We start from the raw sequence: 102,684 nt of genomic DNA on the forward strand, positions 1-102,684 counted from the left end.
TAGAGCATCGCGCGGATGATGTCGGTGCGACTGAAATCGTCGCCCTTGAACAGCAGCGGCTCTCCCGTAATCCTGGCCAGGGCATAGGCGAAACTGTCGCCGTAGTTCAGGCTGGCCGAATGACGGGTTCGCCCGTAGCGCTCCAAGGCCTGGGCGGCGGTTCTGGCCTGCTCCGATGTGACATCCACCACCACCATTCCGAGGCGGCGGAAGGTCTCGTCGATGGTCGCCGCGGCGGCGGCCTCAGGATAGCGGCGCGACAGCACCGCGACACATTCCACATAACTGGCCGCCGAAACCAGCCGGGTGTCGGCAGCGAGAATCGCGGTGACAAAGGCGGCGCGTTCGCTCTCGCCGAACTCAATGGCGATGATCGCCGAGGTGTCGATGACCATCAGCGCGGCAATCCGGCCTCGTCATAGAGATCGGCCTCGATCTCGGTCCGGCCCAGACCGGTATCGGGTCCTAGGTCTCGGGCCTGGAGCCAGCGCATGATCTCCGCCGCCCGCGCGGCCGGGGGCGTGGCGTCGCCACCCCGTCGCTTCAGTTCATTTTCGGCCGCGACCCGAACGGTCTCGGTAAGACCAAGTCCCGTGCGCTCGGCCAGGGCTCGCACGATGCGGTCGGTTTCGGCGTCCTTGATGCTGAAAGCCATCTAGAAAACTCCTCTTTTCTAGAAATATCACAGGCAGAACACATCGACCATTCTGAGCGTCCGATCAGAGCGTCTCCCATTTCACGGATAAGGAGATTGCAGGCGATGTTACACTATAGCGCCCCACCCAAACCCCTCCTAAGCTCCCCGCACCTTTTGGGGAGCTTTCCATGAGTCTTGCGTCCAACTTGCGCGCCGGCCTGTTGGCCGCCGCCGTCCTCACCGCCTTCGCCGGCGTCGCCCAAGCCCAGACTTCGGCCCTGACGCCGGACATCGACGGCAAGTACGTCGCGCCCACGGCCGGCTACGACTACGACAAGCGCGTGGTGATGATCCCGATGCGCGACGGGACCAAGCTCTACACCGTGATCGTCGTGCCCAAGGGAGCCAGGAACGCGCCGATCCTGCTGACCCGCACGCCCTACAACGCCGCCAAGCGCACGGCCCGCAACGACAGCCCTCACATGATCTCCGAGCTCGCCCAGGGCGACGAGGTGTTCGTCAAGGACGGCTATATCCGCGTCATCCAGGACATCCGCGGCAAGTACGGCTCGGAGGGCGACTATGTGATGACCCGCCCGCTGAAGGGACCGCTGAACAACAGCGAGGTCGACCACGCCACCGACGCCTACGACACCATCGAGTGGCTGACCAAGAACGTGGCCGAGAGCAACGGCAAGGTCGGCATGCTGGGCTCGTCCTACGAGGGCTTCACCGTGGTCATGGCCCTGGTCAATCCGCACCCGGCCCTGAAGGTGGCCGCGCCGATGAGCCCGATGGTCGACGGCTGGATGGGCGACGACTGGTTCCACTTCGGCGCGTTCCGGCAGGTGAACTTCGACTATTTCGTCGGCCAGACCACCAAGCGGGGGGCCGGCGACAGCGTCGCGCGCCAGAGCCCGGACGACTACGAGAACTTCCGCCGCGCCGGCTCGGCCGGCGACTACGCCAAGGCCAACGGGCTGGACGTCCTGCCCTGGTGGAAGAAGCTGACCGAGAACGCCGCCTACACGCCGTTCTGGAGCCAGCAGGCGCTGGATAAGACCATGGCCGAGCAGCCGCTGAAGGTGCCGACCATGTGGATCCAGGGCCTGTGGGACCAGGAGGACATGTGGGGCGCGGTCCACGCCTACGCCGCTACCGAGCCGAAGGACACGGCCAACGACAAGAGCTACCTGGTGCTGGGTCCCTGGCGGCATAGCCAGGTGAACTATGACGGCTCCAGCCTGGGGGTGTTCAAGTGGGACGGCGACACCGCTCTGCAGTTCCGCCGCGACGTGCTGCTGCCGTTCTTCAACCAGTACCTGAAGGACGGCGCGCCCAAGGCCGACACGCCGCCGGTGCTGATCTACGACCCCGGCCAGAATCGCTGGGATCACTACAAAAGCTGGCCGCAGGGCGCGGCCAAGAACCTCTACCTGACCGGCGCTGGCGGCCTGTCGTTCAGCGCCCCCGCCACGGCCAAGGGCGCGGCCGCCTATGACGAATACGTCTCCGATCCCGCCAAGCCCGTGCCCTACATCCCCCGCCCGATGAAGTTCGGCGACCGCGACCGCTGGACGCCCTGGCTGCTGACCGACCAGCGCGCCGTGGCCGACCGCACCGACGTGCTGAGCTACGTCTCCGAGCCCCTGACCGCGCCGCTGAAGATCGCCGGCGTGCCGAAGGTCAACCTGACGGCCTCGACCAGCGGCACGGACAGCGACTGGGTGGTCAAGCTGATCGACGTCTTCCCCGATGAGGTTCCCAGCCAGCCCGAACTGGGCGGCTACCAGCTGGCCGTGGGCATGGACATCTTCCGCGGCCGCTATCGCGAGAGCTTCAGCGCCCCCAAGGCCCTCAAGCCCAATGCGCCGCTGAAGTACCAGTTCATCCTGCCGACCGCGAACTACACGTTCCAGCCGGGTCACCGGATCATGGTTCAGGTGCAGTCCAGCTGGTTCCCGCTCTACGACCGCAACCCGCAGACCTTCGTACCCAACATCTTCTTCGCCAAGCCGGCGGACTATGTGAAGGCCACCCAGCGGGTCTATCACGCGGGCGACACGGCCAGCTTCATCGAGCTGCCGGTGGTGGGGCGGTAGCCCCCCTCCGGCCCTTCGGGTCACCTCCCCCAGAGGGGGAGGATCTGCGCTGTACAAGCTGCTCCCCCTCTGGGGGAGCTGTCGGCGAAGCCGACTGAGGGGACTCCCCTCAACGAAAAGGGGCCGGCGGATACCGCCGGCCCCGCCTTCACATTTACGGAGCGTAGTTTGTCAGCGGTCGCGGCGCTGCTGATCCGCCTGATTGGCCTGGCCGCCGGGATTGCGGCCCTGCTCGTTCTGGCGGTTGCGGTCGCCTTGCTGCTGCTGCTGGCCCGGAGACTGTCGCTGCGGGTCGTTCTGCTGCTGCTGCGGACCTCGGGTCTTGTTGTCACCCATGAGCTTTCTCCTTGGACAGCGCGCCGATCGCGCACGAAAAGGAAAACGGCCCGGGATTCAGCCCGTTCCCAGCGCCAAGCTGCCTTAGTTCCGGCTTAGCTTTTGAATCTTCACCGGGTTTTCGATGATCTGGCCCTTCATGTAGGGGTCGTCGGCCTTGGCGACAGTCGGGGCGTCGTGGATCTTGCGGACCACGTCCATGCCCTCGATCACCCTGCCGAACGCCGCGAAGCCCTGGCCGTCCTTGTTGCGGGGCCCGCCGAAGTCCAGGGCCGGATTGTCGCCCAGGCAGATGAAGAACTCCGAGCCCGCCGTGCCCGGCTTGTCCCGCGCCATCGAGATCACGCCGTCGGTATGCAGGACCCCGGTGACCCTGGTCGTCTCATGGGCGATGGCCGGCAGCGGGCTGTCGTCGCGGTTCAGCCCGCCCTGGATGACGCTGATGGTCGCCGGGTTGTTGTCGTTCTTCGGAGAAACCGTCCGGTAGAAGCTGCCGCCGTCCAGCAGATGCTGGTCCGCATAGGCCAGGAAATTGGCCACGGTGATCGGCGCCTTGTCCGGATAGAGCTCGATGACGATCGGCCCCAGGTCGGTGACCATCCGAACCCGCACGGGCGCGGCGCCCGCGGCGGTCAGGGGCAGGACGGCGGCGAGCGCGATCACGTGGCGGCGGGAGATCATGGGGCGGCTCGCTTCACATCGGTGTGGCTGAAGTCATTTCCCTTGAACAGCAACGGCTCGTCCAGGGATTTGGCAAGAGCGTAGGCGAAGCTGTCGCCATAGTTCAGCGCGGCGTCATGCCGGCCTTTCCCATAGATCCGCCTCGCCTCGGCGGCGGCGTAGGCCTGCTCCGCGGTGAGCGCGACGATCTCGATCCGCAGCCGCGCGATGTCGCGATTGAGCAGAGAGACGCCGGTTTCCGCCTTCCACCGCCGCATATAGACCTCCGACGCCTCAACGTAGGACGCGGCCGACATCAGGCGACGCCTGGCGCGCAGCAGGAGCGCATAGAAGGCGTCCGCCTCGGGTTCGCGCAACGAAATGGCCATCAGGGCCGAGGTGTCGATGATCATCCGATCGGCTGGCCGTGCTCGTCGTACAGCTCGGCTTCGATCTCGCGCCAGTCGCGAGGGTCGAGCACCGGCCGGGCGTCGAGCTCCGCGAAGAACGCGTGCTTGGCCGCCTCCTCCGCATCGGACAGGGCATAAGGCTCGGCAAGTCGCGCGACCTTCTCGACCAGGGCTTGATGGATGGCTTCGGTCAGACTTTCCCCCGTGGCGTCAGCGACCTGCCGAGCCAGGGCCTCGGTCTCCGCGCGCTTGATGCTGATGCCCATTCTAGAACCACCTTTGACGTTTCTAGAATATAGCGGAATCCCCCGGGTCAGGCTAGAAGGCCCGCCCATGAGCACCTCGCCCTCCCCCGCCAAGTCCATGGCCGACACGGCCGCCGAATTCGGTCTCAAGCCGGAGGAGTACGCCGTCGTCCTCGACCGCCTGGGCCGCGAGCCCAACCTGGTCGAGCTGGGGGTGTTCTCGGTGATGTGGTCCGAGCACTGCTCGTACAAGTCGTCGAAGAACCAGCTGAAGAAGTTCCCGATCACCGGCCCGCGGGTGATCTGCGGCCCCGGCGAGAACGCCGGCGTGATCGACATCGACGACGGCGACGCCATCATCTTCAAGATGGAAAGCCACAACCACCCGTCCTACATCGAGCCCTACCAGGGCGCGGCGACGGGCGTGGGCGGCATCATGCGCGACGTGTTCACGATGGGCGCGCGGCCGATCGCCCTGCTCAACGCCTTGCGGTTCGGCGAGCCCGACCATCCCAAGACCAAGCGCCTGGTCGACGGCGTGGTCGCCGGCATCGCCGGCTACGGCAACTGCGTGGGCGTGCCCACGGTCGCCGGCGAGACCAACTTCCACAAGGGCTACAACGGCAATATCCTGGTCAACGCCATGTGCGTGGGCCTGGCCGACGCCGACAAGATCTTCTATTCGGCCGCCCCGGGCCCGGGCCTGGCGGTCGTCTATTTCGGCTCCAAGACCGGCCGCGACGGCATTCACGGCGCGACCATGTCTTCGGCCGAGTTCAGCGAGGATTCCGAGGAGAAGCGTCCCACCGTCCAGGTCGGCGATCCCTTCGCCGAGAAGCTGCTGATCGAGGCCACCCTGGAGCTGATGGCCACCGGCGCCGTCGCCGCCATCCAGGACATGGGCGCGGCGGGCCTGACCTCGTCGTCGGTCGAGATGGCGGGCAAGGGCGGGGTCGGCATCGAGCTGGACATGGACATGGTGCCCCAGCGCGAGGAGGGCATGAGCGCCTACGAGATGATGCTCTCGGAAAGCCAGGAGCGGATGCTGGCGGTGCTGAAGCCCGGCCGCGAGCAGGACGGCCACGCCATCTTCGAGAAGTGGGGCCTGGACGCCGCCGTCATCGGCCATACCACCGACACCGGCCACCTGGTGCTCAGGCACCATGGCGAGGTGGTCTGCGACGTGCCGCTGGCCCCGCTGTTCGACGACGCGCCGCTGTACGACCGGCCCTGGGTCCAGCCGACGCTGCATCCGCACCTCGACCCGGGCAAGATCCCCGCCCCCGCCGACTGGACCGCGGCCGTGCTGAAGGTGGTCGGCAGCCCCGACATGGCCTCCAAGCGCTGGCTGTGGGAGCAGTACGACCGCCACGTCATGGCCGACACCCTGGAAGACAGCGCCACCGGCTGCGACGCCGGCGTCGTGCGCATCCACGGCAAGGGCAAGGCGATCGCCGTGACCAGCGACGTCACCCCGCGCTACGTCCAGAACGACCCCTACGAGGGCGGCAAGCAGGCCGTGGCCGAGGCCTGGCGCAACCTGACCGCCGCCGGCGCGACCCCGATCGCCATCACCGACAACTTGAACTTCGGCAGCCCCGAAAAGCCCGAGACCATGGGCCAGATCGTCCGCGCCACCGACGGCATGGCCGAGGCCTGCCGGGCGCTGGACTTCCCGGTCGTGTCCGGGAACGTCAGCCTCTACAACGAGACCAACGGCGTCGCCATTCCGCCGACCCCCACCGTCGGCGCCGTCGGCCTGATCGACGACTACGACCTGCGCATGGGCTTCGGCAACGTGGCCGAAGGCGACACCCTGGTGCTGATCGGCGAGACCCACGGCGAGCTGGGCGCCTCGATCTATCTGCGCGAGATCCTGGGCCGCGAGGACGGCGCGCCGCCGCCGGTCGACCTGGCCGTCGAGCGCAAGAACGGCGACTTCGTGCGCGGCCTGATCCGCACGGGCCTGGTCGCCGGGCTGCACGACCTGTCGGACGGCGGGCTGCTGATCGCCGCGGCCGACATCGCCCTGGCCAGCCAGGTCGGCGTCACCCTGAACGCCACCAGCCACGCCCACGCCCATCCCTACCTGTTCGGCGAAGACCAGGCCCGCTACCTGGTGGCCACGCCCGATCCGGACGCGGTGCTGGCGGCGGCCAAGGAAGCCGGCGTCCACGCCATCGTGGCCGGGGTGGCGGGCGGCGACGCCTTCGCCTCGACCGACCTGTTCAGCATCCCGCTGGACGCCTTGCGCACGGCCCACGAGGCCTGGCTGCCGGGCTTCATGGGCGCGGCCGGCTAAAGGATTTTCCCAGTATGCGTAAGCTTTCCATCCTGGCGACCGCCAGCCTCGCCCTGTCGCTGCTGGCGGCCTGCGCGCCGGCCGCCCAGGCTCCCGCCCCTGCCGCCCCTTCCTCGACCGTTGCGGGCGCCGACGCCTCGTGCGCCGCGCGCGGCGGGACGATGCAGCCGGTCGGCCGCCTGCAGCGCCAGACCTGCGTCGTGCCCTATGCCGACGCCGGCAAGACCTGCTCGGACAAGGCCGACTGCCAGGGCGCCTGCATCGCCGAGGGCAACCTGGAAGCCCAGGGCGCCGTGAGCGGCCAGTGTCAGAAGACCAACGTCCAGTTCGGCTGCTACGCCAAGATCGTCGCCGGCAAGTCGACTGGCGCGATCTGCATCGACTAGGATTCTTCAAGATCCGCTCATCCCGGCGAACGCCGGGATGAGCGGAGTTGAGAATTGAACAGGCCGGTTGGCGCTTCAGGCCACGGCGAACGCGGCCTGGGGAGACGCTCGCAGCCGGGCGGCGTCGCGGCCCGGGGGCGCGCCGAACAGGCGGGCGTATTCACGGCTGAACTGGCTGGCGCTGTCGTAGCCGACGGTGAATCCCGCCCCCGCCACGTCGCCGGGCTGGCTCAGCAGCAGGGTCCGCGCCGCCTGCAGGCGCAGTTGCTTCTGGTACTGCAGCGGGCTCATGGCGGTCACCGCCCGGAAATGGCGGTGGAACGAGGCCGGGCTCATCCCCGCCAGCCGGGCCAGGGTCTCCACCTGCATGGGCGCGGCGAAGTTCGCGTGCAGCCACCGGATGGCGCGGTTGATCTGCGAGAGGCGGCTTTCGGCCAGGCCGATCTGCCGGATCGTGCCGCCGGTCGGCCCCTGCAGCAGCCGCCACAGCACCTCGCGCTCCAGCATCGGGGCCAGCACCGGAATATCGGCGGGCCGGTCCAGCAGCCGCACCAGCCGCAGGATCGCGTCCACCAGGTCGGGTCCCGCCGCGTTGACTTGCAGGCCCGCCGAAGCGGCCGGGGACGCCGGGGCGGGCGCCTCGAGGATCAGCCGCGCGATCTTGACCGGATCCAGGGCGACGCTCAGCGCCGCATAGGGCGCCTCGACGACCTGACCGCAGACCGGCAGGTCGACCGACACGGTCAGGAACTTGCCCACGTCGTAGCGGAACAAGCGGTCACCCAGCGCCGTGTGCTTGGCCCCCGCCACGATCAGGCACATCAGGGGCTGGTAGACCAGCGGCACGGGTTCGGTGGGCGTGCTGGCCCGGTACAACGACAGGCCGGGGACCGGGGTTTCGCAGGTCCCTTCCCCGCCGTGCCGCTTGAGCAGCGCGCCGATTTCGATCAGCGGATCCATGTCCGCCACATGCGCCCAGCCGTTGGCGTGGATCAAGCGCGAGGCGCAAGGATGATCGGATCGTGCAAGAGCCTGCGAGCAACACCCTAACGCTCGGGGGCGCTGGAGGCCTTCTATAGAGCCACCAACAAGGAGATTTTCCATGAGCAAGATCTGGTTCGTCACCGGCGCGGCCCGCGGCCTCGGCGCCGAGATTGCCAAGGCGGCGCTGGCCGCCGGCGACCGCGTCGTGGTCACCGGCCGCCGCCGCGAGGCGCTGCAAGCCGCCTTCAGTCCGGACAGCGACAAGGTTCTGTCGCTGTCGCTGGACGTCACCCGCGAGGCCGAGGCCGAAGGCGCCGTCGAGGCCGCCCTGGCCCGGTTCGGCCGCATCGATGTGCTGGTCAACAACGCCGGCTACGGCAATCTGGGCCTGTTCGAGGAGACCACCGACGCCGAGGCCCGGGCGCAGTACGACACCAACGTCTTCGGCCTCTACAACGTCACCCGCGCCGTCCTGCCGGTCCTGCGCCGCCAGCGGGCCGGACGGATCTTCAACGTCTCGTCGGTCGGCGGCCTGCTGGGCGGCGAAGGCGGCTCGCTCTACTGCGCCACCAAGTTCGCGGTCGAAGGGTTCTCGGAATCGATCGCCAAGGAGGTCGCCGCGTTCGGGATCCGGGTGACCATCGTCGAGCCCGGCTTCTTCCGCACCGACTTCCTCGATGACAGCTCAGTCCGCTACGGCTCGCGCCAGATCGAGGACTATGCCGAGCTGTCGAGCCAGATGAAGGCGTTCTGGGACGGCCGCAACCACGCCCAGGCCGGCGATCCGGCCAAGCTGGGCCGGGTGCTGGTCGATCTGGCCGACCGGGCGGACCCGCCGCTGCGCTTCGCCGCCGGTTCAGACGCGGTGGCGATGATCGGCGGCAAGATCGCCGCGCTCCAGGCCGAGCTGGACGCCTGGCGCGACCTGTCGGTCACCACCGACGGCGACGACGTCGCGGCCCAGGCCCAGGCCCAGGCCAAGGCCGGAACCTGGGGCTGATCTTGAGCGGGGCCCCGATCACTTTGCGGATCGGGGCCGTTCGCCCTCCAGCGCCGCATCGCCGTCCAGGGCGGCCGCCGGATGGGCGTCCCGCCACAGGCCGCGCAGCCACTTCCACAGCAGGGTCAAGATCATCGCTCCCTCCCAGGGCGGGTCTTCGCCGCTTTGGATCGCGCCGATCCTCTCCAAGCCCGGCGCGATCAATCCGGAACCCTAAACCGAAGGCTGAAAATCCGCCATGGCGATCGGAAGGGTTCCGCTCAGGGCGCCGCCTCGCGCCGCCGCGCGATGGCGGCGACCCGCTCCCGCACGGCCGGGCTGGCCGCGGGACCCGCGGCATGGACGAAGTCCGGGCTGTCCATCGGCTTGCCGGAGCGGCGATCCACCAGCACCGGCTCGGCCGGCAGGCCGGTGGTGACGTCCACCATCTGGCTGGCCACGCCCTCGGTCGCGTAGTGGCGATTGCCAAACGCCATCAGGGCCCTCATCACCGGCTCGAAATCCCGCGCCAGGTCCGTGGGCGCATATTCATGGCGCAACGGGCGCTGCCGATAGGGCCGGCGCTCCAGGAAACCCGCCTCGACCAGGGCCGCCAGCCGCTGGGCCAGGATATTGGGCGCCATGCCCAGGCTCTTCTCGAACTGGTCGAACCGGGTCAGGCCGTGGGCGGCGTCGCGCAGGATCATCAGGCTCCACGTGTCGCCCACCCGCTCCAGGGTGCGGCCGATGGGGCATTGTCCAGGATCGAAGGCGCGTCGGGTCATGAGTTCCATATAGGCGCTGGCTAGCAAAACGAAAGCTAGTCACTTGCATTTCAAAAGTGACTTACCACCTCAGCGTCACGGCCGGGCCATGGGGCCCTGCCCAACCCCTTCGGGATGAAGACGATGAGCAAGCAAGACATTCGCGGCGCGGCCCTGGTCACCGGCGCGTCCAGCGGCATCGGGGCCGCCTATGCCGACCGCCTGGCCCGCGCCGGCCACGACCTGGTGCTGGTGGCCCGCGACACCGCCCGGCTCGAGGCCCTGGCCGCCAGGTTGAAGGCCGAGACCGGCGTCAAGATCGACATCCTCACCGCCGACCTGACCCGCAAGGCCGACCTGGCCAAGGTGGAGGCCCGGCTGGCCGACGCCGCGATCGACATCCTGATCAACAACGCCGGTGTTTCCCTGGCGGGAGCCTTCGTCGAGCAGGACCTCGACCGGGTCGAAAGCATGATCCAGCTGAACGTCGTCTCGGTGACCCGCCTGGCCCACGCCGCCGCCAAGGCCTTCGCGGCCCGCGACCGCGGCGCGATCGTCAACATCTCGTCGGTGGTTGGCCTGGCTCCCGAGCTGCAGATGCCCGTCTACGGGGCGACCAAGGCCTATGTGACCTACTTCACCCAGACCCTGCGGCAGCAACTGAGCCCGAACATCCAACTCCAGGCCGTGCTGCCCGGCGCGACGCGCACCGAGATCTGGGACCGGTCGGGCAGCGGCGGGGCCGAGGCGCTGGACCCGAACATGCTGATGGAGGTCGACGACCTGGTCGACGCGGCCCTTGCCGGCTTCCACCAGGGCGAACTGATCACCATCCCGTCCCTGCCCGACCCGGCCGACTTCGCGGCCTATGACGCGGCCCGGGCCAAGTTGCTGCCGAACCTGTCGCGCAACCGCCCAGCCGCGCGCTACACGGTGAGCGAACCGGCCTAAACGTGATCGAAGGCCGGAGGCGCCCGGCGCCTTCGGCCGTCACGACAATTGCGCATCGCCGCCCTATCTATCTTCCGAGGCTGCCCCGGGAACGAACGTCGCGCCCAGCCGCTTGCCCGCCAGCCAAGGAGACCGACATGGCCGTCATTGCGAACCTGGACGAGTTCATTCTCGAAGAGACCGCCGAAGGCATCTTCCTGACCGTGACCGGCGACGACGAGCAGACCCTGAAGCTGCGGGTCACGCTGGACGACCTGGAGGAGATCGTCGAGGTCATCGACGAGGTCTTCGGGCTGGAAGCGGACGACGGCGAGGCCGAAGAGGTGGACGAGAGCGCGGGGTGACTTCAACGCCGCTCATCCCGGCTTTCGCCGGGATGAGCGGAACAATGAATAGCGCTGGACCCTACCGCCCCGCCCCCTTGCTGATCCCGTCCAGATCGTCGTCCAGCGCCCGCGTCGCCGTGACCACCGTGGCCACCGCCCGCTTGAAGAAGTCCTGCGGGATGGTGGCGAAGTCGTCGGTGGGCTGGTGGTATTCGGGGTGGTCCTCGACGCCGAAATAGACCCAGGGCACGCCCTTCTCGGCGAAGGCGCCTTGGTCGGACTGGGCGGTCCAGTTGTTCTCCTTGCCCTGGGCGTCGGTGTCGTGGCCCAGCAGCAGCTTGACCGGGGCGGTCCGGGCCACGGTCTCCAGCACCGGCTTCAGGTACGGCTGGGGACCGGCGCCGCTGACATAGAGCTGGCCCTTGGCGTTCTTGCTGATCATGTCGAAATTGACGTTCAGCCCGATGCTGGCCAGCGGCACGGGGGGATCGGCGACGAAGGCCTTGGCGCCTTTCAGCCCGCTCTCCTCGGCGTCGAAGGCGACGATCAGGACGGTGTGGCGTGGCGGCCGGGCCTTGAACGCCTCGGCCACGGCCAGCAGGCCGGCGACGCCCGAGGCGTTGTCGTCGGCCCCGTTATAGACCTGCCCCTTGCGCACCCCCAGGTGGTCGTAGTGGGCCGAGACCACCAGCACCTTGTCGGAGCTGGACGTGCCCTGGATCCGCGCCACCAGGTTCACGCCGCTGACCTCCCGGCCGAACCGGGGCTTGAAGGTGAACGGCCGCTCGAAGGTCCCGCCCTGAGGCCGCAGCCCGATCTGGCCGAAGCGCTGGACGATATAGGCCCGCGCCTTGGCCCCGCCCGGCGTCCCGACGCCCCGCCCTTCCATGTTGTCGGCCGACAGGATGCGGACGTCGTCCAGCGCATGGGCCCCGGGCTTGGAGGCGGCGTGGGCGGGAGCCGAAAGAACAACCGCAAAGGCCGCGGAGATCAGAAGAAGACGCATGCGGGACCTCGTTGATCTGATCTTCATGGCGTGCGTCGCCCGGATTTTGCAATGGATTCACTGTCACCTTTCCCTCCCGCGGAGCGAAAGCAACATTTCAGCCCGAACGGGCATTTTCCCGTATGCCCGTTCTTAAGGTTTACGCCGCATACCCAGGACTGAGAGATTCGGAGTCAAACGCCGTGCCCATGTCCTTCCCCGACCTCGAAGCCCGCCTGCACGACGCCTTTCCGGACGCCGAGATCGTGCTGACCGACCTGGCCGGCGACGGCGACCACTACAAGGCGCGGATCGTCTCGCCCGCCTTCCGCGGCCTGAACCGGGTCAAGCAGCACCAGATGGTCAACCGCGCCCTGGCCGACGTGCTGGGCGGGGCGCTGCACGCCCTGGCGCTCGAAACCGCCGCCCCGACGGAGTAGCGGCCATGCGCTATCGCCCCCTCGGCAGCGCGGGCGTGGCGGTCTCGGCGATCACGCTGAGGCTGGAGGACCAGCCGCGTCTGCGCGGAGCCGACTGGCGCAGGCTGATCTTCTCGGCCCTGGAAAGCGGCATCAACAGCTTCGAGATCGACGGCGTTTCGTCGGCCCTGATCGAGGGGGCGGCCGAGGCCTTTTCCACGGTCGAGCGGCGCCTGCTGTTCATCGGCTGGCGGCTGCGGGGCTCGCTGGACCGGGCGCTGAAGGCCCAGGCCGTGCACGACATGATCGACCAGGCCCTGGACCGCACTGGCCTGGGCCATCTGGACCTGGCCACCCTGGACGACCCGGACGCCAACGCCTTTCCCGCCGAGACCCTGGAGCAGCTGAAGGCCCTGCGCGGCGCGCGGCTGATCCGCCGGCTGGGCGTGGCCGGGGCCGGCGACAAGTTCGACGCCTATGTCGCCTCGGGCCAGTTCGACGCCATGGCCACGCCGTTCAACCTGGCCTCGGGCTGGGTGGAGCGCAACCGCGTGCGATCCGCCGTCGGCCGCGAGATGGCGGTGATCGGGCTGGACTACTGGCCCGACGCGCTGCGCGAGGACCACAAGGCCAGCTTCCTGCCCAAGCCGTCGCTGTGGCGGCGCAAGACCGATCCGCTGGCCGACGTCGGCGGCTACGACTTCCTGCGCAACACGCCCGGCTGGGACGCTCAGCAGATCTGCCTGGGCTACGCCCTGACCGAGCCGTCCCTGGCCTCGGTCCAGGTCACGGCCGCCTCGCCCGCCGAGGTCGAGGCCCTGGCGGCGATCGTCGAGCGCGACCTGCCGACCGGCTGCGCCGCCCAGATCGAGATGGCCCGCTTCTCGGCCCAGCAGCAGGCCGAGCGGTCAAAGCGTCGCGCCTGAGGCCGCCGGACGCCCCCAAGGCTTGACCCGGAGGGGCGCGGCGCCTAGCTGAGAGCCTACGCCCAAGGATTTCCTTCCATGACCGACGTCGCTTCCTCCCCCGCCCTCGACTTCATCGCCAAGACCGTGGCCGAAAACCCCGTGGTCCTGTTCATGAAGGGCGTGCCGGACCAGCCGCGTTGCGGCTTCTCGTCGATCACCGTCCAGATCCTCGATCACCTGGGCGTGTCCTTCGTCGGCGTCGACGTCCTGCAGGACGACGAGCTGCGCCAGGGCGTCAAGACCTTCACCGACTGGCCGACCATTCCCCAGCTCTACGTCAAGGGCGAGTTCATCGGCGGCAGCGACATCGTCCGCGAGATGTTCCAGTCGGGCGAGCTGAAGACCTTGCTGGCCGAACAGGGCCTGATCGAGGCTTGAGCCGGACCTTCGTCCCGCCCGCCGACGCCTTCAAGCTGACCTTCGAACCGAAGGCGTCGGACATCGACGCCAACGGCCACGTCAACAACGTGGTCTATCTGGCCTGGGGCCAGGACCTGGCCATCGCCCACTGGGACGCCTGGGCCACGCCCGACGAGCGAGCCCCGTGGAGCTGGGTGGCCCGCCGCCACGAGATCGACTACCGCCGCGAGCTGCTGCCGGACGAGATCGCCACCGGCTACACCTGGGTGGGTGAGCTGAAGGGGCCGCGCTTCGAACGCTTCTTCCGGATCGATGGCCCCGACGGCGAGATGTGCGCCCAGAGCCGCACCGACTGGGTGCTGATCGACGTCGCCGCCAAGCGCCCGGCGCGGGTGCTGCCCTGGATGGTCGAGCGGTTCTCGCCGAAGGGGTGAGATCGCGGCGGCCGCTGTGGACCAGCCTAGAGCAAATCGCGCGATACAGGAATCGCACGATTGCTCTAGGTTTTTGTTTTTGCATCGCTTTTTCGGAAAAACGGCGTCCACTTTTCCGCGCGATGCTCTAGCGCGCCACGCCCACCGGATTGAGCACCGCCAGCCGCCCCCGCCCCGGCACGCCCAGCTCCTGATAGCTGAACCGCAGGACGGCCGTCGTCGTGGCCTGCCGGCAAACGTCCAGCCGCTTGCGCGCGAACGCCACCGTCGGCTGGGCCGCTGAACGGTCCACATAGAAGGTGAAGTCGTCCCGGCGCGTACAGCCGGTGGAGGCCACCGTCACGGTCAGGCCGGACGCGTCCGCCTGGAGGGCGCTCAAGGTCTCCAGCTCCCCCGGCGCGTTCCGCCCGCCGCTCACCAGGGTCACGCCCCCGCGCCCCGCGCAGCCGCCCAGGGTCAGGAACAGTCCCGCGGCCAGCAGTCGACGTCGATCGAGCCCCATATACAACCTTGGCAAGAAGCGGAAACTGGGCCCTAGTTTGCCCACGGCCCCGCCGCGCGCAACCGACGAGGATCCAGTGCTTCGCAAATTCGCTTCGATCGCCGTCTCGGCCGCCTGCCTGGCCGCCGCGTCGCCCGCCCTGTCCGCCGGCCATGCCGACTACAAGGCCCTGGACGCCGAGGCGGCCCGGCTGATGGCGGTCGGCAAGATCCCCGGCCTGGCCTATGCGGTGATCGAGGACGGCAAGGTGGTCCATGTCAGCGCCCAGGGCTGGCGCAATGTCGAGAAGAAGCTGCCCCTGACGCCCGACACCATCATGTACGGCGCCTCGATCACCAAGGCGGCGTTTGGCCAATACGTGCTGATGCTGGTCGACGACGGCAAGCTGAACCTCGACACGCCGATCAAGACCTATCTGCCCAAGCCCCTGCCCGACTACGGCGCCTACAAGGACCTGGCCGGCGACCCGCGCTGGGAGACGATCACCCCGCGCATGCTGATGACCCACACGGCGGGCTTTCCCAATTTCCGCTGGTTGAACCCCGACGAAAAGCTGGACATCAAGGCCGAGCCGGGCACGCGCTTCATCTATTCCGGCGAGGGCGTCAACCTGATGCAGTTCGTCATCGAGCAGGGCCTGGGCCTGAAGGTCGGCGACGAGATGAACCGGCGGATCTTCCAGCCCCTGGGCATGACCCGCAGCAGCCTGATCTGGCGCGACGACTTCGCCGCGAACCTGGCCGACGGCTATCACGACGACGGCAAGTTCGAAGAGCACGATGCGCGCAGCAGCGTGAAGGCGGCCGGCTCCCTGGACACCACGATCTCCGACCTGTCGAAGCTGGCCGCGGCGATGGTCTCGGGCCGTGGGCTATCGGCCAGGTCCGCCGCCGAAAGGACCAAGCCCAGCTTCCCGATCGCCAACGCGCACCAGTTCCCGCCATCCCTGACCGACGACAATCCTGGCAACGCCAGGATCGGCCTGGCGGCGGGGATCGGAGTGGTGGTGTTCGACGGCCCCCAGGGTCACGGCTTTTTCAAGGGCGGACATAACGACATCACCGACAACCAGTTGATCTGCGTCGAGCGCGGCGAACGATGCCTCGTGATGCTGACCAACAGTGGTGTCGGCGCGCGGATCTTCCCGCCGTTGCTGAAGGCGGCGCTGGGCGACGTGGGCATGCCTTGGACGTGGGAGTACAACCCCGTGCGGCCGGTGGCGGCGCCTTAGGCTCCCCTGCCCCAAACTTGTCGCCACCGCTTCATGCGGGGAGGACCGCGTGTCAGGCCGCCTTGGCGTCCAGCGTTTCGCGCAGGCGGGCGGCGACGTCGCCCAGGGTGATCCGCGACAGGGCGCCGTCGACGTCCGGCGCGCCCTCGGCGGCCAGCGAACTGGCCAGGCCGGCGGTGAAGTCGGTGATGGCGGTGATGTGCTGGGCCAGCATGTCGACCATGTGCAGTTCCTGCATCACCTTCAGCCGGCTCTCCAGCGGCACGGCCTCGAGCAGTTGGCCCAGGGCGCTGTCCAGGTGGCCGCAGGAGACCGCGGCGATCGACATCTCGGCCGACAGGGCCTCCAGCAGGCCGACGATGCCGGTGGTCGTCTCGATCGTCATGGTCATGGCTTTCCCCCAAGCGTTTCAAACTGATAGCGCCTGGGCCCTTGTCGTATAGTTAAGGCAGGAGAAAACCCGGCCCCAGGGAAAACCGGGGCCGGGGCGGCAGATTGTCGCGGTCAGCTCCAGGGGCCGATCCGGCGGCTCTCGCCGGTCGGGACGGCCGTGCCGACCCGGCCGCGCGTGGCCTGGCTGACGCCCAGCCGCAGCAGCGCCTCGACCCGGTTGTGGGTGGCCGGGTGGGTCGAGAACAGATTGTCGCCGCCCCGGCCCGACAGCGGGTTGATGATGAACAGGTGCGCCGTGGCCGGATTGCGCTCGGCCTCGACATTGACCGCGCCGCCGCGGGCGTAGGCTTCGATCTTCTCCAGCGCCCGGGCCAGGGCCCGGCCGTCGCCGGCGATTTGCGCGCCCACGCGGTCGGCCTCGTATTCGCGCGAACGGCTGATGGCCATCTGCACCAGCATGGCGGCGATCGGCGCCAGGATCGCCAGGGCGATGGTCCCGATCAGCCCGCCCGGCCGCTCGTCGTCGTCGCGCGCGCCGCCGAAGAACAGGCCGAAATTGGCCAGGGCCGAGATCGCGCCCGCGATGGTGGCCGTCACGGTCATCGTCAGGGTGTCGCGGTTCTTCACGTGAGCCAGTTCGTGGGCCATGACGCCGCGGATCTCGTCGCGGTCCAGCAGGCTCAGCAGGCCAGTGCTGGCGGCCACGGCGGCGTGGGCCGGATCGCGGCCGGTGGCGAAGGCGTTGGGCTGCTCGCTGTCGATCACCGTGATGCGCGGACGCGGCAGGCCGGCCCGGTCGGCCAGATCCTCGATGTCGGCGACATAGGCCCGGATCAGCGGCTCGGGGTGACCGGCGTCGACCTCGACCGCGCCGTACATCCGCAGCACGATCTTGTCGGCGTTCCAGTAGCTGAACAGGTTCATGCCCACGGCGAACACCAGGGCGATCAGCATGCCGGTCGGGCCGCCGATCATGTAGCCGGCTCCGACGAACAGCGCCGTCAGGCCGGCCAGCAGGACGAAGGTCTTGAGATGGTTCATGGCTCGGATCGTTGGGTCTGGGTGGTTCAGTCGAAGATGTCGAACAGGTCGAAACGCTTCTTCTTGTGGCCATAGCGGCCCTGGCCGTGATGGCGGCGCTCGTCGTCATGTCGATAGTCGCCGCGAAGGTCGGACCGCTCGCGGGGCCGGTCGTAGTCGGGCAGGCGCGGCGTCGCGGCCTGGGGCTCGCCCCGCTCCATGGCCATCAGCTTCTCCAGTTCGCCGCGGTCCAGCCACACGCCCCGGCACTGGGGGCACATGTCGAACTCGACGCTGGCGCGCTGCACGGCCTGCATGGAGGCGTCGCAGTTGGGGCACATCAGAAGCGGCATTTCGGATCCCTGTCCTGTTGGTGGACGGGTGTCCTCGAAGCTGGATCCGGCGGCGGAGGGGGGGGAGGGACAGCCGGACCCAGACATCGAGAACACCCGATGCGGTCCGACATCACGAGTGCTTGCATCACTCGCCAGAGGGGCCCGGCCCGCTCCTGAGATCTAGGAAGCCCGAAGGGGGTTTCAAGGGGCTGGGCGGATAAGGATTCCCGAAGACCGCCGCGACCGGCGATCGAGGCGGCACCCTCCGCGGACCCCCTCCGGCCCTTCGAGCCACCTCCCCCAGAGGGGGAGGATCTACACCGTACGAGCTGCTCCCCCTCTGGGGGAGCTGTCGCGGAGCGACTGAGGGGGTCTTCCCGCAGGGCAGGACCAAGGGCGCCGACCCTAGTACAGCACCCCCAGCGCCGAGCGCTCGAAGCTCTTCAGCTCGTCCTGGCGGCCGTCGCGGATCTTCACCACCCATTCGGGGTCCTGCAGGATCGCCCGGCCGACGCCGACCAGATCGAACTCACCGCGCTCCAGCCGTTCCAGCAGGCCGTCCAGCGAGGCCGGCTGGCTGCCCTCGCCGCCGAACGCCGCGATGAACTCGCCCGACAGGCCCACCGAGCCGACGGTGATGGTCGGGGCGCCGGTCAGCTTCTTGGCCCAGCCGGCGAAGTTCAGGTCGCTGCCCTCGAACTCCGGCTCCCAGAACCGGCGCTGCGAGCAGTGGAAGATGTCGGCGCCGGCGTCGGCCAGGGGCTGCAGCCAGGCCTCCAGCAGCTGCGGGGTCTCGGCGTTCTTGACCGCGTAGTCCTGCTGTTTCCACTGCGACAGGCGGATGATCACCGGATAGTCGGGACCGACGGCGGCGCGGACGGCCCGAAGAATCTCGGCGGCGAACCTGCTGCGCTCGGCAATGCCGGGACCACCGAAGGCGTCGCCGCGGACATTGGTGCCGTTCCAGAAAAACTGATCGATCAGGTAGCCGTGGGCGCCGTGCAGCTCGACGGCGTCGAAGCCCAGGGCCTTGGCGTTGGCGGCCGCGCTGGCGAAGGCGGCGATGGTGTCGGCCACGTCCTCATCGGTCATCGGTTCGGTGAACGGAGCGCCGCCGGGCTTGGACAGGCCCGAGGGGCTGTCGATCTTGCCCAGCACGTCCTTGCCCTTGGCGGAACCCACATGCCACAGCTGGGGGGCGATCAGGCCGCCGGCGGCGTGGACCTCGTCGACCACCTTCTTCCAGGCCGCCAGCTCCTTCTCGCCATGGAAGCGCGGAATGTTGGCGTCGTTCAGCGAGGCCGGCCGGGCCACGCCGGTGCCCTCGGTGACGATCAGCGCGACCTGGTTCTCGGCGCGTCGGCGGTAGTAGGCGGCGACCTCGTCGGTGGCCACGCCGCCAGGCGAGAACGACCGCGTCATCGGGGCCATCACCACCCGGTTGGGCAATTTCAGCGACTTGAATTCAAACGGCTTGAATAGGGCGTCGAGGGCCATGCGGCGGCTCCGGAATGATCGTTGATGCTTGGTTATAAGAGTGAGTTTCGATTGAGGACCATGGAGAAAAACTGCATCGCGGTCCGCGTCTTGGTGGAGGCTCTGAGCCGCCCTATTCCACCGCGTCGAGATATTCGATCGCGGGCCGTCCGGCCATCAGCGGCCCCATGGCCGCGCCGGCGGCCTTGAAATAGTCGGTCCCGCCATGATGCTTGAGCGCCTCTTCCGAGGCGTAGAGCTCCAGCACCTTGTAGGTCCCGGCCTCGGCCCGGCTACGCGTCAGCTGGTAGACCAGGCAGCCCGGCTCGTTGGCCTTGACCTTGTTCTGCAGGTCGAGGAACACCTTCTCGAAGTCGCCCGCCTTCTCCGGCTGCACCTTCAGCACCGCCACCACGCCAATCATGTCATCCTCCCGAGGCCTTGGCGGCCAAACACTTGTTTGAATGCAGTGTCGGGGAAGCAGGGGCGGAGAGCAAGAGCTAGGTTGCGAGGCGCGTTCTAGGCAGGAACATAGAAACCCCAGACGCCATTCGACAGCTCGCCCGCCGCGAAACGAACGGGCTTTTCAGCGTCGCCGATCTCGTACACGTCGTACCAGTGGATCTGGTTGGGATAGGCGGGATGCTGCAGCTGGACCCGATCGATATCGACGCCACGCCAAGTCTGCCGCCAGACGTCGTGACCTTCGATTTGAAGATCGTCGCTTTCAAAGCCAACGTGAACGACGCGCCAAGTCAAGTCTGGCGACTCAGCGTCGCTCGTTCCAGCCGTAGGCCACCCATGAGTGGCCGCCCATGTGGCGGGCTTCGATCAGGCCGGGATCGCCGCCCGGCGCAGCGGCGGGCGCGGTGCGACCGCGGAACGCGAAGGCGGCGAGGCCGAGAAGGGCGGTGGCCATGAAGCCGATCACCACCAGGGTGGCGGCGAACACCACCGCGATCACGGCGGCGGCGGCGACGGCGATCGAGGTCGCCACGGCGCCGGCCAGCGTGACCAGACTACGCCAAGCGATACCGGAAGCCTTGCCTGTCTCCATGTCGTCCTCGCAGGCGTGCCCCGCCCATTGAATCAAGATGGGGCGCCAATACTGAACGTCAACTGAACACCCGGCCGATCGTTCCGTAAAATGAATTCGGCGCTAACCATGGCGAATTGACGACCTCAGGTCGCGGCAAGACCAGCCAGTTCACGCCGTTCGCGCATCACCGTGCTGAAAGCGGCGTTGATGGCCGCCGACTTGGCCTCGGCCACCTCGATGAACTCCAGGGGCAGGCCGCGGGCCCGGGCGCGGTCGGGGTGGGCCTCCGACATGGCCGCCCGCCAGGCCGAGTGCACCACCGCGTCGTCGGCGTCGGCCGGCACGTCGAGGATGCGATAGGGATCGTCCGGTTCGGTCCCGACGTGGGTCGCGGTCAGCCGGCGGAACGACAGCGGCGACATGCCGAACAGGTCGGCCACCCGCTCCAGATAGCTCAGCTCGTCCTGGGTCACCGCCCCATCGGCCTTGGCGATGTGGAACAGGCCGTCCAGCACGTCCTCGAGGATCTGCGGGCAGGTGCGATAGCGCTTGGCCAGCCGCTTGGCGTAGCTCTCGAAGCCGTGCGTCGTCTGGCGGGCCAGGTCGTACAGGCGATGGATGTTGTTCTCCGACTCGGGGTCGGGGTGGAACACCTCGGCGAAGGCGGCGTATTCGTCGCCGTCGGCCGAGCCGTCGGCCTTGGCCAGCTTCGCGCCCAGCGCCGTGACCGCGGTCGAGAAGGCCGGATCCTGGCCGGGCAGACCTGGCGGACATTCCTGGCACTCGGCCATGTCCAGCCGGCGCGCGGCGAGGGTTGCGATGTTACGCCAGAAGGTCATGGCCGTGACGAAAGTCCGAAAGCATGGCGGAGTGATGACGGCGGAGACACGTCCCCCGCCTCTCAACGGATCACGCTTCCATTGCGCCTTCTAGCACAAAAACGTCATGCCCCCACCCGCTGCTTGCTGCGGCGCACATTGAAACTTTGTAACCTGCGGCGGGGGCTGCGACTCACACGATGCTTGGCCACGCAGAGGAATCTTCGCCGCAAGCGGGAGCGTTTGGCCGACCCAATCGTTATGGCGACGCTTGGCCGACCGCGGTGCAAAACACCCGGCGCCACGTTCTGGTCTCAAACGGGCCGGAAATGCTCTATTCGAACGCGACCGACTCTCTGAGCGACGCCCTACAAGAGGACCTCCGCCCGCATGGCGACCGCCTTCCTTCTCGCCCTGGCCCTGACCGTCCAGGACGCTCCGATGTCCACCGCGCCGACCGCATCGGCTCCCCCGCCCCGCACCCAGCCCGCCGCCACCGCCCCGACCGACGACTACGGCTATGTCGGCTGGTGCTATGGCGCGCTGGGCGGCTATCTTGAGCTGTACGACAAGGTGATGCCGGAGGTGACCCGCATCGAGAAGACCTTCCCCGGCCCCGACGGCTTCAACGCGGCCATGAAGGAATATCCGGCGATGCGCGCCCAGGCCAGGAAGGACCTGGCGAACTATCGCTCGGCCATCGTCGCGGCCGAGAAGGCCAGCCCCCGCCCGATCTCGGAATATGGCGCGGCGGCGATCAAGAAGGGCCATTCGGTCTGGACAGGCGCCGACCAGATCGACAAGGCTCGCCTGGCCCAGGTGTGGATGAGCTGGAGCCCGCCCGGCGATTGCGACACCCGCGCCAAGGCCCTGGAGACCAAGTCCAACCTGTTCGGCCAGGCCCTGAACTACAACGTCAAGAAGAGCGCCGTTTCGCCCGCCGAAGAGACCAAGGCTCCCGAAATCGCGCCCGCCGCGGAAACCGCCGCGCCCGCGAGCGAACCCGAAGCGCCTCCGCCGACGCCCGTGGCGGAGGCTCCGCCAGTCACCGAGGCCCCGACCCCGGTCGCCACGAAGCCGAAGGCGCAGCCCGCGGCCAAGCCCGTCGCCAAGAAGACCGCCGCCGCCCTGCCGCCGATCGGCGCCAAGCCCGCGGCCATGCCGATCGCCGCCAAGGGCGAGGTCATCATCGACCCGAACGATCCCAAGCCCTGCGCCGGCAGCCTGATCCCCGCCAAGCGCGGCGGCAAGAACGTGCTGATCTGCAAGGCGGACTAGGAATCTAGCGCCCTCTCCCAGCGGGAGAGGGTTTCACGCGCTCGGCAATAGCCCCGTCGTCGCCACGCCCCGAAACCAGCCGTACGAGGTCTTGGGCGTTCGCACGCCCGTCACGCGGTCCATGGCCACCAGGCCGAACTTCGACGTGTAGCCGATGTCCCATTCCCAGTTGTCGATCAGGGTCCAGGTGAAGTAGCCGCCGACCCGCGACCCCGCCTCCATGGCGCTTTTCACCGCCTCCAGGTGGCGGCGCAGATATTGGACACGGAAGCCGTCGTCGATCACGGCGGGACCGTCGCTGAACGCATCCGAGCAGCCGTTCTCGGTGATCAGCACCGGCGGGTTGCCATAGTCGCGGCGGACCATCTCCAGCACCTGCGCCAGGCCTGACGGGTCGATCTGCCGGCCGAAGGCGTCCAGTTCGGCGCCTCGGGGCGGCGTTCCCACCGCGATGTGACTGGGGCTGGCCAGGTCCAGCTGTACATAGGCGGGGGCGTAGTAGTTGACGCCCAGGAAGTCGATCGGCTGGCGGATGACCTTCAGGTCGCCGTCGCGGACATGGCCGTCCAGGAACTCGTCCATCAGCGCCGGATAGGCGCCCTTCAGCAGCGGGTCCAGCCAGGCCCGGTTCCACAGGGCGTCCAGGCCGTCGGCGGCGGGTCGGTTCCAGAACGCCAGCGGTCCGCCCGACGCGCGGCACGGCTGCAGCGCCTGGGTCGTGCCGATCTTCAGGTCGCCTTGCGCCGCGCGCAGGGCCTGGATCGCCAGGCCTTGGCCCAGGTTCATATGGTGGGTGGTCGGACCCAGCAGGGCGATATCCTTCAGCCCCGGCGCCTGTTCGCCCAGCACATGGCCGAACACCGTGTGCACGGCAGGCTCGTTCAAGGTGATGACATGCTTGAGCCGGTCGCCAAGCCGCACCGCCACCGCGGCGGCGTAGTCGGCGAAGCTCTTGGCGGTGTCGCGGGCGCTCCAGCCGCCCTTGTCCTGCAGGGCCTGGGGCAGGTCCCAGTGAAACAGGGTGGCGTAGGGCGTGATCCCCTTGGCCAGGCAGGCGTCGACCAGGCGCTCATAGTGGTCCAGGCCGGCGGCGTTGACCGTCCCCGCCCCGGTGGGCAGCACCCGCGACCAGGCGATCGAGAACCGGAAGGCCTTCAGCCCCGCCCCGGCGATCAGATCGACGTCCTCGGCGTAGCGGCGATAGCTGTCGGTGGCGATGTCGGCGTTGGAGCCGTCCTTGATACGGCCTGGCTGCTTCTCGAAGGTGTCCCAGATGGTGGAGCCGCGACCGTCCGCTGTGGGCGAGCCTTCGGTCTGGAAAGCCGCCGTCGCCACGCCCCAGACGAAGTCCTTGGGAAACTGCCGGGACTTTACCGTCGCCTCCGCGGGTCCGGCGCGGTCGCAGCCGCTCAACCCCACGCTCGCCGCGCCGCCCACCGCCAGCGCGCTCAGCGCCCTGCGGCTGATGCCGTTGTCGCTCACGTTCGCCCCCTGCCCGCCGGAGGTCGAACGCCTCCGTGCGGGGTCAGGATGAGCGCAAAGCGCGAAGTTTGGCTAGGCCCGACCTCGCGCGACGTACGCGTCGATCACGCCCTCCAGCTGCGTCAGCGGGACATTGCCGCCCATCACCACGGCGTCGTCGAAGGTGCGCAGGTCGAAGCGGGCGCCCAGCGCGGCCTGGGCCTTGCCTCGCAGGCGGACGATCTCGCTGTGACCCACCTTGTAGCCGCAGGCTTGCCCAGGCCAGGCGCAGTAGCGGTCGACCTCGCCCTGCACCTCCTGGCGGGTCGAGCCGTTGGTGGTCACGAACCAGTCGATCGCCTGGTCGCGGGTCCAGCGTTTGGCGTGGACGCCCGTGTCGACCACCAGGCGGCAGGCGCGGAAGGCGATGGACTGCAGATAGCCCAGCTGGCCCAGCGGATCGCCGTCATAGGCGCCCAGCTCGTCGGCCAGTTGCTCGGCATAGAGCGCCCAGCCTTCCGAATAGGCGTTGAAGGCCAGCAGCGAGCGGACCAGCGGCAGCTTGTAGGTGTATTCGCCCTGCCAGATGTGGCCGGGCAGGCCCTCGTGATAGGTCAGGGTGGGCAGGCCGTAGCGCGGCCACATGCCCGTGTCGCGCAGGTTGATGTAGTAGTTGCCGGGCACCGTGCCGTCGATCGAGCCGGCCGCCGCATAGCCGCCCGGCGCCCCGTCCTGGATCTCGACCGGCACGCGCTTGATGACCAGGTTACCCGGTACGAGCGTCGCGAAGGCGCGCGGCAGGCGGGTGCGCATGTCGGCCACCCGGCCGTTCAGATAGGCCAGGATCTGGGCCCGGCCCTCGTCGGTGTTGGGGAACAGGTTCCTGGGGTCCTCGCCCAGGGCCTTCATCCGCGCCCCGACGCTGCCCTGGGTCAGGCCCTGGGCCTTCAGCAGCGTGTCCATGCGGGCGAACAGCGCCTCCAGCTGCTCCTGGCCCATCTGGTGGACCTCGTCGGGCGTCAGGCGGCTGGTCGTACCGGCCCGCAGCGCCCAGGCGTAATAGGCCTCGCCGTCGGGCAGCTTCCAGACGCCGGCGTCGGAGGTCGCCCGGGCGCGGTGGGCGGCCAGTTCGGCGATCTGGCGGTCCATGGCCGGGACGATCTTGCCTTCGACGATCGCGGCGGCGCGGCGCGCGTGGTCGCCCGAGATGGCCTTGGCCTTCTTGGCCAGGGAGGTGACCAGCCCCCAGTCGGCGACCGGCTGGGCGCGGGCGCCTTTCTGCTGCTTCAGGGTCTTGTCCAGCAGGAAGTCGGGGGCGATCACGCCCAGCGCGCCGTCATGCTTCAGGCGCGCCGTCTCGCCGTCCAGCTGGGCGGCGTAGAGTTCCAGGCGATGCAGGTAGGACTCGACGTCGGCGGCGTCGGCCACGGCGTGCTGGCTGTCGAGGAAGTCAGGGGTCTCGACGAAGGCCCCGGTGTTCTGGGCCACCACATAGGGCGCGTTGCGATAGGACCACTGCGACGACAGGCCGATGGCGTCGCCATAGGGGAAGTCGAAGCCCTCGACCGCCAGTTCATGGGCGGTCTGGACGACGCCGAGGTCGAGCGCGACCGCCGGGCTCAGGCCCTTGCGGTCGATCGCCTTCATCCGGGCCACGCGAGCCCTTGCGGCCGCGGCCAGCTTGCCGCGCCCCTCCAGCGAGCGGTCGGTCAGGCTGGACTTCAGGGCGGCGCGCCTATCCTTGTCCAGGCCCAGGGCCGAGGCGTTCTCGGGATATTCCCGCATCAGGTCCTCGGCGACCCGCGACAGCAGGGCCTCGGCGGCGGCGTCGCCGGGGGCGGCGGCCGCCAGGGTCTCGCCAGCCGTTCCCACGGCCAGGGTCGCGGCGCCCAGCGCCAGGACGTCACGTCGATTGAACTGGCTCACGCAGGCCTCCCGGATTCGCCGGGAAACCTAGCCGAGTTCGAACGGGACGCCCACGCCTTGACGGCGAGGACGTCCCTTCCGGTCATCTGTCTCGGATCAGGCCGCGAGCTTCAGGATCTCGCCCTGGGCCGCTTCCAGCGACTTGCCGCGGACCTCCTCGCCCAGGGCCACGCCCTCGGCGCGGATGAAGCGGATGTCGGTCACGCCCAGGAAGCCGAACAGGCCCTTCAGATAGGTCTCCTGGTGGTCAAGGCCGGCGGCGGGCGCGCCCTCGCCGTAATAGCCGCCGCGCGACGAGGCGATGATCACCGTCTTGCCGCCGGCCAGGCCCTCGGGGCCGTTCTCGGTGTAGCGGAAGGTGCGGCCGGCCACGGCCACGCGGTCGATCCAGGCCTTCAGCTGGCTGGAGATCGAGAAGTTGTACATCGGCGCGCCGATCACCACGATGTCGGCGGCCAGGAACTCGTCGAGGGCGGCCTGGCCCGAGGCGATGTCGGCCGCCACGGCGGCGCTCTCCGGCGTCGCGCCCTGGCCGGCGGCCAGGTGGGCGCCCGTCAGGTGGTCCAGCGGCTGGGCGGCCAGGTCGCGGCGGACGATCTCCAGACCGGGGTGCTGGGCGGTCTGGGCGGCGACGATCGCGGCCGACAGCGTGCGGCTCACCGAGCCGGCGCCCAGGATGCTGGAATCGATGTGAAGCAGTTTCATGACCTTGGAACTCCGAAGCGCCCTCTGGCGCGACGGAGGATTTAGGCCTTTCGAACCCAGCGCAGGAGCCTATATGATTGGATGATATCCATCGTCAGGATCGATAGATGTTGGACGGCTTCACCCTCGACCAGATGCGCACCTTCCTGGCGGCGGCCGATGAGGGCAGCTTCTCGGCGGCCGGCCGCAAGCTGGGTCGCGCCCAGTCGGTGGTCAGCCAGACCCTGGCCAATCTGGAAGGACAGCTGGGCGTGCGGCTGTTCGACCGCGGGGCCCGCCTTCCCGTCCTGACCGAGGCCGGACGGGCCCTGGTGGTCGAGGCTCGCGAGGTGGCCGGGCGCATGGACGCCTTCAAGGCCCGCGCCGCCAGCCTAGCCGGCGGGCTGGAGCCCGAGGTCTCGATCGTGGTCGACGTGCTGTTCCCGATGGAGGTGCTGACCCACGCCATCGGCGACTTCCAGCACCGCTTCCCCGACACGACCTTGCGCATCCATGTCGAGGCGCTGGGCGCGGTGCTGCAGCCGGTGCTGGACGGCCGCTGCGCGTTCGCGGTGATGGGCTCGCTGCCCGACGCGCCGCCGGAACTGGTGCGCGAGCGGCTGATCGCCCTGCGCCTGGTCCAGGTCGCTGCCGCGGGTCATCCTCTGGCCGCCCTGCCCAGCCCGTTGTCACCGGAGGACGTGGCCGGCCATGTCCAGCTGGTGCTGACCGACCGCTCCACCCTGACCCAGGGCCGCGAGTTCGGGGTGTTCTCGAACCGCACCTGGCGGTTGGCCGACCTGGGCGCCAAGCACGCCTTCCTGCGCGCCGGCCTGGGCTGGGGCGGCATGCCCCTGGACCGGGTCGAGGCCGACCTGGCGGCCGGGGTCCTGGTCGAGCTGAAGATGCGCGACTTCCCGGCCGCCGGCTACCTGATGCCGATGTACGCCGCCCACCGCGCCGACACGCCTCCCGGCCCGGCGGGGCGCTGGCTGATCGAGCGGCTGAAGGACACGGCGGTGATGTGCCCGAGCCAGCCGTGAGCGTCGCGTGCACCGGTCAGTCCGCCATGGTATCTTCGCCCCATGAACGCGCCCGTTCACCCCTCTCCCGACCTGCCTCGCCGGCTGTTCACCACGCAGGACGTGTTCCGCATGGTCGAGGCGGGCGTGATGCAGGAGGACGAGAACGTCGAGCTGATCGGGGGGGAGCTCGTGGTCATGGCGGCCAAGAAGAACGACCATGAGATCTTCAAGAGCGCGCTGCTGGAATGGCTGGTGAAGGGCAAGGCCGACGACCAGCGGGTGGGCGTCGAGACCACGCTCTATCTGGCCGAGATGCTGTTCGTCGAACCCGATCTGATGCTCTACCCGCGCACGATCAAGCCGCAGGACCTGGCCGGCGGCGACCTCACCCTGCTGATCGAGGTCAGCGACGACAGCCTGTCGCGCGACCTCGGCCTGAAGGCCTCGATCTACGCCGACCACGGCGTGCGCGACTATTGGGTGGTGGACGTTGAAGCGCGACGGGTCATCGTCCACCGCGACCCGACGGACGAGGGCTATCGGTCGGCTCGGTCGTTCGAAGCCGACGCAGAGGTCGCGGCGCTGCTGGCGCCGGAACTGGCCATGAGGCTGTCCAGCTTGCTGGACTGAACTCTGTCAAACTTCAGCGCGCCCAGACAGGAACAAGCTCAAGCTCCCTCGATGGAACCTCGGCGCGGGGAAAGTCATGGTTCGGACATTGCGTCCCCGACCCGGCCTCACGCCTTGCGGACGCCCTTGCCCGCCACTGGCTTCGTCCTGATCTGAAGCGCGCCCGCCTCCGTGGTGCGGATCTCGAAAAGCCCGACCTTGGCCACGAGGTCGCGCAGCTTGGCGTGACCGTAGGTTCGTGGATCGAAATCGGGCGCAAGGATCGCGAGCTGCTGGCCGACCCGGCCCAAGGGCGTCCAGCCGCCCCCGTCGTCGACATCCAGCTGGGCCAGGGCCGTTCGGATCAGGGGGATCGCCGCGGTCGGCGGCTGGCGCGCTGGAGCTAGCGCGGCCGGCGTCTGGCCGGGTAACACCTGAGCCACGGCCTCGGGCAGCAGGTTCTCGGTATAGACGAACCGGCTGCAGGCCTGTCGGAAGCTCTCCGGGGTCTTGCGTTCCCCAAAGCCGTAGACATCGGCGCCCTGCTCGCGGATCCGCGCCGCCAGCCTAGTGAAATCGCTGTCCGACGACACAAGGCAGAAGCCGTCGAAGCGGCCTGCGTGCAGCAGGTCCATGGCGTCGATCACCAGGGCGATGTCCGAGGCGTTCTTGCCCTGGGTATGGGCGAAGTTCTGGTGGGGCATGATCGCATGGACGGCCAGAACGTCCGTCCATCCCTTCAGGCGCGAGTTCGAGAAGTCGCCATAGATCCGGCGGAGGCTGGCCTCCCCGATCTTGGCGATCTCCTCGAACAGCCCCGGCGCGATGCGGGGAGACGCGTTGTCCGCGTCGATCAGCACGGCAAGGCGAGAAGCGCGCGGTTGAGCCATGGCGCCCATGTTATCGCAAAGTGAGCGCAGGGACACGCGGAGGTCGCGTGGCGGCGTTCGCCTAGACCTCCGATTAGAGTCCGCGCATCACGCTCGCTAAGCCGCCTCGCCCCGCGCCCTCGCCGCCGGATCGTAGTTGAGAATCGGCGACAGCCACTTCTCGGCCAGGGCCAGGTCCCAGCCCTTGCGGCGGGCGTAGTCCTCGACCTGGTCGAGATCGACCTTGCCGACGCCGAAATAGTGGCTCTGCGGATGGCTGAAATAGAGGCCCGACACGGCCGCGCCGGGGGTCATGGCGTAGCTCTCGGTCAGCATCATGCCGGTGGCGGCCTCGGCGTCCAGCAGCTTGAACAGCGTGCCCTTCTCGGTGTGGTCGGGCTGGGCCGGATAGCCGGGGGCCGGGCGGATGCCCTGGTACTTCTCGGCGATCATCACGTCGACGTCCTCGCGCTCGTCGGCCGCATAGCCCCACAGCTCGACACGGGCCTTGTAGTGCAGCCACTCGGCGAAGGCCTCGGCCAGGCGGTCGGCCAGGGCCGAGGCCATGATGGCGCTGTAGTCGTCGCCGGCGTCCTTGAAGCGCTTGACGATCTCGTCCTCGCCATGGCCGGCGGTGACGGCGAAGCCGCCCATATAGTCGGCGCCCTGGCCGATCGGCGCGACGAAGTCGGCCAGGGCCAGGTTGGCCTTGCCCTCGGACTTGTCCATCTGCTGGCGCAGGGTGAACAGGCGGGCCAGCTCGGTCGTACGGGTTTCGTCCGTGTAGAGAACGATGTCGTCACCGTCCGCCTGGGCCGGCCAGAAGCCGGCCACGCCCTTGGCCTCGAACCACTTTTCGGCGACGACCTTGTCGAGCATGGCGCGCGCGTCGCGGTAGAGGTCGGTGGCGGCCTGGCCGACCACGTCGTCCTCCAGGATCTGCGGGAAGCGGCCGATCAGCTCCCAGCTGGCGAAGAACGGCGACCAGTCGATGAACGGGACCAGCTCGGCCAGGGACGGCTCGAAGGTCCGCGTACCAATGAAAGCCGGCTTGGGCGGCGCGTAGCCAGCCCAGTCGATGGCGTACTTGCGCCGGCGAGCCTCGGCGATGGCCGTGCGGGCCTTGACCGTCTGGCCGCGCGCGTACTGCTCGCGCACCTTGACGTATTCGGCCCGGGTCTCGGCGATCACCCGGTCGCGCTCGGTCGGCGACAGGAGGTTCGACACCACGCCCACCGCCCGGCTGGCGTCCAGCACATAGGTGGTCGGGCCGGCGCGGTAGGCCGGCTCGATCTTGACCGCCGTATGGGTGCGGCTGGTGGTGGCGCCGCCGATCAGCAGCGGCATGGTGAAGCCCTGGCGCTCCATCTCGGCGGCCACGAACACCATCTCGTCCAGCGACGGGGTGATCAGGCCCGACAGGCCGATCATGTCGACCTTGTGCTTGCGGGCTTCGTCGAGGATGCGGTCGGCCGGAACCATCACGCCCAGATCGATGACCTCGTAGTTGTTGCACTGCAGGACCACGCCGACGATGTTCTTGCCGATGTCGTGGACGTCGCCCTTGACGGTGGCCATCAGGATCTTGCCGGCCTGCTCGCGAGGCTTGCCCGCCTTTTCCGCCTCCATGAACGGTTCCAGCCAGGCCACGGCCTGCTTCATCACGCGGGCGGACTTCACGACCTGGGGCAGGAACATCTTGCCCGAGCCGAACAGGTCGCCGACCACGTTCATGCCGTCCATCAGGTGGCCTTCGATCACGTGCAGCGGCCGCTCGACCGACAGGCGGGCTTCCTCCGTATCCTGATCGATATAGTCGGTGATGCCGTTGACCAGGGCGTGGGTGATGCGCTCGTTCACGGTGCCCTTGCGCCATTCCAGGTTGGCGGCCTGGACCTGGCTCCTGTCGCCCTTGTAGCGGGGCGCCATATCGACCAGGCGCTCGGTGTTGGAGACGTTGGTCCGCTGCGGGCGGTTGAGGATCACGTCCTCGACGGCCTCGCGCAGCTCGGGGTCGATGTCGTCATAGACCGGCAGGTCGCCGGCGTTGACGATGCCCATGTCCATGCCCGCCTCGATGGCGTGGTACAGGAACACCGAGTGGATCGCGCGGCGCACCGGCTCATTGCCGCGGAAGCTGAACGAGACGTTCGACACGCCGCCCGACACGCGGGCGTAGGGGCAGCGCTTCTTGATCTCGCGCGTGCCCTCGATGAAGTCGACGGCGTAGTTGTCGTGCTCCTCGATCCCGGTCGCCACCGCGAAGATGTTGGGATCGAAGATGATGTCCTCCGGCGGGAAGCCCACCTTGTCGACCAGGATGCGGTAGGCCTTTTCGCAGATCTCGATCTTGCGGGCGGCTGTGTCGGCCTGGCCGACCTCGTCGAAGGCCATCACCACCACGGCCGCGCCGTAGCGCAGGCACAGCCTGGCCTGCTCGATGAACTTGTCCTCGCCCTCCTTCATCGAGATCGAATTGACGATCGCCTTGCCCTGCACGCACTTCAGGCCGGCCTCGATCACCTCCCACTTGGAGCTGTCGATCATCACAGGCACCCGGGCGATGTCGGGTTCGGCCGCCATCAGGTTCAGGAAGGTGACCATGGCCTGCTTGGAGTCCAGCAGGCCCTCGTCCATGTTGACGTCGATGACCTGGGCGCCGGCCTCGACCTGCTGGCGGGCCACCGACAGAGCGGCGGCGTAGTCGCCCTCGACGATGAGCTTCTTGAACTTGGCCGAGCCGGTGACATTGGTGCGCTCACCGATGTTGACGAAGACGGGTCTCATTGGGATGCGCTCAAGGTCGTTTGCAGGGCGGCGATCTGAGTGAGCCACGCGTCGTGGTCGTCACCCTCCTGCCAGAGTTCGTCGAGTTCGGAGGCTGGCCCCACAACGCGCGCCAGGGCCGATCGGGCCAGGGCGACCACGCCTTGCGGCGGCGCGCCGAGGGCGGCCTTCAGCTCGCGGTGATTGTCCGGGAGGATCGTCACCTCGCCGACGGCGGCCGCGACGATGGCGGCGGCCGCCACGGCGATCGAGCCCTCGGGCGCTTCCAGGTAGCCGGCCTGCTTGGTGACGTAGTCGAGCGCCTGCACGACGGTACGCCATTCCGGCGCCTCGGCCAGATCGTCGATGAAGTCCAGCGCGTCGTCGTTGTCGAAAGGTCCGTTGGCCCAGGCGCTCATGGTCGGGCCGCCCCTTCGCTGACGCGCTTGGCGCGGGCGACCGCCAGGGCGATCTGGCCGTCCAGGAAGTCTCGGAACGCGATCCCCTGGGCCTTCAGCGACTTGGGATACAGCGAGGCCGCCGTCATGCCCGGCAGGGTGTTGATCTCCAGGAAGATCGGGCCGTTCGGCGTGACGATGAAATCGCTGCGCGAATAGCCGCCAGCCCCGACGGTCTTGTGGGCCTTCAAGGCGGCCTCCTGCATGGCGGCGTTGACCTCGGGCGCGAACGTGGCCGGGCAGATTTCTTCGGTCGTCTTGGCCAGGTACTTGCCGACATAGTCGAAGGCCCCGTCGGCGGGACGGATCTCGACCGGCGGCAGGGCGAAGACCTGGCCGTCCTGCTCCAGCACCCCGCAGGTCGCCTCGCCCCCGGCCACGAAGGGCTCGATCACATAGGCTTCGCGAGCGGCGGCGGCCCTCAGGGTTTCCAGGTCGGCGGCTTCATTGACGAAGATCAGGCCGTAGCTGGAGCCGTCAGCCACCGGCTTGGCGACCAGCTTGCCGTACTTGGCGAGAGCGGCCTCGGCGTCGGCCAGTTCAACGGTCGAGGGCGCAATCACGCCCGCCTTGGCCACGGCGGCCTTGGTGGCGATCTTGTCGAAGGCCAGGCGGCTGGATTTGCTGTCCGAACCGGTGAAGGCGACGCCGCGCGCCTCGCACAGCGCCGCCAGGTCGCCGTTCTCGGCCGCGCCGCCGTGCATGCCCAGGACCAGCACGCGGTCCTCGGCCTTGGCCTTGTCGAGCGCCGCCGCGATGTCGCCGATCGGCGGCCCTTCGGTCGGCAGGTCGATCTCGAACGGCCGCTGATGGGCCTGCAGCACCGCGTCGCTGGCGATATAGACCTGGTCGTCGGGCGCCCAGAACCACAGGTCGGCCTCCGGCAAAGCCTTGGCCAGGGCCTTGGCGCTGGCCACCGACACCAGGCGCTCGCGGCTCATGCCGCCGAAGAGGATCGTTGTAAGCATCAAGTTTCCAAAAGTTCGCGAGCGCGGAGGCTTAGTCCGCCGTCGGGGGCGAAAGGATTGACGACTTCGATAGCGCCGAACTTGAAGCCGTCCTGCATGTCCTCCGAGAGCATGACCTTAACGCCGAACGCCCTCGCCGAAGTCAGCAGCAGGGCGTCCCAATAGCCCAACCTCCCGCTCGCCATCAGACTTAGCGCCTCCTCGACGGCGGTTTCGCCAGGCGGAAAGGTGTCAAAGGCATGCAGGACATTACGGGCGTGCTGAGCTGCGGCCCAAGGCGGATGACGAAGTTTTCGGGAGAGCACATTCGCCAACTCACCGATCACCTGGAGGCCCAATGGTTGCCGACGCGCGCCGAGGATCGTAAGCAACTCGCTGGCGACGGCCTGCTTGGCCGGCTCGTCATCGTCCGAGACGTAGACCAACACATTGGTGTCCAAGCTGATCATCGCGCGTGCATCTCGTCGCGCGTCATGGTTCGCCCTTCCGACTTCCAGCCCTGCCCAGCCAAGGCCAAAAAGGCGTCCAGTGCGGCCTGCCGGCTTTCGTCGGTGCGCACAAGACGCCGAGAGGCCTCAACCGCGCGCGTTTCAAAGGCCGCTCCCTGCTCTTCGACGCCGGGCTGCGTGGCCCAATGGACCTCCAGGCTGACCACGTCGCCGCGACGGGTCCTGTAGAGCTCGCGCCAAAACTCCTGAGCGCGCCCAAGCGGACGGACTCCGGGCGTGGGGCGTCCATCCTTGCCGTCGTCCATCTTACGCCAAGGCCCTTCGACGCCATCGATCGTCAGACTCAGAATCTCGCCCGCGCCCAGCCCGGCTACGCGGGCCGCCAACGCGTCGTCGCCATGGATGTGTTTTGCCCAAATCACGAAGTCAGAAACTGTGATGGTAGCCATTTGACCGCCTCGGTGTGGAAGTCGATAACCCCACACTACCCCCGCTGGATGGAATGTAAATACCCCTATATACCCCCATATACCCTCGAAGGAGGTGTAGGATTACGCCAGTTCGAACGGTTCCAGGCCCGCCAGCCGCATGGCCTTTGGGCGCTCGGGGATGGCGCGCGGGGTCAGGCCGCGCACCTCGTCGGCGACATGCCGGATGTGGTCGGGCGTGGTGCCGCAGCAGCCGCCCAGGATGTTGACGATGCCGTCCTTGGCCCATTCGTGCAGCTGATGGCCGGTCTGGTGCGGCTCCTCGTCATACTCGCCCATGGCGTTGGGCAGGCCGGCGTTCGGATAGGCCGCCACCAGGGTGTCTGCGATGCGGGCCATCTCGGCGATATGCGGGCGCATCAGGTCCGCGCCCAGGGCGCAGTTGAAGCCGACAGCGAACGGCTTGCAGTGCTTGATGCTGTTCCAAAACGCCTCGGCCGTCTGGCCCGACAGGGTGCGGCCCGAGCGGTCGGTGATGGTGCCGCTGATCCAGATCGGCAGCTCCTCGTGGCCCTCGTCGCGCAGGTCCAGGATCGCCTTGATCGCGGCCTTGCAGTTCAGGGTGTCGGTGATGGTCTCGATCAGGAAGAGATCGACGCCCCCCTCGTAGAGCGCCGCCACCTGCTCGCGATAGGCCTGGTAGACCTGGTCGAAGGTCACCTTGCGGGCGCCTGGATCGTTCACGTCCGACGACATCGACAGCATGACGTTCAGCGGCCCGATCGAGCCGGCGATGAACTTGGGGCTTGCGGGGTTTTCCGTGTTCCAGCGGTCGGCCACCGAACGGCCGATCCGCGCGCCCTCGAAATTGATGTCGCGCACCGTGGCCGCGTCCAGCCCGTAGTCGGCCTGGGCGATGGTGGTGCCGGAGAAGGTGTTGGTCTCGGAGATGTCGGCGCCGGCGGCGAAATAGGCGTCGTGCAGTTCGGCCACCAGGTCGGGCCGGGTCAGGCACAGGATGTCGTTGTTGCCCTTCATCTGGCCGTCGTAGTCGGCGAAGCGCTGGGCGCGGTAGTCGGCCTCGGACAGCTTCTTCTTCTGGAACATCACGCCCCACGAGCCGTCGAGGATCAGGATGCGGTCCTTGGCGGCGGCCTTCAGGGCCGCGATGCGGCCGGTTCGGGTGGTGAGATCGGTCATGGTCGGCTCCTGCCCGAGGACTCGCCTCCGGCCGTTCGGGTCTTTCTAGCGCTTCGCGAGGAAGCGGGACTCAATTCTGCTCGCCGCTACGGTTTGCGAGCGCTTTGCTGGCGGGCCAGTTCCTTGTCGAACGCCTCTTCGGAGGTCGTTGCGTAGCGGGCGAGCTCACCGGGATCGACGAAGGCGTTGACGTCGCCGGCCAGCATCTTCCTGCGCTTGTCCAGCAGATGGCCCTGCTCCTCATGGGCGGGCAACATCACGTCGGTGGGCAGCGCTTTCAGCGCCGCGAACGTGGCGCGGTAGTCGGCGACGATGTTCCTGTAGGTCTTGTTGCCGACCAGCACGTTGCCGGCCACCGAGGCCGAACAGGGGAAGGTGACGTTCAGCGCCCGGTCGCGGTCGACCACCTGGGTGGTCCAGGTGGTGCAGCCGATCGTGTGGCCCGGCGTCAGGTGGGCGACCAGGGTCGTCTCGCCCAGCTTCAGCTTCTGGCCGTCGCCAAACGTCTTGTCGACCTTGACCGGGGCGAACGGCGTCAACCCATTGTCGTTGTCGCCGAAGTGCTGGCCCTTCTTCAGGGCCGGCTCGTCCGGCCGCGAGGCCCAGACCTTGGCCCCGGTGTCGGCCTTCAGCTGGGCCAACCCGCCGGCATGGTCGAAGTGGGCGTGGGTGTTGATCAGGACCTTCACGTCCGAGAGCTTGAAGCCCAGGGCCTGGATATTGGCCTCGATCAGCTTGGCGCCCGCTGGCGACGGGCCGCTGTCGAGCAGCACATGGCCTTCCGACGACGAGATCAGCCAGGCCGACAGGCCTTCGGAGCCGACATAGTAGATGTTGCCGACCACTCGGTAGGGCCGGATCGGCTTGGACCAGTTGGCCGGATCGGCGGCGTCCGCCGCGCTGGCCAGGACCAGACCCAGGACCGCCAGAAAGATCGGCGCCGCCCGTTTCACGCCGCGGCCTCCGAAGCGGTCGGCGCATTCTCGCGCACGCCCAGCACGCGACAGATCGCGTAGACCAGGTCGGCCCGGTTCAGGGTGTAGAAGTGAAAGTCGGAGAAGCCCTGCTCCTGCAGCTTGGCGCACATCTCCGAGGCGACCGAGCAGGCGATCAGGCGGCGGGTGTCGGCGTCCTCGTCCAGGCCGTCGAACAGGTTCGCCAGCCAGCCCGGCACCGCCGTCTGGCAGGCCGCCGACATCTTCACCAGGCCCTTGAAATTGGTCACCGGCATGATGCCCGGCACGATCGGGATGGTGATCCCGGCCGCCCGCACCTTGTCGACGAACCGCAGGAAGGCGTCGGTGTCGAAGAAGAACTGGCTGATGGCCAGGGTGGCCCCGGCATCGACCTTGGCCTTCAGCACGTCGATGTCATGCTCGATCGAGGGGCTCTCGGGGTGCTTCTCCGGATAGACCCCGACCAGCACGTTGAACGGCGCGATCGCCCTCAAGGCCGAGGTCAGCTCGGTGGCGTTCCTGTAGCCGTCCTCACGCGGCACATAGACGCCGCCGATGCCGCCTTCGCCGGGCGGCGGGTCGCCGCGCAGAGACACCACGTGGCGCACGCCGGTTTCCCAGTATTCGCGGATCACCTCGTCCACCTCGGCCCGGCTGGCGCCGACGCAGGTCAGGTGGGCGGCGGGCTTGAGGCTGGTCTCGTCCAGGATGCGCTTGACCGTGCGGTGGGTGCGCTCGCGCGTCGAGCCGCCGGCCCCATAGGTCACCGAAACGAAGGCCGGGTCCAGCGGGGCCAGGCGCTTGATGGCCGCCCACAGGTTCTCTTCCATCTGCTCGGTCTTGGGCGGGAAGAACTCGAACGAGACGCGCGGACGGTCGGTGCGCTCGCCGGCGCGGGCGACCGGACCCAGGACGCGGCGAAGGGGAGGAACGGTCATGCGGCGCTTCTTTCGGCAGTCTTGGCGGCGTTTTGAACGGCGGCGGGCTCGGGAGGGCGACGCGCGGTCCAGATCTTGACGGTCAGCCCCTCGGCGGAGGCCGGCGGCAGGGCGATATTGACGTCCAGGACCAGGCCGGCCGCCTCGATCCAGGCGACGATCTCGGCGTCGGCGAATCCCAGGCGGCGGTGCTGGTGGTTCTCCCGCAGGAACTCGTGGTCGTGGGGCGCGAAGTCGGCGATCAGCAGCAAGCCGCCCCCGGCCACCAGACGTGCGGCCTCGGCCACGGCGGCGGCGGGATCGCCCAGATAGTGCAGCACCTGGTGCACGGTCACCAGATCGGCGCAGCCGCCCGGCAAGCCGGTGGCGAAGATGTCGCCGTGGCGCAGCTCGCACTGGACCAGCCCCGCCTTGGCCACCTCGTCGCGGGCGATGTTGAGCATCTGCTGCGACAGATCCAGCCCCAGCGCGGCGCCCGCGCGGCGGCCGAACAAGGTCAGCATGCGGCCGGCGCCGGCGCCCAGATCGACCATCTCGTCGAAAGGCCCCTCGCCCGCCGCCTGCAGGATGGCGGCCTCGACCTCGGCCTCGTCGACATAGAGCGAGCGGATCTCGTTCCAGCGCGCGGCGTTACGGGCGAAATAGGCCTGGGCGCCGGCCGTGCGCTCGGCGCGCACCAAAGCCAGCCGCTCGGCGTCGCTTCGGCCGATGGGATCCTCTGGATCGATCAGCTCCAGGGCCCGTTCGATCACGGTTCGGCCTGGCGACTTCAGCGCGAGGCGGTAGAACACCCAGGCGCCGTCCGGAAACCGCTCGACCAGGCCAGCCTCGGCCAGCAGCTTCAGATGCCGCGAGACCCGGGGCTGGCTCTGGTCCAGGATCCGGCAAAGCTCCAGCACCGAAAGCTCTTCGGCCGCCAGCAAGGCCAGCACCCGCAGGCGGGTCGACTCGCCCGCCGCGCGCAGCAGATCCACCACCTGTTCCGACGACACTTTCATAGGGACATAAAGATATCTTTATGTCCGTTTTGGCAAGCTAAATCCGTCTCGGCCCATCATCAAAGAGGCGAATCTTCAGGCCGGCCCGCGCGGTAAACTATGCCTCGGCGGACGGCTTTGACGGCTGCCAGAGCTCGATTTTCACCCCGGCCGGGTCGATCAGCCAGGCGAACTTCCCCATGCCCTCGTCATCCTGTCGTCCCGTCGGCTCCACGCCCTCACCCGCCGCGCGGACCAGCACGCCGTCCAGGTCGTCGACGATGAAGTTGATCATGAACGGGGACTGGGACGGTTCGAAATAGCGTGTCTCGGCGTCGAACGGCGCCCAAGTGACAGCGCCGACCTTGGGATGCTGGAACATCGCGCCCCAGTCAGACACCTTCAGCCCCAGCACCCGGGCGTACCAATCCCGCAGCGCGGCCGGATCCTCGGCCTTGAAGAACACACCGCCCAAGCCCAGGACCTTCGCCATCGCTAGCGCTCCTTTCTCCGTCGCCCCACGCCGCCCCGGCGACGCCTTCGCGTCCAGCACGATATCAGGGCCGAGCGGTTGCGCCAGACGGACGCGCGCCCCTCCTCCTAGCCGCAGCGATCGGCCACCTTGGTCCAGGTCTCGCGCACTGACACGCTCGGACCGTTCGAAGCTCCACCGCCCAGACTGGCCTTCAACGCCGCCAGTTGCTGCCTGGCGGCCTCGGCCTCTTCTGGCGGCCCCGAGCGAATGGTCGCCTCGATCTGGGCGATGACCGGCGCCATGGCGGCGGTCGTGCGCGGGTCCATCCCGGCCGCCGGCGCGGTGACGAGCTGGGTCTCGAATCTGTGCTCCCAGCGTCCGTCCGCCAATCGCCGCCAATCGGACGTCAAGGTCTGGCCGCCAGCGCAGACCGCCTCCTGGGTCGAGCCGCCATCCGGCAGGGCCCCGTAAATGCGATTGACGCAGGCCACCGCGCCGGGCGGAGGCGGTCGGGAGTCGGCGCAGAACCGATTGGGACCCCGCCCCGGATAGGTCTGTCGCGTCGTCGTCCCGTCGCCGTTCGACTGCTCGACGGTGATGGTCCCCGTCGCACCATCGACCCGCTGGACCGACCGCAGGACCATGGGCCCGGCGCGCGAGATCGTGGTCGTCTCCGAATCGATCCGGTACTCGCCGGGCGACGGGTGAGTCGTGTCGGCCGCCAGCACGGCGGCAGCCGACACGAGGGCGATCGCGCCGCCCAGGCCCAGGGTGTTCATCCGGCCTAGCCGTCCACCGGCGAGGCCAGGGCTTCGCCCTTGAAGAACCGCCGCAGGTTTTCGACGGTCAGCCCGACCATGGCGGGGATGCTGTCCAGCGTGGCGCCGGCGGTGTGCGGGGTCAGCACCGTGTGGGGCACGCCGGCCCAGCGCGAGGCCGGGGTCGGCTCGTGGTCGAACACGTCCAGCCCGGCCATGCCCAGCCGGCCGTCCTTGAGCGCGGCGATCAGCGCGTCCTCGTCGACCAGAGAGCCGCGCGCCACATTGACCAGCAGGCCCTGCGGCCCCAGGGCCTCGATGACCGCCTGGTTGATCATGTGGCGGTTGGTGGCGTCCGGCCGGGCGCAGACCACCAGGATGTCGCTGTCGCGAGCCAGGTCCAGCAGGCCCCTGGCCCGCGGGCGCTCGGTCTCCTTCGGCCGCGGCGCCCACCACGAGACCTTCAGCTCGAAGGCGTCCAGGCGCTGGGCCACCGCCTCGCCGATATGGCCCAGGCCGACGATACCGGCCTTGCGTCCGCGCAGGCTGTGGCGGGGGCTCATCCGCTCCATGCTGGTCCAGTGGCCGCCGCGCAGTTTCTGATCGCCTTCGACGATGCCGCGCCAGGCCGCCAGCACCAGGCCCACGGCATGGTCGGCGACATCGGCGGCGTTGAGGCCGACCGAGTGGGTCACGGCGATGCCGTGCTGCTTGCACCACGGGACATCGACGCCGTCATAGCCGACGCTGACGCAGGCGATCAGGCCCAGCCGCGGCATCTCCGACAGCAGGTCCTTGGCCAGCATCAACTCGCCGGCGTGAACAATGGCCCGCACCTGTCGCCCCGGCCCATCCAGGAACGCCAGGCGGTCGGGATAGTCCCACAGCCTGTGCACCTGGTACGCCCCCTCGAGAAGCGGCTGCAGCGGCATCAGCATTTCGTGCGAAAGGACGATGTGGGGTTTATCGGCGGGCGTTTGGGGCATGCTGTTCTCCATCCCGGACGACGCGCGGTCCATGAGGACAACGCCTCCGCGACCTGAAAGATCGGGATCAGTTTCGCCAGATCAAGCTACTCCAGTTCCTCGCGAACACCATTGGCGGCCATGTTCGGAAGAGTAGTCGCCCGCCCACCCGCTATCAGCGAGGATTTCGTCAGGTATGCGGCCTCAACGCAGGCCGGAATCTGGCCTTCAGCCCGTTTGGGACCTCCTGGTTCCGACGCCATGAAAGGCCAAGCTGTGAACTGCGGCCACGCTCAGGGGTTTTGCTGAACGACGCGATCCCGTGGACGCGCCAGTTCTGGAGAAACTCCCCATGATGATCAGAACCCTCGCCGCCGGCGTCGCCCTGGCCGTGCTCGTCGTCGGCGCGGCCTCGGCCGCTCCCCAGTCCAAGAGCTCGGCCGCCGCGGCCAGCCCCAAGCAGCCGATCCCCTACAGCCAGCTCGACGCCTATCTGAAGGCTTCGCCCAAGCAGCGCGCCACCAAGGACTGGTGGAGCGGTTCGGCCTCCACCGGCACGTCGACCGACACCTCGGCGACGGCCCCGGCGACCGACACCTCGGCCTCGACGTCGACCTCGACGACCACCGACGGCTCGGTGAACCCGCCGACTTCGACGACCATGCCGTCGGACTCCTCGACCAGCATGCCGGCCACCCCGCCGACCATGCCGGACGCTGCTACCCCGGCCCCGGGTTCGAACCTCCCCGGCTCGACCACCACGCCGGGCGCGCCGACGGAACCGAAGTAGGCTTCTCACAAGAAAGCCCGCCTTCGTGAGAAGGCGGGCCTTTCCATGTCTCGGCGCGGAATCCTACCAGAGGATGTCCGAAGCGTGGACGTCGGGGGTGGCGAACAGGATCAGCATGTCGTTGCCGGTATTGCCGTTCAGTTGGACGAACAGGTACGAAGCGTTGGCGTCCGACACCAGGCTATAGTGATCGTTCGCGCCGTTGGTGTGCAGGGCGGTCAGGTCCACCTTGTCCACGCCTGTCTGGAAGTCATGGATGATGTCCGGGGCGTCGAGGGTCGAGTCGGTCTTGGCCACGAACTTGAAGGTGTCGGCCCCAGCCCAGCCGAACAGGGCGTCGGCCCCGCCACCGCCGATGATGGTGTCATCGCCATCCTTGCCGACAATGGTCTCGCTGAAACTCCCGCCAACCAAGGTGTCGGCGCCGCCATCGCCCAGCATGTAGGCCCCGCTGGTCAGGCCCAGGATGTCGGAGGCGTTGATCTCGGTCGTCGCGGCGATCTGGAAGGTCGTCGAGTGCGAAACGCCAAAGACCAAGGCGCCGCCCTGGTACCGCAAGATGCTGACGTTGGTGGGATCCAGGGCCGTCAGATCAAGCTTGTCCACGCCCGTCTGGAAGTCGTGGATGATGTCCAGTTGGCGCGCGTTCGACTCCTCGACCGAACGATAGGCGAAGGTGTCCGCGCCCGTTCCGCCGAACAGCGCGTCGCCGGCCTCGCCGCCGATGATCATGTCGTCGCCCGCGCCGCCGACGACGGTGTCGCTCTTGGCGCTGCCGATCAGGGTGTCGGCGCCGTCGTCGCCCACCATGTAGACGCCGTTGGTCAGGCCCAGGATGTCGACGCCGTCGATCCTGTTGATCGAGGCGATCTGGAAGGCGCCGCCGATCCCGCCGCCGTTCACGAACGTGCCGCCGTTATAATGCAGGATGCTGACGTTGCTGGGATTCAACGCCGTCAGGTCCAGCGTGTCCACGCCGCTCTGGAAGTCGTGGATGATGTCCAGTTGGCCCGCGGCGCTGTTGGACTCCGTGGCTGAGCGATAGGCGAAGGTGTCCGCGCCCGCTCCGCCGAACAGCGCGTCGCCAACATCGCCGCCGATGATCGTGTCGTTGCCCGCTTCGCCGACGATGGTGTCGTCCTTGGCGCTGCCGATCAGGGTGTCGGCGCTGTCGTCGCCCACCATGTAGACGCCGTTGGTCAGGCCCAGGATGTCGACGCCGTCGATGCTGTTGATCGAGGCGATCTGGAAGGCGCCGCCGATCCCGCCGCCGTTCACGAACGTGCCGCCGTTATGATGCAGGATGCTGACATTCGAGGGCGCGATGGCGCTCAGGTCCACCTTGTCCACCCCGGCCTTGAAATCGTGGATGATGTCCAGATGGGCGTTGTCGGAATCCAGGGCCGAAGCGTAGGCGAAGATGTTGGCGCCGGCGCCGCCCCACAGGGCGTCCGCGCCGCCACCGCCGTTCAGGGTGTCGTTGCCCGCCCCACCGTTCAGCGTGTCGCCGAGGGCCCCGCCGACCAGCGTGTCGGCGTTGACGCCGCCGGTCAGGGTCCGGCCGCCGTCGTCCCCCAAGATGGTGAAGCTGGTGGCGGTCCCGGTCATGATGTCGGTGATCCCGACCTCGCCGGCGACGGCGATCTTCATTCCGCCGCCGGGCGTCGTCACGTAGGTCATGCCCTGGGCGTACTGGATGCCGACGACGGCGGGCTGGAACGCGGTCAGATCGATCCGGTCCACGCTGGTCTGGAAGTCGGTGATGGTGTCGTAGGCCGCCGGCGCGGAGTCGCTCGTCGCCACGTATTTGAACGTATCCGCGCCGGCGCCGCCGGTCAGGATGTCGGCGCCCGCGCCGCCGGTCAGCACGTTGGTTCCCGCGTCGCCGACGATCGTGTCGCCGAAGGCCGAACCGACGATGCTCTCGATGCTCGACAGGGTGTCGGACGCGCCGTCGCCGTCGTTGGACACCAGTTGAGCCGAGAGATCGGCGTGGACGCCGGCGGCCGCGCCGGAATAGTCGGCGGCATCGGTGCCCGAGCCCCCCGACAAGGTGTCGGCGCCCCCGCGGCCGATTAGGACGTCGTTGCCGCCGCCCCCCGTCAGGAGGTTGGCGCCGGCGTCGCCGCTCAGCCGGTCGCCGAAGCTGGAACCGGTGAGGTTCTCGAAGCCCGACAGGGTGTCGGCCCCACCGCCGCCCGTTTGCTGAGCGCCGGCCAGTGCGATGTCCACGGTCACGCCGCTGGACGCGGTGGCGTAGGAGACGGTGTCGATCCCCGCCCCGCCGGTCAGTGCGTTGTTGCCGCCGTCGCCGATCAGGGTGTCGTCGCCGCTGCCGCCGATGATGTTCTCGACGTTGGTGAACGTGTCGCCGTTGGGCCCGACTCCGTTGGCCAGGATGATCGTCAGGGCCGTGGCATAGCCGCTGTAGTCGATCGTGTCGCTGCCGGCGCCGCCATCGAAGGTGTCGCCAGCCTTGCCGCTGACGAAGCGGTCGTCGCCCGCTCCGCCGAAGACGTTAACCGAGCTGTTGGACGAGATGACGACGTCGTCGCCCGCCCCGCCGTCGACGGTCAGCAGATCGGTCTGGGTCACCAGGGTCAGGGTGTCGGCGAACTCGGTGCCGCGCAGGGCGACCAGCTTCTCCACGTTCTGGATCGTGCCGCCGCCCAGGACGACGGGCTGACCGGAGACGATCCCCGCGGTGCTGAACGCGATCCCACTGGCCAAGCCGCCCAGCGACAGCCGCAGAGTATCCGTGCCGTTTCCGCCATCGACCTCGTCACCATAACCGGCCGCGAGGACGTCGTTGCCGTCCAGGCCGAACAATTGGTCTTTCTCCAGACCCATGTCGGCGATGGGGATCGCTGCGCCTGTCTGATTGCCGTCGCCTGAATAGAGGGTGTCGCCGAGGGCGCTGCCCGTCAGGATATCCGCGCCGGCGCCGCCGGACATGGCGTTGCCGGAACCTGCCGCGGTGATCTGGTCGTCGCCCGCGTCGCCATAGACCCATCCGCTGTAATAGGTCCACTGCATGAGGATGACGTCGTCGCCAGCGCCGCCATGGGTCTCGCCGTGGGAATAGATTGTGTCGTTGCCGTCGCCGCCGTCAGCCTTCGAGAAGGTGTTGCTGTTCGTGTAGAGCGTGTCGTCGCCAGCGCCGCCATATACCGCCTGCAGATATTGGCTGTTTCGTCCATCGACGATGTCGTCGCCGTCGTCGCCCGAGAGCACCCCTGTATAATAATCCGCCGTGAGGTGGTCGTCGCCGCCCATGCCGAAGACGGCCCCGAAATCGGAATAGCCTGACCCGTTGGAGCCGAGGGTGATGGTGTCGGCATAATTGCTGCCCTGCACCCAGCTGATGCTTTCAATACCGGTGATCGTCCCGCCGCCGATGACTTGCGTGGTCAGTCGGAAATCAGCCGTCACCCCGGTCGAGGCGCCCATGAAGCTGATGTAGAGATAGTCGCCAAAGGAACCGTTGGCGCCGCCGTCGACACTGTCGCCATAGCCGGCGAAGATCCGGTCACTGCCGTCGCCACCGACCAGCGTATCGACCTCGGCGCCGGTGTCGAGCACCGGCGGGGTGTAGGGATTGTTGTAATAGGGCTGGTTGAAAGCCGGCGTTTCATCGCCGCTGTAGAGTCTGTCGTCACCATCGCCGCCGCTAACGACGTCTTCGCCGGCGCCGCCCGCCAGGATGTCGCCACCGCCGTTGCCGCTCAGGGAGTCATTTCCCCCACCGCCTTGAGCCGTATCGGCGTCCGATCCGCCCGTGAAAATGTCGTCGTCAGCGGTACCCACGAAGATGGACATGATCCAAACACATGCGCCGCCCGGCCCGCCGGGATCGGCGCGCCTATCCAACTTCGAGCGATCGCGCTCCCCCAGTGCAGCTTGGCTAGCATCGGCCCGGACTCAGGGCAATCAATTTGCGCGCCTGGGTTGATATTCGACAGGATGGGCGCGGAACAGCCGCCCGCCCGAAATGAAAAGCGGCCGCCGCTCGAAGGAGCGGCGGCCGTTCAACGTCTTGGCGATAGCGCTTAGCGCGCGAACTTCTGGAACTTGATGCGCTTGGGGATCAGGCTGTCGGCGCCCAGGCGGCGCTTCTTGTCTTCCTCGTACATCTCGAAATTGCCCTCGAACCACTCGACGTGGCTGTCGCCCTCGAAGGCCAGGATGTGGGTGGCCAGACGGTCCAGGAACCAGCGATCGTGGCTGATGACCACGGCGCAGCCGGCGAACTCTTCCAGCGCCTCTTCCAGCGCCTGCAGGGTCTCGATGTCCAGGTCGTTGGTCGGTTCGTCGAGCAACAGCAGGTTGCCGCCGGTGGCCAGGGTCTTGGCCAGGTGGACGCGATTGCGCTCGCCGCCCGACAGCAGGCCGACCTTCTTCTGCTGGTCGCCGCCCTTGAAGTTGAAACTGCCGACATAGGCGCGGGAATTGATCTCGCGCTTGCCGACGATCATCACGTCGGTGCCGCCGCTGATCTCTTCCCAGATGGTCTTGTTGGGGTCGAGCGCGTCACGCGACTGATCGACGTACGACAGCTTGACGGTCTCGCCGACCTTGACGGTGCCCTGGTCGGGCTGCTCGCGGCCGGTGATCAGCTTGAACAGGGTCGACTTGCCGGCGCCGTTCGGGCCGATCACGCCGACGATGCCGTTCGGCGGCAGCTTGAACGACAGGTCCTTGAACAGCACCTTGTCGCCGTATTCCTTTTCCAGGCCGGTGACTTCCAGCACCACATTGCCCAGGCGCGGGCCAGGCGGGATCTGGATGTGGGCCTGCGTCTGGGCGGCGCGGGCGTTCTCCTGGGCGGCGACCATTTCCTCGTACGAGGCCAGGCGGGCCTTGGACTTTGACTGGCGGGCCTTGGGCGAGCTACGCACCCACTCCAGTTCGCGGGTCAGGGCGCGCTGGCGGGCCTCGGACTCCGACTGCTCCTGGACGACGCGCTTCTGCTTCTGCTCCAGCCAGCCGGAATAGTTGCCCTCGTAGGGGATGCCCTTGCCGCGATCCAGCTCCAGCGTCCACTTGGTGACCTGGTCCAGGAAGTAGCGGTCGTGGGTCACCAGGATCACGCAGCCCGGGAACTCTTCCAGGTGATGCTGCAGCCAGGCCACTGACTCGGCGTCCAGGTGGTTGGTCGGTTCGTCCAGCAGCAGCATGTCGGGCTTGCTGAGCAGCAGGCGAGCCAGGGCGATGCGGCGCTTCTCACCGCCCGACAGGCTTTCGATATTGGCGTCGTTGGGCGGGCAGCGCAGGGCGTTGATCGCCATCTCGACCTTGGAATCGATGTCCCACAGGTCCTTGGCGTCGATGATCTCCTGGAGCTTGGTCATCTCCTCCATGAGCTCGTCGGAGTAGTCCTCGCCCAGCTTGACCGCCAATTCGTTGTATTTATCAAAGACCTTCTTGTCCTCGCAGTCGGCGATGACGTTGCCCCAGACGTCCAGGGTCGGGTCCAGCACCGGCTCCTGCGGGAGGTAGCCGCGCTTGATGCCGTCGGCGGCCTTGGCCTCGCCCGAGAATTCCTTGTCGAGCCCCGCCATCACCTTCAGCAGGGTCGATTTGCCCGAGCCGTTGACGCCCACCACGCCGATCTTGGCGTCGGAGTAGAACGACAGCCAGATGTTCTCGAAGACCTTCTTGCCGCCGGGATAGGCCTTGGTCAGGCCTTGCATCTGGAAAATATATTGCTGAGCCATGGGGGGCTTCGGCCTCTTTGCGTCTTCGGGATCGGGGGTCGGGCGCTCAGATAGCCTCCAGGGCGGGATTCCGCAATGTTCCCGGCGGCCTCGCGCGACTTGCAGGCTGTCATTCCGCCGTCGCCGTTCCGTCTGAAACCCGACACGGAACTGTCGGCGCGCTGTCGTCGAGCGCTGTTACCGCACCTCCCCAAGCCGGCGCCGCTCCCCTTGAGCGCCGGCGTGGGGATACGAGCATGAAACGACACCTGATGCTGGGCGGGACCTTCTGCGCCCTGCTGCTGGCCGCGCCGCACCTGGCCCTGGCCGCCGAGCCCGCCGCAGCCGCCCCGGCCGCCGATGCGCCCGCGGCCGACGCCAACGAAGTCGACGCCGTGATCGTGCTGGGCCAGGGCCAGAGCCGCCAGGTCCAGACGATCAACACCACCCAGATCGAGGTCCTGGCCGCCGGGTCCAGCCCGCTGCGCGCGGTCGAGAAGCTGCCCGGCGTCAGCTTCCAGTCGGCCGACGCCTTCGGCGCCTACGAGTGGTCGACGCGCGTCGCCATCCGCGGCTTCGACCAGAGCCGCCTGGGCTTCACCCTGGACGGCGTGCCGCTGGGCGACATGAGCTACGGCAACTACAACGGCCTGCACGTCAGCCGCGCCGTCACCAGCGAAGACCTGGGCAAGGTCGAGCTGGCCCAGGGCGCCGGCTCGCTGTCGACCGCCTCGACCAGCAACCTGGGCGGCACGCTGCAGTTCTTCACCCGCGACCCATCGCAGGAATTCCACGTCCAGACCAACGCCACGGTCGGCTCGGACTCGATGTACCGGGTGTTCGGCCGCATCGACACGGGCGCGATCGAGAGCCTGGGCGGCCTGCGCGCCTACGTCTCGGCCGTCGACCAGAAGGCCGACAAGTGGAAAGGCGGCGGCGAGCAGAAGCAGCGCCAGTACGACGCCAAGGTCGTGCTGCCCCTGGGCGAGACCGGCTCGCTGACCGCGTTCTGGAACCACTCCGAGCGCCGCGAGCAGGACTACCAGGACATGTCGTTCGACATGATCAGGCGCCTGGGCCGCGACTGGGACAACTTCCAGCCTGACTGGAACAAGGCCGTCGGCGTCGGCGCCGTGCTGAACAACCCAGCCAACTACGCCGGCCCGACGCCGCTCCTGAACGGCGGCTACTGGACCGGCGCGGGGACCAACCCCTACGCCCAGTACGGCGTGGTCACGCCTGATGACGCCTATTACGCCGGGGCCGGCATCCGCGACGACGACATCTATGCCGTCACGTTGAAGCACGACCTGGGCGAGAAGGTCCGCTTCGACCTGACCGGCTACGGCCACAAGAACCAGGGCCAGGGCCTGTGGTACACGCCCTACACCGTCAGCCCCGGCTACGGCACGGCCGGCTCGACGGCCGCCCCCCTGTCGATCCGCACCACCGAGTACGACATCGACCGCAAGGGCCTGATCGGCAATCTCTATGTCGACCTGGGCGCCCATGCGATCAGCGCCGGTTTCTGGACCGAGGACAACGACTTCCACCAGGCCCGCCGGTTCTACGCCGAGACCCTGGCGGCCCCGTCGCGCGATCCGCTGGACTTCCAGTCCAACCCGTTCAAGACCTCGTGGGAATACAAGTTCAACACCAAGACCACGACCGGCTACCTGCAGGACGTCTGGACGGTGACCGACGCCCTGAAGGTCAATTTTGGCTTCAAGGCCCTGAAGGTCGAGAACGAGGTTTCGACCATCGCCGGCAGCGCCATGAGCGGCAAGATCGAGTCCAAGGACAACTTCCTGCCCCAGGTCGGCGTCGTCTATGACCTGCCGGGCGGCGTCGAGCTGTTCGGGGGCTACACCGAGAACATGGCCGCCTATGTCTCGGCCGCCACCTCGGGTCCGTTCGCCTCGCAGAACCAGGCCGCCGTGGACTATGTCCGCGACAACCTGCAGCCCGAGACCTCCAAGACCTTCGAAGGCGGCGTGCGCTACAAGACCGACCGCTTCCAGGGCGTCGCGGCGCTCTATCACGTCGACTTCGAGAACCGCCTGGCCAGCGCCAGCACCGCCCCGCCGATCCTGGGCCTGCCGGCGGTGCTGTCGAACGTCGGCGCGGTCAAGACCAAGGGGATCGAGCTGGCCGGCCAGTATCGGCTCACCGACGCCTGGTCGCTCTACGGCTCCTACGCCTACAACGACTCCACCTATGAGGACGACGTCCCCGGCGCCGGCGGCACGGTGGCCATGCACACCAAGGGCAAGGACGTGGTCTTCACGCCCAAATCCCTGTTGAAAGCCAGCCTGGGCTACGACAACGGCACGGGCTTCTTCGGCAATCTCGGCGTCAGCTACACCAGTTCGCGCTGGTACACGTTCGAGAACGACGGCGGCAAGGTCGACGGCTTCACCGTCGCGGACCTGACCGTCGGCTACCGTTTCGCCGGCGAAACCAACGCCTGGCTGCGCGATCTGGAGGTGCAGGCCAACATCACCAACCTGACCGACGAGGACTATATCTCGACGGTGGGCTCGGGCGGCGCGTCCAAGGCCGACCCCGGCGGCACGGCCATGACCCTGCTGCCGGGCGCCCCGCGCCAAGCCTATGTGACGGTGCGCAAGCGGTTCTAGGACCGGCGGGGACACGCCGCAAAGGCGTGTCCCCGGCCCGCGACGCCGGCTTTCCCGTGTCCGGACGCGATTTCCAGGCCGTCCCGACGCAGCTTTCCTGGCTTTTCGCGGCGTACCCGGGCGTCGTCGGACCATGACCGACACCGCCTCCCCCGCCCCGTCCATGGCCAGCCTCGGCCATGAGATCATCGACATCATCCGCACCGTCGGCGTCGCCCTGGCGATCGCCCTGGTCCTGCGGGTGGTGCTCTTCCAGCCCTTCACCATCCCCTCGTCCTCGATGGAGCCCGGCCTCGTCACCGGCGACTACATCGTGGTCTCCAAGCTGGCCTATGGCTGGAGCCGCGCCTCGCTTCCCCTGAACCCGCCGCTGTTCGAGGGACGCCTGCTGGGCCGCCTGGCCCAGCGGGGCGACGTGGTGGTGTTCCGCCTGCCGCGCGATCCGAGTCAGACCTGGATCAAGCGCGTGATCGGCCTGCCCGGCGACCGGGTCCAGGTCCGCGGCGGCCAGGTCTTCGTCAACGGCCGGGGGCTGGCGCAGGCGCCGATCGGTCTGATGCAGGATCACGACGCGCCCGACCGGCCGGTCCTGGCGATCCGGGAACGCGCACCGAACGGTCGGCAGTACCTCACCTATGACGGCGGCCCCGGCCAGCCGGGCGACGACACCGACGTCTATGTCGTGCCGCAAGGCCAGTACTTCGTGATGGGCGACAACCGCGACAACTCGCTGGACAGCCGCTGGGCCCGCGAACTCGGCGTGGGTCTGCTGCCGGCCGAGAACCTGGTGGGCAAGGCCAAGTTCGTGATGCTGTCCTGGAGGCCGGGCGCATCGATCCTCAAGCCCTGGACGTGGCTGAACTTGCAGCCCGACCGCTTCCTGAAGCCGATCCGCTGACCAGGAACATGCCCTTTCGGCGTGTCCCCCACAGCAGGCGGCGCTTGAACTTGGGGACACGCCGAAAGGGCATGTTCCTGGTCAGCGCCGGCTGAATTCCTCGAAGCTCAACGCGCCGTCGTGATTGGCGTCGAGGCTATCGAAGGCCGCGTGGGCCGCGAGCGGTCGGGCCAGGGAGGGGGCGGCGACGGCGCCGACGGCCAGGCCGGCCAGGGCGGCGGCCAGGACGCGCCAGACCAGGTTCGACAGGCTCGGCCGGCCCTCCAGTTCCTGGTCGATGAAGACACGGACCGCCTCGCTGGCGGTGCGACGCGTCGCCCGGCAGCGCGCCATGAACGCGACCTTGGTCTCGTGCGGCAGACGGACCTCGAGCGTGTCGCTCTTCTTCGGCGGCTTGCCAGCGCTCATGGCCATCCCTCTCGATGATGCCTCGAAAGGCTAGCATCTTTGCCGACGCGCAAAAAGAAAGCCCGGCCAAAAGACCGGGCTGAAGTTCATTAGGGAGGAAACGCCCAGGAAGGGCAGAGGCGCTCGGCGCCTCACGAACGGACTGGTACCGTTAACAGCGCGCTGTTGCAAGCGATTCCTAGCGGTGCGACGCGCTGACGCACGCGCCGCGCTACCAGAGAATGTCCGAAGCGTGGACGTTGGGGGTGGCGAATAGGATCAACATGTCGTTGCCCGTGTCGCCGTTCAGCTGGACGAACAGGTAGGAGGTGTTGGCGTCCGAGATCAGGCTGTAGTGATCGTTGGCCCCATTGGCGTGCAGGGCCGTCAGGTCGATCTTGTCCACGCCGGTCTGGAAGTCGTGGATGATGTCCGGTGCGCCCGGAGTCGAGTCGGTCTTGGTCCAGAAGCTGAAGGTGTCGGCCCCGGCCCCGCCGAACAGGGCGTCGGCCGCCCCGCCGCCGATGATCACGTCATTGCCGTCGCCGCCGACAATGGTCTCGCTGAAGCCGCTTCCCAACAGGGTGTTGGCCAGTTCGTCGCCGACGATATAGGCCCCGCTGGTCAGGCCCAGGATGTCGGTGGCGTTGATGTCGTTCATCGAGGCGATCTGGAAGACCGACGCGCCGGCCCCCCCGTTCACGAAAGTACCGCCCTGATAGTGCAGGACGCTGACATTCGTCGGGTTCATCGCCGACAGGTCCAGCTTGTCCACGCCGGTCTGGAAATCGTGGATGATGTCCAGATACGCGTTGCCGGAGTTGGTGGCGCTCTCGTAGGCGAAGATGTCCGCCCCCGCCCCGCCGAACAGGGCGTCGCCGGCGTCGCCGCCGATGATCGTGTCATTGGCGGCGCCGCCGACGATGGTGTCGCCCTTGGCGCTGCCGATCAAGGTCGAGGCCGTGTCCTCGCCGACTAGGTAGAGGCCGTTGGTCAGGCCCAGGATGTCCGACCCGTTGATCGAGTTGATCGAGGCGATCTGAAAGACCGACGCGCCCGAACCGCCGTTGACGAACGTGCCGCCGTTGTGGTGCAGGATGCTGACGTTCGAAGGCGCCAGTGCGATCAGGTCCAGCCGGTCCGTACCGGCCTTGAAGTCGTGGATGATGTCCAGATGGGCGTTGTCGGAATCCGTCGCCCGTTCGTAGACGAAGGTGTTGGTTCCAGCCCCGCCGAACAGCGCGTCGCCGCCACCGCCGCCGACCAGTCGGTCGTCGCCGGCCAGCCCACTGAGGCTGTTGCCGGCCGCGTTGCCGATGAGCGTGTCGGCCCCGCCTCCCCCGATCGCGTTCTCGATGGTGACGTTGGCCGCGATCGCCACGTTGCCGACCAGGCCTCCCACGTTGGAGAAGTTGCCCGCCCGTAGATCGACCAACTGGTTTTGCGCGTAGCCCGAGAAGTCGAAGGTATCCACGCCGCCAGCGTCCCAGGCCGCGAAGATCAGCTTGGTGCTGGCGGTGCTGGCCAGGAACCAGGACCGCCCGGCCGTCGAGTTGAAGCCATAGACCGTGTCGCCAGTCCGGGTCGCGGTGTTGGCGCCGTATTCCTTCTGCGCCGCGGCAATGTCGTCGAGCATCGGCGAAGCGGCGTAGGCGCCTTGATAGTTCGCGCCAGTCTCGCTCTCGTCGAAGTAGCTCATCACTGTGTACTGAAGGGAATCCTCGTAATACTCGGCGTTGTTGGCGTAGGTGATCTCGACGCCCTCGCCTGCGTTGTAGTCGCCGGGATGGGACAGGCCGATCGTATGGCCCAGCTCGTGGACAAGGACTAGCGCGCCATATCCGCCCTGCAGCGGATTGCGATTGTAGCTGAGCGTACTGTTGACCCAGACGTCGCCCGACGCCGACGAGAAGCTGGGATCGCCCGGATAGTTGGCGAAGGCCGCCGCCCCGGACTCCCCGCTGGAATAGTTGGCCAGCAGGATCGAGGCCGAGTTGGAATAGGCGCCCTCGCCGCTGGTCCCGCTTCCTACCCGCACGAAGGTGATGTTGGCCACGTCGCTCCACCCCGCCAGGGCCAGCTCTGTCTGGGCGATCTGGGCGGCGTTGAAGCGGCTGAAGCCGGCGGTGTCGCTGGGCATGGAGGACGGCGCGGTGGACCGGAACGCGTAGGTCACCGTATAGGCCACGCCTAGCGCGGCCGACCAGCCAGGCTCCCCGCCAACTAGGTGCAATCCCGCCTGATCGATGGTCTTGCTTGGCTTGCCGTTCGGAGCGATCCCGCCCCGTTGATCGGCGTTCAGGAAGGCCAGTTCCCCCACGTCTCCGGTCCGGATGGTGAAGGACTCGACCTGATCGCTGATGTTGCGCACTGACGCTTCCTCGGCAGTTCGACCCCCCGCCAAACAGGTGCTAATCTTTAGCACCAAGCTGGCGCACGACTACGTGACACGCTGTCACTTGCCGCTTGAGATCTTTACATTTCCCTGCTGACAACGGCCACGCTGGCCTCTAGCGTCCCGCGCCATGATCAGACCCTCGCTCCTGGCCATTACGGCCTGCCTCGCCCTGTCATCGCCGGTCCTGGCGGAAAAACTCACCCCGGAACGAATCTTCGCCGACCCCGCCCTGAACGGTCCCACGGCCAAGGGCGTGGCCCTGTCGCCGGACGGCAAGCGGGTCACCTATCTGAAGGGCAAGCCCGAGGCCGCCAACGTCCAGGACCTGTGGGCGGCCGACGTCAAGGGCGGCGAGCCCTACCGCCTGATCGACTCGACGGCCCTGTCGTCGGGCGGCAAGGAGCTGTCGGAAGCCGAAAAGGCCCGCCGCGAACGGGCCCGCGTCTCGGCCCGCGGCATCGTCGAATACAGCTGGGACGAGGAGGGCCGGTTCATCCTCGTGCCGCTGGACGGCGACCTCTATCTGGACAGCGTCGCCGACGGCAAGGTCACCCGCCTGACCCAGACGGCGGGCGACGAGGTCGACGCCAAGGTCTCGCCCAGGGGCGGCTTCGTCTCCTATGTCCGCGACCAGAACCTCTACATCAAGCCGGTCGCCGGCGGGCCCGAGAAGGCCCTGACCACCGAGGGCAAGGACGCCCTGTCGTTCGGCACGGCCGAGTTCGTCGCCCAGGAGGAAATGGACCGCTTCACCGGCTACTGGTGGAATCCCCGCGAGACCAGCATCGCCTATACCCGCGTCGACGAGAGCGGGGTCGACGTGATCCCGCGCGCCGATATCGGCCCGGGCGGGGCTACGGTGGTCGAGCAGCGCTATCCGCGCGCCGGTCGTCCCAACGCCGTGGTCGACCTGTTCGTCCAGGACCTGGCCACCGGCAAGACGGTGCAGATCGACCTGGGCCCGAACAAGGACATCTATGTCGCGCGCGTCGACTGGTCTGAGGACGGCAAAACCCTCTACGTGCAGCGCCAGACTCGCGATCAGAAGACCGTCGAGCTGATCGCCTACGATCCGGTCACAGGCCAGGGCAAGACGATCGTCACCGACACCGACGCCCACTGGGTCGAGCTGTCCGACGACTTCAAGCCGCTGAAGGACGGCAGCTTCCTGTGGTCGTCGGAAAAGTCGGGGTACAAGCACCTCTACCACTACGCCGCCAGCGGCAAGCTGATCGCCCAGGTGACCAAGGGCGACTGGCCGGTCAACGCCCTGGAAGGCGTCGACGAGACCCGCAAGGCAGCGATCTTCTCGGCCTCGATCGACACCCCGCTGGAACGGCGGATCTACGAGGTCTCCTATGCCAAACCCGGCAAGCCCAAGGCCCTGACGCCGGCCGGCGGCTGGTGGACCGCCAAGGTCGCGGAGACCGGCGGCGCCTTCACGGCCGGCTACAGCGATCCCAAGACCCCGCCGCAGATGGCGCTCTACGACGCCACGGGCAAGCGCGTGCGCTGGATCGAGGAGAACCGGCTGGCCGAGGGGCACCCCTACTGGCCCTACGCCGCCACCCTGCCCGTCCCCGAGTTCGGCGCGCTGACGGCGGCCGACGGCGAGGTGCTGCACTACGAGATCCTCAAGCCGATCGGCTTCGATCCAGCGAAGAAATATCCGGCCATCGTCTCGGTCTATGGCGGCCCGCACGCCCAGACCGTCAGCCGCTCGTGGCAGAAGGTCGGCGAGCGGCCCTATCTCGAGGACGGCTATGTCGTCTTCAAGCTGGACAACCGCGGCAGCGCCAATCGCTCGGCCAAGTTCAAGCGCGCCCTGGATCGCCGCATGGGCACCGTCGAGGTCGAGGATCAGTTGGCCGGCGCCCGGTTCCTGGCCGGCCTGCCCTATGTCGACGCCGACAGGTTGGGCGTGATGGGCTGGTCGTACGGCGGCTTCATGACCCTGATGCTGATGACCGCGCCGGACACGCCGTTCAAGGCCGGGGCCGCGGGCGCGCCGCCCACCGAGTGGGGTCTCTACGACACCCACTACACCGAGCAGTTCATGGGCAAGCCGGACGAGAACAAGGACGGCTACGCCCAGTCCGACGTGCTCAACCGCCTGAAGAACCTCAAGCCCGACAGCCTGCTGCTGCTGCACGGCATGGCCGACGACAACGTCATCTTCGAGAACAGCACCCGGCTGATCGCGGCGTTGCAGAAGAACGCCATCCCGTTCGAGATGATGCTCTATCCGGGCGAGCGCCACAGCGCGCCCGGCAGCAAGACCAAGGGCCTGCACGTGCTGAAGACCCACCTGGCGTTCTTCGATCGCCAGCTGAAAGGCCAATAGACACGGCCGGGGACACGCCCCTGCGGCGCGTCCCCGGCCCTACTCCTCCAGCGCCTCCAGCGCCTCCAGCACGAAATCCGCCCGCGCGGCGACATCGGTCTTCGGCAGGATCGAGACCGCGTAGCCCAGGCGTTCGTAAGCCGACAGCAACCGCCCGTACTCGGCCTCCGCGGCCTCGAACCCGTGCGGGCGCTCAGGATCGTTGACATAGATCTCCGGCCAGGGCGACGCCAGGAACACGCGCCGATGATAGCGGTGGGCCCGGCCCAGCGGCTCGAGGACGGCTTCGCCGGTCGCATGCTCCAGGGCGGTGGCGGCGTCGACCAGGCCACGATCGAAGAACACCCAGCCGGTCAGACCTTCGGCAGCCGTGAGGTCCGCCAGCGCCATCGCCACGGCCCGCCGCGCGAAAGCCGCCAGGTCGACCCAGGGCAAGGCCGCGCCGTCGCCCGCCAGCGCTTCCCGCACGACCCGCCGCCCCGGCTCCTCGACCCCGGCATGGCCGCGCCGCCGGAGCTCCGCCAGCAGGGTCGACTTGCCGCCGCCGGAACAGCCGGAGAGGACGACGAAACGGTTCAGGGTCGAACTCCTGCTGGTCCTGGGGTCGGCTCTCCGTGACCGAAGGCGGTCCGACCGACCTAGAGTATCGCGCGGAAAAGTGGATGCCGGTTTTCCGCAAAAGCGATGCGAAAACAAAAAGCTAGAGCAAATCGTGCGATTTGCTCTAGACGACAGCCGCCGGCAACGCGGCGGGCTGGGTCGTCCTCACCCGGAACATCCGCGCTTCCCGGGCCACGTCGTACAGGCGGTGGATGACGAAGGCCTCCGGCTGCGCCGCGCGCAGGGCTTCCTCGGCCGGGGTCAGCCGGTAGGGCGTGGCCGGGCCGCCAGTGGTGGTCTTGACGACGATGCGACGGGGCGCGCCGGTCCGGCTGAAGCTGACCAGGTCGCACCCTTCGTCGGCCTCCTGTCCGTTGATTGGCGGTAGGGCCAGGCGGATCTGGGCGGCGAGGTCCGGGCGGCCGCGCTCTTCCAGCCGGCGCTGCTCGTGGACCAGGGCGGCGGCCAGCCCGATCCGGGCCAGGATGCGAGCGTCGTGGTCGCGGGCGGCGGGGTCGAACTTGGCCACCAGCCGCTGGGCCCGTTCGCCGGGCGGGGCGTGACGCGCGACCGGTGGGGCGCCCTCGGCCAGGATCGGGGCGCCGGGCCGGCCCAGCAGGGCCGGCGGCTGGGTCAGGTCCCTGAGGACGCCGGGCCTGGCGCTCAGGCAACGGTCGACCGCGTCGACCAGGCCGTCGCCGAAGTCCCAGCGCGGCGGATGGTCGTTCAGGGTCGGCAGGCCGATCAGGGTCAGCACCGCCGAGATCTCGCCCTGCAGGAAGGTGATCGCCCCGCCGGAGCGGTTGGTGACGAACCGCAGGGCGCGCTGGTGGTTGGCCGGATCGTAGGCGCGGCCGGACATCGTCTTGTAGAGCATGACCAGGTAGTCGCCGACCACCAGGTCCTGCTCGGCCTCATTCCAGGTCCTGCCGTTGATCGCCGAGTCGCCCACGCCGCGACGATGCCCCAAGCGAAGCCGTGACGCCAGGACTCGGGTTCACCCGCCCAAGTGATCCAGCCAGGCATAGCTCAAGCTGCGCGCCGCCCGGGACGCGCGGCCGCCGATCGTGCTAGAAGCCGCTCATGACCGACAAGACCGACGACCATCCCGAGATTCCCGGCGAAACCCCGATCCAGCGCGCCCTGCGCCTGAAGAAGGCCGCGATCGCCGCCAAGCCGCAGCCGCCGCGCGGCGGCCGGTTCCAGCGCGAACAGGCCGCGGCCGCCGCCTCGAGCAGCAAGAGCAAGCCCTGGATGACGCGCTAGATCGCGTTCGCCTCAAGCGGCGCCTTGAGAACGCCGCGCTTTGACCACACGTTCATCGCCATGCGCGCTCCCCTCCTCGCCCTGCTCGCCAGCCTCGCGGCCGGCCCTGTGCTGGCCCAGGCGACCAAGCCGCCGGCCGAGACGCCGACGCCGGTCTCGCCGGTGACTGTCATGCCGCCGACCCAGAAGCCCAAGGTGGTCGCCACCTGGCCCGCCAATGGCCAGTCGGTCGCCCCGGGCGTGCTGGTGCTGAAGGTGGTGTTCGACCAGCAGATGACGCCCCGCGACTTCGACTACGGCCTGGGAACGGGCGGCGACAAGCTGAACTGCCTGAAGACGCCGCGGCTGCTGAACGACAACAAGACCTTCGTCCTGCTGTGCACGACCCTGCCGGGCAAGACCTACGCCGTCGCGCTCAATCCCGACGCCTCTGGCGGCCGGGCGTTCACCAACGTGGCCGAGAACCGCGCCGAGCCGGGCGCCCTGACCTTCACCACCGAAACCGGCGAGCCGGTCACCAAGCTGCGCGACGCCATCAAGGCCGCGGGCCTGGGCGACCTGGACATGCCCGTCGAGGAAGCGCCGGACCCGTCGCAATCGGGCGCCAAGACGGCGCCCTGACGAAAAAGCATTGGGGGAGAGCCGGCCGAATTCGTGCGTCGGGACACCCCGGCCGGCTCTCGGCCTGCGGTCGGACCACCCCGTCGGAAAGAGGCGGCCCGGCGCGTCGGAGGGATCGGGGGGAAGACACCTCGACATCCGCAGGCCCGCCCAGGTTGGAACAACCCGGCCGCCCTGCGCCATCGGGTAAAACCCTAGTTTCAGCTCCGGTCGGGCCACAGAGGGATGACGCGGTGCTCCTCCTCCGTATCGAGGAGCAGCCGTACGGTCAGGCCGATGCCGCTGGACTCGTAGACCAGCTTCGCGCCGAGCTGCCGCGCCAGGCCGCGCACCACCCGGAAGCCAAGACCGCCGTCGGTGTGCGGGTCGAAATCATCGCTCAACCCAACGCCATCGTCGGTCACCTCGACCACGAGGCCGCCGCCGACCGAGCGGCAGGTTACCTGGATCCGGCCCGCCACGCCCGAGGGGTGGGCGTATTTCAGGGCGTTGGTCACCAGCTCGCTGACGATCAGGGCGACCGGCGTGGCCTGATCGGCCCGCACCATGCAGCCACCGGTGTCCCGATGGCTGATGACGGTTTCGCCGGCGAAGCTGACGGTCTGCATCAGGCTGGCGCACAGCTTGGCCAGGAAACGACCCAGGTCGATGCCGTTCTCATCCTCGCCGGGCGCGCCCGACAGCAGGCGATGCAGCTCGCCGACCGTCTCGATCCGGGCGGCCACCTCCTCCAGGGCGATACAGGCCTCGCGCGCCGACAGGGGCTGGCCGGCCTTCTGCAGGCGGGTGGCTTGCAGGCGCGTATACCCGGCGATCAGGGCCAGGTTGTTGGCGATGCGATGCTGGGCTTCGCTCAGCCGGTCATCAGACCCGACATGGCGAACGGCCGCATCGCCGAAGTCTCGGCGCTCGACGTCCATGGCTCGGGGGCTTTCGGTAAGGCGGCAGGATATTCCGTCACCCACACCTAAGCACGAACGCGATTAAAAAGCGACCATTTAATTAGACAAGGAATCGTATCTTTATTTCGCGGACCGCACAGATTATCTCATGTCGGAAACTCGACGGACAACTAACCTATATAATGCCCTTTAATCACTTGGAGTATGCTCAGCGCATGCCGCCTGTCGCGCAAAATGAGTAAGTGGCGCATTTGGGGCCAAGTACGGCCTTTGCGTGTCCCTGGAACCCGATGGCGACGCTCGTGCGTTAGCTCCACCGGACAAGAAGGAGAGCCGCCCCTCGCCGGGGGCCGAGACCTGATGAACGACCTGACCCGACCCGAACGCCTGCAGATCATGCTCACGCAGGAAGAACTCGCCGCATTGGACGACTGGCGCTTCGCGCGCCGCATGCCCAGCCGCGCCGCCGCCGTGCGCGAGCTGCTCAAGCGCGGCCTGGAGGCCGAGGGCGTCCAACTGGCCGACGGCAAGATGCGCTCGCGCGACTTCGGCGTGGTCGAAGGCCCGATGCGTTCGACAGGTTCGGGCGCCGACGGCGAAGGCTGATCTCGGCGGCCGGCGCCATGACTTCGCCGTGGTGACGCGCTTGAACGCGTCCCCGGGCCAAGGTTAAGGTCCGACGCTGTTTCTCCAACTTCAGAGACCTCCCCCCATGCGCAAGATCGTGATCCTCGCCACCGTGGCCGCCGCCCTGATGGTTTCGGCCTGCAACACCGTCGCCGGCGTCGGTCAAGACGTGTCGGCCGCCGGCCGCGCCGTGACCAACACCGCCAAGGACGCCAAATAGTCGCAGGATCGAGGGTTGCGGACTTCGGACAACCGGAGTCCGCGAACCGCGATATAGTTAAGCTGTCGCGCGGTGCAGCTTCGCCTGCGTCGGGTTTTTCCAGGGCGCGTGGCGACTTACCCACAGAACGCCGTAATAGGTGTGGTTAACCAGCCTTCGGTAACGATATTTGTATTGCTCGCCTTTCGAGCGAATTCTTCATCCAACGGCCGTTCATCTCAACGAAATCTGATTCAAAATGGCGCATGCGACCGTGCGCCCCCTTTTCCTGACCACGCGGCGGAGTCATATCCACGCCCATGAACGAGCAGACCTCCTCCTGCCCGCCTCCGGTCAGCATGCTGACCGGCATGAAGCGCGGCGTCCGCCACCGCTGTCCCAACTGCGGCGAGGGCCGGCTGTACACGCGTTACCTGAAGGTGGACCTCGACTGCGAGGTCTGCGGCCACGACCTGGCCCGCTATCCGGCCGACGACGGCCCGGCCTATTTCACGATCCTGATCATCGGCCACCTGGTCGTCGCCCCGCTGCTGCTGTTCCCGTTCATCTGGAAGATGTCGCCGGCCCTGGTGGTGCCGCTGACCGTGCTGCCGCTGGCCGCCCTGACCCTGCTGCTGCTGCCCCGCGTCAAGGGCGCGGTGATCGGCGCCCTGTGGGCCGTGGGCCTGCGCAAGGCCGAAGACTGCCCGGGCGGCTAAGGCCGGCTGGGCGGCGTTTCGGAACCTCTGCCGAACTTCTTGCATTCCCTCCGCCTGCCCCCGACGCGCGGGGCGCTCGGATGCAACGGAGACGGACATGCTCGGCACGATCCTCATCATCATCCTGATCCTGGCCCTGATCGGCGCCCTGCCGACCTGGGGTCACAGCCGGTCGTGGGGCTATTACCCCTCCGGCGGCCTGGGCCTGATCCTGATCATCATCATCATCCTGGTCCTGATCGGCAGAATCTAGCGCACGGGGGAAGGCCCGCCCGCGTGTCCTCGACCGTGCGGGCGCCCTTTCCCCGGCGGCCCATGTTCGCCTAAGGTCCCTCCCCAACGACACAGGGGGGACGACATGACCGACACCGTTGGGGCGACGTCGCCAGAGACGGTCGCGCCCTTGAGCGCCTGGCGCCGAACCCGGGCCATCCTCGGCGGATCGGCCGGCAACCTGGTCGAGTGGTACGACTGGTTCGCCTATGCGGCCTTCTCGATCTATTTCGCCAAGGTCTTCTTCCCCAAGGGCGACCAGACCGCCCAGCTGATGCAGACCGCCGCCATCTTCGCCGTCGGCTTCGGAGCGCGCCCCGTCGGGGCCTGGCTGATGGGACTCTATGCCGACCGCAAGGGCCGCAAGGCCGGCCTGACCCTGGCGGTGGGCCTGATGTGCTTGGGCTCGCTGACCATCGCCCTGTGCCCCGGCCACGCCAAGATCGGCGACGCCGCGCCGGTGATCCTGCTGCTGGCCCGCCTGCTGCAGGGCCTGTCGGTCGGCGGCGAGTACGGGGCCAGCGCCACCTATATGAGCGAGATGGCCGGACGGAAGCGGCGCGGCTTCTGGTCAAGCTTCCAGTACGTCACCCTGATCATGGGCCAGTTGGTCGCCGCCCTGGTGCTGGTGATCCTGCAAAACAGCCTGAGCAAGGCGGATCTGGCCGAATGGGGCTGGCGCGTTCCGTTCCTGGTCGGCGCGGCGCTGGCCGTGGTGGTGTTCTGGATCCGCACAGGCATCGAGGAAAGCGCCTCGCACCAGAACGCCGGCGCCCGCGACCCGGTCAGCCGCCGACAGGTGGCCTGGGTCTGCGGCCTGCTGCTGGCGACGGTCGCCGCCATGATCATCGGCTTCACCGAGGCGCCGTTCGCCGCGACGGCGCAGTACGGCGCGGTGGCGCTGCTGGTCGCCACCTATGTCGCCCTGGCCGCGCCCCTGGTCTCGCGCCACCCCCGGCAGACCCTGGCGATCATCGGCCTGACCGCCGCCGGCTCCTTGGCCTTCTACGCCTACACCACCTACATGCTGAAGTTCCTGGTCAACACGGCGGGGTTCGACAAGGCGACGGCCGGCGCGATCAACCTGGCCACCCTGGCGGGCTTCATGCTGATCCAGCCGCTGTTTGGCTGGGCGTCGGACAAGGTCGGCCGCAAGACCATGCTGGTCTTCGCGTTCGGCGTGGGCGCCCTGATCGCCTGGCCGGTGTTCAGCCTGACCGCCAAGGCGACCAGCCCGGCCGTCGCCTTCGGCCTGATCTTCGCCGCCCTGTTCGTGCAGTCGGGCTACACCGCCATCAGCGCGGTGGTGAAGGCCGAGCTGTTCCCGGCCCATGTCCGCGCCCTGGGCGTGGCCCTGCCCTACGCCATCGGCAACGCCGCATTCGGCGGCACCGCCGAATATGTCGCCCTGTGGTTCAAGCATCAGGGCCAGGAAAGCGGCTTCTACCTCTATGTGTCGGCGATCATGGCCGTGGGCCTGGTCGTGGCGCTGCTGCTTCGGGACACGGGCAAGACCAGCCTGATCCTCGAAGACTGACGCCGCCCTTTCCCCGACTCCCGTTCCGGACCTAAGTTCGCCCCATGCATGCTTCGCTTTCCCATGCCCTGTCCAAGCAGTTCCTGGCCTTGCCGCTCATCGACCTGCTGGTCCTGGCGTTCTTCCTGTTCTGCTGGCTGTTCTACGAGCCGATGCTCAAGCGGCTGGGCCGGGAGCGGAACGTCATCAACACCGACATGACGGTGATCCGCCGCCGGTGGATGGCCGAAATGGCGGTGCGGGAGATCGCCCTGCTGGACGGCCAGCTGCTGGGCCACGCGATCAACTCGGCCTCGTTCTTCGCGTCGAGCAACCTGATCCTGATCGCCGCGGCGGCCGGGGTGCTGTTCGGCGGCGACAGCGCGCTCAAGAGCATCGAGGGCCTGGCCGTGCTGGCCCCCGCCTCGACCCTGGTGTTCCAGATCAAGCTGGGCGTGGTGCTGATCGCCCTGGCGCGCGGCCTACTCGACTTCATCTGGGCGATCCGCCAGATGAACTACTGCCTGGCCGCCATCGGCGCGACGCCGATGTGGTCGCCGCGCCCAGTGCTGGACGAATATGCCGAGGCGACAGGCGCGATCCTCAACCCCGCCCTGTCGGCCTTCAACGCCGGGGTGCGCGGCTATTATTTCGCCCTCGCGGCGGCGGCCTGGCTGCTGGGCCCCGTCGCCTTCGCCGTGGCGACCGGCGGCGCGATGGCCCTGCTGCTCTGGCGCCAGCGCCGCAGCCCCGCCTCGGCCGCCGTGCGCAAGCTGCGCCAGATTCTGGAGCGCCACCCCGTGGTGGTGGGCCCGCACCTGGAGCGCAGGCACGCGAGCAAACCCAAGCCGCCGCGCGCCGGACCGCAGCCTCGCGACCTGGATTAGAGCCCGATCTCCGCTCGCGCCTTGCGGGTCAGCTTGGCGGCGATCAGGCCGTGCGCCGTCTTCAGCCAGTCGGCGACCTCATCGTCATCCTGAGCGGCCAGGTCGGCGATATGCAGCCACTTGGCGCGGGCCAGATAGGGCGCGGGCATGGCCCTCCCCGTCTCGCTGAGCACCTCGAACGCCACGTCCGAGGCCTTGAACGAGAAGCCGCCCGCCCCCACCGCCCCGCCCAGCACGGCGAACATCTTGCCGCCCACCTTATAGACGTGGTCGTCGCCCCACTGGATCGTCATCGTCGCGCCCGGCAGGGCCAGGGCCGCGGCATGGAAGGCTTCGGGGGTCATGATACAATCCTGAAAACACAGCCACTAACCCGCTCATCCCGGCGAGTGCCGGGACCCAGATCCAATGGCTGTGGGGATGATTGGAAGAACTCAGCGCTCGTGGAACTCGCCTCAGCGCCATTCCATCTGGGTCCCGGCATTCGCCGGGATGAGCGGAATTAAGGTCATGCCTCCACCCCGGTCCCGATCGGGCAGGCGACACCCGTGCCACCGATACCGCAATAGCCGTCGGGGTTCTTGGCCAGGTACTGCTGGTGATAGTCCTCAGCGAAGTAGAACGGCCCGGCCGCGCCGATTTCGGTGGTGATCGTCCCCAGCCCCTGGGCGTTCAGGGCCTGCTGGTAGGCCTCCTTGGAGGCCACCGCCGCAGCGGCCTGGGCGTCGGAGGTCACATAGATCCCCGAGCGGTATTGCGTGCCGATATCGCCGCCCTGGCGCATGCCCTGGGTCGGGTCGTGATTCTCCCAGAAGGTCTTGAGCAGGGTTTCGTAGGTGACGACGCGCGGGTCGAACACCACCTGCACCACCTCGGCGTGACCCGTGCGGCCGGTGCAGACCTCCTCATAGGTCGGGTTCGGCGTGATCCCGGCCGCATAGCCGGCGGCGGTCACGTGCACGCCCGGGATCTTCCAGAACACCCGCTCCACGCCCCAGAAACAGCCCATGGCCAGCACCGCGACTTCCATGCCGTCGGGATAGGGCCCTTTCAGCGCATGGCCGTTGACGAAGTGGGTCCGGGCGGTCGGGATCGCCGCGGCGCGTCCTGGCAGGGCGGTGTCGACGGTCGGCATGTCGAGGGTCTTGGAGGCGGAGGCCATGGCGAAATCCCGGGATCGAAACGGAGGCCTCGATCCTAAGGCGTTCGCGATCGCGTTTCACCTCGCATGGCCGCTTGCCCCCGCAATCGTCCTGAGTATATTGCGCCCCTTCCTGCGTCGGGGGTCTCAACCGCCTTCCGCATCTGGTGCGCATGGTGAGGTGGCCGAGTGGTTGAAGGCGCACGCCTGGAACGCGTGTATAGGGGAAACTCTATCGAGGGTTCGAATCCCTCTCTCACCGCCACCGCTCCCCTTTAAATTTGACATCGGGACGCGACGTCCCCATCTGACCTTCACCGGCCGCGAACAGATCGCGCCGGACGCCTGACCACAGGCTTCTGATCTCCAGGCTCGCGCGCAGCGCCAAGTCCTGGAGCGAACCGGAAAATCCCGCCCTCGCCTCCGAACCGGCCGTAAAGCAGCCCGCACTGGCTTGACGTCACCTGCGATCCGGACCGGCGATAGGGTTTTCCCGAAGCTTCTGGTCTTCCCGGGCGCCGCCCTGAGGCGCGCGCCCTCCCGAGCCTCCACCAGCCTGCGCTGAGGTGCCGGCCAACGGCTCCAGACACATCCAGAAAAGCATCATGAACATTCAACATCATTCCCCCGAAGCCTTGCCCGCGGTCTATGTGACCGAGACCGACTTCGAGATTCTCTCCAACCTGGCCGACGCGGCCGCCGGCCGCGCGCCGGGCGGCCGCGTGCTGGCCGGCGAAATGGCCCGCGCCGTGATCGTCGAGCCCGGCGAAGCGCCGCATCCCTTCGTTCGCATCGGCTCGCGCGTCGCCTACCGCGACCTGTCCAGCGACCAGACCCGCATCGTCCACGTCAGCCTGCCGCGCGACGCCAGCATCGACGAGGGCCGCATCTCGGTGCTCAGCCCGGTAGGGGCGGCCCTGATCGGTCTGACCGCCGGCGAGGCCTTCCACTGGACCGACCCTGAGGGCCGGGCGCGCGGCGTCCGGGTGCTGGCGGTCCAGGACTGACGCCCGGCGCCGGTCCGGACTGTCGCCGCGCCCCGGGCCGGTGCTATGGCTCGGCGCATGACCTTCAAAGCGCTTCGCCTCGCCGCCCTGCTCGCCTGCCTCGCCGGCGCGTCATCGCCCGCCCGGGCCAACGACACCTCGGCGGAGCTGGCGGCGGGCGGCCTGGTGCTGACCAGGAGCGACAGCATCGAGATGCGCTCGGAGGACCTCTACATCTCCCAGCAGGCCGTGCGGGTGCGCTACGTGTTCGCCAACACCAGCGGCAAGGACGTCACTGTCCGCGTGGCCTTCCCGATGCCCGACATCGGCGGGCCGGATTTCTTTCAAGGCGACGTGTCGATCCCGATCGAGGACGCCCCGGCCAACGTCCTGGGCTTCTCGACCAAGGTCGACGGCCGGCCGGTGAAGGCGCAGGTCGAGCAGAAGGCCATCGCGACCGACGGCGAAGACCGCACCGCCTGGCTGGTCGCCAACCACATCCCGCTGGCCGTCCACCTGGGCGGCGTCGACGAGGCCCTGCGCGCCCTGCCCAAGGCCAAGCGCGACGAGGCGGTCAGGCTGGGGCTCTACGACCCCGACCAGGGCGGCGTCTGGGTGCTGAAGACCACCTATCACTGGCTGCAGACCTTCCCGGCCGACCGGCCGATCGTCGTCGAGCACGCCTACACGCCGTCGGTCGGGGCCACGGTGGCGACCAATGTCGGCACGGAGTACGGCGCCGATATCAAGGACAAGTACTGCGTCGACAAGGCCCTGACCGACACCGTCGTCCGGGCCGCCAAGGCCGACGAGAACGGCAACGCGCCCTGGGTCGACCACTGGATCGACTACGTCCTGGTCACCGGCGGCAACTGGAAGAAGCCGATCGGCGACTTCCGCCTGGTGGTCGACAAGGGCTCGCCCAAGAACCTGGTCAGCTTCTGCGGCTCGGGCGTCAAGAAGATCAGCCCCACCCAGTTCGAGATGCGCCGCACCAACTGGCGGCCGGAGAAGGACCTGTCGATCCTGCTGCTGGTCTCGCGCGACGCGATGTAGGCGGGGCGAGGGCCGCGGCTTCGAGCGCTTTTTCCTCCGCTCATCCCGACGAAGGTCGGGACCCAAGCTGGATCGCCCGAGAGGCCATGAACCGTCCCTTCCGCTCGGACCGGTTCTGACAGACCGCTTGGGTCCCGGCGTCCGCCGGGATGAGCGGAGAGAAGGAACCACCACGGGGCGCTAGCCGGTCGGCCCATCCTCGACGAACGCCTTGAGCCGTCCCAGCGTATCGTCCCACTGGCGCGACACGCCGTCCAGATAGGCTCGGGCCTCATCCAGCGCCTCGCGCCGCGCGGCGAAGCGGCTTTCGCGGCCGACGCGCAAGGAGGCCACCAGCCCCGCGTCCTGCAGCACGTGCAGGTGCTTGGTGATCGCCTGGCGGGTCAGGGCGGTGTCGCTGGACAGCGCCGCGATCGACCGCGCCTGGCCGTCGCCCAGCTTGTCCAGCAGCGCCAGGCGGGTGCGATCGCCTAGGGCCGCGAAGATCGGCGCGGGATCCCGAAGGCTAGGATTCAACATGGGCCTTGATGTTCTGGACCTGCTGGGTCCACCCTCCGTCGTTCATCCGGAAGGCTTCCTCGCGACGATGGGCGGGCACCTTGTCAAAGCCGGACTCGACGACGGTCAGCCGCGTGCCGTCCCCGTTCGGCGCCAGCAGGAACTCAACGAGGGTCGGCTCCTCCTGGTCATAGTCGACGTCGGGATCGACGCCGTAGGGATGCCAGGTGAAGGCCAGGCGCCGCGGCGGCTCGATGGCCGTCACCCGAGCCTTCCAGGTCACGTGCTCGTAGCCCGGATGGGTGATCTGGCCGCGCGCTTCCTGGCCGACGGCGAACGGCGCCTCCAGCTTGACGCGGAACCAGTCGCCGAACTCGCGATGATCGCTGACGGCGCGCCACACGCGCTCGATCGGCGCGTTCAGGTCGATGGTCTTTTCGATGCGGTCGGTCATGATGGCAACCTCCTGGTTGCGAATTCATGACTCCCCTGACGGAAAAAGGCAACCATTTAGCTGCCTAATTTTCGGCCCTGATGGGGACAGGCGCATGCGCCTGTCCCTGCTTTAGACCTCAGTTCGTCTCTTCCGCCACCGGATCGGCCGCCGAGACGGCCCCGTCCTTGTTGGTGTCGTGGGTGACGAACATCCGCCAGCCCGAATACTCGAACTCGGCCGGGGTGATGCCGCCGCTCTTGTCGGTGTCGAGCACGCCGAAGCGCACCTCGGCCTGGCGCAGCTGACGCATACGCTCCTCTTCCCTCTTCTCGGGCGTGTCGGTGGAGGCGGCCAGGCGCTTGGTCAGGCGGGCGGTGAACTCGCCGACATATTCGTCGTGCGACAGGGCGCCGTCATGATTGGCGTCGATGCCGGCGAACTGCTTCTCGCGGCCGGCCTTGAACTCCTCCTTGCTGACCGAGCCGTCGCCGTTCAGGTCCTGCTCCTTGATGAAGGTGTCGCGGGCGTGGGAGGCCGCGAAGGCCGGGGCGGCGACGCCCAGGATACTGGTGGCGAGCGCGGCGGCGGCCAGGAGGACGATCTTGCGGTTCATCGGACGGGTCTTTCTCAGCGTAGGGATTCGAAGGTCAGGGCGTAGGTGTAGGAGCGGCCGACCGGATCGGCCGAGGTCGGGGCGACGCGATAGCGGGCCTGGATCTGGTAGACGCCCGAGCGCGCGACCCTGACCGTGAACCGGCCCTGGTCGTCGCTGACCAGGGTGACCGGCGGGGCCTTGGTGTCGGCGTAGCGGTCGTCGCCGGCGTGCAGGGTGACTGCCTGGCCCTTCACCGGCTCGCCGTCGAACAGCACCGTGAACTGGGCGTCCTGGCCAGTGAAGATGCTGCTGGGATGGGTGACGGCCACGAACTCCAGGCCTTTGCCGATCGGGGCCAGGGCCGCCGTGCTGGGCGCGCTGCGCGTCACATAGACGTCGGCCATCGTCAGGCTCTGCATGTCGACCGGCGTGGTCCCGGCCGGAGCCTTGGCCGGATCCTCCAGGAACACCCACTCGCCCTTGACCAGCACGGCCTTGGCGGTGCGGCCAGTGCGCTGGCCGGTGGTGATCCGGTAGGTGCCGGGCTGTTCGGTCGCGACCTCGACCAGGGCCAGTTCGCGCAGGTTGGTGGCGGTCAACGGTTTGCGCGCGCCGTCCGGCCCGACCACCGCCCAGGCGTCGGACTTCATCACCACCTCGGGGCTGAAGAAGCTTTCGGTGAACGAGCCCTGCACCGTCACCAGCTTGCGATCGGTGACGTCGAAGGCGCTGGGCAGCAGGTAGGGCGAGTGAGCCTGGGCCGCGCCGGCCACGAGGCCGGTAAAGGCGACCCCGGCCAGGAGGGCTGCGAACGAAAGCGAGCGGCGCATGGCTGGAAGTCTCCGGATCCCGATGAAGCGTCGCCTTTGGCTCTAATAGGAATGATTCTGAGAATCAATTGCATTTAGCTTGACCGAGCGATCCGAGGCCCGTAGGTCCTCCGCCAACAGATGCGAATGGTTCGCATATATCAGACCCGGGGGTCCTCGATGTCTCGCCTCAAGCTCGCCAGCTTCGCCGCCGTCTCGGCCACCGCCCTGCTCTGCGCCAAGGCCGCCTTGGCGGCGGACACGGCGGCCGATGCGGTCGAGCTGGACAAGGTGACGGTCACGGCCACCCGTTCAGAGACCAAGCTGCAGGACGCCCCGGTGACGGCCAGCGTCATCTCCGACCAGGACATCGAGGACGGCCTGGTCAAGGACATCAAGGATCTGGTGCGCTTCGAGCCCGGCGTCTCGGTGCGCAGCGCCCCCGCCCGCTTCACCGCCGCCGGCGCCTCGACGGGCCGCGACGGCAACGCCGGCTTCAACATCCGCGGGCTGGAAGGCAACCGCGTGCTGATCCTGGTCGACGGCGTGCGCGTGCCCGACGGCTACGCCTTCGGCGCCCAGAACATGGGGCGCGGCGACTATGTCGACCTGGACACCCTGAAGTCGGTCGAGATCGTGCGCGGCCCGGCCTCGGCGCTCTATGGCAGCGACGGCCTGGCCGGCTCGGTCAACTATTTCACCAAGGATCCGTCCGACCTGCTGAAGGGCGGCAAGGCCTTCGGCCTGCGCGGTCGCGTGGGCTACGCCTCGGCCGACGAGAGCTGGACCGAGAGCCTGACCGCCGCCGGCCAGGCCGGGGCCTGGGAAGCCATGATCGCCTACACCCGCCGCGACGGCGAGGGCCAGAAGACCGCCGGGACCAACGACGCGGCCAACACCGACCGCACCACCGCCAATCCCGAGGACAACCGCTCCAACGCCGTGCTGGCGCGGGTGGTTTACACCCTGAACGACCAGAACCGTTTCCGCCTGACCTACGACCACCTGGACCGCGACACCGACTGGACGGTGCTGAGCGCCATCGCCAAGCCGCCCCTGGCCGCGACCAGCGTTCTGGGCCTGACCGCCTGGGACAAGATCCGGCGCGACCGCGTCAGCCTCGACCATCGCTTCACCGGCGGCCAGGGCCTGGTCCAGTCGGCTGCGACCACCCTCTATTACCAGGACAGCACCACCCGGCAGTATTCGGCCGAGGATCGCAACACCGCCGCCGACCGCACCCGCGACGCCACTTTCGACAACCAAGTGTTCGGCGCGGCGCTGGAACTGCACAGCGAGACGACGATCGGCGGCCTCAGCCACAAGGTCGTCTGGGGCGGCGACGCCTCGATCACCCGCCAGGAAGGCGTGCGGGACGGCACGGTACCGCCCGCCGGCGAGACCTTCCCGACCCGGGCTTTCCCGACCACCGACTACACCCTGGCCGGCGCCTATGTTCAGGACGAGATCGGGATCGGGCCGGTCACCCTCTACCCAGCCGTCCGCTTCGACTATTACAAGCTGGAGCCCAAGCGGGACGCCCTGTTCACCGCCAACATCCCGGCCAGTCAGAGCGAAAGCCACGTCTCGCCCAAGCTGAGCGTGGTGTGGAAGGCCACCGACCTGGTGACGGTGTTCGCCAACGCCGCCGCCGGCTTCAAGGCCCCCTCCCCGTCCCAAGTCAATAACGGCTTCGCCAACCTGGTCTCGAACTACAGGTCGATCTCCAATCCCGACCTGAAGCCCGAGACCAGCGAGACGTTCGAGCTGGGCGTGCGCCTGAACCGCCCGACCTGGAACGCCAGCGTCACGGGCTTCACCGGCCAGTACGACGACTTCATCGAGCAGGTTCAGGTGCGCGGGACGTTCACCGCCGCCGACCCGGCCGTCTATCAGTACGTCAACCAGTCCAAGGCCGAGATCACCGGCGCCGAGGCCCGGTTCGCCACCGAGCTGGGCGGCGGCTTCACCCTGCAAGGCGCGGCGTCCTACGCCCGGGGCAATTCGGAGAACAACGGCGTCAAGGTTCCGCTGGCCTCGATCGACCCGGTCAAGCTGGTGGCGGGCCTATCCTATCGCGACCCGGCCGGCCGGTTCGGCGGCGCGCTCAACGCCGTGCACGCGGCCAGGCAATCGGCCGGCCGCTCGGGCGTCAGTTGCACCACCACCGTCGTCGTCAACGGCGCGCCCCAGACCCAGACCGGCCCGGACTATTGCTGGATGCCCAAGGCGTTCACGGTGCTGGACCTGACCGCCTACTGGAACATCACCGACAGCGTCACCCTGCGCGGCGGCGTCTTCAACCTGACCGGCCAGACCTATGCCTGGTGGAGCGACGCGCGCGGCTTGGCCGACAACTCGGCCGTCAAGGACGCCTACACCCAGCCCGACCGCAACTACAGCGTCTCGCTGGCGGTGAAGTTCTAGGGTTTCCGGCCGGTCCTGTCCCCTTCGACCGGCCCGGAGCACGGGTCGCGATCGTGTCGGCGATCGCGACCCGTTTTTCATGGGCGCGTCGTTTTGTAAAAGCCTTGTCAGAACAATGCGGCTTGGCCGTGCGGCCCAGGTCGACTACGACGCCTGCCATGGACGCCAAGACTCCCGCCGAACGCTACATCCTGATCCTGCAATGCCCTGACCGTAAGGGCGTGGTCGCCGCCGTATCCGGCTTCCTGGCCGACAACGACGCCTCGATCGTCGAGAGCAGCCATTTCAACGACGGCCTGGCCGACCAGTTCTACATGCGCACGGTGTTCCGGCCCGACGGCGACATGCCGAGCATCGATGACCTGCGGCGGGGCTTCGAGCTGATCGCCAAGCGCTTTGGCATGATCTGGGCCCTGCACGATGCGAACGCCAAGCCCAAGGTGCTGATCGCCGTCTCCAGGTTCGGCCACTGCCTGTTCGACCTGCTGCACCGCTGGCGCGCCGGCCTGCTGCCGGTCGAGATCGTCGGGGTGATGTCCAATCACGAGGACATGCGCTCGTTCACCGAATGGAGCGGCCTGCCCTATTTTTACCTGCCGACCAGCAAGGCCAACAAGGCCGAGCAGGAGGAAGCTTTCCTCAGGCTGGTCGACGACCTGGACGTCGACCTGGTGGTGCTGGCCCGCTACATGCAGATCCTGTCGCCGGCCCTGTGCGCGCGGCTGTCGGGCAAGTGCATCAACATCCACCACTCGTTCCTGCCCAGCTTCAAGGGCGCCAAGCCCTACCACCAGGCCCACGACCGCGGCGTGAAGATCATCGGGGCCACAGCCCACTACGTGACCACCGACCTGGACGAGGGCCCGATCATCGAGCAAGGCGTCCACCGCGTGGACCACAGCCACACGCCTGATGACCTGGTCACCCTGGGCCGCGACGTCGAATGCACCGTGCTGGCCCGCGCCGTGACCTGGCACGTGGAGCACCGGGTGCTGATCGCCGGCGCCAAGACCGTGGTGTTCGACTAAAGCATCGCACGGAAAAGTGGATGCCGGTTTTCCGCAAAAGCGATGCGAAAACAAAAACCCAGAGCAAATCGTGCGAATCCTATATCGCGCGATTTGCTCTAGGCGCGCCCGCGCCTATCGTATGGGTTCCGGCGCGTAGGTCCACGTCACCACGTCCCGCGCCCCGCCGCCTTCGACCGCGATGCGGTTTACGCCCGGCGCCAGGGTCACCGGCCAGGTGGCCACGTGGTCGACGACCGGCGCCGCGCCCAGCTCCCGCCCGTTGAGCGTCAGCGAAACGGTGGGGACGTTGGCGTAGACCTTCACGGTCACCGACGAGGTGTTCCGCACCATCGCCCGGCGGCTGGCGATGTAAGCCATCGGCGCCGTCGTCCAATTGGCGCGGTACCAGTAATAGGCGTCCTTGCGGACCTTGCGGTCGTAAGTGACCAGGCCCTTGTCGTTGATCCCCGGATGGTCGCCCTCGTTGCGGCCGTCGGACGCCAGGTCGAAGCCGACCCAGACGAAGGTTCCCCACAGCCAGGGCTTGTCGCGCAGGACCCGCCAGTAGGTCTCGTGGAACAGGGCCTGGTACTGCTCGGGGTGCCACTTGCTGTTGGCGACCGGGCGGCGCGGTGGGTCTTCCTGCTGCAGCACGCTGGCCCCGGCGCCGTACTCGCTTATGGCCAGCGGCCGGTCGGGGCTCTTGGCGTGGACCGCTTCCACCCAGGGACCGATGTCCTCGGGCTTGCCGTCGTACCAGCCGAAATAGCGGTTCTGGCCGATCAGGTCGGTATGCAGGGCCTGGGGATCGGTTTCGGACTTGCAGCAGTCGGCCAGCACCGTCGGACGCGACGGATCCTCGGCCCTGGCCACCGCCTGTAGCCCCGACAGCAGCCTGGCGGTGGCCGCGTCGGACCGGTAGAGTTCGTTGGCCAGGCCCCAGGTCGCCACCGAGGGGTGGTTGTAGTTCTGCCGGATCAGCTCGCGCAGCTGCTCGGCGACGTTCTCGGCGAAGGCGGGACCATCGTCGGCGACGCTGTTGAGCGGAATCTCGGTCCATACCAGGAAACCGTCGCGGTCGGCGTTCTCGTAGGCGCGGCGCGGATGCTGGAAATGCACGAAGCGCAGGCCCGTCGCGCCCAGGTCGCGCAGGATGGCGAAGTCCGCGTCGATCTCGGCGTCGTCGACAGCCAAGCCCTTGGCCGGCCGTCCGGAATGGAACAGGTTCACGCCGTGCACGCCGTAGGGCTGGCCGTTCAGCAGGAAGCCGCGCGCGGGGTCGACGGCGATCGCGCGGAAGCCGACGGGAACCGTCACCGTGTCGTCGCCCACCGAGGTCACCAGCCGGTACAGGTAGGGGTCGGCCCGGCCCTGCCACAGGCGCGGGGCTGCGATGCGGGTCGCCAGGGTCACCGGCGTAACGGCGCCCGGCGCGACCTCGACGGAGCCAGATAGCGTCGCCACCGTCTTGCCCGCCGCGTCCAGAAGGCGCGAGCGCACGGCCACCTGGGCGGCCGCGGCCCGGTCGTTGCGCACCCGGACCAGTACGGACAGGTCGGCGCCGTCGGCGCTCACGGCGGACGGCGTGGCGTAGACCCCGGGGCCGCCATGGTCGAGCATGTCCACGTGCACCGCGTCGGTCACCACCAGCCGTGCCGGCCGGTACAGGCCGCCGAACACCGTGAAGTCGCCGCCCAGGGGCGCGACGTCCTTGTGGCTGGCGTTGTCGACCCGCACCGCCACCAGGTTGGCGCCGGGGACGATCAGGTCGCTGACGTCGAAGCGGAAGCCCGCATAACCCCCGGCGTGGCGTCCCGCCGGGCGGCCGTTGACCCAGACCTCCGAGACCAGCGCCGCGCCGTCGAACTCCAGGAACGCCCGGCGTCCGGCCTTGCGCGCCGGCGCGACCAGATGGGTGCGATACCAGGCCGGCCCGCGGTAATAGCCGCCGCCGTCGGCCCCGTCGGCGGCGTTGTAGGTGTGGGGCAGCCTCACCGTCTCCCAGGCGCGGTCGTCGAAGGCGGGGGTCTGGGCCGTCCGGGAGTCGCCCTTGGCGAAGGTCCAGGTCGTCATCGGGATCGTCGTGCGCGAACCGGCGGCGGCCAAGGCGGGGGCCAGGCACAACGCGGCCAGGACGATCAGCGCCAGGCGTGGTGTCGCAAAGCCCATCGGTGCGTTCGCTCCTCTATTTGTCGGACCGATAGCACGAGATTCGAACGATGCGCCCATTGACCTGGCCCCTGGGTCCGCCCCGATAAGATCGGCGGTCAGCCAGCGAGGTGATTCCGTGCCTTCCTCCGTCCGTTTCCTGAACGCGTCCGAAGCCGCCCGACGACTGGGCGTCTCGGCCAAGGCTCTGCGGCTATACGAGCAGTGCGGCCTGGTCGCGCCCCGGCGCACCGCGGCCGGCTGGCGAGCCTACGGGCCGGACGAGATGGCCCGGGCCGGCCAGATCGTGGCCTTGCGCGCCCTGGGCCTGAGCCTCGCCCGCATCGCCCAGGTGCTGGACGGCGACGCCCAGGCCCTGGAGCCGGCGCTGGCCGCCCACCAGGCGACGCTGGAGCAGCAGGGCCGGCAACTGGCCGCAACCGTCGAAAAGGTCCGCGAGCTGCGCGCCGGCCTGGCGCGGGGTCGGACGCCCGACGCGGAGGACCTGGCGCGGCTCATGACGCCAGCCGCCCGTCCCAGTGTCGCCTTCGACCTGCCCTGGCCGTGGGGCGGCGAGCCGTTCGCGCTGAGCGACATCCCGCCCCTGACCTACATCACCGGTCCATTGGGCAGCGGCAAGACGCGGCTGGCCCTGCGCCTGGCCGAGACCCTGCCCGACGCGACCTTCCTGGGCCTGGACCGGATGGCCGGCGAAGGCGCGGCGGTCCGGGCGCGGCGCGAGGCCGATCCGGATCTGGCCGCGCGCGTGGACGGAACCCTGGCCTGGCTGGTCGAGGACGGCGCGACGGCGTCGAACGACCTGCTGGTCCTGCTGGCCGCTCTGGAGGCTGAACCGGCCGGAGCCCTGGTCATCGACATGCCCGAGCACGGCCTGGACGCGTCCACCCAGACGGCGCTGGTCGCCTGGCTGCGCCGCCGGGGTCCCGACGCGCGACCGGTGTTCCTGCTGACCCGCTCCAGCGCGATCCTCGACCTGCCCGCCGTCGGGACCGGTGAGGCGATCCTCTACTGCCCCGCCAACCACGCCCCGCCGATCCGCGTGGCCCCCTATCCCGGCGCGCCCGGCTTCGAGGCCGTCACCAGTTGCCTGGCCTCGCCCGAGGTTCGGGCGAGGACGGCGGGGATGATCGCCGTGATGGCGGGGTGAACGAACCTCCTACAGCAGGATGTCGGCCGAGGTGAGCGTGCCGGTGACGTTCAGGGCGATCACGAAATCGGCTACCCCGTCACCGTTCACGTCGCCCGACACATGGTAGTAGCCCGAGCTGTCGGGCGCGGCGATGGTCACCTGCCCCGCCGCGCCGGAGAAGGCGGTCACGACCGAGAAGGCGTCGTTGGCGGCTGTGCCGGAATTGGCGTCGATACCGGTCAGGTCCAGCTTGTCGCCCTGGGCGGTGCTGAAGTCGAAGATCAGGTCGGTGGCGAAGGGCGAGCTTTCGCCGGCCGAGGTGTAGACGAAGGTGTCCGCCCCGGCGCCGCCAAGCAGGAAATCGGCCCCGCCGGCGCCGGTCAGGATGTCGTTTCCGTCCAGGCCGTAGAGGATGTCGTTGCCCGCGGCCCCGGTCAGGGTGTCGGCGACACTATGGCTGGCGCCGTCGCCCACCAGGACGAAGGCCTGGCTGGCTCCGCCGCTGGTGACCAGATCGGTGGCCTTCAGCGACGTGCCCGAAACCGCGACCACCGCCTGGCTGTTCCCGCCACCGTCGGGCGCCGAATAGATGAAGGTCGTGCCCTCGTAGCGGGCGATGGTGATCTTGCCGCCGTCGATCGCCGAGATGTCGACCTTGTCGTGTCCTGAGTCGAACCCGAAGATCACGTCGTAGCCGGCGAAGTTGGACTGCGAGATCGCCGTGTACTGGAAGGTGTCGTTCCCGGTTCCGCCATAGAGGATGTCGGCTCCGCCGCCGCCGTTCAGGGTGGTGCTGCCCGAACCGCCGACCAGGACGTCCGGGCCCGCGCTGCCTGTCAGGGTCTCGACGCCGCTGCCGGCGTACAGCGTGTAGCCGTGAACCGCGCCGCTGACGATCAGGTCGGTGAACTTGATGTCGCCGCTGACCTCGACGACGCCGGCGCTCGCGCCCGAACCGTAATAGACGAAGGTGCTGGAGCCGAAGCGGGCGATCGACACCGTGCCCGCGTCGACCGCCGAGATGTCCAGCTTGTCCTGGCCGGTGGCGAAGTCGGTGATCGTGTCCCAGTGGGCGGAGGTCGAGTCCCCCGCGCCGTAGAGGAAGGTGTCGACGCCCGCCCCGCCGGTCAGGGTGTCGCCGCCGCCGCCGCCGCGGATCGAGTCCGCGCCGTCCGCGCCGCTGATGATGTCGGCCCCCGAACCGCCGGTCAGGGTGTCGCCGCCGGACGAGCCGGTGATCGTGAAGCCGAAATTGGCTACGCCCGTGACGATGTCGGTGACTTCCAGCCCTTGGCCCAGCGACTTGATCTGGCCCTCGGCCACGCCGTCCCCGTCCAGATCGATGGACAGGATCTTGTCCGTCCCGTCCGTGCTCAGGGTCAGTTTGGTCGTGCCGGTGATCAGCGGCGTCAGCCCCAGGGTGTCCGAGCCGTGGGTGAAGTCGGTGATCGTGTCGAAGGCCGCGACCGTGCTGTCGCCGATCGCCTGATAGGCGAAGACGTCCGCCCCGCCGCCGCCCGTCAGGGTGTCGGCGCCGCCCTTGCCCGTCAGGGTGTGGGCCGAGCCGTCGCTGATCAGGATGTTGGCGTTGGCGTCGCCGGTGGCCGAGCCGGCGACGGTCACCGTCAGCTGAGCCGTCGCCGACGCCCCCGACGGATCCTTGATCGTATAGTCGAAGGTGTCGGTCACTACCTGGCCGACAATCAGTCCCTCGTGGTCGGCCACGTAGCTGTACGTGCCGTCCGGATTGATCGTCAGCTTGCCATAGGCGCCGTTCACCACCGTGCCGCCCGAGACGACGGCCTGGTCCACGTGGGTGGCGTTGTAGGCGACATTGGTCACCGTCAAGGTCGCGGCGGCGTTGTCGATATCGGCGTCGTTGGTGCGGACCGAGCCCGTCAGCGTCAGGCGCTGGGCTACGGAGCCGGCGTCGTTGGCGGCGGTGGGCGCGTCGTTGACATTGGCGACCGCCGCGGTGACGGCGCTGGTCTTGCTCTCCGCCGTGCCGTGGCCGTCGGTATAGCTGACCACCACCCGGACCGTTCCGCCGACGTCGGCGTCGCCCAGCGCGTAGGTCGCCTGGTCGCTTCCGACATTGACGTAACCCGAGCCGCTGTCGCGCTGCCATTGGTAGTGCAGCGCGCCCAGTCCGTCGACATCCGCCAGGGTCGATGCGGCCGTCAGCACCTGGTCCTCGGTGGCCGCGCCAGTGATCGTCACCGTCCCGGTCGGCGCGTCGTTGACATTGGCCACGGCCGAGGTCGGGCCGCTGGTCTCGCTCTCGAACACGCCCTGGCCGTCGGTATAGCTGACGATCACGCGGATCTGCGCGCCCACGTCGGCGTCGCCCAGGGTGTAGGTCGCCTGATCGGTCCCGACATTCACATAGCCTGACGAGGTCGTGCTGCGCTGCCACTGATAGTGGAACGCGCCCAGCCCGCCTGGATCGGCCAGGCTGGAGGTGTCGGCGGTCAGGACCTGGTCTTCGGTCGCCGCGCCGGTGATGCTGACCCCGCCGGTGTGCGGACCGTTGGCGGGCAGGATCGTCGCCGTGGCGGCGCTGGTGGCGGACTCGGCCGTGCCGTGGCCGTCCGTATAGGACGTCACCACCCGGATGACCGAGCCGATGTCGGCGGCCGCCAGCGTATAGGTCGCCTGGTCGGCCCCGACATTGACGAAGCCCGAGCCGCTGTCGCGCTGCCATTGGTAGTGCAGCGCGCCCAGCCCGTCGGCGTCGGCCAGGGTCGAGGCCGCCGTCAGCACCTGGTTTTCGGTCGTTGTTCCGGTGACCGACACGCCGCCGGTGTGCGGGTCGTTGACGTTGGCGATCGACGCCGTGGCGGCGCTGGTCGCCGACTCCGCGAAGCCCTGGCCGTCGGTGTAGCTGACCACCACCCGGACCGTTCCGCCGACGTCGGCGTCGCCCAGGGTGTAGGTCGCCTGGTCGGCCGCGCCGATGCTGACGAAGCCCGAACCGGTATTGCGCTGCCAGTCGTAGTGCAGCGTTCCCAGGCCGTCGACGTCGGCCAGGGTCGAGACCGCGGTCAGCACCTGGTCTTCGGTCGCCGTGCCGGTGATCGCTGCGCCGCCGGTGTGCGGGTCGTTGACGCCGGCGATCGCGGCGGTGCCGGCGCTGGTCGCGCTCTCGGCCGTGCCCTGGCCGTCGGTGTAGCTGACCACCACCCGCACCGTGCCGCCGACGTCGGCGTCGCCCAGGGTGTAGGTCGCCTGGTCGGCCCCGACATTGACGAAGCCGCTGCCGCTGTCGCGCTGCCACTGGTAGTGCAGCGTTCCCAGCCCGTCGGCGTCGGCCAGAGTCGAGACGGCGGTCAGGACCTGGTTCTCGGTCGCCGTGCCCGTGATCGCTGCGCCGCCGGTATGCGGATCGTTGACGTTGGCGACCGTCGCGGTCGCGGCGCTGGTCGACGATTCCGCCGTGCCGTGGTCGTCGGTGTAGCTGATCACCACTCGGACCTGGGCGCCGACGTCGGCGTCACCCAGGGTGTAGGTCGACTGGTCGGCGGCGCCGATGCTGACGAAGCCCGAGCCTGAGTCGCGCTGCCAGTCGTAGTGCAGCGTCGACCAGCCATCATCATCCACGATGGTCGAGACGGCGGTCAGGACCTGGTTCTCGGTCGCCGTGCCGGTGATCGCCGCGCCGCCGGTATGGGGATCATTGATGTTGGCGATCGGCGTGGTGGCCGCGCTGGTGACAGTTTCGAAGAAGCCTTGCCCGTCGGCGTAATAGACCACCACCCGGATCTGGGCGCCGACATCGGCGTCAGTCAGGGTGTAGGTCGCCTGGTCGGCGCCATCGACGCTGGCGAAGCCAAACCCGGTGTCGCGCTGCCACTCGTAGTACAGCGCGCCCAGGCCGTCGGGATCAGCCAAGGTCGACGTGTCGGCCGTCAGGACTTCGTCCTCGGTCGCGACGCCGGTGATTGTCACGCCGCCGGTGTAGGGATCGTTGGACGCCACAACCGTGTCGGTAGAACCGGAAAACGCCGTTTCCGCCGTGCCGTGGCCATCGGTGTAGCTGACCACCACCCGGATCACGGCGCCGATGTCGCCGTCGCCGAGGGCGTAGGTCGCCTGGTCGGCCCCGACGTTGACGAAGCCGCTGCCGCTGTCGCTCTGCCACTGGTAGTGCAGCGTTCCCAGCCCGTCGGCATCAGCCAGGGTCGAGGTGTCGGCCGTCAGGATTTGATCTTCAGCCGCCGTGCCCGTGATCGACACGCCGCCCGTCAGGGAGTCGTTGACGTTGGCGATCGTCGCCGTCGCAGCGCTGGTCGCCGACTCGGCGAAGCCCTGGCCGTCGGTGTAGCTGATCACCACCCGGACCGTGCCGCCCACGTCGGCGTCGCCCAGCGTATAGGTCGCCTGGTCGGCTGCGCCCGTGCTGACGAAACCCGAGCCGGTGTTGCGCTGCCAGTCATAGTGCAGCGTGCCCAGGCCATCGACGTCGGCCAGGGTCGAGACCGCGGTCAGCACCTGGTCTTCGGTCGCCGTGCCGGTGATCGCTGCGCCGCCGGTGTGCGGATCGTTGACGCCGGCGATCGCGGCGGTGCCGGCGCTGGTCGCGCTCTCGGCCGTGCCCTGGCCGTCGGTGTAGCTGACCACCACCCGCACCGTGCCGCCGACGTCGGCGTCGCCCAGGGTATAGGTCGCCTGGTCGGCGGCGCCGATGCTGACATAGCCCGAGCCTGTATCGCGCTGCCAGTCGTAGTGCAGCGTCCCCAGGCCATCGAGGTCGGCCAAGGTCGAGACGGCGGTCAGAACCTGGTTCTCGGTCGCTGTGCCGGTGACCGACACGCCGCCGGTGTGCGGGTCGTTGACGTTGGCGATCGTCGCCGTCGCGGCGCTGGTCGCCGACTCCGCGAAGCCCTGGCCGTCGGTGTAGCTGATCACCACCCGGACCGTGCCGCCCACGTCAGCGTCGCCCAGCGTATAGGTCGCCTGGTCGGCTGCGCCCGTGCTGACGAAACCCGAGCCGGTGTTGCGCTGCCAGTCATAGTGCAGCGTGCCCAGGCCATCGACGTCGGCCAGGGTCGAGACCGCGGTCAGCACCTGGTCTTCGGTCGCCGTGCCGGTGATCGCTGCGCCGCCGGTATGCGGGTCGTTGACGCCGGCGATCGCGGCGGTGCCGGCGCTGGTCGCGCTCTCGGCCGTGCCCTGGCCGTCGGTATAGCTGACCACCACCCGGACCGTGCCGCCGACGTCGGCGTCGCCCAGGGTATAGGTCGCCTGGTCGGCGGCGCCGATGCTGACATAGCCCGAGCCCGTATCGCGCTGCCAGTCGTAGTGCAGCGTCCCCAGGCCATCGGGGTCGGCCAAGGTCGAGACGGCGGTCAGGACCTGATTCTCGGTCGCTGTGCCGGTGATCGACACGCCGCCGGTGTGCGGGTCGTTGACGTTGGCGATCGTCGCCGTCGCGGCGCTGGTCGCCGACTCCGCGAAGCCCTGGCCGTCGGTGTAGCTGATCACCACCCGGACCGTGCCGCCCACGTCAGCGCCACCCAGGGTGTAGGTGGCCTGGTCGGCCGCGCCGGTGCTGACGAAGCCCGACCCGGTGTCGCGCTGCCAGTCATAGTGCAGCGTCCCCAGCCCGTCAGCGTCGGCCAGGGTCGAGACCGCGGTCAGGACCTGGTTCTCGGCCGCCGTACCGGTGATCGACGCGCCGCCGGTATGGGGGTCGTTGATCCCGGCGATGGACGCCGTGGCGGCGCTGGTCACACTGTTGGCGAAGCCCTGGCCGTCGGTATAGCTGACCACGACCCGGACCGTGCCGCCGACGTCGGCGTCGCCCAGGGTGTAGGTCGCCTGGTCGGCCGCGCCCGTGCTGACGAAACCCGAACCGGTGTTGCGCTGCCAGTCGTAATGCAAGGTCCCCAGGCCGTCGGAGTCGGCCAGGGTCGAGGTGTCGGCCGTCAGGACCTGATCCTCGGTCGCCGTGCCGGTGATCGAGGCGCCGCCGGTCGGGGCGTCGTTGGTGGCGGCCACCGACGCGGTCGCCGCGCTGGTCGCCGATTCCAACGTGCCGCCAGCGTCGGTGTAGCTGATGATCACCCGCACCGTGCCGCCGATATCGCCGTCGCCCAGGGTGTAGGTCGCCTGGTCGGCCCCGACATTGACGAAGCCGCTGCCGACGTCGTGCTGCCACTGATAGTGCAGCGTGCCGATGCCATCCGGATCCGCCAGGGTCGAGACGGCCGTCAGGACCTGGTCCTCGGCCGCCGTGCCGGTGATCGACGCTCCCCCGGTGTGAACATCGTTGACGGCGGTGATGTTCACCGTCACCGAGCCGCCGGCGGTGCTGGTGGCGCCCGAGCCCTGGCCTCCGCCGGGCGCGCCGTCGTTCAGGGCGTAGTTCAGCGACACCGAGGCGGGCGGCGCATCGCTGGTGTTGGTGTAGGTGATGTGGTCGAGAACGTCGTTGACCAGGGCCGTCGTCGCCGTGGCGGCCGAGCTGGTGAAGCTGATCGTCAGCACGCCGCCGACGACGGTGAAGGTGGCGAAGGTCAGGCCGCCGACCTGCAGGTTGCCGCCGCTGACCGTAAACAGCCCGCCCGAGGCGAAGGCGAAGGTGTCGGCCGCATTGGCCGAGGCGCGCTGGACGGTGAAGCTGGCGCCGGCATAGTCGCCGTTGCCGCTGTTAAGCGCGTCCAGGTCGACGTCGGACACCGTCAGCGAGCCCAGCAGGGTCGCCGGCGTCTGCTCGGTGGCGCCCACCGTCGTCGCGCTGGCCGGCACGACGGGCGTGTCGTTCACCGCGGCGATGGTGATGGTGTAGTTGTCGGTGTCGGACAGCGCGCCGCCCGAACCGGTGCCGCCGCCGTCGTCGGTGACCACCGTCAGGGTGTCGGTCCCGTTGGCGTTGGCGTCGCCCAGGAACAGTAGGCCGTTGGTCGCGGCCAGGGTGGCGTTGATCGCGTTGATCGACGCGGAGATCGTGATCGTGTCCGTGCCATTGCCGGTGATCTGACCGGAGGTCAGGCCGTTGGTGACATTGGTCAGCAGGGTCAGCACGCCCTTGGTCACCGACAGGGTGACCGACACCGTCTGCAGGGCCGGGTTGGCGTCGACGTCGCTGATCTGCAGGCCGGTGACGGCGATGCTGGCGTCTTCATTGCCGGTGGCGCTGGAGACCGAGCCGTTGACCGGCGCGTCGTTGACCGCCGCGATGTTGATCGTGGTCGTGCCGCTGTTGACCGCCCCGCCCGGCACGTCGGGCGTGCCGTCGCTGACCGTCCAGGTGATGGTCCGGTTGGTGTTCAGCCCGTAGTTCGTCGGGTTGTCGCCGGTCGTCCAGTAGGTGATCGCCGCCAGCACCGCCTGGTAGTTGGCGATGGTGTCATAGCCCGTCAGGGTCAGGGTCTCGCTCGACGCGTCCCAGGCCAGCGTGATGTTGGTGCCGCTGACCAGGCCCGAGATCTGCTTGGCCGCGCCGTAGCCCAGGTGGTCGTCGGTGGTGCTCGACTCGTTGGACGAGAACTTGCCGCCGGTGATCTGCACCGTGGCGCTGGCCAGGTGGTCGCCGTCGGTGTCGGTGATGGTCGGCGCGCCGGTCAGCAGGGTGGTCGCGGCCGCCTGCTGCTCGTTCATCGTCGTGGCCGTGCCGCTCAGCCCGCTCAGGACCGGCAGGTCCGAGAAGAACAGGCCCTCGATGTTGGCGCCCGACGCGGTCAGGTTCGGCGTGATCGTGTTGATCAGGGTCGCCGTCGTGCCGGCGCCGTTCAGCTGGAAGACGTAGATCACGTCATCCGTCTCGGAACTGCCGGTCTCTTCGTTCTCGATGTAGAGCTGGCGCGTGCTCTGATCGAACGTCATGTCACCGGGATAGAAGACGCCACCGCCCGGCATGCCGACCAGCGTCACCTTGACTGCGGTGCCGCTCGAGGCGCTCTCATCAATGTACCAGATGGCGTTCTGAGAGGCGTTGTAGCCGGCGTCCGGCGACGGGAACTGCGAGTGGGTCGTGAAGTAGACGAGGTTGGTGCTCTCATCGACCTCCACGTCCATGATGATCCCGCCGCTCTGGTCGTCGGGGAACTGGGCCTGGCTGACCAGCTGGGTGGTGGTGTTGGGGCTGGCCAGGTCCAGGCGGTAGATGCCGGTGACCAGGCCGTCGACGCGCTCGGTGTAGAACAGCCGCCCGATCGAGGAATCCAGCGCGAAGTCCTGCGGGTCGAGCACGTAGAAGCCGCTCTCGTTCGCGCGGTTGTCGGTGGCGGCCGTGGTCAGGAAGCCCAGGTCGGTGACCGCGCCGTTCAGCGGATTGTAGCTGTAGACCCGGATGCCGGTGATGGCGCCGTTCGGCGTTCCCGAACCATCCTGGTAGCCGGCATAGATCCTGTGGTTGATCGGATCGACTTCGATCGTGTTGACGATGATGTTGTCGGGGAAGTCGACCACGGTGGTGGGGGTCGCCGAACTGCCGATGACGCCGCGCACGAGATAGGCGACGTCGTTGTTCTGGCTGCTCAGGATCGCGAAATAGAAGCCCGCCGCGGTGTCGAGACCGATGTCCGAGGTGAACGAACTGATCAGGTGGTCGTCGCCCGTGCCCGCGCCGCCGTTGTCGACATTGACGGTATGGCTGGAGCCGTCGTTGTTGATCCGCACGATGCGGGTGTCGGCGTCGCCGCCCTCGGTGGCGTACCACAACTGGCCGGTGGGCTTGAGGCCCAGGGTGCTGACGCCGTCGTCCACGGAGCCGCCGGCGATCACATAGTTGGTTCCGCCGACCGTGGCCGAATGGACGGCGGTGGTCCCCCCGCCGCTCGCCAGTTCGCGCGAACCGCCGTCGTCGATATTGTCCATCGCCGTCAGGGTGCCGCCGGCGTTGACGCGGAACAGCGAGACGCCGCTCTCGGTCCCGCCCACCGTCAGATAGGTGGTCGTGCCGAAGGTGTTGACCGAAAGACCCGTGGCCCCCGCCAGGCGCAGGCTGGCGCTGTCGCCGACATTGGCGGTGTTGGTCAGCTGGCCGGACGCATTGACCGAAAAGACGCTGACGCCGTTGTCATTCGCGCCCGTGACGAAGACATAGGTCGTGCCGCCGACCACCGCGGTGGCCACGTCGGACGCGCCGTCCAGCCGCAAGGTTCCGTTGTCGGTGACGTTGGCGGTGTTGGTCAGGGCGCCGTTGGCCGCCACGCTGAAGACGCTGAGCCCGTCATCCAGGCCGCCGGCCGCGAACAGGTAGGTGCTGCCACCGATCACCGCGGTGGCCAGGCCCTTGACGCCGTCCAGCTCGTAGGTCCCGTTGTCGGCCAGGTTGGAGACCGAGGTCAGGGTCCCGTCGCCCTGCACGCGGAAGACGCTGATCCCGTCGTCGTTGGTTCCGGCCGCGAACACATAGGCGGCGCCCGACACCGTGGCCGAGGTCACGCGCGACACCCCGGCCAGGTTCAGCCCGCCAGCATCGGCCACGTCGTAGACCGGCGTCAGGGTCCCGCCCACATTGACCCGGAAGACGCTGAGCCCGTTGTCGGTCGCGCCGGCGGCCACCAGGTAGGTGTTGCCGTCCGACATGATGGTGGTCAGGCCGCTGACCCCCGTCAGGTTCAGCGCGCCGCTGTCGGTGACGTTGGCGGTGTTGGTCAACGCGCCGTTCAAGCCCAGCGAGAAGACGCTGATCCCGTTGTCCAGCCCGCCGGCGACGAAGACGTAGGTCGTGCCGCCGATGTCGGCCGAGGTGATGGCCGAGACGCCGTCAAGCTCCAGCGCGCCGCCGTCGGTCTCGTTGTCGCCATTCGTGTACAGAATCGACATGGATCAATCCTTTGCCTCGGCGGAACGGCGTTCCGGCCGGCGTGCGCTGTGGCCGCAGAGCGCACGCTCCGCGTGAAATGGGAAAAAGAACCAGTATCGGCTGCGATACGCCGCCCAGACGCCCAGTGACGTGCTTTTATGCACACGAGCGTAGGTTTCGCGCACCCAACTCCCCCCTGGCTCTAGTCGTCCCGCCAGCGCAACCTTAGCGACGAGACCAGGGGCGCACAAGTAGACGTACGCCGTTTGATGAACATCGTTCTTCCGTCACTATTGTGCAGCTCAGGATAGTCGGCTACGAAAGAATCAATCGCGGGGTGGGCGCAATCTCAATCAACGCTAAGACGTGACTGACTACTTGTGGTTTAGTGACCTTTCGCGCGCGTCGAGCTTGCACAACGACATTCTGGGAGCGAGGGAGCAGACATGGGCCAGCCTTACGTTGGTGAGATCCGCATATTCGCGGGCAACTTTCCGCCTCTGGGATGGGCGATGTGCGATGGCCAACTGTTGGCGATCTCCGAGTACGACACCCTGTTCAACCTGATCGGCACCACCTACGGCGGCGACGGGCAGTCGACCTTCGGCCTGCCGGACCTGCGCGGCCGGGTCCCCACCCACCAGGGCTCGAAGAACGGCCAGACCTACATCATCGGCGAGTTGGCCGGCGTCGAGAGCGTCACCTTGACCACCCAGCAGATGCCCCAGCACACCCACGCGCTGTTCGCGGCCTCGACGGCGGGGGCCGTAAGCACGCCGACCGCCCAGACCATGCTGTCGGACCAGGGGCCCACGGGGACGACGCTCAACGGCTACCAGCCCTACGCCGCGGCCAACCAGATCGCCCTGACCGCCGCCTCCACGACGCCCGTCGGCGGCAACCAGCCCCACGACAACATGCAACCCTATCTGGGCGTCAATTTCATCATCTCGCTCTACGGGATCTATCCGACCCAGAGCTGACCCTCCCGCCCGAAGATCTTCTGGAGACTCAATGAGATGAGTGATCAATTCGTCGCGGAGATCCGCATTTTCGGCTTCAACTTCGCCCCGAAGGGCTGGGCCCAGTGCAACGGCCAGCTGCTGCCGATCTCGCAGAACACCGCGCTGTTCTCGCTGCTGGGCACCACCTATGGCGGCAACGGCACCAGCAACTTCGCCCTGCCCAACCTGATGGGCAGCATCCCGCTCCACGTCGGCCGCAACCAGCCGGGCCCCGGCCTGTCGGTCTACGACCTGGGCCAGGTCGGCGGCGAGCCGAACGTGACGCTGATCCAGACCGAGATTCCGGCGCACAGCCATGCGCCGATGGTGACCACGACGAACGGGACCGTCACCACCGCGGCCAACAACCAGCCCGCCCAGGCCTTCGCCGGCAACTTCCAGCAAAACAGCCGGGGCCTGTTCTACAGCCCGGTGAACAGTCCCGCCACGCAGCTGCCGGCCCAAAGCATTGGCGTGGCCGGCGGCTCGCTCCCGCACAACAACATGATGCCGACACTGTTCCTGAACTACTGCATCGCCCTGCAGGGCATCTTCCCCGCCCGCAACTGATCCGCCGCGACGGACACGAGGAGAGAGACTCATGGGTACGCCGTACATGGGCGAGTTGCGGATCATGTCCTTCAACTTCGCTCCGAAATACTGGGCTCAGTGCAACGGTCAGCTGCTGCCCATCAACCAGAACCAGGCGCTGTTCTCGCTGCTGGGCACGACGTACGGCGGCAACGGCACCACGAACTTCGCCCTGCCGGACCTGCGCACGATGGTCCCGGCCCATCCAGGTCAAGGCTATGTCCAGGGTGAAATCGTGGGCGAATACAGCCACACCCTGATCCAGACCGAAATGCCGCAGCACCTGCACTTCCTGAAGGTCGACGCCACCAACGCCGGAACCGCCAACACCTCGGCCGCCGCGGCCGGCAACAGTTTCGGGCAGACCTACGGCAAGCCGAGCTCCGGTTCGCCCATCGCGTTCAACATGTACAGCACCGTCCTGTCGCCGATGGCGCCGATGGCGCCCCAGGCCCTGGGGACGGCGGGCGGCAGCCAGCCGCACGAGAACCGCCAGCCGTTCCTGACGCTGAACATCTGCATCGCCCTGCAGGGAATCTTCCCCTCGCGGAACTAGGTCTCCTGGCTCCCTCGCATGGCGTCAGTTGAACACGGCCTGGTAGTCCTGCCGCCCCGGCGTGGGCGTATGGACCGGGATCAGGTAAAGGTCGTACGCCGCCCCGCCCGCTTGCGCGCCGCCCTCGGGCGTGAGCGTATGCATCCCCTCGGCGAGCAGGTCGCCGGAAGGACCGCTGAAGATCAGCGTGAAGGGCTGGAAGGCCGGATCGCCGTGGCCGGGCTGGTTCTCCAGCCGCTCGACTTCGCTCAGCGACAGCACATGGCGACCGCCCTCGACCTTGAACGCGGTTCCCACATGGGGGGCGAAGGTGTCTGCGGTCAGGACGACGAAGTCGGCGGTCATGAAATCCCTCGGATAGGAAGCGAAGCGCGGCCACTATGACGACCTCGCCACCTGAACGGGAAGACCTTGGCGCATCGCGCCTCGAGGATGCAAGGACGCTCCAAGCCGGCGGACCGATCCGCATCGCCCTGCGTCCCGAAGTCGAGGCCGACGCGGCCTTCCGCCTGGCGCTGTTTCGGACCTCCCGCGGTCCGGGATGGGACCAGCTTCCCCTGCCCGCCGACATGTTGGCCCAGATCATGGAGCAGCAGTTCCACGCCCAGACCCAGGGCTACCGCGCGGCCTATCCACGGGCCCGGCTTGAGATCGTCACAGTGAACGCCGAGCCGGTCGGGCGGCTGGCCACCGACCGAAGCGCCGACGCCCTGCACCTGATCGACATCGCCGTGGTCCCCGAACGGCGCGGCCAGGGGATCGGCGGGGCGATCCTGCGCGCGCTGATGGACGAGGCCGCCGCGGCCGGGAGGCCGGTGACGCTGCAGGTGGCCCGCGACAACCTGGCGGCCCAGCGGCTCTATCACCGGCTGGGTTTCGCCCTGACCGGGGCGGACGAGACGTACCTGACTCTCTGCTCGACGACCCATTCCCAAACGCCGAGCCCTGTGTCTTGACCCGGGTCGCGGTGGTCGGCTGCGGAGCGTGGGGCCGGAACCTGATCCGGACCTGCGCGGAACTAGGCGTGCTGGGCGCGGTGGTCGACACCGACGCCGCAGCCGCTCGCAGCCAGGCCGACACGTGGCGGGTTCCCGCCCTCCCCGTGACCCAGGCCCTGGAAGACCCACGCCTGGACGCAATGATCATCGCCGCCCCGGCCCCCGCCCACGCCGCGCTCTGCCGTCTGGCCCTGGACCACGGCAAGGACGTCTTCGTCGAAAAGCCCCTGGCCTCCGACCTCGCCGAGGCCGAGGCCCTGGCCGCCGACGTGGCGCGTTCGGACCGGGTGTTCATGATCGGCCACCTGCTGCGCTATCACCCGGCGTTCGAGGCCTTGGCGGCGATCGTGGCCCGCGGCGAGATCGGCGCCCTGCGCTACGTCACCGCCTCGCGGCTGAGCCTCGGCCGCATCCGCACGCACGAGAACGCCTTTCTCAGCCTGGCGCCGCACGACGTCTCGATGATCCTGGCCCTGGCCGAGGGCGAGCCAGCCAGAGTTGGGGCGACCGGTCGCGCCTTCGTCACGCCCGGCGTCGCCGACGAGGTCCACGCCGATCTCGGCTTCCAGCTGGCCTCAGGCGACTTCCACGCCCACATCGCCGCCAGCTGGCTCAGCCCATTCAAGGAGCAGAAGCTGGTGGTGGTCGGCGAGACCGGCGCCCTGGTGTTCGACGACGTCCGCCCCTGGCCGGAAAAGCTGATGCGACGCGACCAGGTCGTGACCCTGACCGACGCCGGCCCGGTCGCTTCTGGCGCCGAGCCGCGCTTCGTCGATCTGGCGGCCGAACCACCCCTGACCAGAGAAATCCGACACTTCATCCAATCTTGCCAGACCAGGCAAACCCCTTTGACGAGCATCGATGAAGGTGTTCGCGTGCAGCGCGTGCTTCAACGGGTTCAACTGCAATTGAATCGAGACCCAAAATCAACCCAGAGCTAGTCCAATCGGCCGGACGACCTCCCGCCACTTCACATAACATCGTTCCAACACTTTGCGATCAAAAGTATTCATCCGCGAATATATCAGTACAATATCAAATGCGACCCCGCCTTAGGTCAATATACCCCAGATAAACGCCCTTCCCGTAGAGGGTTTCGCCGGTTACGATCCGCGCCATGTCGAGGGGCGCATCGATCTCAAATAAGAACGCCCCGACCACGAGGGGCCGATGAACGTTCACATTCCGACGTTTCCATTGCACGCCGCCGATGACCTGGCGCCGAACTTTCAAGCCCTGACCCGGAAAATCCTGCAACGCGAGGCGGTGATCGGCGTGGTCGGCATGGGCTATGTCGGCCTGCCGCTGTCGGAGGCGTTCTGCACGGCGGGTTTCCGCGTGATCGGCTTTGATCTGGACGAGACCCGCCTGGCCAGCCTGTCCAGGGGCGCGTCCTACCTGAACCATTTCGCCGACGCCCGCGTGGCGGCCATGGGCGAGCAGGGCTTCGTCACCACCAGCGCGCCGGACATCCTGGCCCGCGCCGACGCCGTGCTGATCTGCGTGCCGACCCCGATCACCTCGCACAACGCGCCCGACCTCGGCCACGTGGTCGAGGCCGCCGAGACCCTGGCGGACGTGTTGCGGCCGGGCCAGCTGGTCGTTCTGGAGTCCACCACCTTTCCTGGCGCCACCACAGAGGTGCTCAAGCCGATCCTGGAGCGCTCGGGCCTGCGGGCCGGCCGCGACTTCGCCCTGGCCTTTTCGCCCGAGCGCGAGGATCCCGGCAACCCCGCCTTCACCACCGCCTCGATCCCCAAGATCGTCGGCGCGGACTCCGAGGCCGAACGCCGCGTGGCCTGCGCGCTCTATGACGCGATCACCGTTACGGTTCCCGTTGGCGACACGCGCACCGCCGAAGCGGTCAAGCTGACCGAGAACGTGTTCCGGTTCGTCAACATCGCCCTGGCCAACGAGCTCAAGGTCAGCTTCGAGGCCCTGGGCATCGATATCTGGGAGGTGATCCAGGCGGCCCAGACCAAGCCCTTCGGCTACATGCCGTTCTTCCCCGGCCCCGGGGTCGGCGGCCATTGCATCCCGGTGGACCCGTTCTACCTGGCCTGGCGCGCCAAGGCCGAAGGAGCCAGCCTGAGGATGGTCGAGCTGGCGGGGGAAATCTCGCGGGCCATGCCTCGGCGCGTGGTCGACAAGACCCTGGAAGCCCTGGCCGCGCGCAACCGCTCTCCAATCGGCGCCCACGTCCTGGTCGTGGGCGTGGCCTACAAGCGCAATGTCGACGACACCCGCGAAACCCCGGCCCGCGACATCATCGAGATCCTGCGTAGCCACGGGGCCCGGGTCAGTTATCATGACCCGCTGGCCCCGGAACTGGTCGTCGGCGACACCTTGATGCAGTCGATCGACATCGGCCGCGACACGCTGGCCGGCTTCGATTGCGCCATCATCGTCACCGACCACGACGCGCTCGACTATGGCCGCCTGGTCCGCGAGACGCCGCTGGTGATCGACACCCGCAACGCCGCCGCTGGGGTCGATCCCGCCCTGGCCGGCAAGATCGTGAAGGCCTGAGGTGGCGGTCGAGGCCTCAGGAGACCGCCCGCCCGCCTGGGTCCATCCCTCGGCCGAGGTCGAGCCCGGCGCGGTGCTGGGCGCCGGCACGCGGGTCTGGCGGTTCAGCCATGTCGCGGCCGGGGCCCGGATCGGCGAGGACTGCGTGATCGGCCAGAACGTGGCGATCGCTCCCGGCGTGGTGGTGGGCGACCGCTGCAAGGTGCAGAACAATGTCAGCCTCTATGCCGGCGTTGTCCTGGAGGAGGGGGTGTTCTGCGGTCCCAGTTGTGTTTTCACCAATGTGACCACGCCGCGCGCCGAGATCGACCGCAAGGCCGAGTTCCGCCCCACCCGGGTGGGGCGCGGCGCGACGATCGGGGCCAATGCGACGATCGTCTGCGGCCATGACCTGGGCGCCTGGTGCCTGATCGCCGCCGGAGCGGTGGTGACCCACGACGTCCCGCCCCTGGCCCTGATGGCCGGCGTGCCCGCGCGCCGTGTCGGCTGGGTCAGCCATGCCGGCGAAGTGCTGGGCGCCGACCTGGTCTGCCCCCGCACCGGCGACCGCTACGCCGAGCGGCCCATGGGCGATCAAGTCGGTCTGCGGCGCGTGATCAATCTTTCGGGCTTTGGCGAAGACCCGCCCGACACCCCCCGTGAAGAACCAGCAGCGAGCGTCGGATGAAACGGGCCCTGGTCATCGGATCGGAAGGCAATATCGGCAAGCCCCTGGCGGCCCACCTGCGCGCCGAGGGCTGGGAGGTGCTGTGCGCCGACATCAAGCCCGGCTGGCGCAAGGACTATCTGCAGGTCGACATCAACCAGCCCGCCGACCTGACGCCCACCCTGCGCTGGAAGCCGGACGTGATCTTCGCCCTGGCCGCCGTGGTCAGCCGGGTGACCTGCGAGCAGGCCTCCAGCCTGGCGGTCAGCACCAATCTGGGCGGGCTGAACAACGTGATCCTGCTGGCCCAGGCCGCCGACGCCAGGCTGGTCTATTTCTCGACCTCCGAGGTCTATGGCCCCACCGACGGCCCGATGGACGAGGTCGCCACGGTTCCGCGGCCCAACAACCGCTACGGCCTGACCAAGCTGCTGGGCGAGCAGCTGGTCGACTACGAGGTCGCCCAGCACGGCCTGCGCGCGGTCACCTTGCGGCCGTTCATGATCTATGACGAGAACGAGGACTTCGGCGACCACCGCTCGGCGATGATCCGCTTCGCCCACGACCTGGCGCGCGGGCGTCCGATCGAGGTCCACCGCGGCGCCGCCAGGGGCTGGCTGCACATCTCCGACGCCGTGCGGGCCATCGAGGCCGCCGCCGGGGTCGAGGATCATGCGGTGATCAATATCGGCCATCCCGACGTCGCGCCGATCGAGGCCCTGGCCGAAGGGCTCAGGACGCGGCTGGACGCCCCGCGGTCGCTGATCACCCTGCGCGACCTGCCTGCCCGGATGACCGCCGCCAAGCAGCCCAGCCTGGCCCGGATGCGCGATCTGCTGGGCGTGACGCCGAAGGTCTCGCTGGACGAGGGCCTGGATCGCGTGGTGGCGCGGGTGCGGGCCCGCCTGGCCCAGGGACACGCGGAGCAGCCGTCGTGACGACCGGCTCCACGGGCCGTTTGCTGACCGTCGTCGGCGCGCGGCCCCAGTTCGTCAAGGCCATGCCGGTCAGCCGCGCCATCGCCCGCACGTCCGGCCTGGCCGAGGTGATGATCCATACCGGCCAGCACCATGACGCGGCCTTGTCCGACAGCGTCTTTCGCCAGCTGGACCTGCCCGAGCCGGCCGAGAACCTGGGGATCCACGGCGGCTCGCACGGCGAGATGACCGGACGGATGCTGGCGGCTCTCGATGGGGTGATCGCCCGCCACGCACCGGACCTGGTGATCGTCTACGGCGACACCAATTCCACCCTGGCCGGGGCGCTGGCGGCGGCCAAGGCCGGCGTGCCGGTGGCCCATGTCGAGGCGGGCCTGCGGGTCTTCGACCGGTCCATGCCGGAAGAGACCAACCGCGTGGTCGTCGACCACCTGAGCCGGCTGCTGTTCGCCCCCACCCGGGCCGCGGTCGGCCACCTGGCGCGCGAGGGGCTGGTGGAGGGCGTTTTCCATGTCGGCGACGTGATGCAGGACGCGGTCCTGGCCATGGCCGCCCTGCCGGACCAGGGCGACGGCGTCCTGCGCCGCCTGAAGCTGACACCCGGCGCCTACGCCGTCGCCACCCTGCATCGGGCGGCGACGACCGACAGCGCCATCAGCCTGGCCCGCGCCGTGAGCTATCTGCGCCAGCACGCCGCCCGCCAGGCCGTGGTGCTGCCGCTGCATCCGCGCACCCGCCAGGCGGCCGGCCGGTTCGGGGTTGACCTGGCCGGCCTGACGGTGATCGAGCCCCTGGGCCCGATCGACATGCAGCGCCTGCTGGCCGGCTGCGCCCTGGTGCTCACCGACTCCGGCGGCCTGCAGAAGGAGGCCTATTTTCATCGCAAGCCCTGTGTCACCCTGCGCGACGGCACCGAATGGAGCGAGACGGTGGACGCGGGTTGGAACCGGCTGTGGACGGTGGACGACTACCGGCCGCGGCGCGAGATCGACGACTATGGCGCGGGAGACGCCGCCGAGCGGATCGTCGCGACGATCGCCCGCTTCCTCGGCGAGGATCTCGACGCGCCGCGCGCGATGACCGGAGCCGGCCGATGAAGGACTCCCACGACCGGCCTGGTCCGCCACCCGGTCATGATGCGTCGCCGAACCGCGCGACCGGGAGCCGATCCCAGGGCGAGCCGCGGCCGCTTCGCATCCTTCTGGCCTGCAACTACGACCCGGCCAACGCGGCCATGGTCTGCGACCACATCAACGCCTTCGTCCGCTATTCACGTCATGATGTCCGCGTGCTGTCGCGGGTGGGGGAAGTCTTCGATGGCGTGGAGCTGTCGGCCTTCGACGTGGTCGTGATCCACTATTCGCTGTTCCTGGCGATGGAATCCTTCGTCGGCCCGCGTTCGCGCCGCGCCCTGGCGGCCTTTCGCGGGGTCAAGGCGGTGTTCATCCAGGACGAATACCGCTTCGTGAACGCCACCCTCGACGCGCTGGAGGCCTGCGGGGTGGACTGGGTGTTTACCTGCCTGGGCCCGGCCGAGGCCGAGCGGGTCTATGGACGCGTCGCCGGCCTGCGCACCCAGCAAGTGCTGACCGGCTACGTGCCGCACCGGCTGACCCATTATCCGCCCCTTCCCCTGTCTGCCCGCAAGACCATGGTCGGCTATCGCGGTCGGACCTATCCGGCCTGGCACGGCGAGCAGGGGCGGGAAAAAGTCCGGATCGGCAAGCTGTTCAAGCGCGACGCCCCGCGGTTCGGCATCTCGACCGACATCGCCTGGTCGGAGCGCAGCCGGCTGTACGGCCGCGACTGGGTGACGTTCATCCGCAACTGCCAGGCGGTGCTGGCGGTGGAGAGCGGCGCCAGCGTCTTCGACTTTGACGGCGACGTGGCCGCCCGCACGGAGAGTTTCGCCGCCCTGGTCGAGCGTCCCCATCCGATCCCCGCCCTGACGAGAAAACCGTCCTACGAGATGTTGCGCGACCGGTTCTTCGCCGGGCGCGAGGACCAGATCGACATCGCCCAGATCTCGCCCAGGGTCTTCGAGGCGATCGCTCTGCGCACCCTGATCATCGCCTATCCCGGACGGTATTCGGGCGTTCTTGAGCCCTGGCGGCACTATGTCCCGCTCGACAAGGACCACGGCAACATGGCGGAGGTGGCGGCCGTCCTGCGCGATCCCGAGCGGGTCGCCGAGATCATCACCAACGCCTATGCCGAGATCGCCCTGAACCCGGCCTATGGCTATGGGACGATGATCGAGCTGTTCGACGCCCGGATTGCCGAGGCGGCGGACGGGCGACCGCGCGCCGTCGTCGACAACCGCGCCGACGCCAAGTTCCGCGAGACCTTCCCCTTCTACCTGATCGACAACCCCCACGACATTCGGCGCCCTCCCCTGATCCGGCGGCTGGCCGGCGCGACTGTCCGCCGCCTGGGCTTGGCAGACCTGGCGCGCCGCCTGCGACTAGGCTGGTGAGATCGCGCCCGCCAACCCGTCCGTTGACAGGTCGGCGAAGCCTCAATCGATCCTGATCCATCGCTTCAGCCGCAGCAGGCGCGAGAGGTCTCGCAGCGCGCGCTTCACCGGGGGCGGGGCCGCCAGCAGGTGCGATTCCACGATGATCACCGCCCACGCGCTCCAGTCGCGCAGCCGCAGGAACAGCGGCAATCCCCAGCCCCGTCTCACGCCAGCACCTGACGGGTGATGTCGCCCACCACCGTCCGCCAGCTGTAGCGGCCGGAGGCCACGATCTCGGCATGGGCGCGGTCGACCATCGCCTGAGCCCGCTGCGGGTCCTGGCTGCGGTCCAGGGCCGCGTCGATGTCGGACAGGTCGCGGCGCACCGGCTGGTAGTGGACGCCGGCTTCAAGGACTCCGCTGTAGTCCCCCTCCACCAGCACCTGGAAAGTCCGGGTCGCCACCGCCTCGAGATGGCGCGGCGACATCGCGCGGATTTCGCCCCCCCTCGGCAGCACGATGGCGGAGGACGGCGGGGTCCATCCCTCGGATCCCGCCGACGCCAGGTCGCTGGTCAGCAGATCGCCCTTCGGATCAACGATCGAGGAGCCGCCCTCGACCCCGACGACGGCCCGGCTGGCGCCCAGCAGGCGGATCCAGGCCTCTCCCGCCAGCCGGCGCTGGCCGTCGACCGCCACGTCGGCGCGATGGCCGCCGGCTTGGGCCCAGGCCTCCGCCCTCAGCCCGACCTCGCGCTTGAGCCGGCCCATCTCGCCCAGCCAGGCCGGCGTCTCCCAGGCCCGATAGCTGACGGAGATCGGCCGCCCCGCCAAGTCGCTCGACGACCGCCGCATCAGACGATCGTCGACATAGGCGGTCAGGAAGCGCCTCAGGACGTATGATCTTTGGTCGACCGGATAGACCTCGTCCCATAGCACTGGTTCGAGCGCGGTCAGCAGCAGGTCGATCCGCGTCTCGACCAGCAGAGCGCGCAGCGCCTGGAGCCCGAGGAATTCGTCCAGCGGCGCGGCGACCCGCCGGGCTCGCGCCGGAACCGCGTCCATCGCCCGTCGCAATCCCCCAAGACCGATGGGGGTGTACCGCGCGGCCAGGGCCGTCGCGTCGACCATCACCAGATCGGGATCCAGCTGGGAGACCCAGGTCGGGTTGAACGGAAATCCTATGTTCAGGAAGGTCACCGGTCCCGGGAAACAGGTCTTCCAGGCGAAGATGCGTTGGTGCTCCCAGCGGCGCATCGGCCACTGGCCGCGCCAGTTGTACAGCACCAAGGCGGTTGGTCGGCTCCCCATGTCCAGCAGACTAGGCGACGCCGGGTTCGGCCGGGCCTTCAGTCGCCAGGCGGGCAGAAAACGATCGCGAGGCCATCAACGCTATCCTGACTAGAGCATCGCGCGGAAAAGTGGATGCCGGTTTTCCGCAAAAGCGATGCGAAAACAAAAATCTAGAGCAAATCGCGCGATTTTCTCTAGAGCGCCCGATGCGCTCAACCCGAGCGTCGGCGGCGTCGGCCGTTGCTGTCAACGCCTAAGGCTGTCGCCCTGGGCCGTGCGCAGGGTCTCGGAGGGCGACTCGCCGAACATGGCCCGGTAGGCGCCGGCGAACCGTCCCAGTTCCCAGAAACCCTGGTCCAGCGCCACCTGGGTGACCGTGGTCGGCCGGTCGGCCGCGTCCAGCAGCCGGGCCCGGGCCGCCGACATGGCCTTCAGGCGCAGATAGGCTTTTGGACTGATGTCGAGCAGGTCGCGGAAGGCGCGATACAGGGTTCGGCGCGAGATGTTCAGGGCCAGGCAGATGTCTTCGACCTGCACGGCCTGGCGGGCGCCGCCGCCTTCCACGAAATCCTCGGCGCCGCGCACGATGCGAGCGGCGTTCAGCACGCCCCGCCGGACTCCGCCCTCGACCTGGACCTCGGCCAAGGCCGTCATTACGCCGTCCAGCAATTCGTCGCGCAGGAAGGCGACGGCGCCGCTCGGAACGCCGCCGCCGAGGGCCCTCAACAGGCTGGAGCAACCCTGCAGCACGCGCTTGCAGGCGGCCCGGGCCGCGGGGGGCGGCGAATAGACGGCCGGCTCGGTCCAGAAGCCGGGGTCGGCCAGCCATTCGAAGGCTTCGGCCCGCTGCATCACCAGGCCCCATGGCGCGGTGACGACGGCATAGGCGACGTGACCCTGGAACCGCCCGTCCAGTTCGCCGCCCGGCGGGATGGCGATGATGTCGCCCGCCTCCACCCGGTGGCCCCACTGGTTGAGCACGCCCTCCTGCTCCATCACCGAAACCAGGCTGAAGGCCTTCTGGTCGACGATTCCTCGAACACGAAGATCGCCATCGAACGCCCCGGCGTCGAAACCCATGTCGCCCAGGGTCGCCCGTAGCAGATGGCCTCGGCAGGGTTCCGGCGTGAGCTGGGTGACCGTCAGGTCGCGCCCGGCGGCGTGGGCCCAGACCTCGTGCGCGCCCCGGGTCTCGCGGGCCACGACCTGACCCAGGACGATCGCCGCCGATCGCGCCCCGAACGACCGCCGCTCGTCCAGCGTTCCAGCGACTAGCCCGTCGTCGGACGGATCGCCATCGACCGGCGCCTCGGCTTGCTCCCACTCGATGCTCGACCAGGATCGAAGATGGGGATCCTTCGCGCTTTCCTTGTCCATCGGACCTCTCCTGGCGGGGACGACGCGATCAATGGCGTCCGCGCCCTGATCTTGAGACGACCGCACCCGTCGCCGCGCCCGATTCGCCCTCCAACGATGCCACGGTCGATCTGTGTTGTAAGTAAGGTGAAACCACTAGAAAGCATCGAAGTAACAGAGAAAATTACAACTTTTGAATGGCTTAGCTTGGTAATCAAGTTTTAGGTATAGTTAATTTGACGTTATTCATTAATACGAAAAATACCCAGGCATAGATGCGATTTTGGCACTCGCCGCATAGCAATCCGAGAGATTTCCGAAGAGACATGGTGACCAGGCGCCCCCTGGAGGACTCTATGGTTCGTCAGACTTGGAAGGAAATGGCGATCTTCGGAAAACGGAATCTCGCGGAAACAGCCGGCGGCGCGCCCGAGCGGGATCGCCTGGCGCAGGCCTTGCGCGACATGAAGGCGGCCTGCGACGGCGAACGGCGGCAAAGGCGCCAGATCGCGGAGAGCGGCGCCCGCCAGCTGAGTCGGGCCCAGGCCGTCCTGCGCGAGGCCGAGGCCCGGCAACGCGACGCCGAGGCGGCGCTGCGCCGGGCCCGGCGGATGGCCGCGGTCGGCTGGATGGCCGCCGAGGCCTGCCGCGACATGACCGCCCTGCACGCGGTGGCGACGAAGGCCCTGACCTCGTCCCGCGAGCGCCTGCAGGGCGACCACCGGGCGGTCAACGAGATCGACTGGGCCCTGGGCGGCCTGAACCAGGCCGAGCAGATGCTGGACCGGGTCGCCGCCTATCTCGACGCCCGCCGCGAGACCGCCCAAGGCGCCCATATCGACGGGTTGCTGGCGCGCGGCTGAGCACGCGCCAGGCCGCGCCTCGGGCTACGCCTCGATATCGACGTCCTTGGTTTCCTTGAGGAACAGGACGCCCACCACCGCGGTCACCGCGGCCACCACGATCGGGTACCACAGGCCATAATAGATGTTGCCCGTCGCCGCGACCATGGCGAAGGCCGTGGTCGGCAGGAAGCCCCCGAACCAGCCGTTGCCGATGTGGTAGGGCAGGCTCATCGAGGTGTAGCGGATGTTGGTCGGGAACAGCTCGACCAGCATGGCGGCGATCGGGCCATAGACCATGGTCACGTACAGCACCAGGATCGCCAGCACCGCCACCACCAGAGGCTTGTTGATCAGGGCGTCGTCGGCCTTGGCCGGATAGCCGGCGGTCTTCAGCGCCGCGCCCAGTTCCTTCTCCCAGGCCGTCTTGCGGGCCTTGAACGTCGCCTTGTCCAGGGTCTGGCCCGGGAACGAGGCGATGGTCTTCTGGCCGATCTTCACCTGGGCCACCGAACCGGCCGGGGCGGCCTGGTTGGCGTAGGTCACGCCGGCCTTGGCCAAGTACGACTTGGCCAGGTCGCACGAGCGGTTGAACACCGTCTTGCCCACCGGGTCGAACTGGAACGAGCAGTCGGCCGGGTCAGCCACGACCGTCACCGGCGCGGAGGCCACGGCGGCGGCCAGCTGAGGATTGGCGGCCGTCGTCAGGGTCTTGAACAGCGGGAAATAGGTCAGGGCCGCCAGGATGCAGCCCAGCATGATGATCGGCTTGCGACCGATCCTGTCCGACAGCCAGCCGAAGATCACGAAGAACGGCGTGCCGATCAGCAGGGCGACGGCCACCAGCAGGTTGGTCGTGCCGCCGTCGACCTTGAGCATCTTCTCCAGGAAGAACAGGGCGTAGAACTGGCCGGTGTACCAGACCACCGCCTGGCCGGCCGTCAGCCCCACCAGGGCCAGCAGCACGATCTTCAGGTTGCCCCAGTTGGCGAACGAGTCGGCCAGGGGCTTCTTGCTGCCCTTGCCCTCGTCGACCATCTTCTGGAACGATGGGCTTTCGGCCAGTTGCAGGCGGATCCACAGCGACACGCCCAGCAGCAGCACCGAGATCAGGAACGGGATACGCCAGCCGAAGGCCTCGAAGGCGTCGGCCCCGGTCGCGTTGCGGGTCAGCAGGATCACCACCAGGCTGAGGAACAGGCCGAAGGTGGCGGTCACCTGGATGAAGCTGGTGTAGAAGCCGCGCCGTCCGGGCGGGGCGTGCTCGGCCACATAGGTGGCGGCGCCGCCGTATTCGCCGCCCAGGGCCAGGCCCTGGACCAGGCGCATGATCACCAGGGCGATGGGCGCGGCGATGCCGATGGCGGCGTAGCTGGGCAGCAGGCCGACCGTGAAGGTCGACAGGCCCATCAGGAGCATGGTGACCAGGAACGTGTTCTTGCGGCCCCACAGGTCGCCCAGGCGGCCGAACACCAGAGCCCCGAACGGCCGCACCGCGAAGCCGGCCGCGAAGGCCAGCAGGGCGAAGATGTAGCCCGTGGTCTCGTTGACCCCCGAGAAGAAGTGCTTGGTGATGTAGGTGGCCAGCGAGCCGTAGAGGTAGAAGTCGTACCACTCGAACACCGTGCCGACCGAGGCGGCTCCGATGACCAGGGCGTCCTTGCGCCCGACGGCGCGACCGTCCTTGGCGCCCTTCACCGTTTGCGCGGCGTCGCTTCCCATTCGCATTTCCCCCGTCGCCGCGGCCGGCGATCAAACACTGTTACCGCAACCATAATGACCGGCGTTCGCGGCGTTGGCGAGAGGCTATACATGAACCGGACGAAAGCCGAAGCGTTGGCTCGGAGAAATCTTCACGGTCCCATCTTGCGGGACCAGGCAAGCGGTTGGGGATCCCGATGAGCGTCGTGGCGGCCTATGTCTACAAGGACGGCGCCCGGGTCCGCGCAATCAGCCTGGACAAGGACGACGCCCTGGCCGTCAAGCCGGGCGAGTTCGTCTGGATCGGCCTCTACGAGCCCAGCGAGGCCGAGCTGGACCGCCTGCGGACCCGCTTCAAGCTGCATCCGCTGGCGATCGAGGACGCGCTCAACGCCCACCAGCGGCCCAAGGTCGAGGTCTATGGCCGCGAGCTGTTCGTGGTGGCCCGCACCGCCCAGCTGGTCGACGCTCAGATCGCCTATGGCGAGACGGCGATCTTCGTCGGCCAGGGCCACCTGATCACCGTCCGGCACGGCTCGGCGCGGGCTCATACGGAGCTGCGCGACCAGCTGGAGGCCTCGCCGACCCTGCTGGCCAAGGGTTCGGACTACGTGCTGCACGCCGTGCTCGACTTCGTGGTCGACGGCTACCTGCCGATCATCCAGGCCCTGGAAGACGAGGTGCTGGACATCGAGCGCCGCACGCTGGAGGCCTTCCTCAGCCACGGCGAGGTCAAGCGCCTGTTCCACCTGCGGCGCGACCTGATCCGCTTCAAGCGGGTTCTCTCGCCCATGGCCGAGGTCTGCGGACGGCTGGAGCACCTGGAGACGCCCTGCCTGGACGACGACGTCCGTCCCTATTTCCGCGACGTGCTCGACCACACCCAGAAGGTGGAGGGCATGGTCGACGCCCTGCGCGAGGTGATCACCTCGGTGTTCGAGGCCGCCTCCCTGCTGGAACAGCAGCGGCAAAGCGCCATCACCCGCAAGCTGGCCGCCTGGGCCGCCATCCTGGCCGTGCCGACGGCGGTGGCCGGAATCTACGGCATGAACTTCGAACACATGCCCGAGCTGCGCTGGGTATGGGGCTATCCGGCGGTGATGGTGGGGATCGTCGGCGTGGTGGGGTGGCTCTACTGGCGGTTCAAGAAGAACGAGTGGCTGTGACAAACGCCGCGACGCCGGAAAGGCGGCGATTGTCTAAATAAACTTTATGGCGAACCTATCGAAAAAAATCAATTTATGGTTCAATCGCGAGAGTACGAGTTGCTTAGCGTCCGCCCCTCAAATCCAGCGCTCGGACACGATCATGCACCGTCAAAGTGGCCCCGAAACCCCCTTTCCTCTCGCCGCCAGCGTCTCGGCCTCGCCCGGAGGCCCCAGCATCTGGCCCGTTCCCCCGCCGATCCCGAACAGCAGCGCCAGCGGACCGCCGCCCGGCTACACAGAAAGTTACGGAAGGGCCGAATACCGGGCGTTTCGCCTGGGACGCGCCCTGCTCATCCAGGCCTGGGGCACGCTGTCGAGCGTGAGCCAGATCCCGGACATCCGGCAAAGCCCCCTCAAGATCTACCCGCCGCAATTCGACTTCTGGGTCTACACGCCACAGTTCGCCCTGCCGGCCCTGAAGCCTTTCAAACTGTCAGAGATCTTCGGGTTTCCGACGGGCGCGCCGGTCGTCGTGATTCACGACGCGGACGGCCACCATACGATCGGGATCGAGGACATCGTCTTTGACGAACCGCCGGCCATCGCCCTCAAGGGCGGGACGCCCCCGCCCGAAGAGATCGGCTATGGAAAGTCGTTCGAGGCGGCCTTCGCCGCCGCGGTGGCCGCGCTTCCCACGACAGCTCCCGGCTCGGCCGACAGCCTGGCGACCTATCGGCTGATCGAAAGCGGCCTGCGCCGCGGCGGCGTCGCGGGCATAAACCTTCACTACGCCCGGGTCGACGTCACCTTCTCCTGAGCCGACCGCCCGGGCTGAGAGTCGGCTCGGGCGCCTTCAGCTCGCCCAGCGGGCCGGATGCAGGAAGCGTCCCGCCTCAGCGCCGTCGCGCAGGAACACCCGAACCTCGGCGGCATGGCCCGAGGCGGCCAGGCGATTGGCCAGGTCCCGGGCCGCGGCCTCGGCCCGACCGCCACGTTCGAAGGTCAGTTCGGCCTCCAGGGCCTCGGAACGCACGGCCCAGCCCTGCTCGGCCGGGGCGACGGAAATCAGCAGAGCCATCACGAGCTCCTTACGCAAATCGAATTTGGGAGCGCTGATCCAACAGCGCGAACGAGCGGTTATTCGGGCGTCAATCGGCCCCGAAACGTCGAGGTCAGATCGGCATTCGCCCTACGAGGGGATGACATCGACACATCTTATAGGCTCGCAACTTCACAACTTGACGACATGGCTACAGCTCAGACGCAACCGACGCGAGCCAGAACTCCTGACCCCGTTTTCAGTTTCTCGGGTCGTTCGATGATCTGTCGACGCGGCCAGAAAATCTGCCGGGACTAAAACCATATTCATTTGATAGGTTTTAAGCGGCGACGCCCTTTCCCTCCCCTTTGGGCGACGCCGGCGCGCGCCGCGCGGACCCATCGGGGGATGGGTGTTCGCGCGGCGCGTCTTGGCCTTGCGTCCTTCGAGGCGCGCTCATGAGCGCGCACCTCAGCAACTGTGTTTTTCCACGATGAGGAGGGGCTGGGACAGGAAGCTGGCTTTGTCTCTGAAGGCGGCGTTGAGAGCGACCAGGAGCTTT

At 68.2% G+C, this 102,684-nt stretch carries 99 protein-coding genes and 1 tRNA gene (1 of these 100 only partly in view); 45 read left to right on the plus strand and 55 right to left on the minus strand.

The features are described 5' to 3' along the window. Window positions 1–395 carry the 5' portion of a type II toxin-antitoxin system VapC family toxin gene (locus EV278_RS06860; protein ID WP_132088484.1) on the minus strand. The gene continues 1 nt to the left of window position 1, outside the view, so the window shows 395 of its 396 coding nt (coding positions 1–395); its start codon is at window positions 393–395; its stop codon straddles the left edge of the window (only 2 of its three bases are visible, at window positions 1–2). Then, window positions 395–655, minus strand: coding sequence for a type II toxin-antitoxin system VapB family antitoxin (locus tag EV278_RS06865; RefSeq protein ID WP_132088487.1), 261 nt, complete (start codon window positions 653–655; stop codon window positions 395–397). The genes EV278_RS06860 and EV278_RS06865 overlap by 1 nt, the downstream gene beginning before the upstream one ends. A gap of 170 nt (window positions 656–825) precedes the next feature. On the opposite strand from EV278_RS06865, the gene EV278_RS06870 reads away from it, so the two are divergent. Next, window positions 826–2,739: a CocE/NonD family hydrolase gene (locus EV278_RS06870; protein ID WP_132088490.1), complete on the plus strand. Its 1,914-nt coding sequence runs from the start codon at window positions 826–828 to the stop codon at window positions 2,737–2,739. A 171-nt stretch (window positions 2,740–2,910) separates the two neighbouring features. Here the strand turns inward: EV278_RS06870 and EV278_RS23925 are convergent, their stop codons facing one another. The 4 genes from EV278_RS23925 to EV278_RS06885 form a co-directional block, all read right to left on the minus strand. Then, window positions 2,911–3,075: a hypothetical protein gene (locus EV278_RS23925; RefSeq protein WP_165916544.1), complete on the minus strand. Its 165-nt coding sequence runs from the start codon at window positions 3,073–3,075 to the stop codon at window positions 2,911–2,913. A gap of 84 nt (window positions 3,076–3,159) precedes the next feature. Further along, complete coding sequence (locus EV278_RS06875) at window positions 3,160–3,756, minus strand: peptidylprolyl isomerase (RefSeq protein WP_132088493.1); 597 nt, start codon at window positions 3,754–3,756, stop codon at window positions 3,160–3,162. Then, window positions 3,753–4,148, minus strand: coding sequence for a type II toxin-antitoxin system VapC family toxin (locus EV278_RS06880; RefSeq protein ID WP_132088496.1), 396 nt, complete (start codon window positions 4,146–4,148; stop codon window positions 3,753–3,755). The genes EV278_RS06875 and EV278_RS06880 overlap by 4 nt, the downstream gene beginning before the upstream one ends. Beyond that, window positions 4,145–4,411: a type II toxin-antitoxin system VapB family antitoxin gene (locus tag EV278_RS06885; RefSeq protein ID WP_132088499.1), complete on the minus strand. Its 267-nt coding sequence runs from the start codon at window positions 4,409–4,411 to the stop codon at window positions 4,145–4,147. Before EV278_RS06885 ends, EV278_RS06880 begins: the two co-directional genes overlap by 4 nt. A gap of 67 nt (window positions 4,412–4,478) precedes the next feature. Here EV278_RS06885 and purL point away from each other — a divergent pair, with 67 nt between their 5' ends. Both purL and EV278_RS06895 read left to right on the plus strand, forming a co-directional pair. Further along, window positions 4,479–6,692 carry a phosphoribosylformylglycinamidine synthase subunit PurL gene (gene purL / locus EV278_RS06890; protein WP_132088502.1) on the plus strand — a complete coding sequence of 738 codons (2,214 nt, stop codon included), beginning with the start codon at window positions 4,479–4,481 and terminating at the stop codon, window positions 6,690–6,692. A 14-nt stretch (window positions 6,693–6,706) separates the two neighbouring features. Beyond that, on the plus strand, window positions 6,707–7,078 hold the full coding sequence (locus EV278_RS06895; RefSeq protein ID WP_132088505.1) for a hypothetical protein: 372 nt from the start codon (window positions 6,707–6,709) through the stop codon (window positions 7,076–7,078). A 75-nt stretch (window positions 7,079–7,153) separates the two neighbouring features. On the opposite strand, the gene EV278_RS06900 is transcribed toward EV278_RS06895, so the two are convergent. After that, a complete protein-coding gene (locus EV278_RS06900; RefSeq protein WP_347812819.1) occupies window positions 7,154–8,074 on the minus strand; it encodes an AraC family transcriptional regulator in 921 nt (306 codons plus the stop codon). A gap of 106 nt (window positions 8,075–8,180) precedes the next feature. Between EV278_RS06900 and EV278_RS06905 the strand changes: the two genes are divergently transcribed. After that, the gene (locus tag EV278_RS06905; protein WP_132088511.1) at window positions 8,181–9,062 is read left to right on the plus strand and encodes an oxidoreductase; all 882 of its coding nucleotides are present in this window, start codon (window positions 8,181–8,183) and stop codon (window positions 9,060–9,062) included. A 260-nt stretch (window positions 9,063–9,322) separates the two neighbouring features. On the opposite strand, the gene EV278_RS06910 is transcribed toward EV278_RS06905, so the two are convergent. After that, complete coding sequence (locus tag EV278_RS06910) at window positions 9,323–9,826, minus strand: helix-turn-helix domain-containing protein (protein WP_132088514.1); 504 nt, start codon at window positions 9,824–9,826, stop codon at window positions 9,323–9,325. Window positions 9,827–9,949: 123 nt separating this feature from the next. On the opposite strand from EV278_RS06910, the gene EV278_RS06915 reads away from it, so the two are divergent. Both EV278_RS06915 and EV278_RS06920 read left to right on the plus strand, forming a co-directional pair. After that, window positions 9,950–10,756, plus strand: a complete 807-nt coding sequence (locus tag EV278_RS06915) for an SDR family oxidoreductase (RefSeq protein WP_132088517.1) — start codon at window positions 9,950–9,952, stop codon at window positions 10,754–10,756. Between the two features lie 137 nt (window positions 10,757–10,893). Beyond that, window positions 10,894–11,100, plus strand: a complete 207-nt coding sequence (locus EV278_RS06920) for a hypothetical protein (RefSeq protein WP_132088520.1) — start codon at window positions 10,894–10,896, stop codon at window positions 11,098–11,100. 61 nt (window positions 11,101–11,161) lie between these two features. Here the strand turns inward: EV278_RS06920 and EV278_RS06925 are convergent, their stop codons facing one another. Further along, entirely contained in the window at window positions 11,162–12,088 is a 927-nt protein-coding gene (locus EV278_RS06925; RefSeq protein WP_132088523.1) for a M20/M25/M40 family metallo-hydrolase, read from the minus strand. A 182-nt stretch (window positions 12,089–12,270) separates the two neighbouring features. On the opposite strand from EV278_RS06925, the gene EV278_RS06930 reads away from it, so the two are divergent. From EV278_RS06930 to EV278_RS06945, 4 genes are all read left to right on the plus strand, one after another. Then, window positions 12,271–12,507, plus strand: coding sequence for a BolA family transcriptional regulator (locus tag EV278_RS06930; RefSeq protein ID WP_012287488.1), 237 nt, complete (start codon window positions 12,271–12,273; stop codon window positions 12,505–12,507). A gap of 5 nt (window positions 12,508–12,512) precedes the next feature. Then, window positions 12,513–13,412, plus strand: coding sequence for an aldo/keto reductase (locus EV278_RS06935; RefSeq protein WP_132088526.1), 900 nt, complete (start codon window positions 12,513–12,515; stop codon window positions 13,410–13,412). A 78-nt stretch (window positions 13,413–13,490) separates the two neighbouring features. Further along, on the plus strand, window positions 13,491–13,832 hold the full coding sequence (grxD, locus tag EV278_RS06940; protein ID WP_132088529.1) for a Grx4 family monothiol glutaredoxin: 342 nt from the start codon (window positions 13,491–13,493) through the stop codon (window positions 13,830–13,832). Next, window positions 13,829–14,248, plus strand: a complete 420-nt coding sequence (locus EV278_RS06945; protein WP_132088532.1) for a thioesterase family protein — start codon at window positions 13,829–13,831, stop codon at window positions 14,246–14,248. The genes grxD and EV278_RS06945 overlap by 4 nt, the downstream gene beginning before the upstream one ends. Window positions 14,249–14,375: 127 nt before the next feature. Here EV278_RS06945 and EV278_RS06950 read toward each other — a convergent pair whose 3' ends face one another. Then, window positions 14,376–14,750, minus strand: coding sequence for a hypothetical protein (locus EV278_RS06950; RefSeq protein WP_132088535.1), 375 nt, complete (start codon window positions 14,748–14,750; stop codon window positions 14,376–14,378). Window positions 14,751–14,826: 76 nt separating this feature from the next. Here EV278_RS06950 and EV278_RS06955 point away from each other — a divergent pair, with 76 nt between their 5' ends. Beyond that, on the plus strand, window positions 14,827–15,981 hold the full coding sequence (locus EV278_RS06955) for a serine hydrolase domain-containing protein (protein ID WP_132088538.1): 1,155 nt from the start codon (window positions 14,827–14,829) through the stop codon (window positions 15,979–15,981). A 52-nt stretch (window positions 15,982–16,033) separates the two neighbouring features. On the opposite strand, the gene EV278_RS06960 is transcribed toward EV278_RS06955, so the two are convergent. From EV278_RS06960 to EV278_RS07000, 8 genes are all read right to left on the minus strand, one after another. After that, window positions 16,034–16,372, minus strand: coding sequence for a hypothetical protein (locus EV278_RS06960; RefSeq protein WP_132088541.1), 339 nt, complete (start codon window positions 16,370–16,372; stop codon window positions 16,034–16,036). A 113-nt stretch (window positions 16,373–16,485) separates the two neighbouring features. Further along, window positions 16,486–17,415 (minus strand): zinc metalloprotease HtpX, encoded by a 930-nt coding sequence (gene htpX / locus EV278_RS06965; protein WP_132088544.1) that lies wholly within the window; start codon window positions 17,413–17,415, stop codon window positions 16,486–16,488. Window positions 17,416–17,441: 26 nt separating this feature from the next. Continuing rightward, window positions 17,442–17,747, minus strand: coding sequence for a zf-TFIIB domain-containing protein (locus EV278_RS06970; RefSeq protein WP_132088547.1), 306 nt, complete (start codon window positions 17,745–17,747; stop codon window positions 17,442–17,444). 387 nt (window positions 17,748–18,134) lie between these two features. Next, a complete protein-coding gene (locus tag EV278_RS06980) occupies window positions 18,135–19,226 on the minus strand; it encodes an NADH:flavin oxidoreductase (protein ID WP_132088552.1) in 1,092 nt (363 codons plus the stop codon). 112 nt (window positions 19,227–19,338) lie between these two features. Next, on the minus strand, window positions 19,339–19,629 hold the full coding sequence (locus tag EV278_RS06985; RefSeq protein WP_132088555.1) for a putative quinol monooxygenase: 291 nt from the start codon (window positions 19,627–19,629) through the stop codon (window positions 19,339–19,341). 95 nt (window positions 19,630–19,724) lie between these two features. Continuing rightward, window positions 19,725–19,964: a hypothetical protein gene (locus tag EV278_RS06990; protein WP_132088558.1), complete on the minus strand. Its 240-nt coding sequence runs from the start codon at window positions 19,962–19,964 to the stop codon at window positions 19,725–19,727. A 10-nt stretch (window positions 19,965–19,974) separates the two neighbouring features. Beyond that, entirely contained in the window at window positions 19,975–20,262 is a 288-nt protein-coding gene (locus EV278_RS06995) for a hypothetical protein (RefSeq protein WP_132088561.1), read from the minus strand. 125 nt (window positions 20,263–20,387) lie between these two features. Beyond that, complete coding sequence (locus EV278_RS07000; RefSeq protein WP_132088564.1) at window positions 20,388–21,083, minus strand: DnaJ family molecular chaperone; 696 nt, start codon at window positions 21,081–21,083, stop codon at window positions 20,388–20,390. Window positions 21,084–21,452: 369 nt separating this feature from the next. On the opposite strand from EV278_RS07000, the gene EV278_RS07005 reads away from it, so the two are divergent. Next, entirely contained in the window at window positions 21,453–22,340 is an 888-nt protein-coding gene (locus EV278_RS07005) for a hypothetical protein (protein ID WP_132088567.1), read from the plus strand. 33 nt (window positions 22,341–22,373) lie between these two features. Here EV278_RS07005 and EV278_RS07010 read toward each other — a convergent pair whose 3' ends face one another. The 3 genes from EV278_RS07010 to EV278_RS07020 form a co-directional block, all read right to left on the minus strand. After that, window positions 22,374–23,822, minus strand: a complete 1,449-nt coding sequence (locus tag EV278_RS07010; protein WP_132088570.1) for a GH1 family beta-glucosidase — start codon at window positions 23,820–23,822, stop codon at window positions 22,374–22,376. Window positions 23,823–23,894: 72 nt separating this feature from the next. Next, window positions 23,895–25,727, minus strand: a complete 1,833-nt coding sequence (locus tag EV278_RS07015; RefSeq protein ID WP_132088573.1) for a DUF885 family protein — start codon at window positions 25,725–25,727, stop codon at window positions 23,895–23,897. Between the two features lie 96 nt (window positions 25,728–25,823). Beyond that, entirely contained in the window at window positions 25,824–26,432 is a 609-nt protein-coding gene (locus tag EV278_RS07020) for an FMN-dependent NADH-azoreductase (RefSeq protein WP_132088576.1), read from the minus strand. 107 nt (window positions 26,433–26,539) lie between these two features. Here EV278_RS07020 and EV278_RS07025 point away from each other — a divergent pair, with 107 nt between their 5' ends. Further along, a complete protein-coding gene (locus tag EV278_RS07025; RefSeq protein WP_132088579.1) occupies window positions 26,540–27,454 on the plus strand; it encodes a LysR family transcriptional regulator in 915 nt (304 codons plus the stop codon). Window positions 27,455–27,496: 42 nt separating this feature from the next. Then, window positions 27,497–28,066: a Uma2 family endonuclease gene (locus tag EV278_RS07030; protein WP_132088582.1), complete on the plus strand. Its 570-nt coding sequence runs from the start codon at window positions 27,497–27,499 to the stop codon at window positions 28,064–28,066. A gap of 107 nt (window positions 28,067–28,173) precedes the next feature. Here the strand turns inward: EV278_RS07030 and EV278_RS07035 are convergent, their stop codons facing one another. The 13 genes from EV278_RS07035 to EV278_RS07095 all read right to left on the minus strand — a co-directional run bounded on the left by EV278_RS07035 (window position 28,174) and on the right by EV278_RS07095 (window position 40,273). Further along, complete coding sequence (locus tag EV278_RS07035; RefSeq protein WP_132088585.1) at window positions 28,174–28,935, minus strand: NYN domain-containing protein; 762 nt, start codon at window positions 28,933–28,935, stop codon at window positions 28,174–28,176. Window positions 28,936–29,031: 96 nt separating this feature from the next. Continuing rightward, the gene (metH, locus tag EV278_RS07040) at window positions 29,032–31,701 is read right to left on the minus strand and encodes a methionine synthase (protein ID WP_132088588.1); all 2,670 of its coding nucleotides are present in this window, start codon (window positions 31,699–31,701) and stop codon (window positions 29,032–29,034) included. Beyond that, window positions 31,698–32,099 carry a DUF4259 domain-containing protein gene (locus EV278_RS07045; protein WP_132088591.1) on the minus strand — a complete coding sequence of 134 codons (402 nt, stop codon included), beginning with the start codon at window positions 32,097–32,099 and terminating at the stop codon, window positions 31,698–31,700. Before EV278_RS07045 ends, metH begins: the two co-directional genes overlap by 4 nt. Next, the gene (locus EV278_RS07050; RefSeq protein WP_132088594.1) at window positions 32,096–33,106 is read right to left on the minus strand and encodes an ATP-grasp domain-containing protein; all 1,011 of its coding nucleotides are present in this window, start codon (window positions 33,104–33,106) and stop codon (window positions 32,096–32,098) included. Before EV278_RS07050 ends, EV278_RS07045 begins: the two co-directional genes overlap by 4 nt. Continuing rightward, window positions 33,106–33,555, minus strand: a complete 450-nt coding sequence (locus EV278_RS07055) for a PIN domain-containing protein (RefSeq protein ID WP_132088597.1) — start codon at window positions 33,553–33,555, stop codon at window positions 33,106–33,108. The genes EV278_RS07050 and EV278_RS07055 overlap by 1 nt, the downstream gene beginning before the upstream one ends. Further along, window positions 33,552–34,004: a hypothetical protein gene (locus EV278_RS07060; RefSeq protein WP_132088600.1), complete on the minus strand. Its 453-nt coding sequence runs from the start codon at window positions 34,002–34,004 to the stop codon at window positions 33,552–33,554. The genes EV278_RS07055 and EV278_RS07060 overlap by 4 nt, the downstream gene beginning before the upstream one ends. A 102-nt stretch (window positions 34,005–34,106) precedes the next feature. Beyond that, window positions 34,107–35,183 (minus strand): homocysteine S-methyltransferase family protein, encoded by a 1,077-nt coding sequence (locus EV278_RS07065; RefSeq protein ID WP_132088603.1) that lies wholly within the window; start codon window positions 35,181–35,183, stop codon window positions 34,107–34,109. Between the two features lie 86 nt (window positions 35,184–35,269). After that, entirely contained in the window at window positions 35,270–36,136 is an 867-nt protein-coding gene (gene blaCAU / locus EV278_RS07070) for a CAU/MBL1b family subclass B3 metallo-beta-lactamase (protein WP_132088608.1), read from the minus strand. Beyond that, entirely contained in the window at window positions 36,133–37,077 is a 945-nt protein-coding gene (metF, locus tag EV278_RS07075) for a methylenetetrahydrofolate reductase [NAD(P)H] (protein ID WP_132088611.1), read from the minus strand. Before metF ends, blaCAU begins: the two co-directional genes overlap by 4 nt. Further along, the gene (locus EV278_RS07080) at window positions 37,074–38,075 is read right to left on the minus strand and encodes a metalloregulator ArsR/SmtB family transcription factor (protein WP_132088614.1); all 1,002 of its coding nucleotides are present in this window, start codon (window positions 38,073–38,075) and stop codon (window positions 37,074–37,076) included. Before EV278_RS07080 ends, metF begins: the two co-directional genes overlap by 4 nt. Window positions 38,076–38,172: 97 nt before the next feature. After that, complete coding sequence (locus tag EV278_RS07085; protein WP_132088617.1) at window positions 38,173–38,547, minus strand: VOC family protein; 375 nt, start codon at window positions 38,545–38,547, stop codon at window positions 38,173–38,175. A 107-nt stretch (window positions 38,548–38,654) separates the two neighbouring features. Further along, window positions 38,655–39,308, minus strand: a complete 654-nt coding sequence (locus EV278_RS07090; RefSeq protein WP_132088620.1) for a hypothetical protein — start codon at window positions 39,306–39,308, stop codon at window positions 38,655–38,657. Window positions 39,309–39,313: 5 nt separating this feature from the next. Then, complete coding sequence (locus EV278_RS07095) at window positions 39,314–40,273, minus strand: 2-hydroxyacid dehydrogenase (protein WP_132088623.1); 960 nt, start codon at window positions 40,271–40,273, stop codon at window positions 39,314–39,316. Window positions 40,274–40,604: 331 nt separating this feature from the next. Here EV278_RS07095 and EV278_RS07100 point away from each other — a divergent pair, with 331 nt between their 5' ends. Continuing rightward, the gene (locus EV278_RS07100) at window positions 40,605–41,042 is read left to right on the plus strand and encodes a hypothetical protein (RefSeq protein ID WP_132088626.1); all 438 of its coding nucleotides are present in this window, start codon (window positions 40,605–40,607) and stop codon (window positions 41,040–41,042) included. Window positions 41,043–41,105: 63 nt separating this feature from the next. Here EV278_RS07100 and EV278_RS07105 read toward each other — a convergent pair whose 3' ends face one another. After that, window positions 41,106–44,849: a calcium-binding protein gene (locus EV278_RS07105; RefSeq protein ID WP_165916545.1), complete on the minus strand. Its 3,744-nt coding sequence runs from the start codon at window positions 44,847–44,849 to the stop codon at window positions 41,106–41,108. Between the two features lie 242 nt (window positions 44,850–45,091). Next, window positions 45,092–46,759 carry an energy-dependent translational throttle protein EttA gene (ettA, locus tag EV278_RS07110; protein ID WP_132088633.1) on the minus strand — a complete coding sequence of 556 codons (1,668 nt, stop codon included), beginning with the start codon at window positions 46,757–46,759 and terminating at the stop codon, window positions 45,092–45,094. 236 nt (window positions 46,760–46,995) lie between these two features. Between ettA and EV278_RS07115 the strand changes: the two genes are divergently transcribed. Next, entirely contained in the window at window positions 46,996–49,377 is a 2,382-nt protein-coding gene (locus tag EV278_RS07115) for a TonB-dependent receptor (protein ID WP_132088636.1), read from the plus strand. A 133-nt stretch (window positions 49,378–49,510) separates the two neighbouring features. Beyond that, a complete protein-coding gene (lepB, locus tag EV278_RS07120) occupies window positions 49,511–50,275 on the plus strand; it encodes a signal peptidase I (RefSeq protein ID WP_132088639.1) in 765 nt (254 codons plus the stop codon). Between the two features lie 81 nt (window positions 50,276–50,356). Here lepB and EV278_RS07125 read toward each other — a convergent pair whose 3' ends face one another. Both EV278_RS07125 and EV278_RS24605 read right to left on the minus strand, forming a co-directional pair. Then, on the minus strand, window positions 50,357–50,683 hold the full coding sequence (locus EV278_RS07125) for an EF-hand domain-containing protein (protein ID WP_132088642.1): 327 nt from the start codon (window positions 50,681–50,683) through the stop codon (window positions 50,357–50,359). Window positions 50,684–50,894: 211 nt separating this feature from the next. After that, the gene (locus tag EV278_RS24605) at window positions 50,895–53,033 is read right to left on the minus strand and encodes a M10 family metallopeptidase C-terminal domain-containing protein (protein ID WP_132088645.1); all 2,139 of its coding nucleotides are present in this window, start codon (window positions 53,031–53,033) and stop codon (window positions 50,895–50,897) included. A 154-nt stretch (window positions 53,034–53,187) separates the two neighbouring features. Between EV278_RS24605 and EV278_RS07135 the strand changes: the two genes are divergently transcribed. After that, window positions 53,188–55,404: a S9 family peptidase gene (locus EV278_RS07135; protein WP_132088648.1), complete on the plus strand. Its 2,217-nt coding sequence runs from the start codon at window positions 53,188–53,190 to the stop codon at window positions 55,402–55,404. Window positions 55,405–55,443: 39 nt separating this feature from the next. Here the strand turns inward: EV278_RS07135 and EV278_RS07140 are convergent, their stop codons facing one another. Both EV278_RS07140 and EV278_RS07145 read right to left on the minus strand, forming a co-directional pair. Continuing rightward, complete coding sequence (locus tag EV278_RS07140) at window positions 55,444–56,100, minus strand: AAA family ATPase (protein WP_279389371.1); 657 nt, start codon at window positions 56,098–56,100, stop codon at window positions 55,444–55,446. A 28-nt stretch (window positions 56,101–56,128) separates the two neighbouring features. Next, window positions 56,129–56,974 carry a hypothetical protein gene (locus EV278_RS07145; protein ID WP_243692111.1) on the minus strand — a complete coding sequence of 282 codons (846 nt, stop codon included), beginning with the start codon at window positions 56,972–56,974 and terminating at the stop codon, window positions 56,129–56,131. Window positions 56,975–57,087: 113 nt separating this feature from the next. Between EV278_RS07145 and EV278_RS07150 the strand changes: the two genes are divergently transcribed. Together EV278_RS07150 and EV278_RS07155 are read left to right on the plus strand one after the other, a co-directional pair. Beyond that, window positions 57,088–57,270 (plus strand): hypothetical protein, encoded by a 183-nt coding sequence (locus EV278_RS07150; protein WP_132088651.1) that lies wholly within the window; start codon window positions 57,088–57,090, stop codon window positions 57,268–57,270. Between the two features lie 60 nt (window positions 57,271–57,330). Beyond that, window positions 57,331–57,891: a hypothetical protein gene (locus EV278_RS07155; RefSeq protein WP_132088654.1), complete on the plus strand. Its 561-nt coding sequence runs from the start codon at window positions 57,331–57,333 to the stop codon at window positions 57,889–57,891. Between the two features lie 200 nt (window positions 57,892–58,091). Here the strand turns inward: EV278_RS07155 and EV278_RS07160 are convergent, their stop codons facing one another. Next, window positions 58,092–58,811 (minus strand): sensor histidine kinase, encoded by a 720-nt coding sequence (locus EV278_RS07160; RefSeq protein WP_132088657.1) that lies wholly within the window; start codon window positions 58,809–58,811, stop codon window positions 58,092–58,094. 342 nt (window positions 58,812–59,153) lie between these two features. On the opposite strand from EV278_RS07160, the gene EV278_RS07165 reads away from it, so the two are divergent. The 6 genes from EV278_RS07165 (at window position 59,154) to EV278_RS07190 (ending at window position 63,014) form a co-directional block, all read left to right on the plus strand. Next, window positions 59,154–59,399, plus strand: coding sequence for a hypothetical protein (locus tag EV278_RS07165; RefSeq protein ID WP_132088660.1), 246 nt, complete (start codon window positions 59,154–59,156; stop codon window positions 59,397–59,399). 106 nt (window positions 59,400–59,505) lie between these two features. Next, window positions 59,506–59,640, plus strand: coding sequence for an entericidin A/B family lipoprotein (locus EV278_RS07170; RefSeq protein ID WP_018061959.1), 135 nt, complete (start codon window positions 59,506–59,508; stop codon window positions 59,638–59,640). A gap of 299 nt (window positions 59,641–59,939) precedes the next feature. Beyond that, window positions 59,940–60,338 carry a DUF983 domain-containing protein gene (locus EV278_RS07175; protein ID WP_019848445.1) on the plus strand — a complete coding sequence of 133 codons (399 nt, stop codon included), beginning with the start codon at window positions 59,940–59,942 and terminating at the stop codon, window positions 60,336–60,338. 97 nt (window positions 60,339–60,435) lie between these two features. After that, window positions 60,436–60,591 (plus strand): DUF3309 family protein, encoded by a 156-nt coding sequence (locus EV278_RS07180; protein WP_132088663.1) that lies wholly within the window; start codon window positions 60,436–60,438, stop codon window positions 60,589–60,591. Between the two features lie 105 nt (window positions 60,592–60,696). After that, window positions 60,697–62,148 (plus strand): MFS transporter, encoded by a 1,452-nt coding sequence (locus EV278_RS07185; RefSeq protein WP_132088666.1) that lies wholly within the window; start codon window positions 60,697–60,699, stop codon window positions 62,146–62,148. Between the two features lie 89 nt (window positions 62,149–62,237). Beyond that, a complete protein-coding gene (locus tag EV278_RS07190; protein WP_132088776.1) occupies window positions 62,238–63,014 on the plus strand; it encodes a DUF599 family protein in 777 nt (258 codons plus the stop codon). Here the strand turns inward: EV278_RS07190 and EV278_RS07195 are convergent. Then, window positions 63,011–63,358: an MmcQ/YjbR family DNA-binding protein gene (locus tag EV278_RS07195; RefSeq protein ID WP_132088668.1), complete on the minus strand. Its 348-nt coding sequence runs from the start codon at window positions 63,356–63,358 to the stop codon at window positions 63,011–63,013. The genes EV278_RS07190 and EV278_RS07195 overlap by 4 nt on opposite strands. Before the next feature lie 164 nt (window positions 63,359–63,522). Beyond that, entirely contained in the window at window positions 63,523–64,176 is a 654-nt protein-coding gene (gene msrA / locus EV278_RS07200) for a peptide-methionine (S)-S-oxide reductase MsrA (protein ID WP_132088671.1), read from the minus strand. 154 nt (window positions 64,177–64,330) lie between these two features. Between msrA and EV278_RS07205 the strand changes: the two genes are divergently transcribed. From EV278_RS07205 to EV278_RS07215, 3 genes are all read left to right on the plus strand, one after another. Beyond that, window positions 64,331–64,420 (plus strand) — tRNA-Ser (locus EV278_RS07205). A 340-nt stretch (window positions 64,421–64,760) separates the two neighbouring features. After that, a complete protein-coding gene (locus EV278_RS07210; protein WP_132088674.1) occupies window positions 64,761–65,162 on the plus strand; it encodes a GreA/GreB family elongation factor in 402 nt (133 codons plus the stop codon). Between the two features lie 57 nt (window positions 65,163–65,219). Next, complete coding sequence (locus EV278_RS07215) at window positions 65,220–66,197, plus strand: DUF4424 domain-containing protein (RefSeq protein WP_165916546.1); 978 nt, start codon at window positions 65,220–65,222, stop codon at window positions 66,195–66,197. Between the two features lie 180 nt (window positions 66,198–66,377). Here the strand turns inward: EV278_RS07215 and EV278_RS07220 are convergent, their stop codons facing one another. The 4 genes from EV278_RS07220 to EV278_RS07235 all read right to left on the minus strand — a co-directional run bounded on the left by EV278_RS07220 (window position 66,378) and on the right by EV278_RS07235 (window position 68,556). Continuing rightward, window positions 66,378–66,716, minus strand: a complete 339-nt coding sequence (locus tag EV278_RS07220; RefSeq protein ID WP_132088680.1) for a helix-turn-helix transcriptional regulator — start codon at window positions 66,714–66,716, stop codon at window positions 66,378–66,380. Next, window positions 66,703–67,149, minus strand: a complete 447-nt coding sequence (locus EV278_RS07225; protein WP_132088683.1) for an SRPBCC family protein — start codon at window positions 67,147–67,149, stop codon at window positions 66,703–66,705. Before EV278_RS07225 ends, EV278_RS07220 begins: the two co-directional genes overlap by 14 nt. A gap of 118 nt (window positions 67,150–67,267) precedes the next feature. Beyond that, a complete protein-coding gene (locus EV278_RS07230) occupies window positions 67,268–67,744 on the minus strand; it encodes an EF-hand domain-containing protein (protein ID WP_132088686.1) in 477 nt (158 codons plus the stop codon). A gap of 14 nt (window positions 67,745–67,758) precedes the next feature. After that, entirely contained in the window at window positions 67,759–68,556 is a 798-nt protein-coding gene (locus EV278_RS07235) for a DUF4198 domain-containing protein (RefSeq protein WP_132088690.1), read from the minus strand. A 159-nt stretch (window positions 68,557–68,715) separates the two neighbouring features. Between EV278_RS07235 and EV278_RS07240 the strand changes: the two genes are divergently transcribed. Continuing rightward, complete coding sequence (locus EV278_RS07240; protein WP_132088694.1) at window positions 68,716–70,962, plus strand: TonB-dependent hemoglobin/transferrin/lactoferrin family receptor; 2,247 nt, start codon at window positions 68,716–68,718, stop codon at window positions 70,960–70,962. Window positions 70,963–71,120: 158 nt separating this feature from the next. Then, the gene (gene purU / locus EV278_RS07245) at window positions 71,121–71,990 is read left to right on the plus strand and encodes a formyltetrahydrofolate deformylase (protein WP_132088697.1); all 870 of its coding nucleotides are present in this window, start codon (window positions 71,121–71,123) and stop codon (window positions 71,988–71,990) included. Window positions 71,991–72,104: 114 nt separating this feature from the next. On the opposite strand, the gene EV278_RS07250 is transcribed toward purU, so the two are convergent. After that, a complete protein-coding gene (locus tag EV278_RS07250) occupies window positions 72,105–74,141 on the minus strand; it encodes a glycoside hydrolase family 2 TIM barrel-domain containing protein (protein WP_132088700.1) in 2,037 nt (678 codons plus the stop codon). Window positions 74,142–74,259: 118 nt separating this feature from the next. On the opposite strand from EV278_RS07250, the gene EV278_RS24610 reads away from it, so the two are divergent. Continuing rightward, the gene (locus tag EV278_RS24610; protein ID WP_132088703.1) at window positions 74,260–75,288 is read left to right on the plus strand and encodes a MerR family transcriptional regulator; all 1,029 of its coding nucleotides are present in this window, start codon (window positions 74,260–74,262) and stop codon (window positions 75,286–75,288) included. A gap of 9 nt (window positions 75,289–75,297) precedes the next feature. Here EV278_RS24610 and EV278_RS07260 read toward each other — a convergent pair whose 3' ends face one another. Then, window positions 75,298–85,044, minus strand: coding sequence for a M10 family metallopeptidase C-terminal domain-containing protein (locus EV278_RS07260; RefSeq protein WP_132088706.1), 9,747 nt, complete (start codon window positions 85,042–85,044; stop codon window positions 75,298–75,300). Window positions 85,045–85,470: 426 nt separating this feature from the next. On the opposite strand from EV278_RS07260, the gene EV278_RS07265 reads away from it, so the two are divergent. Genes EV278_RS07265 through EV278_RS07275 form a run of 3 tightly spaced genes read left to right on the plus strand, consistent with a single transcriptional unit; the run spans window position 85,471 to window position 87,175 of the window. Beyond that, window positions 85,471–86,007 (plus strand): tail fiber protein, encoded by a 537-nt coding sequence (locus EV278_RS07265; RefSeq protein WP_132088709.1) that lies wholly within the window; start codon window positions 85,471–85,473, stop codon window positions 86,005–86,007. 36 nt (window positions 86,008–86,043) lie between these two features. Then, the gene (locus EV278_RS07270) at window positions 86,044–86,598 is read left to right on the plus strand and encodes a tail fiber protein (RefSeq protein WP_132088712.1); all 555 of its coding nucleotides are present in this window, start codon (window positions 86,044–86,046) and stop codon (window positions 86,596–86,598) included. A gap of 31 nt (window positions 86,599–86,629) precedes the next feature. Then, a complete protein-coding gene (locus EV278_RS07275) occupies window positions 86,630–87,175 on the plus strand; it encodes a tail fiber protein (RefSeq protein ID WP_165916547.1) in 546 nt (181 codons plus the stop codon). 24 nt (window positions 87,176–87,199) lie between these two features. On the opposite strand, the gene EV278_RS07280 is transcribed toward EV278_RS07275, so the two are convergent. Continuing rightward, on the minus strand, window positions 87,200–87,520 hold the full coding sequence (locus EV278_RS07280; RefSeq protein WP_132088715.1) for a hypothetical protein: 321 nt from the start codon (window positions 87,518–87,520) through the stop codon (window positions 87,200–87,202). A gap of 35 nt (window positions 87,521–87,555) precedes the next feature. Between EV278_RS07280 and EV278_RS07285 the strand changes: the two genes are divergently transcribed. The 7 genes from EV278_RS07285 to EV278_RS07315 all read left to right on the plus strand — a co-directional run bounded on the left by EV278_RS07285 (window position 87,556) and on the right by EV278_RS07315 (window position 94,762). After that, a complete protein-coding gene (locus tag EV278_RS07285; protein WP_132088718.1) occupies window positions 87,556–88,131 on the plus strand; it encodes a GNAT family N-acetyltransferase in 576 nt (191 codons plus the stop codon). Then, window positions 88,128–89,114 carry a Gfo/Idh/MocA family oxidoreductase gene (locus EV278_RS07290; protein ID WP_243692113.1) on the plus strand — a complete coding sequence of 329 codons (987 nt, stop codon included), beginning with the start codon at window positions 88,128–88,130 and terminating at the stop codon, window positions 89,112–89,114. Before EV278_RS07285 ends, EV278_RS07290 begins: the two co-directional genes overlap by 4 nt. Before the next feature lie 229 nt (window positions 89,115–89,343). Further along, entirely contained in the window at window positions 89,344–90,702 is a 1,359-nt protein-coding gene (locus EV278_RS07295) for a nucleotide sugar dehydrogenase (protein WP_243692114.1), read from the plus strand. A gap of 1 nt (window position 90,703) precedes the next feature. Further along, on the plus strand, window positions 90,704–91,369 hold the full coding sequence (locus EV278_RS07300) for an acyltransferase (RefSeq protein ID WP_132088723.1): 666 nt from the start codon (window positions 90,704–90,706) through the stop codon (window positions 91,367–91,369). Then, window positions 91,366–92,286, plus strand: a complete 921-nt coding sequence (locus EV278_RS07305; protein ID WP_132088726.1) for an NAD(P)-dependent oxidoreductase — start codon at window positions 91,366–91,368, stop codon at window positions 92,284–92,286. The genes EV278_RS07300 and EV278_RS07305 overlap by 4 nt, the downstream gene beginning before the upstream one ends. Continuing rightward, window positions 92,283–93,383 carry a UDP-N-acetylglucosamine 2-epimerase (non-hydrolyzing) gene (gene wecB / locus EV278_RS07310; RefSeq protein ID WP_243692115.1) on the plus strand — a complete coding sequence of 367 codons (1,101 nt, stop codon included), beginning with the start codon at window positions 92,283–92,285 and terminating at the stop codon, window positions 93,381–93,383. Before EV278_RS07305 ends, wecB begins: the two co-directional genes overlap by 4 nt. Then, window positions 93,380–94,762: a hypothetical protein gene (locus EV278_RS07315; protein ID WP_132088729.1), complete on the plus strand. Its 1,383-nt coding sequence runs from the start codon at window positions 93,380–93,382 to the stop codon at window positions 94,760–94,762. The genes wecB and EV278_RS07315 overlap by 4 nt, the downstream gene beginning before the upstream one ends. A 42-nt stretch (window positions 94,763–94,804) precedes the next feature. On the opposite strand, the gene EV278_RS23930 is transcribed toward EV278_RS07315, so the two are convergent. The 3 genes from EV278_RS23930 to EV278_RS07325 form a co-directional block, all read right to left on the minus strand. Next, the gene (locus EV278_RS23930) at window positions 94,805–94,954 is read right to left on the minus strand and encodes a hypothetical protein (protein ID WP_165916548.1); all 150 of its coding nucleotides are present in this window, start codon (window positions 94,952–94,954) and stop codon (window positions 94,805–94,807) included. Window positions 94,955–94,968: 14 nt separating this feature from the next. Continuing rightward, window positions 94,969–96,030 carry a hypothetical protein gene (locus EV278_RS07320; RefSeq protein ID WP_243692122.1) on the minus strand — a complete coding sequence of 354 codons (1,062 nt, stop codon included), beginning with the start codon at window positions 96,028–96,030 and terminating at the stop codon, window positions 94,969–94,971. Window positions 96,031–96,282: 252 nt separating this feature from the next. After that, window positions 96,283–97,413, minus strand: a complete 1,131-nt coding sequence (locus EV278_RS07325) for a helix-turn-helix domain-containing protein (RefSeq protein ID WP_132088735.1) — start codon at window positions 97,411–97,413, stop codon at window positions 96,283–96,285. Window positions 97,414–97,748: 335 nt separating this feature from the next. Here EV278_RS07325 and EV278_RS07330 point away from each other — a divergent pair, with 335 nt between their 5' ends. Then, window positions 97,749–98,255, plus strand: a complete 507-nt coding sequence (locus EV278_RS07330; RefSeq protein ID WP_243692116.1) for a hypothetical protein — start codon at window positions 97,749–97,751, stop codon at window positions 98,253–98,255. A 24-nt stretch (window positions 98,256–98,279) separates the two neighbouring features. On the opposite strand, the gene EV278_RS07335 is transcribed toward EV278_RS07330, so the two are convergent. Further along, entirely contained in the window at window positions 98,280–99,956 is a 1,677-nt protein-coding gene (locus EV278_RS07335; RefSeq protein ID WP_132088737.1) for an MFS transporter, read from the minus strand. A 176-nt stretch (window positions 99,957–100,132) separates the two neighbouring features. On the opposite strand from EV278_RS07335, the gene corA reads away from it, so the two are divergent. Further along, window positions 100,133–101,101: a magnesium/cobalt transporter CorA gene (corA, locus tag EV278_RS07340; RefSeq protein ID WP_132088740.1), complete on the plus strand. Its 969-nt coding sequence runs from the start codon at window positions 100,133–100,135 to the stop codon at window positions 101,099–101,101. Window positions 101,102–101,147: 46 nt separating this feature from the next. Next, complete coding sequence (locus EV278_RS07345; protein WP_243692117.1) at window positions 101,148–101,900, plus strand: hypothetical protein; 753 nt, start codon at window positions 101,148–101,150, stop codon at window positions 101,898–101,900. Window positions 101,901–101,936: 36 nt separating this feature from the next. Here the strand turns inward: EV278_RS07345 and EV278_RS07350 are convergent, their stop codons facing one another. Then, window positions 101,937–102,161: a hypothetical protein gene (locus EV278_RS07350; RefSeq protein ID WP_056762018.1), complete on the minus strand. Its 225-nt coding sequence runs from the start codon at window positions 102,159–102,161 to the stop codon at window positions 101,937–101,939. Window positions 102,162–102,684 lie beyond the last annotated feature (523 nt).

The organism is Caulobacter sp. BK020 (assembly GCF_004342605.1).
In the GTDB taxonomy this organism is placed as follows: Bacteria; Pseudomonadota; Alphaproteobacteria; order Caulobacterales; family Caulobacteraceae; genus Caulobacter.

What these genes read in the sequence shown, in the direction of transcription:
- EV278_RS07055 (WP_132088597.1), bottom strand. Translation starts at nt 33,555, where the DNA reads ATGATCAGCTTGGACACCAATGTGTTGGTCTACGTCTCGGACGATGAC.
- EV278_RS06910 (WP_132088514.1), bottom strand. Translation starts at nt 9,826, where the DNA reads ATGACCCGACGCGCCTTCGATCCTGGACAATGCCCCATCGGCCGCACC.
- EV278_RS07095 (WP_132088623.1), bottom strand. Translation starts at nt 40,273, where the DNA reads ATGCCCCAAACGCCCGCCGATAAACCCCACATCGTCCTTTCGCACGAA.
- EV278_RS06970 (WP_132088547.1), bottom strand. Translation starts at nt 17,747, where the DNA reads ATGCCGCTTCTGATGTGCCCCAACTGCGACGCCTCCATGCAGGCCGTG.
- EV278_RS07180 (WP_132088663.1), top strand. Translation starts at nt 60,436, where the DNA reads ATGCTCGGCACGATCCTCATCATCATCCTGATCCTGGCCCTGATCGGC.
- EV278_RS07305 (WP_132088726.1), top strand. Translation starts at nt 91,366, where the DNA reads ATGAAACGGGCCCTGGTCATCGGATCGGAAGGCAATATCGGCAAGCCC.
- EV278_RS07060 (WP_132088600.1), bottom strand. Translation starts at nt 34,004, where the DNA reads ATGGCTACCATCACAGTTTCTGACTTCGTGATTTGGGCAAAACACATC.
- EV278_RS07045 (WP_132088591.1), bottom strand. Translation starts at nt 32,099, where the DNA reads ATGAGCGCCTGGGCCAACGGACCTTTCGACAACGACGACGCGCTGGAC.
- ettA (WP_132088633.1), bottom strand. Translation starts at nt 46,759, where the DNA reads ATGGCTCAGCAATATATTTTCCAGATGCAAGGCCTGACCAAGGCCTAT.
- EV278_RS06905 (WP_132088511.1), top strand. Translation starts at nt 8,181, where the DNA reads ATGAGCAAGATCTGGTTCGTCACCGGCGCGGCCCGCGGCCTCGGCGCC.
- EV278_RS07210 (WP_132088674.1), top strand. Translation starts at nt 64,761, where the DNA reads ATGAACATTCAACATCATTCCCCCGAAGCCTTGCCCGCGGTCTATGTG.
- EV278_RS07005 (WP_132088567.1), top strand. Translation starts at nt 21,453, where the DNA reads ATGGCGACCGCCTTCCTTCTCGCCCTGGCCCTGACCGTCCAGGACGCT.
- EV278_RS07000 (WP_132088564.1), bottom strand. Translation starts at nt 21,083, where the DNA reads ATGACCTTCTGGCGTAACATCGCAACCCTCGCCGCGCGCCGGCTGGAC.
- EV278_RS06980 (WP_132088552.1), bottom strand. Translation starts at nt 19,226, where the DNA reads ATGGCCCTCGACGCCCTATTCAAGCCGTTTGAATTCAAGTCGCTGAAA.
- EV278_RS06935 (WP_132088526.1), top strand. Translation starts at nt 12,513, where the DNA reads ATGCGCTATCGCCCCCTCGGCAGCGCGGGCGTGGCGGTCTCGGCGATC.
- EV278_RS07185 (WP_132088666.1), top strand. Translation starts at nt 60,697, where the DNA reads ATGACCGACACCGTTGGGGCGACGTCGCCAGAGACGGTCGCGCCCTTG.
- metF (WP_132088611.1), bottom strand. Translation starts at nt 37,077, where the DNA reads ATGACCGTTCCTCCCCTTCGCCGCGTCCTGGGTCCGGTCGCCCGCGCC.
- grxD (WP_132088529.1), top strand. Translation starts at nt 13,491, where the DNA reads ATGACCGACGTCGCTTCCTCCCCCGCCCTCGACTTCATCGCCAAGACC.
- EV278_RS07115 (WP_132088636.1), top strand. Translation starts at nt 46,996, where the DNA reads ATGAAACGACACCTGATGCTGGGCGGGACCTTCTGCGCCCTGCTGCTG.
- EV278_RS06925 (WP_132088523.1), bottom strand. Translation starts at nt 12,088, where the DNA reads ATGCGTCTTCTTCTGATCTCCGCGGCCTTTGCGGTTGTTCTTTCGGCT.
- purL (WP_132088502.1), top strand. Translation starts at nt 4,479, where the DNA reads ATGAGCACCTCGCCCTCCCCCGCCAAGTCCATGGCCGACACGGCCGCC.
- EV278_RS07285 (WP_132088718.1), top strand. Translation starts at nt 87,556, where the DNA reads ATGACGACCTCGCCACCTGAACGGGAAGACCTTGGCGCATCGCGCCTC.
- EV278_RS07275 (WP_165916547.1), top strand. Translation starts at nt 86,630, where the DNA reads ATGGGTACGCCGTACATGGGCGAGTTGCGGATCATGTCCTTCAACTTC.
- EV278_RS07050 (WP_132088594.1), bottom strand. Translation starts at nt 33,106, where the DNA reads ATGCTTACAACGATCCTCTTCGGCGGCATGAGCCGCGAGCGCCTGGTG.
- corA (WP_132088740.1), top strand. Translation starts at nt 100,133, where the DNA reads ATGAGCGTCGTGGCGGCCTATGTCTACAAGGACGGCGCCCGGGTCCGC.
- htpX (WP_132088544.1), bottom strand. Translation starts at nt 17,415, where the DNA reads ATGAACCATCTCAAGACCTTCGTCCTGCTGGCCGGCCTGACGGCGCTG.
- EV278_RS07220 (WP_132088680.1), bottom strand. Translation starts at nt 66,716, where the DNA reads ATGTTGAATCCTAGCCTTCGGGATCCCGCGCCGATCTTCGCGGCCCTA.
- EV278_RS07165 (WP_132088660.1), top strand. Translation starts at nt 59,154, where the DNA reads ATGAACGACCTGACCCGACCCGAACGCCTGCAGATCATGCTCACGCAG.
- EV278_RS07025 (WP_132088579.1), top strand. Translation starts at nt 26,540, where the DNA reads ATGTTGGACGGCTTCACCCTCGACCAGATGCGCACCTTCCTGGCGGCG.
- EV278_RS07150 (WP_132088651.1), top strand. Translation starts at nt 57,088, where the DNA reads ATGACCGACAAGACCGACGACCATCCCGAGATTCCCGGCGAAACCCCG.
- EV278_RS06985 (WP_132088555.1), bottom strand. Translation starts at nt 19,629, where the DNA reads ATGATTGGCGTGGTGGCGGTGCTGAAGGTGCAGCCGGAGAAGGCGGGC.
- EV278_RS23925 (WP_165916544.1), bottom strand. Translation starts at nt 3,075, where the DNA reads ATGGGTGACAACAAGACCCGAGGTCCGCAGCAGCAGCAGAACGACCCG.
- EV278_RS07260 (WP_132088706.1), bottom strand. Translation starts at nt 85,044, where the DNA reads ATGTCGATTCTGTACACGAATGGCGACAACGAGACCGACGGCGGCGCG.
- EV278_RS07080 (WP_132088614.1), bottom strand. Translation starts at nt 38,075, where the DNA reads ATGAAAGTGTCGTCGGAACAGGTGGTGGATCTGCTGCGCGCGGCGGGC.
- msrA (WP_132088671.1), bottom strand. Translation starts at nt 64,176, where the DNA reads ATGGCCTCCGCCTCCAAGACCCTCGACATGCCGACCGTCGACACCGCC.
- EV278_RS06895 (WP_132088505.1), top strand. Translation starts at nt 6,707, where the DNA reads ATGCGTAAGCTTTCCATCCTGGCGACCGCCAGCCTCGCCCTGTCGCTG.
- EV278_RS07225 (WP_132088683.1), bottom strand. Translation starts at nt 67,149, where the DNA reads ATGACCGACCGCATCGAAAAGACCATCGACCTGAACGCGCCGATCGAG.
- EV278_RS07330 (WP_243692116.1), top strand. Translation starts at nt 97,749, where the DNA reads ATGGTTCGTCAGACTTGGAAGGAAATGGCGATCTTCGGAAAACGGAAT.
- EV278_RS07350 (WP_056762018.1), bottom strand. Translation starts at nt 102,161, where the DNA reads ATGGCTCTGCTGATTTCCGTCGCCCCGGCCGAGCAGGGCTGGGCCGTG.
- EV278_RS07100 (WP_132088626.1), top strand. Translation starts at nt 40,605, where the DNA reads ATGATGATCAGAACCCTCGCCGCCGGCGTCGCCCTGGCCGTGCTCGTC.
- EV278_RS07020 (WP_132088576.1), bottom strand. Translation starts at nt 26,432, where the DNA reads ATGAAACTGCTTCACATCGATTCCAGCATCCTGGGCGCCGGCTCGGTG.
- EV278_RS07215 (WP_165916546.1), top strand. Translation starts at nt 65,220, where the DNA reads ATGACCTTCAAAGCGCTTCGCCTCGCCGCCCTGCTCGCCTGCCTCGCC.
- EV278_RS07325 (WP_132088735.1), bottom strand. Translation starts at nt 97,413, where the DNA reads ATGGACAAGGAAAGCGCGAAGGATCCCCATCTTCGATCCTGGTCGAGC.
- EV278_RS07065 (WP_132088603.1), bottom strand. Translation starts at nt 35,183, where the DNA reads ATGACCGATCTCACCACCCGAACCGGCCGCATCGCGGCCCTGAAGGCC.
- EV278_RS07195 (WP_132088668.1), bottom strand. Translation starts at nt 63,358, where the DNA reads ATGACCCCCGAAGCCTTCCATGCCGCGGCCCTGGCCCTGCCGGGCGCG.
- EV278_RS06995 (WP_132088561.1), bottom strand. Translation starts at nt 20,262, where the DNA reads ATGGAGACAGGCAAGGCTTCCGGTATCGCTTGGCGTAGTCTGGTCACG.
- EV278_RS07175 (WP_019848445.1), top strand. Translation starts at nt 59,940, where the DNA reads ATGAACGAGCAGACCTCCTCCTGCCCGCCTCCGGTCAGCATGCTGACC.
- EV278_RS07240 (WP_132088694.1), top strand. Translation starts at nt 68,716, where the DNA reads ATGTCTCGCCTCAAGCTCGCCAGCTTCGCCGCCGTCTCGGCCACCGCC.
- EV278_RS07250 (WP_132088700.1), bottom strand. Translation starts at nt 74,141, where the DNA reads ATGGGCTTTGCGACACCACGCCTGGCGCTGATCGTCCTGGCCGCGTTG.
- EV278_RS07265 (WP_132088709.1), top strand. Translation starts at nt 85,471, where the DNA reads ATGGGCCAGCCTTACGTTGGTGAGATCCGCATATTCGCGGGCAACTTT.
- EV278_RS07315 (WP_132088729.1), top strand. Translation starts at nt 93,380, where the DNA reads ATGAAGGACTCCCACGACCGGCCTGGTCCGCCACCCGGTCATGATGCG.
- purU (WP_132088697.1), top strand. Translation starts at nt 71,121, where the DNA reads ATGGACGCCAAGACTCCCGCCGAACGCTACATCCTGATCCTGCAATGC.
- metH (WP_132088588.1), bottom strand. Translation starts at nt 31,701, where the DNA reads ATGAGACCCGTCTTCGTCAACATCGGTGAGCGCACCAATGTCACCGGC.
- EV278_RS06865 (WP_132088487.1), bottom strand. Translation starts at nt 655, where the DNA reads ATGGCTTTCAGCATCAAGGACGCCGAAACCGACCGCATCGTGCGAGCC.
- EV278_RS06870 (WP_132088490.1), top strand. Translation starts at nt 826, where the DNA reads ATGAGTCTTGCGTCCAACTTGCGCGCCGGCCTGTTGGCCGCCGCCGTC.
- EV278_RS06950 (WP_132088535.1), bottom strand. Translation starts at nt 14,750, where the DNA reads ATGGGGCTCGATCGACGTCGACTGCTGGCCGCGGGACTGTTCCTGACC.
- EV278_RS07035 (WP_132088585.1), bottom strand. Translation starts at nt 28,935, where the DNA reads ATGGCTCAACCGCGCGCTTCTCGCCTTGCCGTGCTGATCGACGCGGAC.
- EV278_RS06960 (WP_132088541.1), bottom strand. Translation starts at nt 16,372, where the DNA reads ATGACCATGACGATCGAGACGACCACCGGCATCGTCGGCCTGCTGGAG.
- EV278_RS07335 (WP_132088737.1), bottom strand. Translation starts at nt 99,956, where the DNA reads ATGGGAAGCGACGCCGCGCAAACGGTGAAGGGCGCCAAGGACGGTCGC.
- EV278_RS06875 (WP_132088493.1), bottom strand. Translation starts at nt 3,756, where the DNA reads ATGATCTCCCGCCGCCACGTGATCGCGCTCGCCGCCGTCCTGCCCCTG.
- EV278_RS07030 (WP_132088582.1), top strand. Translation starts at nt 27,497, where the DNA reads ATGAACGCGCCCGTTCACCCCTCTCCCGACCTGCCTCGCCGGCTGTTC.
- EV278_RS07155 (WP_132088654.1), top strand. Translation starts at nt 57,331, where the DNA reads ATGCGCGCTCCCCTCCTCGCCCTGCTCGCCAGCCTCGCGGCCGGCCCT.
- lepB (WP_132088639.1), top strand. Translation starts at nt 49,511, where the DNA reads ATGACCGACACCGCCTCCCCCGCCCCGTCCATGGCCAGCCTCGGCCAT.
- EV278_RS07270 (WP_132088712.1), top strand. Translation starts at nt 86,044, where the DNA reads ATGAGTGATCAATTCGTCGCGGAGATCCGCATTTTCGGCTTCAACTTC.
- EV278_RS06885 (WP_132088499.1), bottom strand. Translation starts at nt 4,411, where the DNA reads ATGGGCATCAGCATCAAGCGCGCGGAGACCGAGGCCCTGGCTCGGCAG.
- EV278_RS07295 (WP_243692114.1), top strand. Translation starts at nt 89,344, where the DNA reads ATGAACGTTCACATTCCGACGTTTCCATTGCACGCCGCCGATGACCTG.
- EV278_RS07280 (WP_132088715.1), bottom strand. Translation starts at nt 87,520, where the DNA reads ATGACCGCCGACTTCGTCGTCCTGACCGCAGACACCTTCGCCCCCCAT.
- EV278_RS07160 (WP_132088657.1), bottom strand. Translation starts at nt 58,811, where the DNA reads ATGGACGTCGAGCGCCGAGACTTCGGCGATGCGGCCGTTCGCCATGTC.
- EV278_RS07090 (WP_132088620.1), bottom strand. Translation starts at nt 39,308, where the DNA reads ATGAACACCCTGGGCCTGGGCGGCGCGATCGCCCTCGTGTCGGCTGCC.
- EV278_RS07230 (WP_132088686.1), bottom strand. Translation starts at nt 67,744, where the DNA reads ATGAACCGCAAGATCGTCCTCCTGGCCGCCGCCGCGCTCGCCACCAGT.
- EV278_RS07345 (WP_243692117.1), top strand. Translation starts at nt 101,148, where the DNA reads ATGGCGAACCTATCGAAAAAAATCAATTTATGGTTCAATCGCGAGAGT.
- EV278_RS06915 (WP_132088517.1), top strand. Translation starts at nt 9,950, where the DNA reads ATGAGCAAGCAAGACATTCGCGGCGCGGCCCTGGTCACCGGCGCGTCC.
- EV278_RS07125 (WP_132088642.1), bottom strand. Translation starts at nt 50,683, where the DNA reads ATGAGCGCTGGCAAGCCGCCGAAGAAGAGCGACACGCTCGAGGTCCGT.
- EV278_RS06880 (WP_132088496.1), bottom strand. Translation starts at nt 4,148, where the DNA reads ATGATCATCGACACCTCGGCCCTGATGGCCATTTCGTTGCGCGAACCC.
- EV278_RS06920 (WP_132088520.1), top strand. Translation starts at nt 10,894, where the DNA reads ATGGCCGTCATTGCGAACCTGGACGAGTTCATTCTCGAAGAGACCGCC.
- EV278_RS07085 (WP_132088617.1), bottom strand. Translation starts at nt 38,547, where the DNA reads ATGGCGAAGGTCCTGGGCTTGGGCGGTGTGTTCTTCAAGGCCGAGGAT.
- EV278_RS07135 (WP_132088648.1), top strand. Translation starts at nt 53,188, where the DNA reads ATGATCAGACCCTCGCTCCTGGCCATTACGGCCTGCCTCGCCCTGTCA.
- EV278_RS07170 (WP_018061959.1), top strand. Translation starts at nt 59,506, where the DNA reads ATGCGCAAGATCGTGATCCTCGCCACCGTGGCCGCCGCCCTGATGGTT.
- EV278_RS07235 (WP_132088690.1), bottom strand. Translation starts at nt 68,556, where the DNA reads ATGCGCCGCTCGCTTTCGTTCGCAGCCCTCCTGGCCGGGGTCGCCTTT.